The 115,343-nt window shown below is 42.6% G+C and carries 88 protein-coding genes, 1 tRNA gene and 6 pseudogenes (1 of these 95 only partly in view); 28 read left to right on the top strand and 67 right to left on the bottom strand.

The features are described 5' to 3' along the window. Positions 1–124 precede the first annotated feature (124 nt). Positions 125–421 (bottom strand): type II toxin-antitoxin system RelE/ParE family toxin, encoded by a 297-nt coding sequence (locus AC0L6H_RS21805; RefSeq protein ID WP_473391539.1) that lies wholly within the window; start codon positions 419–421, stop codon positions 125–127. Continuing rightward, positions 421–621, bottom strand: coding sequence for an addiction module protein (locus AC0L6H_RS21810; RefSeq protein WP_311360486.1), 201 nt, complete (start codon positions 619–621; stop codon positions 421–423). The genes AC0L6H_RS21805 and AC0L6H_RS21810 overlap by 1 nt, the downstream gene beginning before the upstream one ends. A 193-nt stretch (positions 622–814) precedes the next feature. On the opposite strand from AC0L6H_RS21810, the gene AC0L6H_RS21815 reads away from it, so the two are divergent. Next, positions 815–1,969, top strand: coding sequence for an IS110 family RNA-guided transposase (locus AC0L6H_RS21815; RefSeq protein WP_473391525.1), 1,155 nt, complete (start codon positions 815–817; stop codon positions 1,967–1,969). Positions 1,970–2,347: 378 nt separating this feature from the next. On the opposite strand, the gene AC0L6H_RS21820 is transcribed toward AC0L6H_RS21815, so the two are convergent. The 4 genes from AC0L6H_RS21820 to AC0L6H_RS21835 all read right to left on the bottom strand — a co-directional run bounded on the left by AC0L6H_RS21820 (position 2,348) and on the right by AC0L6H_RS21835 (position 4,917). Continuing rightward, entirely contained in the window at positions 2,348–2,689 is a 342-nt protein-coding gene (locus AC0L6H_RS21820) for a type II toxin-antitoxin system HicB family antitoxin (RefSeq protein ID WP_473391540.1), read from the bottom strand. Further along, complete coding sequence (locus AC0L6H_RS21825) at positions 2,686–2,940, bottom strand: type II toxin-antitoxin system HicA family toxin (RefSeq protein ID WP_473391542.1); 255 nt, start codon at positions 2,938–2,940, stop codon at positions 2,686–2,688. Before AC0L6H_RS21825 ends, AC0L6H_RS21820 begins: the two co-directional genes overlap by 4 nt. Positions 2,941–4,345: 1,405 nt before the next feature. Further along, positions 4,346–4,639: a HigA family addiction module antitoxin gene (locus AC0L6H_RS21830; protein WP_473391532.1), complete on the bottom strand. Its 294-nt coding sequence runs from the start codon at positions 4,637–4,639 to the stop codon at positions 4,346–4,348. Next, the gene (locus AC0L6H_RS21835) at positions 4,639–4,917 is read right to left on the bottom strand and encodes a type II toxin-antitoxin system RelE/ParE family toxin (protein ID WP_473391543.1); all 279 of its coding nucleotides are present in this window, start codon (positions 4,915–4,917) and stop codon (positions 4,639–4,641) included. The genes AC0L6H_RS21830 and AC0L6H_RS21835 overlap by 1 nt, the downstream gene beginning before the upstream one ends. A gap of 620 nt (positions 4,918–5,537) precedes the next feature. On the opposite strand from AC0L6H_RS21835, the gene ltrA (AC0L6H_RS21840) reads away from it, so the two are divergent. Further along, the gene (ltrA, locus tag AC0L6H_RS21840; RefSeq protein WP_473390060.1) at positions 5,538–6,872 is read left to right on the top strand and encodes a group II intron reverse transcriptase/maturase; all 1,335 of its coding nucleotides are present in this window, start codon (positions 5,538–5,540) and stop codon (positions 6,870–6,872) included. A 79-nt stretch (positions 6,873–6,951) separates the two neighbouring features. On the opposite strand, the gene AC0L6H_RS21845 is transcribed toward ltrA (AC0L6H_RS21840), so the two are convergent. Then, complete coding sequence (locus AC0L6H_RS21845; RefSeq protein ID WP_473391546.1) at positions 6,952–7,338, bottom strand: hypothetical protein; 387 nt, start codon at positions 7,336–7,338, stop codon at positions 6,952–6,954. Between the two features lie 152 nt (positions 7,339–7,490). On the opposite strand from AC0L6H_RS21845, the gene AC0L6H_RS21850 reads away from it, so the two are divergent. Beyond that, positions 7,491–8,645, top strand: coding sequence for an IS110 family RNA-guided transposase (locus AC0L6H_RS21850; RefSeq protein ID WP_473391525.1), 1,155 nt, complete (start codon positions 7,491–7,493; stop codon positions 8,643–8,645). A gap of 374 nt (positions 8,646–9,019) precedes the next feature. Here AC0L6H_RS21850 and AC0L6H_RS21855 read toward each other — a convergent pair whose 3' ends face one another. Then, positions 9,020–9,460 (bottom strand): hypothetical protein, encoded by a 441-nt coding sequence (locus AC0L6H_RS21855; RefSeq protein ID WP_473391548.1) that lies wholly within the window; start codon positions 9,458–9,460, stop codon positions 9,020–9,022. 132 nt (positions 9,461–9,592) lie between these two features. On the opposite strand from AC0L6H_RS21855, the gene AC0L6H_RS21860 reads away from it, so the two are divergent. Then, a complete protein-coding gene (locus AC0L6H_RS21860; protein WP_473391525.1) occupies positions 9,593–10,747 on the top strand; it encodes an IS110 family RNA-guided transposase in 1,155 nt (384 codons plus the stop codon). Between the two features lie 375 nt (positions 10,748–11,122). On the opposite strand, the gene AC0L6H_RS21865 is transcribed toward AC0L6H_RS21860, so the two are convergent. After that, positions 11,123–11,458, bottom strand: a complete 336-nt coding sequence (locus AC0L6H_RS21865; protein WP_473391550.1) for a hypothetical protein — start codon at positions 11,456–11,458, stop codon at positions 11,123–11,125. Between the two features lie 141 nt (positions 11,459–11,599). Then, positions 11,600–11,839 (bottom strand): hypothetical protein, encoded by a 240-nt coding sequence (locus tag AC0L6H_RS21870; protein WP_473391551.1) that lies wholly within the window; start codon positions 11,837–11,839, stop codon positions 11,600–11,602. 664 nt (positions 11,840–12,503) lie between these two features. On the opposite strand from AC0L6H_RS21870, the pseudogene ltrA (AC0L6H_RS21875) reads away from it, so the two are divergent. Further along, positions 12,504–13,840, top strand: a pseudogene (gene ltrA / locus AC0L6H_RS21875) (group II intron reverse transcriptase/maturase). A gap of 440 nt (positions 13,841–14,280) precedes the next feature. Here the strand turns inward: ltrA (AC0L6H_RS21875) and AC0L6H_RS21880 are convergent. Continuing rightward, positions 14,281–14,427, bottom strand: a complete 147-nt coding sequence (locus AC0L6H_RS21880; protein ID WP_473391553.1) for a hypothetical protein — start codon at positions 14,425–14,427, stop codon at positions 14,281–14,283. A gap of 418 nt (positions 14,428–14,845) precedes the next feature. Continuing rightward, a complete protein-coding gene (locus tag AC0L6H_RS21885) occupies positions 14,846–15,265 on the bottom strand; it encodes a hypothetical protein (protein WP_473391554.1) in 420 nt (139 codons plus the stop codon). 627 nt (positions 15,266–15,892) lie between these two features. Between AC0L6H_RS21885 and AC0L6H_RS21890 the strand changes: the two genes are divergently transcribed. Then, the gene (locus AC0L6H_RS21890) at positions 15,893–17,047 is read left to right on the top strand and encodes an IS110 family RNA-guided transposase (protein WP_473391525.1); all 1,155 of its coding nucleotides are present in this window, start codon (positions 15,893–15,895) and stop codon (positions 17,045–17,047) included. 393 nt (positions 17,048–17,440) lie between these two features. On the opposite strand, the gene AC0L6H_RS21895 is transcribed toward AC0L6H_RS21890, so the two are convergent. Further along, positions 17,441–17,920: a hypothetical protein gene (locus AC0L6H_RS21895; RefSeq protein WP_473391556.1), complete on the bottom strand. Its 480-nt coding sequence runs from the start codon at positions 17,918–17,920 to the stop codon at positions 17,441–17,443. 731 nt (positions 17,921–18,651) lie between these two features. Between AC0L6H_RS21895 and AC0L6H_RS21900 the strand changes: the two genes are divergently transcribed. Next, on the top strand, positions 18,652–19,611 hold the full coding sequence (locus AC0L6H_RS21900) for an integron integrase (protein ID WP_473391557.1): 960 nt from the start codon (positions 18,652–18,654) through the stop codon (positions 19,609–19,611). A gap of 78 nt (positions 19,612–19,689) precedes the next feature. On the opposite strand, the gene tuf is transcribed toward AC0L6H_RS21900, so the two are convergent. From tuf to rpsL, 4 genes are all read right to left on the bottom strand, one after another. After that, the gene (gene tuf / locus AC0L6H_RS21905) at positions 19,690–20,874 is read right to left on the bottom strand and encodes an elongation factor Tu (RefSeq protein ID WP_473391558.1); all 1,185 of its coding nucleotides are present in this window, start codon (positions 20,872–20,874) and stop codon (positions 19,690–19,692) included. A gap of 64 nt (positions 20,875–20,938) precedes the next feature. Then, entirely contained in the window at positions 20,939–23,041 is a 2,103-nt protein-coding gene (gene fusA / locus AC0L6H_RS21910; RefSeq protein ID WP_473391560.1) for an elongation factor G, read from the bottom strand. A gap of 171 nt (positions 23,042–23,212) precedes the next feature. Continuing rightward, positions 23,213–23,683 (bottom strand): 30S ribosomal protein S7, encoded by a 471-nt coding sequence (gene rpsG / locus AC0L6H_RS21915; RefSeq protein WP_473391561.1) that lies wholly within the window; start codon positions 23,681–23,683, stop codon positions 23,213–23,215. 73 nt (positions 23,684–23,756) lie between these two features. Further along, entirely contained in the window at positions 23,757–24,131 is a 375-nt protein-coding gene (gene rpsL / locus AC0L6H_RS21920) for a 30S ribosomal protein S12 (RefSeq protein WP_472617801.1), read from the bottom strand. 543 nt (positions 24,132–24,674) lie between these two features. On the opposite strand from rpsL, the gene AC0L6H_RS21925 reads away from it, so the two are divergent. Next, positions 24,675–27,395, top strand: a complete 2,721-nt coding sequence (locus tag AC0L6H_RS21925) for a beta strand repeat-containing protein (RefSeq protein ID WP_473391563.1) — start codon at positions 24,675–24,677, stop codon at positions 27,393–27,395. A 216-nt stretch (positions 27,396–27,611) separates the two neighbouring features. Here the strand turns inward: AC0L6H_RS21925 and rpoC are convergent, their stop codons facing one another. The 10 genes and pseudogenes from rpoC to AC0L6H_RS21975 form a co-directional block, all read right to left on the bottom strand. After that, positions 27,612–31,823: a DNA-directed RNA polymerase subunit beta' gene (gene rpoC / locus AC0L6H_RS21930; RefSeq protein WP_473391564.1), complete on the bottom strand. Its 4,212-nt coding sequence runs from the start codon at positions 31,821–31,823 to the stop codon at positions 27,612–27,614. A 122-nt stretch (positions 31,824–31,945) separates the two neighbouring features. Further along, positions 31,946–35,973: pseudogene (gene rpoB / locus AC0L6H_RS21935) on the bottom strand (DNA-directed RNA polymerase subunit beta). Positions 35,974–36,311: 338 nt separating this feature from the next. Further along, positions 36,312–36,683 (bottom strand): 50S ribosomal protein L7/L12, encoded by a 372-nt coding sequence (gene rplL / locus AC0L6H_RS21940; RefSeq protein ID WP_473391566.1) that lies wholly within the window; start codon positions 36,681–36,683, stop codon positions 36,312–36,314. A gap of 53 nt (positions 36,684–36,736) precedes the next feature. After that, on the bottom strand, positions 36,737–37,255 hold the full coding sequence (gene rplJ, locus AC0L6H_RS21945; RefSeq protein WP_473391567.1) for a 50S ribosomal protein L10: 519 nt from the start codon (positions 37,253–37,255) through the stop codon (positions 36,737–36,739). Between the two features lie 339 nt (positions 37,256–37,594). Continuing rightward, the gene (gene rplA, locus AC0L6H_RS21950) at positions 37,595–38,293 is read right to left on the bottom strand and encodes a 50S ribosomal protein L1 (protein ID WP_473391568.1); all 699 of its coding nucleotides are present in this window, start codon (positions 38,291–38,293) and stop codon (positions 37,595–37,597) included. A gap of 4 nt (positions 38,294–38,297) precedes the next feature. Then, positions 38,298–38,726 (bottom strand): 50S ribosomal protein L11, encoded by a 429-nt coding sequence (gene rplK, locus AC0L6H_RS21955; protein ID WP_473391570.1) that lies wholly within the window; start codon positions 38,724–38,726, stop codon positions 38,298–38,300. Between the two features lie 373 nt (positions 38,727–39,099). Next, on the bottom strand, positions 39,100–39,636 hold the full coding sequence (gene nusG, locus AC0L6H_RS21960) for a transcription termination/antitermination protein NusG (protein ID WP_473391571.1): 537 nt from the start codon (positions 39,634–39,636) through the stop codon (positions 39,100–39,102). Positions 39,637–39,639: 3 nt separating this feature from the next. Beyond that, positions 39,640–40,017: a preprotein translocase subunit SecE gene (gene secE, locus AC0L6H_RS21965; protein ID WP_473391573.1), complete on the bottom strand. Its 378-nt coding sequence runs from the start codon at positions 40,015–40,017 to the stop codon at positions 39,640–39,642. 57 nt (positions 40,018–40,074) lie between these two features. After that, a tRNA-Trp gene (locus AC0L6H_RS21970) sits at positions 40,075–40,151 on the bottom strand. A gap of 204 nt (positions 40,152–40,355) precedes the next feature. Next, positions 40,356–41,753: a sugar porter family MFS transporter gene (locus AC0L6H_RS21975; RefSeq protein WP_473391575.1), complete on the bottom strand. Its 1,398-nt coding sequence runs from the start codon at positions 41,751–41,753 to the stop codon at positions 40,356–40,358. A gap of 210 nt (positions 41,754–41,963) precedes the next feature. Here AC0L6H_RS21975 and AC0L6H_RS21980 point away from each other — a divergent pair, with 210 nt between their 5' ends. Then, the gene (locus AC0L6H_RS21980; protein ID WP_473391576.1) at positions 41,964–42,638 is read left to right on the top strand and encodes a nitroreductase family protein; all 675 of its coding nucleotides are present in this window, start codon (positions 41,964–41,966) and stop codon (positions 42,636–42,638) included. Here AC0L6H_RS21980 and AC0L6H_RS21985 read toward each other — a convergent pair. The 7 genes from AC0L6H_RS21985 to pyrC all read right to left on the bottom strand — a co-directional run bounded on the left by AC0L6H_RS21985 (position 42,633) and on the right by pyrC (position 51,229). Continuing rightward, positions 42,633–43,208 carry a pesticin C-terminus-like muramidase gene (locus AC0L6H_RS21985; RefSeq protein ID WP_473391578.1) on the bottom strand — a complete coding sequence of 192 codons (576 nt, stop codon included), beginning with the start codon at positions 43,206–43,208 and terminating at the stop codon, positions 42,633–42,635. The two genes, AC0L6H_RS21980 and AC0L6H_RS21985, sit on opposite strands and share 6 nt — an antisense overlap. Before the next feature lie 154 nt (positions 43,209–43,362). Beyond that, complete coding sequence (locus tag AC0L6H_RS21990) at positions 43,363–45,204, bottom strand: ABC transporter ATP-binding protein (protein ID WP_473391579.1); 1,842 nt, start codon at positions 45,202–45,204, stop codon at positions 43,363–43,365. 147 nt (positions 45,205–45,351) lie between these two features. Continuing rightward, positions 45,352–46,224: an energy transducer TonB gene (locus AC0L6H_RS21995; RefSeq protein WP_473391581.1), complete on the bottom strand. Its 873-nt coding sequence runs from the start codon at positions 46,222–46,224 to the stop codon at positions 45,352–45,354. A 5-nt stretch (positions 46,225–46,229) separates the two neighbouring features. Next, positions 46,230–46,643, bottom strand: a complete 414-nt coding sequence (locus tag AC0L6H_RS22000) for an MAPEG family protein (RefSeq protein WP_473391583.1) — start codon at positions 46,641–46,643, stop codon at positions 46,230–46,232. A 121-nt stretch (positions 46,644–46,764) separates the two neighbouring features. Then, a complete protein-coding gene (locus tag AC0L6H_RS22005) occupies positions 46,765–48,624 on the bottom strand; it encodes a DUF885 domain-containing protein (protein WP_473391585.1) in 1,860 nt (619 codons plus the stop codon). A gap of 99 nt (positions 48,625–48,723) precedes the next feature. Further along, positions 48,724–50,154, bottom strand: coding sequence for an ATP-dependent RNA helicase DbpA (gene dbpA, locus AC0L6H_RS22010; protein ID WP_473391586.1), 1,431 nt, complete (start codon positions 50,152–50,154; stop codon positions 48,724–48,726). 4 nt (positions 50,155–50,158) lie between these two features. Further along, positions 50,159–51,229, bottom strand: a complete 1,071-nt coding sequence (gene pyrC / locus AC0L6H_RS22015; RefSeq protein ID WP_473391588.1) for a dihydroorotase — start codon at positions 51,227–51,229, stop codon at positions 50,159–50,161. A gap of 445 nt (positions 51,230–51,674) precedes the next feature. Between pyrC and AC0L6H_RS22020 the strand changes: the two genes are divergently transcribed. Then, positions 51,675–53,378: a lysophospholipid acyltransferase family protein gene (locus AC0L6H_RS22020; RefSeq protein ID WP_473394620.1), complete on the top strand. Its 1,704-nt coding sequence runs from the start codon at positions 51,675–51,677 to the stop codon at positions 53,376–53,378. Positions 53,379–53,380: 2 nt separating this feature from the next. Here the strand turns inward: AC0L6H_RS22020 and AC0L6H_RS22025 are convergent, their stop codons facing one another. After that, positions 53,381–53,938, bottom strand: a complete 558-nt coding sequence (locus AC0L6H_RS22025; protein WP_473391589.1) for a PhnA domain-containing protein — start codon at positions 53,936–53,938, stop codon at positions 53,381–53,383. Between the two features lie 263 nt (positions 53,939–54,201). Here AC0L6H_RS22025 and AC0L6H_RS22030 point away from each other — a divergent pair, with 263 nt between their 5' ends. After that, positions 54,202–57,477: a S41 family peptidase gene (locus AC0L6H_RS22030; protein WP_473391591.1), complete on the top strand. Its 3,276-nt coding sequence runs from the start codon at positions 54,202–54,204 to the stop codon at positions 57,475–57,477. A 22-nt stretch (positions 57,478–57,499) separates the two neighbouring features. Here AC0L6H_RS22030 and AC0L6H_RS22035 read toward each other — a convergent pair whose 3' ends face one another. Continuing rightward, a complete protein-coding gene (locus AC0L6H_RS22035) occupies positions 57,500–58,003 on the bottom strand; it encodes a DinB family protein (protein ID WP_473391592.1) in 504 nt (167 codons plus the stop codon). Positions 58,004–58,322: 319 nt separating this feature from the next. Between AC0L6H_RS22035 and AC0L6H_RS22040 the strand changes: the two genes are divergently transcribed. Genes AC0L6H_RS22040 through AC0L6H_RS22060 form a run of 5 tightly spaced genes read left to right on the top strand, consistent with a single transcriptional unit; the run spans position 58,323 to position 64,638 of the window. Continuing rightward, positions 58,323–59,288 carry an aldo/keto reductase gene (locus AC0L6H_RS22040; protein WP_473391594.1) on the top strand — a complete coding sequence of 322 codons (966 nt, stop codon included), beginning with the start codon at positions 58,323–58,325 and terminating at the stop codon, positions 59,286–59,288. A gap of 53 nt (positions 59,289–59,341) precedes the next feature. Beyond that, the gene (locus AC0L6H_RS22045; RefSeq protein ID WP_473391595.1) at positions 59,342–61,468 is read left to right on the top strand and encodes an alpha-amylase family glycosyl hydrolase; all 2,127 of its coding nucleotides are present in this window, start codon (positions 59,342–59,344) and stop codon (positions 61,466–61,468) included. Between the two features lie 58 nt (positions 61,469–61,526). Further along, positions 61,527–62,684: an iron-containing alcohol dehydrogenase gene (locus AC0L6H_RS22050; RefSeq protein ID WP_473391597.1), complete on the top strand. Its 1,158-nt coding sequence runs from the start codon at positions 61,527–61,529 to the stop codon at positions 62,682–62,684. Positions 62,685–62,710: 26 nt separating this feature from the next. Continuing rightward, positions 62,711–63,154 carry an acyl-CoA thioesterase gene (locus AC0L6H_RS22055; protein WP_473391598.1) on the top strand — a complete coding sequence of 148 codons (444 nt, stop codon included), beginning with the start codon at positions 62,711–62,713 and terminating at the stop codon, positions 63,152–63,154. A 14-nt stretch (positions 63,155–63,168) separates the two neighbouring features. Then, positions 63,169–64,638, top strand: a complete 1,470-nt coding sequence (locus AC0L6H_RS22060) for a M24 family metallopeptidase (protein ID WP_473391599.1) — start codon at positions 63,169–63,171, stop codon at positions 64,636–64,638. 95 nt (positions 64,639–64,733) lie between these two features. Here AC0L6H_RS22060 and folE read toward each other — a convergent pair whose 3' ends face one another. Further along, positions 64,734–65,423, bottom strand: a complete 690-nt coding sequence (folE, locus tag AC0L6H_RS22065; RefSeq protein ID WP_473391601.1) for a GTP cyclohydrolase I FolE — start codon at positions 65,421–65,423, stop codon at positions 64,734–64,736. A 269-nt stretch (positions 65,424–65,692) separates the two neighbouring features. Here folE and folM point away from each other — a divergent pair, with 269 nt between their 5' ends. The 5 genes and pseudogenes from folM (at position 65,693) to AC0L6H_RS22090 (ending at position 71,911) form a co-directional block, all read left to right on the top strand. After that, a complete protein-coding gene (gene folM, locus AC0L6H_RS22070; protein ID WP_473391602.1) occupies positions 65,693–66,448 on the top strand; it encodes a dihydromonapterin reductase in 756 nt (251 codons plus the stop codon). Continuing rightward, the gene (locus AC0L6H_RS22075; RefSeq protein ID WP_473391604.1) at positions 66,448–68,505 is read left to right on the top strand and encodes a TonB-dependent receptor; all 2,058 of its coding nucleotides are present in this window, start codon (positions 66,448–66,450) and stop codon (positions 68,503–68,505) included. Before folM ends, AC0L6H_RS22075 begins: the two co-directional genes overlap by 1 nt. A 1-nt stretch (position 68,506) precedes the next feature. Continuing rightward, positions 68,507–69,559: an agmatine deiminase family protein gene (locus tag AC0L6H_RS22080; RefSeq protein WP_473391605.1), complete on the top strand. Its 1,053-nt coding sequence runs from the start codon at positions 68,507–68,509 to the stop codon at positions 69,557–69,559. Then, positions 69,556–70,461, top strand: coding sequence for a carbon-nitrogen hydrolase (locus AC0L6H_RS22085; protein WP_473391606.1), 906 nt, complete (start codon positions 69,556–69,558; stop codon positions 70,459–70,461). The genes AC0L6H_RS22080 and AC0L6H_RS22085 overlap by 4 nt, the downstream gene beginning before the upstream one ends. A 50-nt stretch (positions 70,462–70,511) precedes the next feature. Continuing rightward, positions 70,512–71,911 (top strand): annotated as a pseudogene (locus tag AC0L6H_RS22090) (M20/M25/M40 family metallo-hydrolase). A gap of 11 nt (positions 71,912–71,922) precedes the next feature. Here the strand turns inward: AC0L6H_RS22090 and AC0L6H_RS22095 are convergent. The 6 genes from AC0L6H_RS22095 to AC0L6H_RS22120 form a co-directional block, all read right to left on the bottom strand. Further along, positions 71,923–72,642 (bottom strand): 2OG-Fe(II) oxygenase, encoded by a 720-nt coding sequence (locus AC0L6H_RS22095; protein ID WP_473391608.1) that lies wholly within the window; start codon positions 72,640–72,642, stop codon positions 71,923–71,925. Next, a complete protein-coding gene (gene pdeM / locus AC0L6H_RS22100) occupies positions 72,639–73,367 on the bottom strand; it encodes a ligase-associated DNA damage response endonuclease PdeM (RefSeq protein WP_473391609.1) in 729 nt (242 codons plus the stop codon). Before pdeM ends, AC0L6H_RS22095 begins: the two co-directional genes overlap by 4 nt. Beyond that, the gene (locus tag AC0L6H_RS22105) at positions 73,364–75,901 is read right to left on the bottom strand and encodes a ligase-associated DNA damage response DEXH box helicase (RefSeq protein ID WP_473391611.1); all 2,538 of its coding nucleotides are present in this window, start codon (positions 75,899–75,901) and stop codon (positions 73,364–73,366) included. Before AC0L6H_RS22105 ends, pdeM begins: the two co-directional genes overlap by 4 nt. A gap of 75 nt (positions 75,902–75,976) precedes the next feature. Further along, positions 75,977–77,665 carry a glycoside hydrolase family 16 protein gene (locus AC0L6H_RS22110; protein ID WP_473391612.1) on the bottom strand — a complete coding sequence of 563 codons (1,689 nt, stop codon included), beginning with the start codon at positions 77,663–77,665 and terminating at the stop codon, positions 75,977–75,979. Between the two features lie 183 nt (positions 77,666–77,848). Next, the gene (locus tag AC0L6H_RS22115) at positions 77,849–78,961 is read right to left on the bottom strand and encodes a cystathionine gamma-lyase (RefSeq protein ID WP_473391614.1); all 1,113 of its coding nucleotides are present in this window, start codon (positions 78,959–78,961) and stop codon (positions 77,849–77,851) included. Between the two features lie 12 nt (positions 78,962–78,973). Then, positions 78,974–80,020 carry an OprO/OprP family phosphate-selective porin gene (locus AC0L6H_RS22120; protein WP_473391616.1) on the bottom strand — a complete coding sequence of 349 codons (1,047 nt, stop codon included), beginning with the start codon at positions 80,018–80,020 and terminating at the stop codon, positions 78,974–78,976. Between the two features lie 264 nt (positions 80,021–80,284). Here AC0L6H_RS22120 and AC0L6H_RS22125 point away from each other — a divergent pair, with 264 nt between their 5' ends. Together AC0L6H_RS22125 and AC0L6H_RS22130 are read left to right on the top strand one after the other, a co-directional pair. After that, on the top strand, positions 80,285–81,334 hold the full coding sequence (locus AC0L6H_RS22125) for a ligase-associated DNA damage response exonuclease (protein WP_473391618.1): 1,050 nt from the start codon (positions 80,285–80,287) through the stop codon (positions 81,332–81,334). A 6-nt stretch (positions 81,335–81,340) separates the two neighbouring features. Continuing rightward, the gene (locus AC0L6H_RS22130) at positions 81,341–83,050 is read left to right on the top strand and encodes a cisplatin damage response ATP-dependent DNA ligase (protein WP_473391619.1); all 1,710 of its coding nucleotides are present in this window, start codon (positions 81,341–81,343) and stop codon (positions 83,048–83,050) included. A gap of 37 nt (positions 83,051–83,087) precedes the next feature. Here AC0L6H_RS22130 and AC0L6H_RS22135 read toward each other — a convergent pair whose 3' ends face one another. Continuing rightward, on the bottom strand, positions 83,088–83,696 hold the full coding sequence (locus AC0L6H_RS22135; protein ID WP_473391621.1) for a glutathione S-transferase family protein: 609 nt from the start codon (positions 83,694–83,696) through the stop codon (positions 83,088–83,090). A 25-nt stretch (positions 83,697–83,721) separates the two neighbouring features. Then, the gene (ubiG, locus tag AC0L6H_RS22140) at positions 83,722–84,528 is read right to left on the bottom strand and encodes a bifunctional 2-polyprenyl-6-hydroxyphenol methylase/3-demethylubiquinol 3-O-methyltransferase UbiG (protein ID WP_473394622.1); all 807 of its coding nucleotides are present in this window, start codon (positions 84,526–84,528) and stop codon (positions 83,722–83,724) included. A 108-nt stretch (positions 84,529–84,636) separates the two neighbouring features. On the opposite strand from ubiG, the gene AC0L6H_RS22145 reads away from it, so the two are divergent. After that, positions 84,637–85,002 carry a DUF2237 family protein gene (locus AC0L6H_RS22145; RefSeq protein ID WP_473391622.1) on the top strand — a complete coding sequence of 122 codons (366 nt, stop codon included), beginning with the start codon at positions 84,637–84,639 and terminating at the stop codon, positions 85,000–85,002. On the opposite strand, the gene AC0L6H_RS22150 is transcribed toward AC0L6H_RS22145, so the two are convergent. The 16 genes and pseudogenes from AC0L6H_RS22150 to nirB form a co-directional block, all read right to left on the bottom strand. Continuing rightward, on the bottom strand, positions 85,003–85,488 hold the full coding sequence (locus AC0L6H_RS22150) for a DUF4112 domain-containing protein (RefSeq protein ID WP_473391623.1): 486 nt from the start codon (positions 85,486–85,488) through the stop codon (positions 85,003–85,005). Continuing rightward, positions 85,485–86,573 (bottom strand): ferrochelatase, encoded by a 1,089-nt coding sequence (gene hemH / locus AC0L6H_RS22155; RefSeq protein ID WP_473391625.1) that lies wholly within the window; start codon positions 86,571–86,573, stop codon positions 85,485–85,487. Before hemH ends, AC0L6H_RS22150 begins: the two co-directional genes overlap by 4 nt. A gap of 135 nt (positions 86,574–86,708) precedes the next feature. Continuing rightward, positions 86,709–88,321 (bottom strand): annotated as a pseudogene (locus AC0L6H_RS22160) (AbgT family transporter). A 187-nt stretch (positions 88,322–88,508) separates the two neighbouring features. Beyond that, positions 88,509–89,837: a nitrate- and nitrite sensing domain-containing protein gene (locus AC0L6H_RS22165; RefSeq protein ID WP_473391626.1), complete on the bottom strand. Its 1,329-nt coding sequence runs from the start codon at positions 89,835–89,837 to the stop codon at positions 88,509–88,511. A gap of 286 nt (positions 89,838–90,123) precedes the next feature. Continuing rightward, complete coding sequence (locus tag AC0L6H_RS22170; protein ID WP_473391628.1) at positions 90,124–91,335, bottom strand: alginate export family protein; 1,212 nt, start codon at positions 91,333–91,335, stop codon at positions 90,124–90,126. A 54-nt stretch (positions 91,336–91,389) separates the two neighbouring features. Next, positions 91,390–92,235 carry an ABC transporter ATP-binding protein gene (locus AC0L6H_RS22175; RefSeq protein WP_473391629.1) on the bottom strand — a complete coding sequence of 282 codons (846 nt, stop codon included), beginning with the start codon at positions 92,233–92,235 and terminating at the stop codon, positions 91,390–91,392. Positions 92,236–92,316: 81 nt separating this feature from the next. Beyond that, on the bottom strand, positions 92,317–93,309 hold the full coding sequence (locus AC0L6H_RS22180) for an ABC transporter permease (protein WP_473394623.1): 993 nt from the start codon (positions 93,307–93,309) through the stop codon (positions 92,317–92,319). A 106-nt stretch (positions 93,310–93,415) separates the two neighbouring features. Then, entirely contained in the window at positions 93,416–94,831 is a 1,416-nt protein-coding gene (locus AC0L6H_RS22185) for a CmpA/NrtA family ABC transporter substrate-binding protein (protein WP_473394625.1), read from the bottom strand. 515 nt (positions 94,832–95,346) lie between these two features. Beyond that, a complete protein-coding gene (locus tag AC0L6H_RS22190; protein WP_473391631.1) occupies positions 95,347–95,637 on the bottom strand; it encodes a GIY-YIG nuclease family protein in 291 nt (96 codons plus the stop codon). Positions 95,638–95,821: 184 nt separating this feature from the next. After that, positions 95,822–96,886, bottom strand: a complete 1,065-nt coding sequence (locus AC0L6H_RS22195; RefSeq protein ID WP_473391633.1) for a glycosyl transferase family protein — start codon at positions 96,884–96,886, stop codon at positions 95,822–95,824. Positions 96,887–96,901: 15 nt separating this feature from the next. Further along, positions 96,902–97,759, bottom strand: a complete 858-nt coding sequence (cobA, locus tag AC0L6H_RS22200; RefSeq protein WP_473391634.1) for a uroporphyrinogen-III C-methyltransferase — start codon at positions 97,757–97,759, stop codon at positions 96,902–96,904. Beyond that, positions 97,756–98,415, bottom strand: coding sequence for a (2Fe-2S)-binding protein (locus AC0L6H_RS22205; protein ID WP_473394626.1), 660 nt, complete (start codon positions 98,413–98,415; stop codon positions 97,756–97,758). The genes cobA and AC0L6H_RS22205 overlap by 4 nt, the downstream gene beginning before the upstream one ends. A gap of 36 nt (positions 98,416–98,451) precedes the next feature. Then, positions 98,452–99,087, bottom strand: a pseudogene (locus AC0L6H_RS22210) (molybdopterin oxidoreductase family protein); the annotation flags it as partial. A 15-nt stretch (positions 99,088–99,102) separates the two neighbouring features. Then, positions 99,103–100,554 (bottom strand): annotated as a pseudogene (locus AC0L6H_RS22215) (molybdopterin-dependent oxidoreductase); the annotation flags it as partial. 2 nt (positions 100,555–100,556) lie between these two features. Further along, positions 100,557–100,982, bottom strand: coding sequence for a nitrite reductase small subunit NirD (nirD, locus tag AC0L6H_RS22220; RefSeq protein WP_473391636.1), 426 nt, complete (start codon positions 100,980–100,982; stop codon positions 100,557–100,559). A gap of 9 nt (positions 100,983–100,991) precedes the next feature. Then, positions 100,992–103,580 carry a nitrite reductase large subunit NirB gene (gene nirB / locus AC0L6H_RS22225; protein WP_473391637.1) on the bottom strand — a complete coding sequence of 863 codons (2,589 nt, stop codon included), beginning with the start codon at positions 103,578–103,580 and terminating at the stop codon, positions 100,992–100,994. A gap of 488 nt (positions 103,581–104,068) precedes the next feature. On the opposite strand from nirB, the gene AC0L6H_RS22230 reads away from it, so the two are divergent. From AC0L6H_RS22230 to AC0L6H_RS22245, 4 genes are read left to right on the top strand one after another with little or no spacing between them, the layout of a single operon-like run. Continuing rightward, positions 104,069–104,602, top strand: a complete 534-nt coding sequence (locus tag AC0L6H_RS22230) for a hypothetical protein (protein ID WP_473391639.1) — start codon at positions 104,069–104,071, stop codon at positions 104,600–104,602. A 15-nt stretch (positions 104,603–104,617) separates the two neighbouring features. Beyond that, positions 104,618–106,492 carry an OmpA family protein gene (locus AC0L6H_RS22235; protein WP_473391640.1) on the top strand — a complete coding sequence of 625 codons (1,875 nt, stop codon included), beginning with the start codon at positions 104,618–104,620 and terminating at the stop codon, positions 106,490–106,492. 15 nt (positions 106,493–106,507) lie between these two features. Then, on the top strand, positions 106,508–106,999 hold the full coding sequence (locus AC0L6H_RS22240) for a Rab family GTPase (protein WP_473391642.1): 492 nt from the start codon (positions 106,508–106,510) through the stop codon (positions 106,997–106,999). Continuing rightward, complete coding sequence (locus AC0L6H_RS22245; protein WP_473391644.1) at positions 106,996–109,149, top strand: putative bifunctional diguanylate cyclase/phosphodiesterase; 2,154 nt, start codon at positions 106,996–106,998, stop codon at positions 109,147–109,149. The genes AC0L6H_RS22240 and AC0L6H_RS22245 overlap by 4 nt, the downstream gene beginning before the upstream one ends. 89 nt (positions 109,150–109,238) lie before the next feature. On the opposite strand, the gene hflC is transcribed toward AC0L6H_RS22245, so the two are convergent. From hflC to mutL, 6 genes are all read right to left on the bottom strand, one after another. After that, the gene (hflC, locus tag AC0L6H_RS22250; protein WP_473391645.1) at positions 109,239–110,120 is read right to left on the bottom strand and encodes a protease modulator HflC; all 882 of its coding nucleotides are present in this window, start codon (positions 110,118–110,120) and stop codon (positions 109,239–109,241) included. Positions 110,121–110,123: 3 nt separating this feature from the next. Next, positions 110,124–111,278, bottom strand: coding sequence for an FtsH protease activity modulator HflK (gene hflK / locus AC0L6H_RS22255; RefSeq protein WP_473391647.1), 1,155 nt, complete (start codon positions 111,276–111,278; stop codon positions 110,124–110,126). A gap of 179 nt (positions 111,279–111,457) precedes the next feature. Next, on the bottom strand, positions 111,458–112,741 hold the full coding sequence (gene hflX, locus AC0L6H_RS22260) for a ribosome rescue GTPase HflX (protein WP_473391649.1): 1,284 nt from the start codon (positions 112,739–112,741) through the stop codon (positions 111,458–111,460). A gap of 18 nt (positions 112,742–112,759) precedes the next feature. Then, complete coding sequence (hfq, locus tag AC0L6H_RS22265; RefSeq protein WP_473391651.1) at positions 112,760–113,005, bottom strand: RNA chaperone Hfq; 246 nt, start codon at positions 113,003–113,005, stop codon at positions 112,760–112,762. A 68-nt stretch (positions 113,006–113,073) separates the two neighbouring features. Then, the gene (gene miaA, locus AC0L6H_RS22270) at positions 113,074–114,009 is read right to left on the bottom strand and encodes a tRNA (adenosine(37)-N6)-dimethylallyltransferase MiaA (protein ID WP_473391652.1); all 936 of its coding nucleotides are present in this window, start codon (positions 114,007–114,009) and stop codon (positions 113,074–113,076) included. A gap of 8 nt (positions 114,010–114,017) precedes the next feature. Next, positions 114,018–115,343, bottom strand: the 3' portion of a protein-coding gene (gene mutL / locus AC0L6H_RS22275; RefSeq protein WP_473391654.1) for a DNA mismatch repair endonuclease MutL. 540 nt of this gene lie beyond the right edge of the window; only the last 1,326 of its 1,866 coding nucleotides appear in the window; the start codon falls outside the window, past its right edge — the gene reads right to left on this strand; it ends in the stop codon at positions 114,018–114,020.

Consider the following 115,343-nt stretch of genomic DNA (forward strand, 5'->3'; position numbering starts at 1 on the left):
GTAATTAAGAAGCTTTGAAAAAAAGGCGGGATCTGCTCGTTTTATTTGACATGAAGAGTCATACCAACACTTTGCATAAGCGGTTTGGCAGCGCTTTTCGTGAAAATCCGTCTTGATGTTTTTGTTATGTGCGTGCACGCCAAGTCCTCGGCTCTCTTACACAATGCAGAACAGCAAACACGACAATGATATCGTCAACTTTTTTAAAAAATACTGCATAAGGAAAACGCCGTACTAAGATGCGTCTAATAGATTTGTAAACTAAGGGATAATGCTGATAATTTGAGGAAATCTTTGCCAATGCACTTTGCACACATTCCATAAAATCAGCCCCTAAGCCAATTCTGCATTGTTCAAAATAAGAATATGCATCCTGCAAGTCCAATTCTGCCTCTGGTCGTATCCTTACGTTTTCAAACATTATTTATTTAGAATCCTCGTTTTAACTGATGCCCATGGGTTTCCAGTATTTCCATCAGATTCAAACTCTGAGACTCTTCTGCCTAACTCAGCTTTCTGATTCGCTGAAACTTCCAAAGAGTCCTCATTAGCCACAACTGAATCCCAAAGCTGCTGCGCCAAAACAACCTTTTCGTTTGTAGTAAGAGAGTCAATTTTCATTAGCTTCTCCGATTAAATACATTAACGATTCAAAGTATAAACCAATTTCCACAATGAAACACCTGTACCACTTAGCATATAGACATAATGACTCTTCATAAGGTACTGACCTCCAGATATCGTGGGTTAGTTGCGTTTAAAACGAGACCAGAGCCATAATTAATGTTCGAACCATTAAATACTGGAGGTCAGCATGACTAAAAATAGCATAGTTTTCGTTGGAATGGATACTCATAAAGAGTTTATTGAAGTCGCTTCGCTAGAAGATGGGTTTCAAGGTAAGGCGACCCAGCATGGCAGAATTGCCACCGCAAAAGCGTCGATTAAAAAGCTTATTCGACAATTTGAATCTAAGTTTCCTAATGCGACTTTGCATTTTGTTTATGAAGCAGGCCCTTGTGGGTATTGGATATACCGGCTTATTACTTCCTTAGGCCACCCATGTTACGTTGTTGCGCCATCACTCATTCCTAAAAAACCCAGTGATAAAATCAAAACAGATAAGCGTGATGCTCTCAAGCTCGCTTATGCTGTAAAGAACTGTGATGTGTCACCCATCTACGTTCCCGAGCCCGAAGATGAAGCCGTCAGAGATTTATCTCGCATCCGTGAAATTGCTATGCGGGACTTAAATGATGCCCGAAGACAATTAAAAGCGTTACTACTGCGCAATGACATTAACTACCCTGGCACCGCAAATTGGTCGGCTAAACATTTACGATGGTTGGCTGAGTTAGTGCTGCCCCATCCCGCTCAGCACATTGTGTTGCAAGAAAGTCTCAATACCATTGGTGAGCGGATTGCTCGGCTTGAACGGCTAGACAATCAACTTGCTCACCACATTCTGCAGTGGCGATACTTTCCCGTTGTGAAAGCCGTTCAAGCCATGCGCGGTGTCGCCTTGCTCGTCGCTGCTGGTATGGTGGCTGAACTAGGTGACCTCACTCGATTTGAGCATCCTAGACAACTCATGAGTTTTTTAGGCTTAGTACCTAGTGAGCATTCTAGTGGCGACAAGCGAAAACTCGGCAACATTACTAAAACTGGTAATGTTCGGGCACGACGACTATTAATCGAGGGTGCGCAAAGTTATCGTCACCCCGCAAAAGTGTCTAAAGAGCATCAACGGCGACAAGAAGGATTGCCTAAAATAGTGATTGATACCGCTTGGAAAGCACAGCTTAGGCTGTGTCAGCGCTATCAAAGATTGATGCAGAAAGGTAAACATCACAACGTCATTAAAGTGGCTATTGCTAGAGAAATGGTGGCCTATATTTGGGCGATTGCTAAGCAAATTGTGTTGCCTGCTGTTGATATTCGCAAACGATTAGCAAGAGTGCCTGCGTAGCGCACGCCGGCATCATAAAAGGTTTTGAGTTAATGTGTTGGGTCAGGCCGCGGAAGCGGTACAACCTTCGACAAGTGTTGGATTGGTATTGATGGCTACGGCTTACAATAATCCCCGAGCATAGAGAGAAGATAGGTACAACGTCGCAAACAGTAAGGTTGGATAGGCTAGGCAACTAGCAACCCACGTATACCAGCAAAGATAACCGACGAATATTACTGGCTTCATCTGATGCATTAACTCAATTTATTTTGTAATTAAGAAGCTTTGAAAAAAAAGGCGGGATCTGCTCGTTTTATTTGACATGAAGAGTCATACCAACACTTTCGATAAGCGGTAGCTGGGCGCTTTTCCCAGATATCCGTCTTCATCGATTTGTTATAGCTCGCTACCGACGTTGTTTGATAACGACTCTACAACAATTTGGTTAATACTTTTCCCGGTTGCCGAGGCCTTTATAACCAAATGTTCATGTAGAGCTGGACTTATACGAACATTGAATTTACCTGAATAATTTTTCTTAGGAGAGACGCCATCTTCCTCGCACATTTTTAGAAACACCTTCAATGAAGTTGATCCCTCTTCTTGCAAGCCTTTTATATCGGCAGCGTAAAAGTCTGCGCCTCCATTTAGGTTTATAAACTCGCCTCTAAACATTTCAATTTCTGGATCGTAGTTAATCACGGCATCATAGCCATTTATATTCATGATGTTTTTCATGGTTTCACCCCGTTTGACTCTAACCATTTTCTGACGCTAGTCACCGCACCTTTATCAGTATCAGGGCTTGGATGTGGTCGATGAAACACGCGTCTATCGCCGAAAAGCCTTACACCAACTCTTGAACCTTCAGCTTCAATTATCTCTGCTCCAAGCTCAACAAATAACTGCTCAATGTCTTTCCATTTCACATTGCCACTGACAGGGCGCGCAAAAATAAGGGCTAAGGTCTTTTGGTGTTTTCTTTTCATTTTGGAATAATAGTACTAATTAGTAGTACCGTCAACACTGGATTGACTAGAGCTATAACAACTTGCATAAGCGGTTTTGGCCGCTCTTGCCAAAATCCGTTTCATGCTTTTGTTAATTCTTGCCCGCATAATTTACTCCCTTAAATCCTTGTTGCGTAGCGTTAGCGAAGCTACCCTCAATAAAACCACCAAACGACGACGAAAAGCACTCTCATTAAGCGCGTTCCTGTGAAACTGCAGCGATTTAAATATTACCTAGCGGCTCGCACTTTTAGTTTACTCTTTTTTAAATCTACTGAGTGTTGACGAATAATGCAAATTCACAGCCTGCCGACAAACAACCTTGAAAAAACAACCTCCTTTTGTATCAAATTAAAAAGAAGTTTCGACAACTTATCTATGCTCGCGCATCTTGCAGAACGGATAAGATATTGTTGCTAATGCTTAATAAATCTTTCCCTTATCTAGAAAAAACCGGGGCAATTAACAACTTGCATAAGCGGTTTGGCAGCGCTTTTCTGACAAATCCGTCTTCATGCTTTTGTTAATTCTTGCCCGCATAATTTACTCCCTTAAATCCTTGGTGCGTAGCGTTAGCGAAGCTACCCTCAATAAAACCACCAAACGACGACGAAAAGCACTCTCATTAAGCGCGTTCCTGTGAAACTGCAGCGATTTAAATATTACCTAGCGGCTCGCACTTTTAGTTTACTCTTTTTTAAATCTACTGAGTGTTGACGAATAATGCAAATTCACAGCCTGCCGACAAACAACCTTGAAAAAACAACCTCCTTTTGTATCAAATTAAAAAGAAGTTTCGACAACTTATCTATGCTCGCGCATCTTGCAGAACGGATAAGATATTGTTGCTAATGCTTAATAAATCTTTCCCTTATCTAGAAAAAACCGGGGCAATTAACAACTTGCATAAGCGGTTTGGCAGCGCTTTTCTGACAAATCCGTCTTCATGCTTTTGTTAATTCTTGCCCGCATAATTTACTCCCTTAAATCCTTGGTGCGTAGCGTTAGCGAAGCTACCCTCAATAAAACCACCAAACGACGACGAAAAGCACTCTCATTAAGCGCGTTCCTGTGAAACTGCAGCGATTTAAATATTACCTAGCGGCTCGCACTTTTAGTTTACTCTTTTTTAAATCTACTGAGTGTTGACGAATAATGCAAATTCACAGCCTGCCGACAAACAACCTTGAAAAAACAACCTCCTTTTGTATCAAATTAAAAAGAAGTTTCGACAACTTATCTATGCTCGCGCATCTTGCAGAACGGATAAGATATTGTTGCTAATGCTTAATAAATCTTTCCCTTATCTAGAAAAAACCGGGGCAATTAACACTTGCTATAACCGGTTTGTGGCGTTTTTCCACAAATCCGGTTGATAGTTTTGTTAGGCTGCATTCAGATCTAGCCGCTGAACTGTCTCTAAATCAAGACTTTGCTTTGCTTGCCATAGCTCATAGTTGTCCTGCATACTCAACCAACTCTCGGGCGTTCTCCCCAAGGCTTTTGATAAACGCAGCGCCATCTCCGGAGTGACTGCACTTTTACCTTTCACTATTCTACTTAAGGTAGAAGCTGCAACACCTAAATGAGTCGCCAGAGTCCGGCAACTAATGCCATGGGGTTCCAAGTATATTGATTCTATAAATTCGCCAGGATGTGGCGGGTTATGCATATTCATTAGTGATAATCCTCATAATTTAGAATGTAAGCATTACCATCCTTGAACTCAAAAGTAACTCGCCAATTTCCGTTTACCGATATAGACCATATATTTGCTCGTTCACCTTTTAGCTTATGAAGTGAAAATCCTGAAATATCTATATCTCCTATTTCCTGCGCAGTATTAATTGCTGCAAGCTGCATACGAAGCTTTTTTGCATGATGTGTTTGAATGTCAGATGTTTTACCTTTTTCGTAAAACAACCTTAGTCCTTTATGCTTAAACGTTTTTATCATAGTTAAATTGTAGCGCGATGCGCAACACAAAACAAGACGTGAGGCCTAACACCCGATTAAGCGGTAAAAACCGCTCTTGTTTTTATCCGACTTCAATCTTTTGGTACGCCCAGCATGGGCGTGAACTAATGAGGTGAAAGTCCTCTGTAGGAAAGTCACCGTTTACTTAACTTGATTGTTATTAAACGCTAACTACTAGCGAATGGCAAGGGCAAAACCGCGAGGGATTGTCTGAAGGAAGCCGGACGCAAAACTGCGAGCTGATGAACAAGAACATCATATGAGGCGTAGGCTGGAGGCGAGATAGCCAAAGATATCGAAGCCATGTGATTTAACGGCCACCGTAAATGATGCAGCAGTGCAGGGAAAGTTCACGTCCTTATCTGGGGAGATCTGCTTAACAAGCGATCGGTAAATAACCAGTCAGGCTCTGGTATATAAGTGCCTAGGTTTACTAGCGTCATCGACTAGTAAAAGCGAAAAGATGAAAACCGACAGCGCTTTTAGGGGCAACCTTGAAGGTGATTAAGCAGAAGTCAGCAGACGGCATAGTAGCCAAATGCCCATCGTAATGGTTGGGACACGGTGAAGGCCGAAACACATAGAATAAAGGAGGAGCCTTGTTAAACTTGAACACACGAATGCCGAACGGTAGCGACGTGACTCAGCGTATTGATGAGCAGCCAGCCTTTGGTGTAGATTTACTTGAACGTACTCTTCAAGCAGACAATATTCTGTCTGCATGGAAACGGGTTCGAGCCAATAAGGGAGCCGCTGGCATTGATGGTATGTCCATTGATGACTTCCCGACTTGGGCAAAAGCGGGTAATTGGAAACGTATTATGACTGAGCTTCGTTCAGAACAATACCAACCTTCACCTGTTAGGCGCGTGGAAATTGATAAACCCGATGGCGGTAAACGCCAATTGGGTATTCCTACCGTCATCGACAGGGTTATCCAACAAGCAATTGCGCAAGTGCTAACGCCTATTTTCGACCCAACCTTCTCAGACAACAGTTTTGGGTTTAGGCCGGAGCGAAATGGGCAACAAGCGGTGAAACAGGCACAGGGCATTATTAAAACGGGACGCCGTTTTGCAGTTGATGTCGATCTGTCTAAGTTCTTTGACCGCGTTGATCACGATTTACTCATGACTTACCTTGGCTATAAAGTTAAGGATAAGCGATTGCTTAAATTGATTAAACGCTACTTGCGAGCTGGGGTTATCGATAACCAGTTTTATAGTGAAAGCCGAGAAGGTGTCCCTCAAGGCGGTCCTTTATCGCCGCTTTTAGCGAACATCATGCTCGACCCTTTGGACAAAGAACTTGAGAAACGAGGTCACAAGTTTGCCCGCTACGCGGATGACTTCACAATATTGGTAAGGTCACCTCGTGCGGGTGAACGCGTGCTGGGCAGCATCAGCAGATTCCTGAGTCACCACCTGAAACTGATCGTTAACTCGGTCAAAAGCCACGTCGTTAAGACCAATGAAAGCAAGTTCCTTGGATTCACATTCAAGGGAGGACACATTCATTGGCATCCCAAGACCGTGCTGAAGTTTAAGCAACAGGTCAGAAGGTTAACGAACCGCAACTGGGGCGTGTCGATGCGTTACCAACTTTATAAACTCAGCCAATATTTACGAGGCTGGATAAATTATTTTGGAATAGCGAGTGGCTATCAACGATGCGTCGATCTAGATCATTGGATCAGGCGCAGAGTAAGAATGGCCTACTGGCGACAGTGGCGAAAACCACGCACCAAAATAAGTATGCTATTGAAGTTGGGCGCAAATATAAACGCCGCAGTGGCGAGTGGCACTACCAGCAAAGGGCCATGGCGTAGCGCTAAATCTCCAGGGATCAATCAAGCATTATCGCTTGATTACTTAAAATCTGAAGGGCTTTATTCGCTGCGTGATGGTTGGATTCCACTTCATCATTCTAAGTGAAACGCCCTGTGCGGAGCCGCATGCAGGGTGTTGTGGGGGCTGGAGGTTAGAAACCTCTGGCTACCCGATTTATGTTTCATTACGGCCAATCTCGACAGCTTTGCGGGTTTGAGCCTGTATCATAATCCCAACTTTTAATTATATTAGTTTCTGGGTCTACAACGTAAATTATCTTACATTTACCAACCCATGCTGCTTCGCCCATGAAATTTGGAAGTACTTCACTGATAAACCAATGTTGAACAATATCACCATTATCGTTTTCAGAGATATGGGTAAACCCATCGCCTTGAACCAAATAATCAGCTCGAATCAAATCACCTGCGTTTCCAAATCTAGTAGGATCTAAGTAGGAGCTTTTTGTACCAACACGATTATTCAATCGCTCAGCGAATGGCTTATTTCCAACAGCACAAGCACTCATTAAAAAAGCGAAAAAAAACAACAAAACTAAAACTTTCTTCATTTAGGCCTCAATCTATAATTACGGTGCTAAAAGAAACATAGACATAATGACTCTTCATAAGGTACTGACCTCCAGATATCGTGGGTTAGTTGCGTTTAAAACGAGACCAGAGCCATAATTAATGTTCGAACCATTAAATACTGGAGGTCAGCATGACTAAAAATAGCATAGTTTTCGTTGGAATGGATACTCATAAAGAGTTTATTGAAGTCGCTTCGCTAGAAGATGGGTTTCAAGGTAAGGCGACCCAGCATGGCAGAATTGCCACCGCAAAAGCGTCGATTAAAAAGCTTATTCGACAATTTGAATCTAAGTTTCCTAATGCGACTTTGCATTTTGTTTATGAAGCAGGCCCTTGTGGGTATTGGATATACCGGCTTATTACTTCCTTAGGCCACCCATGTTACGTTGTTGCGCCATCACTCATTCCTAAAAAACCCAGTGATAAAATCAAAACAGATAAGCGTGATGCTCTCAAGCTCGCTTATGCTGTAAAGAACTGTGATGTGTCACCCATCTACGTTCCCGAGCCCGAAGATGAAGCCGTCAGAGATTTATCTCGCATCCGTGAAATTGCTATGCGGGACTTAAATGATGCCCGAAGACAATTAAAAGCGTTACTACTGCGCAATGACATTAACTACCCTGGCACCGCAAATTGGTCGGCTAAACATTTACGATGGTTGGCTGAGTTAGTGCTGCCCCATCCCGCTCAGCACATTGTGTTGCAAGAAAGTCTCAATACCATTGGTGAGCGGATTGCTCGGCTTGAACGGCTAGACAATCAACTTGCTCACCACATTCTGCAGTGGCGATACTTTCCCGTTGTGAAAGCCGTTCAAGCCATGCGCGGTGTCGCCTTGCTCGTCGCTGCTGGTATGGTGGCTGAACTAGGTGACCTCACTCGATTTGAGCATCCTAGACAACTCATGAGTTTTTTAGGCTTAGTACCTAGTGAGCATTCTAGTGGCGACAAGCGAAAACTCGGCAACATTACTAAAACTGGTAATGTTCGGGCACGACGACTATTAATCGAGGGTGCGCAAAGTTATCGTCACCCCGCAAAAGTGTCTAAAGAGCATCAACGGCGACAAGAAGGATTGCCTAAAATAGTGATTGATACCGCTTGGAAAGCACAGCTTAGGCTGTGTCAGCGCTATCAAAGATTGATGCAGAAAGGTAAACATCACAACGTCATTAAAGTGGCTATTGCTAGAGAAATGGTGGCCTATATTTGGGCGATTGCTAAGCAAATTGTGTTGCCTGCTGTTGATATTCGCAAACGATTAGCAAGAGTGCCTGCGTAGCGCACGCCGGCATCATAAAAGGTTTTGAGTTAATGTGTTGGGTCAGGCCGCGGAAGCGGTACAACCTTCGACAAGTGTTGGATTGGTATTGATGGCTACGGCTTACAATAATCCCCGAGCATAGAGAGAAGATAGGTACAACGTCGCAAACAGTAAGGTTGGATAGGCTAGGCAACTAGCAACCCACGTATACCAGCAAAGATAACCGACGAATATTACTGGCTTCATCTGATGCATTAACTCAATTTATTTTGTAATTAAGAAGCTTTGAAAAAAAGGCGGGATCTGCTCGTTTTATTTGACATGAAGAGTCATACCAACACTTACAATAAGCGGTTTTGGCCGCTCTTGCCAAAATCCGCTTGATTGTTTTGTTATATTGCAATTCCACGCAATGCCTCCACGACATCTTGCGATTTACCAAAAGTTTTATGAAACCACTTACTTTGATTGTACAAATTTTCTCCATCTTTGGAAACGATATGTACACCTTGGATGATTACAGCATGCAGTCCTGTTTTATCAATCTCTAGAGAATCTTTTGCTATCGCAGGCAACTTAGATGAAGAAAAGATAACACATGCACCAACTTCTCTGAAAATCCAGCAAGCCTTCGTTCGTTTAAAGATGACCTTTCTTGCATTTTCAATTTGAGTTTCTACTGTCACGTCATTATCAAAAGACTGGATATGAATCACGTACCTAGATAAACCTCGCCCCTTTATCAAAGTAGTGCTATCCAAGGCGTCTTCATTTTTCCGAGTTGGGTATTGATCTGGATAGAAAATTGCCTCTATCTTGCTGTTCAGGGTCACGGGACTTTCCTTGCAATATAGACATAATGACTCTTCATAAGGTACTGACCTCCAGATATCGTGGGTTAGTTGCGTTTAAAACGAGACCAGAGCCATAATTAATGTTCGAACCATTAAATACTGGAGGTCAGCATGACTAAAAATAGCATAGTTTTCGTTGGAATGGATACTCATAAAGAGTTTATTGAAGTCGCTTCGCTAGAAGATGGGTTTCAAGGTAAGGCGACCCAGCATGGCAGAATTGCCACCGCAAAAGCGTCGATTAAAAAGCTTATTCGACAATTTGAATCTAAGTTTCCTAATGCGACTTTGCATTTTGTTTATGAAGCAGGCCCTTGTGGGTATTGGATATACCGGCTTATTACTTCCTTAGGCCACCCATGTTACGTTGTTGCGCCATCACTCATTCCTAAAAAACCCAGTGATAAAATCAAAACAGATAAGCGTGATGCTCTCAAGCTCGCTTATGCTGTAAAGAACTGTGATGTGTCACCCATCTACGTTCCCGAGCCCGAAGATGAAGCCGTCAGAGATTTATCTCGCATCCGTGAAATTGCTATGCGGGACTTAAATGATGCCCGAAGACAATTAAAAGCGTTACTACTGCGCAATGACATTAACTACCCTGGCACCGCAAATTGGTCGGCTAAACATTTACGATGGTTGGCTGAGTTAGTGCTGCCCCATCCCGCTCAGCACATTGTGTTGCAAGAAAGTCTCAATACCATTGGTGAGCGGATTGCTCGGCTTGAACGGCTAGACAATCAACTTGCTCACCACATTCTGCAGTGGCGATACTTTCCCGTTGTGAAAGCCGTTCAAGCCATGCGCGGTGTCGCCTTGCTCGTCGCTGCTGGTATGGTGGCTGAACTAGGTGACCTCACTCGATTTGAGCATCCTAGACAACTCATGAGTTTTTTAGGCTTAGTACCTAGTGAGCATTCTAGTGGCGACAAGCGAAAACTCGGCAACATTACTAAAACTGGTAATGTTCGGGCACGACGACTATTAATCGAGGGTGCGCAAAGTTATCGTCACCCCGCAAAAGTGTCTAAAGAGCATCAACGGCGACAAGAAGGATTGCCTAAAATAGTGATTGATACCGCTTGGAAAGCACAGCTTAGGCTGTGTCAGCGCTATCAAAGATTGATGCAGAAAGGTAAACATCACAACGTCATTAAAGTGGCTATTGCTAGAGAAATGGTGGCCTATATTTGGGCGATTGCTAAGCAAATTGTGTTGCCTGCTGTTGATATTCGCAAACGATTAGCAAGAGTGCCTGCGTAGCGCACGCCGGCATCATAAAAGGTTTTGAGTTAATGTGTTGGGTCAGGCCGCGGAAGCGGTACAACCTTCGACAAGTGTTGGATTGGTATTGATGGCTACGGCTTACAATAATCCCCGAGCATAGAGAGAAGATAGGTACAACGTCGCAAACAGTAAGGTTGGATAGGCTAGGCAACTAGCAACCCACGTATACCAGCAAAGATAACCGACGAATATTACTGGCTTCATCTGATGCATTAACTCAATTTATTTTGTAATTAAGAAGCTTTGAAAAAAAAGGCGGGATCTGCTCGTTTTATTTGACATGAAGAGTCATACCAACACCTTACATAACCGGTTTTGGCCGCTCTTGCCAAAATCCGGTTAATGTATTTGTTATATTTCATTCTTCAAGGACATTAAAGTTTTAAATGAACCAAAGTCGTAATATTTAGTTGGCAGACTAGCGCACTTGTATCTAGCTCCAACGCGCAAATCATAGTTACTTAGTGGATCAAATATAATGTAAGACGAATAGAGCTCACTTAACTCTGAAGTGTTTGCCAATTCGCTATGTAATATAAACGTGCCATCTGCTAGCAATATTGTTTCAATAGCGATGATAGTGCATTCTTCTACTTTATATGGAACACTTACTTGAAAATTACCTTCAATATTTTCCTGCACTTTTAAACCAAACTCTTCCGAATCTTCTAATGATAGTTTTGACACAACTGAGCTCGCTAGGCAAAATACAGTGACAAAGCTTAAACTTAAAAAAAGCAATAATCGCAATTTAATCACCTTGAAATATAACACTTTTGATAAGCGGTTTGGCACCGCTTTTGTGGCAAATCCGTCTTCATCATTTTGTTATTTCTCGCTATCGATATAACCATAAAGTGGGTCAACCGTCATGAAATTAGGAAATTTAATTGGCTCTACAATCATTAGATTTTGTGAGTTAATAAATACTACATATGTCTCAGTGCTCGGGCCACTTGAATATGAATAAAGTGTAGTGCCCTCTGGTAAAAGGCCAACTTGATCTGGAGTCGCTTGCAATGTTAGTGGCTGGGTTAGCTTTACTGGACTAGATTCGAGTAGTTGCATTCGTGTCCAAAAACTCCCGAATAAAAAACACAAAGTTCCAAATACTAATATCAAAACTACTTTGAATATTTTCATAAACCTCTAGAGAAATAACAACTTGCATAAGCGGTTTTGGCCGCTCTTGCCAAAATCCGTTTCATGCTTTTGGTACGCCCAGCATGGGCGTGAACTAATGAGGTGAAAGTCCTCTGTAGGAAAGTCACCGTTTACTTAACTTGATTGTTATTAAACGCTAACTACTAGCGAATGGCAAGGGCAAAACCGCGAGGGATTGTCTGAAGGAAGCCGGACGCAAAACTGCGAGCTGATGAACAAGAACATCATATGAGGCGTAGGCTGGAGGCGAGATAGCCAAAGATATCGAAGCCATGTGATTTAACGGCCACCGTAAATGATGCAGCAGTGCAGGGAAAGTTCACGTCCTTATCTGGGGAGATCTGCTTAACAAGCGATCGGTAAATAACCAGTCAGGCTCTGGTATATAAGTGCCTAGGTTTACTAGCGTCATCGACTAGTAAAAGCGAAAAGATGAAAACCGACAGCGCTTTTAGGGGCAACCTTGAAGGTGATTAAGCAGAAGTCAGCAGACGGCATAGTAGCCAAATGCCCATCGTAATGGTTGGGACACGGTGAAGGCCGAAACACATAGAATAAAGGAGGAGCCTTGTTAAACTTGAACACACGAATGCCGAACGGTAGCGACGTGACTCAGCGTATTGATGAGCAGCCAGCCTTTGGTGTAGATTTACTTGAACGTACTCTTCAAGCAGACAATATTCTGTCTGCATGGAAACGGGTTCGAGCCAATAAGGGAGCCGCTGGCATTGATGGTATGTCCATTGATGACTTCCCGACTTGGGCAAAAGCGGGTAATTGGAAACGTATTATGACTGAGCTTCGTTCAGAACAATACCAACCTTCACCTGTTAGGCGCGTGGAAATTGATAAACCCGATGGCGGTAAACGCCAATTGGGTATTCCTACCGTCATCGACAGGGTTATCCAACAAGCAATTGCGCAAGTGCTAACGCCTATTTTCGACCCAACCTTCTCAGACAACAGTTTTGGGTTTAGGCCGGAGCGAAATGGGCAACAAGCGGTGAAACAGGCACAGGGCATTATTAAAACGGGACGCCGTTTTGCAGTTGATGTCGATCTGTCTAAGTTCTTTGACCGCGTTGATCACGATTTACTCATGACTTACCTTGGCTATAAAGTTAAGGATAAGCGATTGCTTAAATTGATTAAACGCTACTTGCGAGCTGGGGTTATCGATAACCAGTTTTATAGTGAAAGCCGAGAAGGTGTCCCTCAAGGCGGTCCTTTATCGCCGCTTTTAGCGAACATCATGCTCGACCCTTTGGACAAAGAACTTGAGAAACGAGGTCACAAGTTTGCCCGCTACGCGGATGACTTCACAATATTGGTAAGGTCACCTCGTGCGGGTGAACGCGTGCTGGGCAGCATCAGCAGATTCCTGAGTCACCACCTGAAACTGATCGTTAACTCGGTCAAAAGCCACGTCGTTAAGACCAATGAAAGCAAGTTCCTTGGATTCACATTCAAGGGAGGACACATTCATTGGCATCCCAAGACCGTGCTGAAGTTTAAGCAACAGGTCAGAAGGTTAACGAACCGCAACTGGGGCGTGTCGATGCGTTACCAACTTTATAAACTCAGCCAATATTTACGAGGCTGGATAAATTATTTTGGAATAGCGAGTGGCTATCAACGATGCGTCGATCTCAGACTCATTGGATCAGGCGCAGAGTAAGAATGGCCTACTGGCGACAGTGGCGAAAACCACGCACCAAAATAAGTATGCTATTGAAGTTGGGCGCAAATATAAACGCCGCAGTGGCGAGTGGCACTACCAGCAAAGGGCCATGGCGTAGCGCTAAATCTCCAGGGATCAATCAAGCATTATCGCTTGATTACTTAAAATCTGAAGGGCTTTATTCGCTGCGTGATGGTTGGATTCCACTTCATCATTCTAAGTGAAACGCCCTGTGCGGAGCCGCATGCAGGGTGTTGTGGGGGCTGGAGGTTAGAAACCTCTGGCTACCCGATTTAATTCTTGCCCGCATAATTTACTCCCTTAAATCCTTGTTGCGTAGCGTTAGCGAAGCTACCCTCAATAAAACCACCAAACGACGACGAAAAGCACTCTCATTAAGCGCGTTCCTGTGAAACTGCAGCGATTTAAATATTACCTAGCGGCTCGCACTTTTAGTTTACTCTTTTTTAAATCTACTGAGTGTTGACGAATAATGCAAATTCACAGCCTGCCGACAAACAACCTTGAAAAAACAACCTCCTTTTGTATCAAATTAAAAAGAAGTTTCGACAACTTATCTATGCTCGCGCATCTTGCAGAACGGATAAGATATTGTTGCTAATGCTTAATAAATCTTTCCCTTATCTAGAAAAAACCGGGGCAATTAACACTTTGCATAAGCGGTTTGGCAGCGCTCTTCTGACAAATCCGTCTTCATGCTTTTGTTAACTGCAGCCACTGAACGCAAGCAACTTGTTGCCTCGCACCAAGGTGCTAAATAGTCACAGTATTGTTGATTACTTTTATTCACTCTAAAACATCCTTGCTAAAGTTTAAACCTCGATGTTGGCATTAGTACGATTTCGGAAACAACCTAATAAAAACAACAAGCGAATTTCCGCAACCGTTGTTCACCGCAAAAATAACCTTGTCGTTTGGCAGGCTGAATATTTAAAACAACGACTATAGGCGGGCCTCTGAAAAAACCTTACCTCAAACAACATGCGATTTTGCCGCAACAATTCTCAATGCAAAAACAGCCTAGTTGGTAGGCAGGCATTGCATTTAAAACTACCAATGATTGTCGGTCTCTGAAACTACCTTGAACAGACAACCTTTATCTAAAACTCAACACCCAATCATTTAAGTTAAAGGACGGGAACAACAGTTAACACTTTTGATAAGCGGTTTTCACACGCTCTTCGTGAAAATCCGTCTTCATCATTTTGTTAACTCTTCTCAAATCTGCAATTGATTTCATTTAATGCCTCTATTGCAAGATAACCCCATGTAGCTCCCGTCCCCTTTGCGTGAGCGGTAATTTTAAACTCGTTTGTTATGTCTTCAAATTCATAGAGCTCAATGAGCTTTGTTCGATCTGGTGTCAAATCAGCCTCAAACTTAAAAAACTCTCCAGTTGAAGTTAGGAGTATGCCTTCATCAGTGCAAATTCCAGGAAAATCTTGTTCGTAGTCCAAAACTATACTAGAGCTCATATCCACTTGGTAAGACTTAAACGCATTCTCCAAAGGCGCTGGTATACCATTTTGCCTCCAGTATATAGCCTCAGAAGCAATTTTATTCTTTAAAATTTCATTCTGCTCCTGAACGTTGTGTTGCCGTTTACTCAAAAGTTTATCAATGTTCATACTACCCCGAGTTAACGCTTACAATAAGCGGTTTTGGCCGCTCTTGCCAAAATCCGCTTGATTGTTTTGTTAACTGCAACCACTGAGCGTAAGCAACTTGTTGCCTCGCGCCAAGATGCTAAATAGTCACAGTATTGTTGATTTCTTTTATTCACTCTAAAACATCCTTGCTAAGGTTTAAACCTTGATGGCGGCATTAGTACGATTTCGGTAACAACCTTGTTGAAACAACATTAGATTTTTCCGCAACCCTTGTCATCACAAAAACAACCTTGTTGTTAGGCAGGCTGAATATTGAAAAAAACAAAAATAGGCGGGCCTCTGAAACAACCCTACCTCAAACAACACGTGATTTTGCCGCAACAATTCTCAATGCAAAAACAGCCTAGTTGGTAGGTAGGCATTGCATTGAAAACTACCAATGATTGTCGGCCTCTGAAACTACCTTGAACAGACAACCTCTATCTAAAACTCAACACCCAATCATTTAAGTTAAAGGACGGGAACAACAGTTAGACATAATGACTCTTCATAAGGTACTGACCTCCAGATATCGTGGGTTAGTTGCGTTTAAAACGAGACCAGAGCCATAATTAATGTTCGAACCATTAAATACTGGAGGTCAGCATGACTAAAAATAGCATAGTTTTCGTTGGAATGGATACTCATAAAGAGTTTATTGAAGTCGCTTCGCTAGAAGATGGGTTTCAAGGTAAGGCGACCCAGCATGGCAGAATTGCCACCGCAAAAGCGTCGATTAAAAAGCTTATTCGACAATTTGAATCTAAGTTTCCTAATGCGACTTTGCATTTTGTTTATGAAGCAGGCCCTTGTGGGTATTGGATATACCGGCTTATTACTTCCTTAGGCCACCCATGTTACGTTGTTGCGCCATCACTCATTCCTAAAAAACCCAGTGATAAAATCAAAACAGATAAGCGTGATGCTCTCAAGCTCGCTTATGCTGTAAAGAACTGTGATGTGTCACCCATCTACGTTCCCGAGCCCGAAGATGAAGCCGTCAGAGATTTATCTCGCATCCGTGAAATTGCTATGCGGGACTTAAATGATGCCCGAAGACAATTAAAAGCGTTACTACTGCGCAATGACATTAACTACCCTGGCACCGCAAATTGGTCGGCTAAACATTTACGATGGTTGGCTGAGTTAGTGCTGCCCCATCCCGCTCAGCACATTGTGTTGCAAGAAAGTCTCAATACCATTGGTGAGCGGATTGCTCGGCTTGAACGGCTAGACAATCAACTTGCTCACCACATTCTGCAGTGGCGATACTTTCCCGTTGTGAAAGCCGTTCAAGCCATGCGCGGTGTCGCCTTGCTCGTCGCTGCTGGTATGGTGGCTGAACTAGGTGACCTCACTCGATTTGAGCATCCTAGACAACTCATGAGTTTTTTAGGCTTAGTACCTAGTGAGCATTCTAGTGGCGACAAGCGAAAACTCGGCAACATTACTAAAACTGGTAATGTTCGGGCACGACGACTATTAATCGAGGGTGCGCAAAGTTATCGTCACCCCGCAAAAGTGTCTAAAGAGCATCAACGGCGACAAGAAGGATTGCCTAAAATAGTGATTGATACCGCTTGGAAAGCACAGCTTAGGCTGTGTCAGCGCTATCAAAGATTGATGCAGAAAGGTAAACATCACAACGTCATTAAAGTGGCTATTGCTAGAGAAATGGTGGCCTATATTTGGGCGATTGCTAAGCAAATTGTGTTGCCTGCTGTTGATATTCGCAAACGATTAGCAAGAGTGCCTGCGTAGCGCACGCCGGCATCATAAAAGGTTTTGAGTTAATGTGTTGGGTCAGGCCGCGGAAGCGGTACAACCTTCGACAAGTGTTGGATTGGTATTGATGGCTACGGCTTACAATAATCCCCGAGCATAGAGAGAAGATAGGTACAACGTCGCAAACAGTAAGGTTGGATAGGCTAGGCAACTAGCAACCCACGTATACCAGCAAAGATAACCGACGAATATTACTGGCTTCATCTGATGCATTAACTCAATTTATTTTGTAATTAAGAAGCTTTGAAAAAAAAGGCGGGATCTGCTCGTTTTATTTGACATGAAGAGTCATACCAACACTTTGAATAAGCGGTTTGGCACCGCTTTTGTGACAAATCCGTCTTCATTCTTTTGTTATATGCCGTTTGTTTAAAAAGGCGCATGAATTCTTTTCCGAAGAAGATCTGCATCCCAAAACCGCTCATAATCACTATTAACTTTTCCGTCAAAATCACTTAAATATAAACTAGTCCAATCTATAAAATACCCTAGCGATATAGCAAATAAACGAGCGTCCAATATATTCGCTAAACTTAATGTTTTTTCGATATTTTCATAAATATCTAAATTTTTATCTGTATCCGTATCGTAGTCCATAGAAAAAACCGCACTTTCAGTATACCAGTTATATTCCCTAACCTTTTCCACTGGAATTAAATCAGCGGCGTATTTTTCAGCTAAGTTTAGTGCTTCTCGAAACTCTTTATGAGGCAATAAATGTAAATAAGAATTACAGCAATCAATAAAAAATAATTGAAGTTCAACTTTGTGTTTTTTTCGACTTTGATCGCTTAGCCCAGCTAACATTTTAGTTGCGCTTTGCGAGTTACTCCATTGTGAATTATTCATAGAGGCATATAACAACTTGCATAAGCGGTTTTGGCCGCTCTTGCCAAAATCCGTTTCATGCTTTTGTTAATTCTTGCCCGCATAATTTACTCCCTTAAATCCTTGTTGCGTAGCGTTAGCGAAGCTACCCTCAATAAAACCACCAAACGACGACGAAAAGCACTCTCATTAAGCGCGTTCCTGTGAAACTGCAGCGATTTAAATATTACCTAGCGGCTCGCACTTTTAGTTTACTCTTTTTTAAATCTACTGAGTGTTGACGAATAATGCAAATTCACAGCCTGCCGACAAACAACCTTGAAAAAACAACCTCCTTTTGTATCAAATTAAAAAGAAGTTTCGACAACTTATCTATGCTCGCGCATCTTGCAGAACGGATAAGATATTGTTGCTAATGCTTAATAAATCTTTCCCTTATCTAGAAAAAACCGGGGCAATTAACAACTCATTAGACAGAACCCACAATAAATACTAAAGGTCAGTAGATTCCATCTTGTTCAAAATATAATATGCCAGTTGTTATACAACGTTTGGAGCAATATTGTCCAGCGAATTCTGAGTGGGAGCTGCTGGGTTTATCTATACGTTTTTAATAGTAGGTTTTCCCGTTATTTTATCCATGAAAATTTTTATACTAACAATATCAGAGCATTAGCAGCTCTTAGCAAATAATTAAAGACGTCTTACCTGTTGTGTAGTTAGGTTTTGATGATTAGAAATGGAGTTCTTCTTTGTCTCGGTTTATAGATGATGTTAGGCAATTTATGCGTACAAAACGTTACAGCCTTAAAACAGAAAAGGCATACATTTATTGGGTAAAAAGTTTCATTCGTTTTCGCAAATATAAACACCCTTCAAAGATGGGTGGTAAAGACATATCTGAGTTTCTAACTCATTTAGCAAATACTGAAAAAGTCAGCGCTTCTACTCAAAATCAGGCCTTATGTGCTCTTGTTTTTTTGTATAAAAATATTTTAAATTTAGAAGTTGGAGATTTGGAATTTGGCTATAGCAAAAAACCAAAAAGTCTTCCTACGGTTATGTCAACAAATGAAGTAACTCAAGTAATTTCCCATTTGCATGGTGTCCATTTATTGATTGCGGGTATTTTGTACGGGGCAGGGTTACGGATTAGTGAAGCCTTAAAATTACGTATAAAAGACATTGATTTTGATAACAAAACTATTTTTGTGTTCAGGGGTAAAGGTCAAAAAGACAGAATATCAATTTTACCAAAGAGCTTAATTGAGCCACTTAAGAAGCAAATCGCTAAAGTAGATAAAATACATCGAAAAGATTTGGCTGAGGGTTTCGGTGATACTTCACTGCCACCTAGTTTACATAAAAAGTATGCACGTTCTTTACAAGATCTTAAATGGCAATATGTCTTTGCCTCAACGACTCGTTGTGTCCATCCCTATGATGGGTATATTTGTCGTCATCATTTGCACGCTACATCTTTTAGCAAACAACTACGTAAAGCAGTCACCGCTTCAAAAGTAAATAAAAAAATTAGTGCTCACACTTTCCGCCATTCATTTGCTACTGAAATGTTACGTGCTGGTACAGACATTAGAACCCTACAGGAGTTAATGGGGCATAGTGATATCAGAACGACCGAAATGTATACGCATGTAATCGGTGAACGTTTTGCCGATGATACCAGTCCATTTGACAAACTAAAGATTTAACACAAACAAGCAGTTGTCTGAAAAAGTAAAAAAAAGGCCGCTTATAAAGCGGCCCTTTCAGTTCTTTAGGATGTTGTATTAGTCTAAAATCTTAGCTACAACACCGGCGCCTACTGTACGGCCACCTTCACGGATTGCAAAGCGTAAGCCTTCATCCATCGCGATTGGAGCAATTAGCTCTACTACGAATTTAAGGTTGTCACCAGGCATTACCATTTCTACGCCTTCAGGTAGCTCTACAGCACCTGTTACGTCAGTTGTACGGAAGTAAAACTGTGGACGGTAACCTTTAAAGAATGGCGTATGACGTCCACCTTCGTCTTTGCTTAGTACGTATACTTCAGCTTCAAACTTAGTGTGTGGATTGATTGAACCTGGCTTAGCCAATACTTGGCCACGCTCTACGTCTTCACGCTTAGTACCGCGTAGTAAAACACCAACGTTTTCACCAGCGCGACCTTCGTCTAGAAGCTTACGGAACATTTCAACACCAGTACAAGTCGTTTTAGTGGTATCTTTAATACCAACGATTTCTACTTCTTCACCAACTTTAACAATACCTTGCTCAACACGACCAGTTACAACTGTACCACGGCCTGAAATTGAGAATACATCTTCGATTGGAAGAATGAACGGCTTGTCGATGTCACGCTCTGGCTCTGGGATATAGTTATCTAAAGCTTCGCCTAACTCAATGATTTTTGCTTCCCATACTGGGTCGCCTTCTAGTGCTTTAAGTGCTGAACCTTGAATTACTGGTAAGTCATCACCTGGGAATTCATATTCAGTAAGAAGTTCACGAACTTCCATTTCTACTAGCTCTAGTAATTCTTCGTCGTCTACCATGTCACATTTGTTCATGAATACGATCATGTAAGGAATACCAACTTGGCGACCTAACAAGATGTGCTCACGTGTTTGTGGCATAGGACCGTCAGTTGCCGCAACAACCAAGATACCACCGTCCATTTGAGCAGCACCAGTAATCATGTTTTTAACATAATCGGCGTGTCCAGGACAATCTACGTGTGCGTAGTGACGTGTAGGAGTGTCATACTCAACGTGAGATGTAGAAATAGTAATACCACGCTCACGCTCTTCTGGTGCATTATCGATTTGATCGAATGCTTGAGCTGCGCCGCCATATGTCTTCGCTAAAACTGAAGTGATTGCTGCTGTTAAAGTCGTTTTACCGTGATCGACGTGGCCGATTGTACCAACGTTGACGTGCGGTTTCGTACGTTCAAACTTTGCCTTTGCCATTGCTTTTATTTCCTAAGTTTAACGCCCGTTCCAACATTAGACCGGACCAATTCAAATATAATATTTACATGCGAACGTTTATTATAGCTTGCGCTACATTACTGGCAACTTCCGCATAGTTATAAAACTCCATTGAGTATGACGCACGGCCTTGCGTTTGTGAACGCAAAGATGTGGCATAACCAAACATTTCCGAAAGCGGTACCTTAGCGCGCACAATCTTTATGCCTGCTACACCGTCTTCCATACCTTCTACCATTCCTCGACGGCGATTGATGTCACCAACAACATCACCCATCCAGTCTTCAGGAGTGGTTACTTCAACCTTCATCATTGGTTCTAATAGCACCGGACTAGCCGCTGCTGCACCATCTTTAAACCCAATAGAAGCAGCAATTTTAAACGCCATTTCTGAAGAGTCAACATCATGATACGAACCATCAAACAAAGTGACTTTAATATCTAGCATAGGATACCCTGCTAGCACGCCATTTTGTAGCTGTTCTTCGCAGCCTTTTTCTACAGCTGGAATAAATTCTTTTGGTACTGTACCGCCCACAATGTCGTTAACAAAGGTAAAGCCAGCGCCTTCTTCTTGTGGCTCGATACGCAACCAAACATGGCCAAATTGGCCTTTGCCGCCTGATTGGCGCACAAACTTGCCTTCTGCTTCAACGCTCTTGCGAATCGTTTCTCGATAAGCAACTTGTGGCTTACCTACGTTACACATAACATTAAACTCGCGCTTCATGCGCTCAACAATAATGTCCAAGTGCAGCTCGCCCATACCAGAAATAATCGTTTGGCCCGACTCATCATCAGTATGTACTTTAAATGAAGGGTCTTCTGCAGCAAGTTTATTTAACGCTATACCCATTTTTTCTTGGTCGGCAAGCGATTTCGGTTCAACCGCAATTGAAATAACCGGATCCGGGAAGTCCATTTTTTCAAGAGTAATTATGTTCGTTGGTGAACATAATGTCTCACCAGTTGTAACGTCTTTTAATCCAATCGCCGCGGCAATATCTCCGGCATAAACCTCTTTGAGTTCGGCTCTATCGTTTGCGTGCATTTGCACCATGCGACCAATGCGTTCTTTCTTGCCTTTAATTGGGTTATACACAGCATCACCGGTTTTCATCACACCCGAATATACGCGGAAGAAAGTCAGTGTGCCAACGAAGGGGTCGGTGGCTATTTTGAATGCTAAGGCTGCAAACGGTTCGTTGTCGTCAGAGTGCCGTTCGGCTTCAGTCTCTTTACCATCGTCCAATATACCTGTAATTGCTTTAACTTCGGTTGGTGATGGTAAGAAATCGACCACAGCGTCTAATACTGCTTGCACACCTTTGTTTTTAAAAGCTGAGCCGCAGGTTGCTAACACGATTTCATTATTTAGTGTACGCGCACGTAAACCTTGTTTTATCTCAGCTTCGCTTAATTCTTCGCCGTTTAGGTATTTGTCCATTAACTCATCGTTGGCTTCAGCCGCAGCCTCTACCATTTCCATCCGAAACTGTTGCGCTTTTTCTAGATGGTCTGCAGGAATGTCTTCATAGGTGAAAGTCACGCCTTTATCAGCGTCGTTCCAGTTAATTGATTTCATTTTTATTAAATCAATTACACCTTTAAATTCTTCTTCTGCGCCAATGTTTAATTGAATAGGCACGCAAGTTGCGCCAAGACGTTTTCTAATTTGTCCTACAACGCGATCAAAGTCAGCACCCGCACGGTCCATTTTATTGACAAACACTAAGCGAGGCACTGCGTATTTATTTGCCTGACGCCAAACTGTTTCTGATTGCGGCTCTACACCAGACGAACCACAAAACACAACAACCGCGCCGTCAAGCACACGTAACGAACGTTCCACTTCAATGGTGAAGTCTACGTGCCCTGGCGTGTCGATAATATTGATGCGGTGCTGATCAAATTGCTGCTGCATGCCCGACCAAAAACAAGTGGTAGCGGCTGAGGTAATCGTAATGCCGCGCTCTTGTTCTTGCTCCATCCAATCCATTGTTGCAGCGCCGTCGTGTACTTCACCAATTTTGTGTGAAATACCGGTATAGAAAAGCACACGCTCAGTGGTGGTAGTTTTACCAGCATCTACGTGAGCGACTATGCCTATATTGCGATAGCGTTGAATGGGTGTTTGTCGAGCCATTGGGTTCTCTTAGTTTCTCTTTTTGTTAAAAAATAAAGGGGTCAGTGTCAATTAATTTTGTCGTGACAAAATTAATTGACACTGACCCCTTTATTTTCTCTCTCTTTTAAATTGCAAAACAGTCTGCCTTTAAAAAGGCAGACTGTTTTTTCTTTCTGACTTTCAGACTTACTACCAGCGGTAGTGAGCAAATGCTTTGTTAGCTTCTGCCATGCGGTGAACGTCTTCACGTTTCTTAACCGCACTACCTTTGCTGTCTTGCGCATCCATCATTTCTGCAGCTAAACGCTGAGCCATGGATTTCTCGCCACGTTTACGTGCCGCTTCAACCATCCAACGCATACCTAACGCGTTACGACGAACTGGACGAACTTCTACAGGTACTTGGTACGTAGAACCACCAACACGACGAGATTTAACCTCTACTGTGGGGCGGATGTTGTCTAGGGCGTCTTCAAACACGTCTAGGTGTGGTTTGCCGGTTTTTTCAGCAACAATTTCAAGGGCACCGTATACGATTTTTTCAGCGGTCGATTTCTTGCCGTCGAGCATTACGACATTCATGAACTTTGCAAGCAACTCTGATTTAAACTTAGGGTCTGGTAGGATTTTTCTTTGACCTACGACTCGTCTTCTTGGCATCTTAATTCTCCGTGGAATTCAGGGGTTTCCCAAAACTCTAATTTAATAGTTTGGCCTTACTAACGGAGAACCGTTAAGACTTAGGCCTTTTAGCGCCGTACTTAGAACGGGCCTGTCTACGATCGCTCACGCCAGAACAATCTAATGTTCCGCGAACTGTGTGATAACGAACACCTGGTAAATCTTTTACACGACCACCGCGGATAAGTACCACGCTATGCTCTTGTAAGTTGTGACCTTCACCACCAATGTATGAAGACACTTCAAAACCGTTTGTTAAGCGAACACGACATACTTTACGCATGGCCGAGTTTGGCTTCTTTGGAGTGGTAGTATATACACGAGTACATACACCACGGCGTTGTGGGCAAGCTTGTAAAGCAGCTACGTTAGATTTCTCTACCGGCTTTTTACGGGGCTTACGCACTAACTGGTTAACTGTTGCCATTAACTAGCTCCTGATTAATACTAAATTACCCGCCAGCATTGTTACTGTACGGGTCCTATTTACAAACACCTAAGCAATTGAATTTACGTAGGTATTTGCTGCTCGTTGGCCATAAATAATGTTTACTTAATAAATAAGTACTGAGCTAGTTCTATACCTTTCTTTTAAATACGAAATTTATAAAATAACATCGAACACTATTTTTGGGTCGCAAAATGGTATAGATCAAATCCATGCATGTCAAGTAAAATGGCGTAATGCGCGGGAATTAGTGCTAATAAATAAAACACGACTAGTCGCCCCAAAACAGGGCGTAAAATTATCCCCTCGAAATGCCGATTGCACGATAAACGGTCGAATCTGCAAATTGTTAATGTTATAATTTTGCCAGTCGATAATTTGTTTAATTGTACTGTTGTCTAGTTGTTGCATAGCTTGTATTAAAGTGGTCGTAATGACGATGTTTAATTCAAATTATTGCTTGCCCTCTTTACGGTCTAGCAGATTATTCAAATATTTAAGAAATATTCCCAAGGAGTCCAAGTGAGACCGATTTATTTATTGTTAGCTGCGCTATATTCAATTTTTTTATTTGGTTGTAGTGGCGGTGGTGGCGGTGGCGACACTACGCCCCCAGCACGAGTGCTTACTTCAATTGCAGTAACAGGTGCTGAAACTAGTTATATAGTTGGTCAACAAGATACTATAGATGTGACAGGTTCTTACGACAACGGTCAAAGCGCGGTTTTATCAGGTATCACGTGGACATCTAGCAATCCGGCAGTCGCCTCTATTAATGCAAGCGGCGTAATCAATGCCTTAAGCGCAGGTTCAACGAGTATAAGCGCAAGCGCCCAAGGTTTTACAACTCCCGCATTTAACATCGACATTATTGCGCCAAGTTTAACCAGTATCGCTATTGCAGCAAACGCCACCAGTATCCCTGTCGGTTTAGACTTACAATTATCCGCTCAAGGCACTTTTAACAACGGTAATACGTCAACTATCGATAACGTGAGCTGGAGCTCTAGCGACGATACTATCGTGACCATTACAGATGAAGGTCTTGTTAGCGCAGTGAGTGTAGGCAGCGTAACCTTAAGCGCTGAACAAAACGGCATAAGCGCCAACTTTTCATTGACTATCACAGCAGCCGAGTTACAAAGCATTAATGTTCAAGTGAGTGATGCAAGTTTAGCGCTAGGTACTACCACGCAAGCACAAGCTTTTGGTACTTTTACTGACAATTCAACAAATCCAGTAAGCGTAATATGGAGCAGTTCAAATGAACAAGTTGCAACGATTGATGCACAAGGACTCATTACAAGTGTTAGTGTAGGTCAAACAATAATTACTGGCGTTAGCGGCGGCATTTCATCAAACAGTGCAAGCGTTACCATCACCAATGCAATTGTGACAGGCTTAGATACTTCGCCAATGTTTACGAATATTCCATCAGGCTTACAAGAGCAACTTGGCGCTACCCTTTTATTTTCTGACAATAGCACTCAGGCAGCGACCGAAGCACAGTGGATGAGTAGCGATGAATCTGTTGCTACCGTTAGTTCTACCAATGGTGTTGCGACTATCACTGCTGTAGCAGAAGGTAGCAGCGAAATTAGTGCTAGCTCAAACGGATTTACATCAAGCTTTACGGTAAACACGGTAGCAGCAGTCGTAACTGACATCGAATTTAGTACCACATCGGTGACCCTACCGGAAGGTGAGTCAGAAGCATTATCGGTAATCGCGAACTTAAGTGATAATTCAACCAACAATGTTACATCATCGAGTGCATTTTCGGTCAGCGACGCACAATTAGGCTCGTTTGCTGCTCCTAATGCGACAGCGGTTACCTTCACCGCAGGTCAACAAGGCACAGGTAATATCACCGCATCTTTCAGTACATTTACAAGCGCAATTGATCTCGAGGTAACACCGGCAGTTCCTGTAGCTGTGCTATCGGCAACGCCAACCTTAGAAATTGCAGCTGGTTTATCAAGCAATGCTTCAATTACAGTAGAATATTCGGATGGTTCTGAGTTAACACCGGTATCAGGTGTAAGTTGGTCAGTAAGCGACAATAGCATTGCTACTGTAAGTGCTACTGGCACGGCAACAGCAAGCATTATGGGTGTTAGCGAAGGTAGCACGACCGTTACTGCTGCATTCGATGGTCTCTCATTCGTATTTACCGTCAACATTACAGCGGCTGAACCCTTAACAGTCACATTCAGCTTACCAACCATTTATTCAGATGATGAGAATGTTCAGCTTACCGCAACGGCGACGTTTACTGATGGTTCTGATGCCGACGTAACTGATCAAGTGGTATGGGCAAGCTCAGACGCATCGATCGCAACGGTAAGTAACGACAGCGCCAGCGTAGGCCGCCTTACTCCTATAAGTGAAGGTGAAGTATCAATTACAGCATCGTTTAGCGATAGCGCAATAAGCAATACTGAAACCACAACTATCCAGCAAGCTAGAATTTTAACGGGTTTTAGTTCGTATAAATATAACAGTGAGACATCAATTACCATTGGCGATGGCGATTATGCCCTAAGTATTGATTTTAGTGATATCGACAATCAAAGCGCAAGTTTAGATGCAGTAGCAAGCCATACTCTAGCGGCAATTAGCGACGCTTCATTAGTGCAAGAAGTTAGCGATACCAGCGCCTTGAGTTTCGGTGCTACTTCAGTCACCCTCATTGAAAACTCAGGACAGACTCTAGCCGCGGTTTCAAATGCGAATGGCATTACAGCAGTAATCAAAGTTCATGAAGTTAAGACATTTACTAATGCTAACAATAATCTTGTTATGTTCTCATGGGCGATTCGAACAGACGGCGGAAGTGACTTCTCAAACTATTCAGTAGTGAGCGACTTGAAACTATTTGAATGCAGAGAATTAACATCTAGCTGTACCGAACTAGACTTCTCCTACAATGCGAATACCGGTGCTAGTGTGACTTTTGGTGACCCTAAACCGGCAAATCATCCTATCGGCAGCTTTATCCTAATTGCTATTGGGCAAGACTATACCATCACTAATTTAAGCGCAGTAGATTCAACTAACCTAATTGTTCCTAGTTTTGAAGGTTTGGCAAATAACCAAGTAATATCAGAAGCCGATAGCGCGCCCTTCCGCTTAATGGTGCAGCCAACAAACGACGAATCGGTATTTCCAACTTATCGTTTCAATGTAGATAACAACACATCTATGTCGTTCACGCTTATGGCAAGCTTCAGAAGTAACTAAGCAAGTCTCAGCTTTTCCCAAGGTTATTTATTATAGCCTTGGGTTTGCTCTTCTAGCGGGTGCTATACCTGTTTAGATAGAAAAGGATGTATCTAGCGCTGACGACGAAAGGAGCTGAGTAATTAAGCTCACATCTAGGTTAACGCTTTCTACAAATAGCAGACATAAAAAAACGAGGCAATTGCCTCGTTTTTTATTGCCTAGTGAAAACCCAAATTACTCTGAGTCTTCACCTGCATTCAGCGCTTCTGAAAGTTGCGCTTGGGCTTCATCAGCAGATACTGATATCGCCGCAGCTTCTTCTCTCATTGCAGCTTTGCGTGCTGTACGTTTTTGATGGTAAGCAAAACCAGTACCAGCAGGTATTAGTCGACCAACAATAACGTTTTCTTTCAGGCCACGTAAGTCGTCTTCTTTTCCTTGAACCGCGGCTTCTGTAAGCACGCGAGTCGTTTCTTGGAAAGATGCCGCAGATATAAATGATTCTGTCGACAACGACGCTTTAGTAATACCCAAGAGCTGTATTTCATAAGTCGCTGGGATTTTACCCTGCTTCTCTAGCTCACGGTTAGCAATCTTAACTTGTGCTACCTCAACCTGCTCACCTTCAAGCAAGTTACTGTCACCAGCGTAAGTAATCATGCACTTGCGAAGCATTTGTCTAATGACAACTTCGATATGCTTATCGTTAATTTTTACACCTTGTAAGCGGTAAACTTCTTGTACTTCGTTAACGATATAGTTAGCGACTGCACTTACACCGCGCAAACGCAAGATATCATGTGGAGACTCAGGTCCGTCAGAAACAACTTCACCTTTCTCTACTGATTCACCTTCAAACACGTTAAGTTGACGCCATTTCTGGATCATCTCTTCGTAAGCACCGTTTGCATTTAAGCTAACGCTAAGTTTCTCTTTGCTATCGGCTTTAGGCGTAATCGTTAAGCGTTTCTTACTCTTCGTTTCGTTACCAAAACCAATAACACCCGAAATTTCAGCCAGTATTGCAGGCTCTTTCGGCTTACGTGCTTCAAACAAGTCAGCAACACGAGGTAGACCACCGGTAATATCACGCGTCTTCGAGCTTTCTTGAGGTATACGAGCAAGTACATCACCTTCTTGTGCCGTCTTACCGTCAATCGCTTCAATCGTTGTAAAGCTTGGTAAACGAATCTCTTGCAATGCACCGCCGTCACTTTCAAGAATTAGCTTAGGCTCTTTCGCATTAGCCTTAGACAAATCTTTAACAACAACACGTGCAATACCTGTGAGATCATCGGTTTGTGTTTCAGTGTTTGTATCATCAATGTCAGCAAAGGTGATCTTAGATACACGCTCTGTCACGATTGGGTGACTATGCGGGTCCCAAGCTGCCACGATGTCACCGGCAGCTATGCCTGCGCCATCATCAACCGACAATATTGCGCCGTAAGGTAATTTATAACGCTCTTTCTCGCGACCTTGATCATCAATAATAGTCAATTCACTTGAACGCGAAACAATAACAAGTTTGCTATCGGTGTTACGAACAGTTTTAGCGTTATGAAGTTTCAATGTACCGGTTGTTTTAACTTGTACGTTGTTTTCAGCTGATGCTCTAGATGCAGCACCACCGATGTGGAAAGTACGCATCGTAAGCTGTGTGCCTGGCTCACCAATTGATTGGGCAGCAATAACACCAACAGACTCACCAGAACCGACCATGTGGCCACGTGCTAGGTCACGACCGTAACAATTAGCACAAACACCGTGGTCGTTATCACAAGTGATAACAGAACGAACAATAATTTCATCAACTGAATTGGCTTCAAGCATGTCTACCAATTGTTCGTCGAGCAATACATTACGCTCAACAAGTACAACGGTCTTGGTGCCTGGTTTAATAACATCTTTAGCAACTACTCGACCAAGTACACGCTCACGCAATGGCTCAACAACATCACCACCTTCAATTAGCGGCTTCATTACAACACCTTCGAAGGTGCCGCAATCGTCGTTGGTAATAACCAAATCTTGTGCAACGTCAACCAGACGACGAGTTAAGTAACCCGAGTTAGCTGTTTTAAGTGCCGTATCGGCCAAGCCTTTACGCGCACCGTGAGTAGAAATAAAGTACTGTTGTACGTTTAGACCTTCTCGGAAGTTAGCAATAATAGGCGTCTCAATGATTGAACCATCTGGTTTAGCCATTAGACCACGCATACCTGCTAACTGACGAATCTGTGCGGGGCTACCACGAGCGCCAGAATCGGCCATCATGTACACTGAGTTGAACGACTGTTGTTGTTCTTCCTCACCGTCACGGTTTATAACCGTTTCAACTTTTAAGTTATCCATCATCGCTTTAGCGACTTTATCATTGGCCGTTGACCAAATATCGATAACTTTATTGTAACGCTCACCAGCGGTAACAAGACCACCATTGAACTGCTCTTGAATCTCAATTACTTCTGCTTCTGCAGCGGCAACAAGTTCTTTTTTGGCCTCAGGGATAACCATGTCATCGATACCAACCGACGCACCAGCAATCATTGCATAATGGAAACCGGTATACATGATTTGGTCAGCTGCGATAACCGTATCTTTAAGACCAAGCGTACGATAACAAGCGTTCAACAAGTTTGAAATTTGCTTTTTACCCATGGCTTGGTTGATGATTTCAAAAGGCAACCCTTTTGGTAACATCAAAGAGAAAATTGCGCGCCCAACCGTTGTGTCAGTTAAGGTTACTTTTTCTACTTTGCTACCATCTTCAGCAACATCATATTCGGTAATACGTACTTTTACACGAGCATGCAATTCGGCATTCTCAGTGCGGTAGGCTTTTTCTGCTTCGTTCGGGCTGGTAAATACCATGCCTTCACCTTTACCATTCACGCGGTCACGCGTTAGGTAGTACAAGCCTAATACAACGTCCTGTGAAGGTACGATGATTGGCTCACCATTAGCAGGCGATAATATGTTGTTCGTCGACATCATCAACGCGCGAGACTCAAGTTGCGCCTCTATCGTCAATGGTACGTGAACAGCCATTTGGTCACCATCGAAGTCCGCATTATAAGCCGCACATACTAATGGGTGTAATTGAATCGCTTTACCTTCAATTAGGGTCGGTTCAAATGCTTGGATACCAAGTCTGTGTAGCGTTGGAGCACGGTTAAGCAGTACTGGATGTTCGCGAATAACTTCGTCTAAAACGTCCCATACTTCCGGTGCTTCACGTTCAACTAACTTCTTAGCAGCTTTAATAGTAGTCGCTAAACCACGACCTTCTAACTTTCCGTATATAAACGGCTTGAATAACTCAAGTGCCATTTTCTTAGGTAGGCCGCACTGATGTAAACGTAGTGTAGGACCTACGGTAATAACCGAACGACCAGAATAATCAACACGTTTACCTAGTAAGTTTTGACGGAAACGACCTTGCTTACCTTTTATCATGTCAGCAAGTGATTTAAGTGGACGCTTGTTAGAACCGGTAATTGCTCTGCCGCGACGACCGTTATCAAGTAGGGCATCAACTGCTTCTTGCAACATACGCTTTTCGTTGCGTACGATAATGTCTGGCGCTGCTAAATCTAACAAACGTTTTAAACGGTTGTTACGGTTAATAACACGACGATACAAATCGTTCAAATCAGAGGTCGCAAAACGACCGCCATCTAGCGGTACTAATGGACGCAGTTCTGGAGGTAATACGGGTAATACAGTCAAAATCATCCACTCAGGCTTGTTGCCAGACTGCTGGAAAGATTCTAATAGTTTTAAACGCTTTGTAATTTTCTTACGTTTTGTCTCAGAAGTAACACTAGGTAACTCTTCGCGCATTGCAGCAACATCTGCATCAACGTCAAGGGCTTTTAGCAGTTCAAATACGGCTTCTGCACCCATTTTTGCTTCAAACTCATCGCCATGTTCTTCTAATGAATCAAGATATTCTTCTTCATTTAACAAGCTACCTTGCACAAGCTCGGTCATGCCAGGTTCAGTTACTACGTATGACTCAAAATAAAGAACGCGTTCGATATCACGTAAAGTCATATCTAGCATTAAGCCAATTCTTGACGGTAGTGATTTAAGGAACCAAATATGTGCCACTGGGCTTGCTAGCTCAATGTGGCCCATACGTTCACGACGTACTTTAGTTAAGGTAACTTCAACGCCACATTTTTCACAAATAACACCGCGGTGCTTAAGGCGCTTATACTTGCCGCATAAACACTCATAATCTTTTACCGGGCCGAAAATACGGGCGCAGAAAAGGCCGTCGCGCTCAGGTTTGAACGTACGGTAGTTAATTGTTTCAGGTTTTTTAACTTCACCAAATGACCAAGAACGAACTTGATCAGGTGATGCAAGACCGATTTTGATATTATCAAATTCTTCAGTCTTGTTTTGTTGTTTAATAAACTTTAATAAGTCTTTCACATTTCTCTCCCAACGGAGTTTGTATTACCAGCCCTGTTTCGTTTACCCGCTTTATTCACGAATCAACTAACAGGGCTAACCTGTAGATTTGCTAGGCTTTTTCAAGCACTTGTTAGCGCGGCCTACTGTTCTTCAAGTTCAATGTTGATACCCAATGAACGGATTTCTTTCAACAATACGTTGAACGACTCTGGCATGCCAGGCTCCATTCTGTGGTCGCCGTCAACAATGTTTTTATACATTTTAGTACGGCCATTCACGTCATCAGACTTAACAGTGAGCATTTCTTGTAAGGTATACGCAGCACCGTATGCTTCAAGTGCCCATACTTCCATCTCACCGAAGCGCTGACCACCAAACTGTGCTTTACCACCAAGAGGTTGCTGTGTAACAAGACTGTACGAACCAGTAGAACGAGCATGCATTTTGTCGTCTACTAAGTGGTTTAGTTTCAGCATGTACATGTAACCAACCGTGACTGGACGTTCAAATGCACGCCCTGTACGACCATCAAACAAAGTAATCTGTCCTGAACGAGGAATATCTGCAAGTTCAAGCATGTCTTTGATTTCAGTTTCGTTGGCACCATCAAACACAGGAGTCGCAACCGGCACACCTTTTCGAAGGTTTTGTGCTAAGCGTTGTACTTCGTGGTCGCTAAACTCATCAATGTTAACTTCTTGATGTGACTTACCTAAGTTGTAAATTTCTTTAAGGAAACTACGCAACTTAGCCACTTCTTGGTGTTCTTTAACCATGCGGTCAATTTTCACGCCCAAGCCGTGTGCAGCCATACCCAAGTGAGTTTCAAGGATTTGTCCAATGTTCATACGCGAAGGTACACCAAGCGGGTTAAGCACGATATCTACCGGCGTTCCGTTTGCATCATAAGGCATATCTTCTACTGGTTGAATCGCCGAGATAACACCTTTGTTACCATGACGTCCAGCCATTTTGTCACCCGGTTGAATACTACGTTTCACAGCCAAGTAAACTTTAACAATTTTCAGAACGCCAGGCGCTAAATCATCACCTTGGGTGATTTTGCGGCGCTTAGTTTCAAACTTCTTATCAAAGTCGTTTTTGATTTCTGAATATTGCTCAGCGTTTTGATCAAGTTCGTTTTGCGAATCTTCATCTTTAAGCGCGATATCAAACCATTTTTCACGTGGTAAACCGTCAAGTTTAGCTTGTTCAACACCTGACTTAAGAAGCAATGCATGTGCACGAGCAAAAATACCATCAGCTAGAATACCAAATTCATCGCCTAAGTCTTTTTTCACTTCACGCAGTTGCATGTCTTCAATTTCAAGTGCACGTTTGTCTTTCTCTACGCCATCACGGGTAAAGACTTGAACGTCAATAACCGTACCTGTTACTGAGTTAGGTACACGTAAAGAAGTATCTTTAACGTCTGACGCTTTTTCACCAAATATGGCTCTCAGAAGCTTCTCTTCTGGCGTAAGTTGAGTCTCACCCTTTGGAGTTACTTTACCGACTAATATGTCGCCGCCTTTAACTTCAGCACCAATATATACAACACCAGATTCATCAAGCTTACCAAGGGCAGATTCACCAACGTTTGGTATATCGCCACTGATTTCTTCTGGACCAAGCTTAGTATCACGAGCAATACAGCTAAGCTCTTGGATATGAATAGTCGTAAATCTATCTTCTTCTGCAACACGCTCAGAAATAAGAATTGAATCTTCGAAGTTATAACCATTCCAAGGCATAAATGCGATACGCATGTTCTGACCAAGCGCCAACTCACCTAAATCGGTAGACGGGCCATCAGCAAGTACATCACCAACTACAATGGGGTCACCCACGTTGCATGTTGGACGTTGGTTAATACAAGTGTTCTGGTTAGAACGGGTGTATTTTGTTAGGTTGTATATGTCGATACCCGCTTCGCCTGGTGTCATTTCGTCTTCGTTGACTTTAACAACAATGCGTGAGGCATCTACATAATCAATAGTTCCGCCGCGTTTCGCGACAACCGTTACACCAGAGTCAACTGCAACCGTTTTCTCCATACCGGTTCCCACTAAAGGCTTATCAGCTTTTAATGTTGGTACAGCTTGGCGTTGCATGTTTGAGCCCATTAGTGCCCGGTTAGCATCATCGTGTTCTAGGAACGGTATGATGCTGGCTGCTATCGATACTATTTGCTGTGGTGAAACGTCCATGTAAGAAATATCTTCTTTTTGGACAAGTACGTTTTCACCACGTTGACGACAAGCAATAAGGTCGTCAACAAGATTGTTTTTGTCATCAAGTGCCACGTTTGCTTGTGCAATCGCATATTGGCCTTCTTCTATTGCCGACAAATATTCTATTTCGTCAGTAACAGAGCCCTTGATAACTTTACGATAAGGCGTTTCTAAGAAACCGAAATCGTTAGTTCTGGCAAAGCTTGAAAGCGAGTTGATCAAACCAATGTTTGGACCTTCAGGCGTTTCGATAGGACATACACGACCATAGTGAGTTGGATGTACGTCACGAACTTCAAAGCCAGCACGTTCACGTGTTAAACCACCCGGGCCTAACGCAGAAATACGGCGTTTATGCGTAACTTCTGAAAGCGGGTTGTTTTGATCCATGAACTGAGATAATTGGCTTGAACCAAAGAACTCTTTAACTGCTGCTGAAATAGGCTTAGCGTTTATTAGGTCTTGCGGCATAATTGCATCAAGGTCACCTAAACTTAAGCGCTCTTTTACAGCACGCTCAACACGTACTAAACCAACACGGAATTGGTTTTCAGCCATTTCACCAACAGAACGAATACGACGGTTACCTAAGTGATCGATATCATCAACTTCGTCTTTACCGTCACGAATAGTGATAAGCTGCTGCATAACTGCAACAATATCTTCTTTCGAAAGGGTACCTGAACCCGTTGATTCTTCGCGACCTATACGACGGTTGAACTTCATACGTCCAACTGCAGATAAGTCATATCTATCTTCAGAGAAGAACAAGTTGTCGAACAAGTTTTCAGCCGCGTCTTTAGTGGGTGGTTCCCCAGGACGCATCATGCGGTATATTTCAACCAATGCTTCTAATTTGTTATTAGATGGGTCAACACTTACGGTATCAGAGATGTAAGAACCGTGGTCAAGCTCGTTGATGTAAAGTGTATTGAACACTTTAATGTCAGCAGCTTTTAACGATGTAAGTAGTTCAAGCGTTAATTCTTGGTTTGCTTCGGCAACAACTTCGCCTGTGCTCTCATCTACATAGCTCTTATCAAGTATTTTTCCTACCAAATATTCAGCAGGTACAACTAATTCTTTAATTTTTGCTTTTTCAAGTGAACGCGTGTGACGAGCCGAAATACGACGACCAGCCTCAACAATAACTTCACCCTTCTTGCCAACAATATCAAATTGGGCAGTTTCGCCGCGTAAACGATCAGGCACTACATCCATCATGTAGTTTTCGCCGTCAATGCGAACAGACACTTTATCAAAGAAACAATCGAGTATTTCTTCAGTACTCATGTCAAGTGCACGTAAAATAATGGTAGCCGGTAATTTACGACGACGATCTATACGTACAAACAAATTATCTTTGGGATCAAATTCAAAGTCTAACCAAGAACCACGGTAAGGAATAACACGTGCGTTATAAAGCACTTTTCCTGATGAGTGAGTCTTGCCTTTATCGTGATCAAAGAACACGCCAGGTGAACGATGTAGTTGAGATACGATTACACGCTCGGTACCGTTAATAACAAAAGTACCGTTGTCGGTCATCAATGGGATTTCGCCCATATAGACTTCTTGCTCTTTAATATCTTTTACAGTGCCTGGTGCTGCTTCTTTATCAAACAAGACAAGTCTTAGTTTGACGCGTAATGGCGCTGAATAGGTAACACCACGAATTTGACATTCTTTAACGTCAAAAACAGGCTCGCCTAAACGATAAGCTACATACTGTAATTCAGAATTACCTGAATAGCTTTTTATTGGAAATACCGATCTGAACGCAGACTCTAAACCATATTGGCCGTCGGGATCTTGCTCGATAAATTTCTTAAATGAATCCAGTTGTATTGAAAGAAGGTATGGAATTTCCAATACCTGCGGGCGCTTGCCAAAATCCTTACGGATACGTTTTTTTCACTATAAGAGTAAACCATGGGTTCCTCAGTCGACTGATTTTAGACCCAACCTGCTACACGACCGTCGGGTGGACGATTCTTTATGTGTAACAAACATCCAATGCCCTTTAACTGCCTGGGCGGTGACTCAAGTTTCTCAGAAATAAGACGATATAAAGTGATGTAACACTAAATAATGCCCTACAAAATCAAAAACTTGTACAACAATACCATGCAAAATATAAATCACAAATAAAGGGAGTAAATTTTGTGACTTACTTGCGCTTGATTTTTATAAATATATAGCGCAAAAAGGCTGATGATTAAAAATCATCAGCCTAGACCATTTTACCGGTCAGCAATTAGCAAAAAACTAATTACTTGATTTCAACTTCAGCGCCGGCTTCTTCAAGCGTCTTCTTAAGTTCTTCAGCTTCCGCTTTAGATACACCTTCTTTAATAGCTTTAGGTGCAGACTCTACTACGTCTTTAGCTTCTTTCAAGCCAAGACCGGTAGCGCCACGAACTGCTTTGATAACACCAACTTTAGCTGAACCGAAAGAAGTAAGAATTACGTCGAATTCTGTTTGTTCTTCTGCCGCTTCTGCTGCTACTGCTGGACCAGCTACAGCAACTGCTGCTTGTGCTGATACGCCGAATTTTTCTTCAGCTGCTTCAATCAATTCTACTAAGTCCATTACTGGCATCTCAGCGATTGCGTTTAATATATCTTCTTTTGTTAGAGCCATTTCTCTAAACTCCTGGGTATAATGTTAAAAATTCAAATTGCCAAAAAAACCAATTATTTAGTTTCTTTGATCGCCGCCAATACACGAGCAAACTTGGTAGGTATTTCGTTAACAGTTTGAACGAATTTCCCGACCGGTGCTTTGAAGGTAGCAAGTAATTGAGCTAATGCTTCGTCTCTTGTAGGTAGTGATGCTACTGCGTCCAACTTCTCTGGACCCATTAAACCATTACCAATCGTTAGTGCCGTTACATTCAACTTAGGATTTTTCTTTGCATAGTCTTTGAAAAGACGAGCCGCTGCACCAGGTGCATCGATAGAAAATCCATAAATTAATTGACCGGTTAACGCAGAGTCAATATCAGCAAACTTACTGTCGGCTAAAGCGCGTTTAGCAAGGGTGTTTCTGATAACTTTCAGATATACGCCTTGTGCACGAGCTTGAACACGAAGTTCAGTAAGATCAGCTACTTCCATACCACGGTATTCAGCGACGGCAACAGATAGAGCACGAGATGCGACATCGGATACTTCCGCTACGATCTCTTTTTTTGCTGCTAAGCCTAGTGCCACTGAGTTCACCTTTTTTTAATATCTGCTATTTGTTGTACCTTCGTACGCCATTTAGCAGGATTACAGATAGATACATTCGCATATTGCTTAATTGCGTTTGTACCGCTCTACGGTGTTCATTTCCCAGAGAGTCTGGGTTGAATTCACCATCTGCGCAGGTACGAATTAAGAAATACATTTACCTTAAAATTTAAGGTCGTAAAAGCTCTCTTACTTCTTTTACTGTACTTCGCCTGCGGTCTTGGACGGGAGCTGCAATTTGTTTGGTAAAGGTTGTACACAACACATTACCTAATTAAATCCAGCTCCAACCCACAACCTTTTACAAGAGAAAGTCGCTTAAACTTGTGTTAGCGTACTTTGGTCTACAGTTACACCTGCGCCCATCGTAGTGCTTAAGCTTACTTTTTTGATATATGTGCCTTTAGCAGAACTTGGCTTGGCTTTACGCAAAGCGTCCATTAGTGCTTCAAGGTTTTCTCTAATTGAACCTGCTTCAAACGAGATTTTTCCAATGCTCGCATGAATAATGCCGTTCTTGTCGTTACGATATCTAACCTGACCCGCTTTAGCGTTTTTAACTGCTGTTGCTACGTCTGGTGTAACGGTACCCGTTTTAGGGTTAGGCATAAGGCCACGTGGACCTAAGATTTGACCTAATTGACCAACCACACGCATTGCGTCAGGGCTAGCAACTACTACGTCAAAGTTCATTTCGCCTTTTTTCACTAGCTCAGCTAAGTCTTCCATACCAACGATGTCAGCACCGGCTTCTTTAGCAGCTTCGGCGTTTGCGCCTTGTGTGAAAACAGCAACACGAACGTCTTTACCAGTACCGTTTGGTAGCACAGTTGCGCCACGAACGTTTTGGTCAGATTTACGTGCATCAATGCCTAAGTTGACGGCAACGTCAATGCTTTCAGCAAACTTTGCAGTAGCAAATTCTTTTAATAAAGCAATCGCTTCATCAAATTCGTATTCTTTAGTACCGCTTACTTTTTCAGCAATGGCACGAGCGCGTTTTGATAATTTAGCCATCGTCTTATCCTTCTACCTTTAAGCCCATACTACGAGCAGAACCCGCGATGGTGTTAACAGCCGCATCCATATCAGCAGCAGTCAAATCTGGTTCTTTAGTTGTTGCAATTTCTTCTAACTGCGCACGCGTTACCGTTCCCACTTTTTCAGTGTTAGGACGGCCAGAACCACTCTTAATACCAGCAGCTTTCTTAAGCAAATAAGAAGCAGGTGGTGTTTTAGTTTCGAAGGTAAAAGAACGATCTTCGTATACCGTAATAACAACCGGTACCGGAGCGCCTTTTTCTAATGCTTCTGTTTTCGCGTTAAACGCTTTACAGAATTCCATGATATTCACACCATGTTGACCAAGTGCTGGACCAACTGGAGGACTTGGGTTTGCTGAACCTGCAGCAACCTGTAGCTTAATTAAGCCTGAGACTTTCTTCGCCATTGTATTTATTCTCTATTTTGTGGGTCTAACGCCTTGAAGATACAAGAGAATATCTCCGTCAAAGGCTCCCCGTCATAAAAAAGGGCGCAAATTGTATGCTTTAGCGCGCACAAATGCAACCATAGATTGCTATTATTTAAGCAATTGAGCTATTTTTGTTGTGTTTAGTGTATAAAAAGCCTAAGTACGCTAAACAGCGCGGAAGTGTACAGAGGATTGGCGCGTAAATATACTCTTATTTTGACTTTTTAATAATTGATAAAAATGCCCATCAATACCCAATACTAAAAGCAAATGCTATAGGCATAAAAAAACCTGAATCCGCTGAAGGTATCCAGGTTTTTTTGTCCGGCTAAGCTGGCTTAACGACTAATTAGCCTTTCTCAACTTGACTAAATTCTAGTTCTACCGGCGTTGAACGACCAAATATCAATACAGACACTTTCAAGCGGCTTTTCTCGTAGTCGACTTCTTCGACCATGCCGTTGAAGTCAGCAAATGGACCGTCAGTAACACGAACAGCTTCGCCTGGCTCAAACAAGGTTTTAGGTTTAGGCTTATCAACACCCTCTTCTAAACGATTAAGGATTGCGTCGGCTTCTCTTTGCGTGATTGGCATTGGACGGTCAGATGTGCCACCAATAAAGCCTAATACACGGGGAATACTTTTTACTAAATGCCATGAATCTTCATTCATTTCCATTTCAACTAACACGTAGCCTGGGAAAAACTTTCTTTCAGACTTGCGCTTTTGACCTGCGCGCATCTCAACGATTTCTTCAGTGGGCACAAGAATCTCGCCAAAATAGTCTTCCATGGCGTGCATCTTAATATATTCTTCTAAGGTCTTTTTTACGCGTCCTTCATATTGCGAAAACGCTTGTACTACATACCACTTCTTATCGGCCATAGTTTATGCTCCAATACCGGTGACTAATCCTACTACCCATACAATAATCATGTCGATGAAATACAACAATAGACCAACAACTGCAGTAGCCGCTAAAATAACCAAGGTCATACGTACAACTTCTTGACGTGTTGGCCATACTACTTTTCTGACTTCGATTCGAGCATCTTTAGCAAAGCCTAAAAAAGCCTTACCTTTGAAGGTAGACGCTGCAATGAAACCTGCAACGATGACGGTTGCAACGGCGCCAAGCGCACGATAAAGCACTGATACTTCTTCGTAAGTGGTGTACGCAAATACCAAACCAGCTAGCAAAATTGCAACTACAATCCATTTAATCAAATCCATTGGACTTGAAACGTTCTCTACCTTCTCGCTCATTAGTGTTACCTATAAAACATAACGTTAAAGTACGTTATTTTAAAAATTTTCGTCAAATGGCAGGGGTGGAGGGACTCGAACCCCCAACCATCGGTTTTGGAGACCGCTGCTCTACCAATTAGAGCTACACCCCTGTTGCTAAAATAGCTCACCATACGCTACCTTTCATGTAAGGTAGATGGTGTCTTTTTTTACACATTCAACAGTTACACTACCCTTGTGAAGTTGTCGGTCGTTCTTGGAATCGTCAGCGTCATAAGGGAGGGAGGCGTATTATACTTATGAAGCGCAAGGTTACAAGTAAAATATGCCCCAACTTTTATTTTCGCCTTTAACAATCAACCCTGCATACTTTCTAAGGTCTTGCCATTTGTTTCATGCACAAAGTAGATGACAAAAAAGACTGAGATTATGGCGCATATTGCATAAAAGCCATAAGCCCCTGCAAGGCCTATGCTGGTGAGCATAATTGGGAAGGTCATGGTGATTGCAAAGTTGCTTGTCCACTGGGCGATACCAGCAACCCCCAATCCTGAACCACGGATCTGATTTGGAAACATTTCACCCAACATTACCCACATTACCGGGCCCCATGACAAGTTAAAAAAGAAAACATAAGCATTGGCGCTAACTAAAGCCATTGTGCCTTTAGCGCCTAGATCTAAATTTCCTGTTAAAACATCGGTATCTGCACTGGCAAAAGCATAAACCATTAGCGATAGGGTCACTGCCATGCCAATTGAGCCTATTAATAAAAAAGGTTTGCGTCCAAATTTGTCGATCATCGAGATGGTAATTAAGCAGGCTAAGATACTAATGCCCGCGCCAATAATATTGGTGGTAAGCGCTTGAGCTTCCGTAAAACCTACCGCCTGCCATAAAATTGCACCATAATAAAAAATCACGTTTATCCCAACCAACTGTTGGAAGGTTGCCAAGCCAATACCCACCCAAACAATTTTGCGAACACGATTGCTTTGTTTATCTATTAAGTCGCTAAGTTTTGGTGTGCTTTGGGTTTCTAAACTCTGGCCAATGTCGGTAATTAATTCTTTACTTGCTTGTGCTCCAAATAAACGAGTGAGTACTTTGCTAGCTTCACTCTCTCGTTTGGCTAAGACCAAAAAGCGAGGACTTTCTGGAATAAGTAAAAGTAATAATAAAAATAATACTGCAGGGAAGAGCTCTATCCAAAACATCCAGCGCCATGCCTCGTATTCGAGCCAAAATTGCGTCGTTGACGAACCCGCCGCGTTTGCTAATAGGTAGTTGCTGATAAAGGCAATAAATAAACCGGTAATTATGGCAACTTGCTGAATCGTCGCTAAACGCCCGCGCATGCGAGCAGGCGCGATTTCACTAATATAAGCAGGCGTCATTACCGAAGCGGCGCCAACGGCCAGGCCACCTAAAATACGGTAAACCACAAATTCTACTGATGATTCAGCAATACCTGAACCCCAAGCGCTTATGATGAAGAGTAACGCGGTGACAAGAAGTACCTTACGGCGACCATATTTATCGGCAAGTGTGCCGGCAAAGAAGGCGCCAAACGCACAGCCCAACAGCATGCTGGCGACATTAAATCCTGTTCCTACTTGCTCTGAATTGAACGCAGATTGCAAGCCATCAATGGTGCCGTTAATTACGCCACTATCAAAACCAAATAAAAAACCACCAAGGGTCGCGACACAACTAATCAGGATGATCAGAGGAATATTTTCTTGAGACGTCATTTAACCGATTCTTATTTTTGATTACCCGAATCATAAATTATGTGAATATAATGTTGTTAATGTAAACAGTTTTCTTGATAAGCTACTTTTCCTAAGGGATCACGCAGAAATGTTCTTGTGCTACAAAAAGCTTATGTTTTAGGGGAATACAAAAATTTCAGTGGTTTTTTATAATAAAAATAATGAAAAAAAGTAAGAGAGAAATAAAATATGACTACAGAAAAAGTGCACTTATTACAAGATTTCATCCATTACAGCGATGCCGAAATGGAGCAAAAAGCGCTTGATTTCTTCGACCATATTAAACGTCGCCACAGTATTCGAAAGTTCAGCGACAAAGCGGTATCGCGCAGCATTATTGAGAATGCCATAAAATCAGCAGGACGAGCGCCAAACGGTGCTAATCATCAGCCTTGGCACTTCGTCGCTATTTCATCAGCTAGCGTTAAAAAGCAAATTAGACAACAAGCTGAACAACACGAAGAAAGGTTTTATGGTGGCAGTGCCGGCGAACAATGGTTGCAGGCATTGAAGCCACTTGGCACCAATGCACAAAAACCGTATTTAGAGACCGCACCTTGGCTAATTGCCATATTTAGCCAAAAGACAGGAGGCATAGACGAAACTGAACTAAAGCAAAATTATTATGTACATGAATCGGTAGGTATCGCCTGTGGCATACTCATTACCGCACTGCATACGGCAGGTCTGGCGACCTTAACTCACACGCCTAAGCCGATGTCATTCCTAAGCAAAATCTGCAATCGGCCTGACAATGAAAGACCCTATATGCTATTGGTAGTTGGCCATCCCGCTAGTGATGCATCCATACCTGAGCACGCAAGCAAAAAAAAGTCACTCGAACAAATCAGTACTTTCTTATAATGAGTTGACTTCAATATAGTAGGCTTCAGCATTTCGTCTATCTTGATACTCATCTCCAAAGTCTTGTAGCTCCATTAATGCTTTGTCCCATTTCTGATTGCTCACCCAAGACCAAAATGATGGACAGGTTTTGTGGAGTTGACCATATTGAAACTCTAGAGAAGCGATAACCGTTTGCCAACAACGCGGGATCTTTGAAAAAAGTATTGGGCTGCTCTGGTTAAATGTATTTACCATATCTATCAGCGCGCTACGTTTAAAACCTTGGTCGATTGCAGTCACTTCATTCAGTGATAACTTGAGTGGAAAATCAGCTAAGTAGTCAGCCGCTTCTTGCCCCACTAAGCCAAGATAAGGATAAAGTTTTCCGATGAGAGTTGCATTGAGGCCAAGCTTACGAAGATATGTGTCACTATGCTCGGCTAGGTCGAAGTTGTGCGCGATTATAACTCCGCTTTTGCTATTAGCGGGACTCGCCACTTCTCCGACTAATAAAGGTTCACCTTCGAGTTTACGGATAAATTCGAAATCTATAGAAACTAAAATTTCTGACTGTACGCTCTTAAGCATTTACTACTCCCTTGTAAAATAAAGCAAAATCCTATTGCTCGCGATCCCCGTGTCTTAATTCATAGTTTAACTAATGAAGGTGCACACATCAACAAATGTTTAATATTTAAACATGTGTTGCTTGTACATCTGTTGGTACAGCTAATATCAGTGTTTATTCAACACCAATGAAACCACCTGTTTGATGAGCCCATAACTTGGCGTAAATTCCGTTTTTTTCGAGCAATGCTGTATGACTACCCGACTCCACAATTTTTCCTTCATCAAGCACCAGCAATCTGTCCATTTGTGCAATAGTAGATAAACGATGAGCAATAGCCAGCACTGTCTTGTTTTGCATTATCTGAATGAGCCCTTCTTGTATCGCCGACTCCACTTCTGAATCAAGTGCTGATGTGGCTTCATCTAAGATTAATATTGGCGCATCTTTCAGCATCACTCTTGCAATAGCAATGCGTTGACGTTGCCCACCTGACAATTTCACGCCGCGCTCTCCCACATGTGCGTCGTAAGCTCGACGGCCTTTCGCATCGCTTAAGGATTGTATAAATTCATGTGCTTCTGCCTGCTTAGCAGCATTTACCATTTGCTCATCACTTGCATCAGGCCTTCCATACATAATATTTTCGCGCACCGACCTGTGCATAAGCGAAGTGTCTTGGGTAACCATACTAATATTTCCCCGCAACGTTTCTTGAGATACATCAGCAATATTTTGTCCATCAACAAGGATTGCGCCAGATTGAATATCGTAAAACCTGAGTAGTAAGTTAACCAATGTAGACTTACCTGCACCAGAACGCCCAACCAACCCAACTTTTTCGCCTGCAGCAATGCTGATTTCTAATTCTTTGAAAACATCAATATCGTGGTTATCTCTTCCTTTGTAAGCAAAATTCACAGACTTGAAATCAATACTCCCTCCCCTCATTTCTAGCTTACTTGCGCCAGGTTTGTCTTGAATGTCTGCAGGCACTGCTAATGTATTAATTCCATCTTGGACCGTGCCTATATTTTCAAACAAAGACGACACTTCCCACATGATCCATTGCGACATTCCGTTCAAACGAAGTGATAGACTCACCGCTATTGCGATATCGCCTGGGCTCACAGAGCCGCGCGTCCATAAATAAATAGCTAGTGCACTTATTCCAAAAACAAGGATTGAGTTAATAGCCCAAACCAAGGCTTGCAATACCGTCACCAAGCGCATTTGAGGATATACCGTTTGTAAAAAACCGTTCATGCCTTCTTTTGCGTAGTCTTCTTCGCGTTGATGATGAGAGAAGAGTTTAACCGTCATTATGTTAGTGTAACTATCTACGATTCTACCGGTCATAATAGAACGCGCATCTGCTTGCTTTTGAGAAACACGTTTAAGCTTTGGCAACATTACGCGTAAAATGAGTATATAGGCAAGTAACCAAACTAGCAGTGGCATCGCTAATCGCCAATCAGTTGAGAATACCAACACCACAACCGAAATAAAATAAACACAAATATACACCGCTAGATTGAGCACCTTAGTAACGGTTTCGCGAACCGACAAGGCGGTTTGCATCACTTTTGTCGCCACCCGCCCGGCAAACTCATCTTGATAAAAAGACAGGCTTTGTTTCAACAAATACTTATGCGCCAACCAGCGGATGCGCATGGGATAGTTACCTAATATAGCCTGATGAGTGATCATTGACTCAAGCAATACCAAACTTGGTAACGCCACTAAAACCAGCAAGCCCATCCAAATCAATCGTGTTTTTTCTTGCTCGATAAATGTGCTTGGGTCGCGCGTCGCAAACCAATCAACTAGTTGACCCATAAAGCCAAACAAACTCACTTCTAATATCGCAATAAGTGCACTTAGTATCGATACGCTCAGCAATATATGCCACATGCCTTTCGAATAATAACGACAAAACGCCAATAAGTTAGCAGGCGGTTGTTCTGGATTTTGGGCTGGAAATGGTTTCGTTAAATTTTCGAAAAATGAAAACATCAAGGTACTCGGCGGTAAGCGTTATAATGTAAAAAGAGTCGGCGATAATAGCACAACTGCAGATCCTAAAAGAGTGACAATTAGAATTAAGGACAGTTTAACTGTAACGACCTTATTACCATTGATTAATTAAGCAGCTACACTTTTTCATCTTGCCTTAAATGTAAAGACCCATGTGGTATAGATTGCCTTATCGAGGGTTTGCTTACTATTAACCCGCGAAAACTTTAGCTGTTTCGCTGCGTTTAGCGCTTGTGTGTGCCACAAAGATGCTGGCGTCGACCTCACAACTTCCAAATGACTTGTGGTTCCATTACTGTTAATAATAAAACCCACTTCTACAACACCATCTACACTCGGCTCAGCACCTACAGACTCGGATAGTGACATCGCTATATTTTCAGGTAAGGTGAATTGCGCGTTCACTTGGCGCCAATACAAATGTAAATCAGCCTGATTAATCCTTAGTAGCGTTGCTAAATTAGGTGGTGCTTCATATAAAGAATATCTCGTACATCCAGCCAAATAAGACTGCTTTTTTTCATGTCGGCGCTTAACAACAAAAATGTCACCATAATCACTTTCACTGAGCACCGTATGCTCGCAGCCCAACAAACCAAACAACACACCAGTGGTATTGCTGTGCCCTAGCACTAATTGAGAATCGGCAGCCTCAAGTAGCTTGTCCGCAAACTCGGGTAAAGCACTGGGATCATATAGGTTTATTTCAAGCCCTTTTTGTTCACTAGTAGGAGCCGCACTTTGAAGCGTGCGCTTATAGTTTGTACTGTAAATGGATGTGATGTCTTTGTTCTGCAAATGCTTGGCGAGCAACAAGGCATTTTGCTCACCCAGTGGCGTCAAGCTTACGTCCTTACCACTTGCCTCGGTTGGAGCTTGCTTTTGGAAATGCCGAACAAGATATATCTCACTTTCATCAACTTTAGGTGTCTGCTTAGTGCACGCAACAAGCAGGCATGCAGATAAAGATAAGGTAATTACGCTTTTTAAAGTATGCATAATAATTAGATGAATTTTTGCATAATTTTAAACAACCAATATGCGCTAATAATGAGCTGAATCAAAAAGAAAACAAAACGTAGCAATATTGCGCCATTGCTGGTTGATATTACATGCACGATTGATTGCCCTACACGTGCAAGCAGAATATACAATGCAAGACCATTTGTAATCACTGCCGAGCCCGAGGCCAAAGCAAGCATCATTGGCCCAACGACAAAAACCGCTGACTCATAACAATTTGCATGGGCACGTGTAATTCGCTGGCCTAAATCAGCCATGTCTTGGCCGCTAGGGTCAAACTTTAAGGAGCTTCTTTTATTCTTTTGATTTGAGTAGGATCTGTACGCGGCCAAGGCTACTAACAATAGCATGGTCCAAGTAATGTATCCGCTAATCGCTAAAATAGTGGTGTTCATAGTACTCTCTTTCTTATTATGCTGAACTAAGATCTTACTATGGCAGAAAAAATGTGAACAGACCAATTAAAAAAGGGTTCTATAAAAAGAACCCTTAATACAAGTTTATATAAACCATTCCTTAGCTTTTTTGACTTACTATCCATTTATTAATTTTATCTTCTAAAATAGACATTGGTACCGGACCATCTTTTAAAATCTCATCATGAAAGCCACGGAAGTCAAACATGTCACCAAGTTGCTCCATCGCTTGCTCCCTGAGGGCCATAATCCTGAGCTTTCCAACAAGATACGCGGTGGCCTGTCCTGGCATCGCAATATAGCGTTCAATCGCTTTGGTCGAATCATTTTTTGAATTAGGCGTATTCTCTACCAAGTATTGAATGGCTTTTTCTCGGCTCCACTTCATTTCATGAATGCCTGTATCAACAACAAGTCGACATGCTCTCCATAACTCCATAGCTAACCGGCCAAAATCGGAATATGGGTCTTCATAAAAGCCCATATCCTTGCCCAACTCTTCGGTATAGAGTCCCCAACCTTCAGTATATGCTGTAAATGATAAGTATTTTTGGAATTCAGGAATACCCTCAAGTTCCTGTGCAATAGCTCGTTGCATATGGTGACCCGGAATGCCTTCATGATAGGCCAAGGCTTCCATTTGATATGTAGGCATATCTTTCATATTAAACAAATTCGCATAATAAGTGCCAGGGCGGCTACCATCTTTTGCAGGGCTTTGATAAAAAGCTTTTCCTGCGGAACGCTCACGGAAAGCTTCTACTCGTTTTACCACCATCGGTGCTTTGGGTGTTAAACCAAAAAATTCAGGTAGTTTGGCTTCCATTGCGTCAATATACGCTTTTGCTTCGTCCATATAACGCTGGCGACCTTCATCGCTTGGCGCATAATAGAATTGCTCACTCTCACGCATAAAGACGAAGAAGTCGCTTAACTCACCTTCAAAACCAACTTTTTTCATGATAGCGCGCATTTCATCATGAATACGGGCAACGTTTTGAAGGCCAAGCTCGTGCACCTCTTGGGCGCTTAAGGAAGTTGTCGTAAACCAATTTAAGCGATTTTGATACCACTGACTCCCTGAAGGCAGACGCCAAACGCCATCCCCTTCTGGTGTTAGCGCGAGATGCTCAGTTAATTTTGCTATTAACTTTTCATAGGCCACCTGCACAGAATTCAATAAGGCTTTATTTGCACTAGCAACTAGCGCTTGTTTTTCATCATCATTAATCGCTAAGGCCTCTACTTTGGCCTTAAAATCAGCCAGAATTGTAGAGTCTTTTTGCGAATCAACAAAGGGACGACCTTTTAGCACATTAGCTGAAGCTTCTATCATTTGTTCATAAGACCATTTGGGAGGAAAAATCCCAAGCTCTTGACGAATTTCAAGTTGCTCGATGACTTGATCAAACAAAGGCGCGACATTCTCGAGGCGGCTCACATAGGCTTGTGCATCACTTACACTAGATACGCGATGAATATTGATTAAAAAGCTAGGTACACTTGTGTGCCATGCGCTAAATTGATGCATTACGTAACTATGATGAGGAAATTCATCATTCGCGAGTTTGCGCTCTAAGTCGAGCATGAATAAATCCAAACTTAAGGCTTCATCGTCACTAAGCTTAGATTTATCAAAGCCTTTTGCCTTGGCGTATGCGGCTTGTCGCAGCTCTTTAGACTCTTTCGAAAACGCTTCAGATACATTATTCCACTTGTCATAATCCCATTTTAGGCCTAAGCGACTTTGCATCATGGGAGAACGTTGCAAGCCCTGCTCAAAACTATCTTCAAAGAAGCTAGCTAGCCTTTGTGATTCGCTTTGGCTTTCGCTTTCTAGCTGTTCAACCGGCCTTTGCTCTTGATTACTGGGGCTGCAGGCCATGAGTGTAAACAGACTGCCAAAAATTGCACTAAGCATCGTTATTTTCAGCGGCGACGGCGAGTAAATAGCTTTCATAAATATCTCCTAATTATTCTTATTATTGTGTCTTTTTTGCAACAGCTTGTATCTTTGCTTTAGTCTTAGCAGATCAGTTTTTTTGCAGTTGCCAGCGCATCAACGCAGTTTGCGCGCGCGTAAACTTTTACCTTTCACACGCTTTTCTCTAAAAAACGCAAGTGCACGTTTTACGCTTCGTTGTTTAATTGCAATATAAGCTTTATCGTGGGTGATTTGCATTTTACCAATATCTTCTTTCGCTATTTCAGCCTGTTTAATTAACGCGCCTAATAAATCACCTTTACTTACTTTTTGCTTTTTACCGCCATCTACCATAATGCATTCATGCTCGGGTAGGACTATTCTGTTGGCATGAAAGCGCAAGGCTTGAATATGTTTTACAGGAATATGGCTATTGGTTTCATCAGCAATTTTAGCTAAGGCTTTTAGTTCGTGTTCAAACACAAGCGTAATAGCCGTGCCCGTTTGTTCAGCGCGACCTGTGCGGCCAACTCTATGCGTATGAGTTTCAGCTGAATCTGCGATTTGTGCGTTTATGACCAAATCTACTTGGTCTAGGTCAAGACCACGAGCAGCTACATCAGTAGCCACAAGTAGATTGCAACTTTTTATTGCGAACTGCGTCAGTACTTGTTGGCGCTGTGCTTGAGTCAAATCACCATGTATTGCTTGTACGTTAAAGCCTTTGTCATGAAGATCATCAGCGAGCTCTTGGGTTTGTTGTTTGGTTTGGCAAAACACCATGGTTGATGCGGGTTGGTGATGAGTCAGTACAGCAGAAACACCGTATACCATGCGCTCATCTTGTAGAACATAAGCAAGTTGCGTTATTTGCGTATGTTGCTGATTATCTTCAACCTCAATAATCGCAGCTTTGTACAAATACTGCTTAGTTAGTCGCTCAATTGCACCGCCAAAGGTTGCTGAAAAAAGCATCGAGTGACGCTGTTTGGGTAAGGCATCTAAAATCCAACCCATTTGGTCGCTAAAACCCATGTCGAGAATACGATCGGCTTCATCTAATACAAGGCATTTCACCTGGCTAACATCTAATTTATCTTTGCGGATGAGATCCATGACTCGCCCTGGAGTGCCAACAACAATACTGGGCGCATGCACCAATGAAGCAATTTGGGGCCCAATTGAAACACCTCCAACAAGGGTTAAAATTTTTGTATTTGCGTACTGTTTGGCTAATAACCTGAGTTGTTGGGCCACTTGCTGTGCTAATTCTCGAGTAGGACAAAGCACAAGAGAATGCACGCCCGCATGCCCTTTGGCTTGATCAGCAATGAGTTCGTTTAGCACCGTAAGGCCGAATGCAAGTGTTTTACCCGTTCCGGTCTTCGCTTTTACCGCTGCATCACTGCCACCTAGCAATTGAGGCAAACAAGCTTGTTGGGTTACGGTTAATTGAGAATAATTGAGTTCACTGAGCGCGCCCTGTAGCTCGCTAGCCAAGTTGAGCGACGAGAAATCAGTGGTAGAAGCTTGAACAGCGTTGTCATTGACAGGGCGAGTAGTCATAATCTTATGCGAGTTTCCAGGTTAATGTTTGGCCTGCGTAAAAAGGCACAATTGAGTTTTCTTGAGGGGTGTCTATGCCATTTTTTCCGCTTGGCAGTGTAACTAATTCAGGTACTTGCCAAGGCTCTTGTTTGAGCGTAATGGTAGATGAGTTACGTGGCAAACCATAAAAGTCAGGGCCATAGTGACTCGCAAACCCTTCAAGTTTATCTAGTGCGTTTAAGTCGTCAAAAACTTGTGCATACAACTCAATTGCGCTCCATGCACTGTAGCAACCCGCGCATCCGCAGGCTGATTCTTTCTTATGCTTTTCATGCGGCGCCGAATCAGTCCCTAAAAAGAACTTTGAAGAACCACTGGCAACCGTTTCTTGTAGAGCTTGCTGGTGAATATTGCGCTTTAACACCGGCAAGCAATAATTGTGCGGGCGTACACCACCTACAAGCAAATCGTTGCGATTAAGTAATAAATGTTGGGGCGTAATCGTTGCTGCAACGTTATTGCTTGATGCCTTTACAAAATCCGCAGCATCTTTGGTGGTGATATGCTCAAAAACAACTTTAAGTTCGCTAAAGTCGTTTACAATATCTTGCAAGTAAGCGTCGATAAAGGCTTTTTCGCGATCAAAAATATCAATATGCTTTTCGGTAACCTCGCCATGTATAAGCAACAACATGCCTACCTCTTGCATCTTTTTAAACACCGGATACAAGGATTTTATGCCTCTAACCGCAGCATCTGAATTTGTCGTTGCACCCGCAGGATATAACTTACAAGCTTTAATGCCAGCAGCGGCCGCTTTTTCAATTTCTGCTGGGGTCGTGTCGTTGGTTAAATATAGCGTGACCAACGCCTCAAAATCACCATCAAAAGCTTTATCTTTAGGCACTGCAGCTTGTATTCGCGCTTTATAATCAAGCGCCATTTCTACCGTCGTAACCGGCGGTACTAAATTTGGCATGGCAATGGCGCGCTTAAAACAACGAGAAGTCGCGGGAACGGTTTCACGAAGCATATCGCCGTCGCGAAAATGTAAATGCCAATCGTCTGGGGCTTGAATTGTTAATGTACGCATAAAATCGGGACCTTTCATCGGGTTTGCAATAGAGCTGGCGAAAACGCTGAGCATAATACAGTTTTTATTGCGCCAAAAAGCATGCTAATAAGTATGCCAAGCAGTGCGCTAAATTCTGAGCAAGATTATGCCCTAATTAGTCATTGATTGCACAAGCAAGATAGACACAAAGACTAAGTAATGTGCTATTTTTAAATACTTTAGTGAATAAAAGCCTTGGTTTATACTTGCGACGAAAGTTTTTGGCGCTTTGGCGTGTCATAATTAAAACCTATTGCAAATCTACCCCGAATTAAATATCAATAGGGAAGATTTTCACTTTTAACTAAACTACTTGCGACAGTCCTTGAAATATCCCTGTCACCTTATGGAGCTGTAAACCTTGGTAAGCCCTACCCCATATACCTTGAGCATTCGTAATTTTATCGCTAAGCCTTCATTATTAATGAAAGGTCTTATTTGGCTACTAGACCGACTCTTGGGCATAGCCCGCATGGACAAGCTATATCAGCAGCACAAGATGCAAGGGCTTAGCAAAGAGGACTTTGCCGATAAGCTTATCGAGATGCTCGAACTCGACATTCAAGGTATTAGTACTTTGCAACAAAAGATCCCAAAAACCGGGCCTGTGGTGATTGCCAGTAACCATCCTTTTGGTGGTATTGAAGGGGTTATATTAGCCCGGGCTATTGGCCAAGTAAGACCAGACCTACAGGTTCTTGCCAACAAAGGCTTGGGTATTTTCAGAGAACTTCGTGACTATTTCATTTTCACCAATCCTCTGTCTGAAAAAGATCCCCAAAATGGGCCTTCGCTTCGCCGCTGTATAAAGCACGTAAGTAATGACGGTGCTCTACTAATATTTCCAGCCGGGCGCGTTTCATATTATCAAGCTGATAAAAAGGCGATTAGCGAGCATAGATGGAACAAAATTGTGGGGCGTTTGGTCACTACGGAGCGATGTCAATTTGTTCCGGTGTTTGTCAATGGTACAAACAGCAAGTGGTTTTATCGCTTGGGCCGCCTATACTATCGCTTAAGAATGTTGATGCTGGCAAGAGAACTACTCAATAAAACCGGTAACACCATTCATTTAAATGCAGGAAATCCCGTTAAGGCGAATCTCATCAAAGGCACTGACTATCAACAAAAAGCGGATTTTTGTAGACTCCTTGCTTACACTCAAGACAATCGGTGGCGTTACAAATGGCCTGCTGACAAAGTCCTTAAACAAAAACCCTTACTAGCACCGGTAGAAAAGCAATTGATAAAGCAGGAAATTGAAGCCCTTCCTGCCAATCAGTTGTTAGTCGAAAGCGCTGATTATAAGGTATATTTTGGCTATCAAGCGCAGCTCCCCAATGTGGTAACTGAAATCGCAAGGCTGCGCGAACTCGTTTTTAGACAGTACAATGAAGGTAGTGGCGAGGCGATAGATACCGATGGCTTTGACGCCACATATACACATTTGTTTATTGTTGATAAGCACAACACAATAATGGGCGCTTACCGTATGGGTCGCACCGACGTGCTGATTGAACAAAGCGGGCTTGATGGCTTGTACCTTAATAGGATGTTTGATTTTGGCCCTGAGTTTGTCAATCGCAGCGGCCCAAGTTTAGAGATGGGGCGTTCATTTTTAATTCCCCAGTTTCAAGGGTCTTTTCAAGGTTTGCTTTTACTGTGGCGCGGGATTTGCGCTTTTATCAAACAGTTTCCGCAATACAGAACGCTTTATGGCACCGTCTCAATAAGTAAGCTTTACGACCCACGTAGTGTAAAGTTAATAGAAGAAATTTTGATTCAACAAGGTAACGGCATGCACGTAAAGCCGGCAACAGGATTTGGGTTTGACTTGCACCCCGAATTTGCCGCCTTTGCTAAGCATCAAAGTTTAGATACTAGTTTAGCCACCAATTTAAGTGCACTATTAGCAACAATAGAGGAAGATAGTAAAGACATTCCGGTGCTTGCAAAGCAGTACTTAAAGATGGGAGCGAAATATCATGCCTTGGGTATCGATACAAACTTCAACGACACACCAGGCTTATTGCTCAGCGTGCACATGCCAAGCGCACCCGCAAAACAATTAAAACTATATATGGGGCCTGATTTTACTGACTATGTAGACTATCAGGCCAAGCTTTAAGCTTAGTTTTTCTTGGTATAGGCTGCGATAATCACAATTCGTTGTCCGTTGACCTTACCTTCTATATGCAGAGGGTTCTCAGACAAGCCGATGTTACGCACCGGTGTACCACGTTTAGCAGTAAAATTTGCCCCTTTTACATCAAGATCTTTTATTATTGTAACGGCATCTCCAGCCTTTAATGCAACCCCATTTACATCGAGGGTCGGCTCTCGTTGCGCTAAAATGCCCGCTTCGGCCCATTGCAGAGTATCATCCTCAAGATATAGCATATCAATAGCGTCTTGCGCCCATGCTTCAGGCAAGCAATTATGCAACAAGCGATAACTCATTGCCTGAACCGCAGGCGTAGTTGACCACATGCTATTTGTTAAGCACCTAAAATGTTGCAAGTCACAATCTGTATTTGCTTCAATATTGCGAATGCAGGTCTGACAAATATAAACATGGCAGTTTGCGCTGGTGTCAGGCGATTCGGGCACGAGAAATGGGCTCAACGCTTCAGTGGATTGACAAATTTCGCAGCAATTACCACTTCTTTCAATTAATACAGACTGCATAACAAATATGACCTTTTATTGTATGGGAGGTATAAACCCACAATAATAACATGGGTTTAAAAGCAATGATAATGCGGCGAGTAAAATGATGAAAAAGCTTGGTATGAAATATAAGCATAATTTTACTCACTAAGACGGACTGGGAGAGTGGCACCTTGTTTAAATATCAATGTGAGCTTTATATAGAGTAGAAACTTGCCATTATTTTGTGCCATACTAATTTGACGATCTAAAAATAAGAGCCTGTTAAGGACAACCCCTTTATGAAAAAGCTTTCCTTCGTAATTAGCCTAGTACTGCCTTTGTTATTACCTAGTGTGTCTAGCAACGCTGCCACCAAAATGTTACAACAGCCCGATTTATCTAAAGACAATATTACCTTTGTTTATGCAGAAGATATTTGGATTACGGACCGTGATGGGAGTAATGCAAAGCGCTTAGTCGGTGATGAAGACCAACAGTCATCCCCGCACTTCTCACCCGACGGGCAACTTATCGCTTTTACTGCAAACTACGGAAACAATAGCGATGTTTATGTTGTTTCGGTAAATGGGGGTGAAGCCAAACGTCTAACCTATCACCCTGATAACGATAATGTAGAAGGCTGGTCTAACGATGGCAAACGTGTGGTATTTACGAGCATGCGCGAAGTTAATCATAACCGTGCGCCACATATGTTCGAGATTGACGTAAACGGCGGCCATCCCAATAAAATTATGGATGCCAGAGTGCTGGATCCAAGCTGGGCAAGTGATAGTAAAACCATCGCATATCGACCTTTTCGAAAAGCCCACAGAGGCGCGAGTGGTTGGCGGCAACACCGCGGTGGTTCAACGCCACCAATTTGGATTTACAACACCCAAACCCATGAGACGATTGAAGTACCTAAACCCAACAGTAGCGACTTTGCACCTATGTGGGTCGAAGACGACCTCTACTTTTTATCCGACCGAGATGGCTCAGTCGCCATTCATCGTTATGGGCCTCAAGGTGACGTAACTCCTATTTTAGATACCAAACCCTGGGATATACTTAGTGCCAATGCGCATGCTGGTGAAATCATATTTGAGGCTGGTGGTGAACTGCACATGTACGATGCCCGCACCAAACAGCGCCAAACCTTAGCAATAGAAATTCAACCCGACCTACCGCAAAAACGCGTCACATGGAAAGACGTAAGTTCAAATATAGAATTTACCACTCTTTCACCAACGGGCAAACGAGCTGCGATAGTTGCCCGTGGCGAAGTTTTTACTATTCCACTTAAAGAAGGTTCAACACGCAATATCTCAAATAGCGACGGTGTGAGAGAAATGACTGCAATTTGGTCAGCAGATGGCAGTAAAATAGCCTATCTTTCAGATTTATCAGGTGGATATCAGCTATATATTAGTGACCAATTTGGCAAGCAAACACAAAAAGCCATCGCCTTAAGCGACATAAAAACCAATTACTTTGAATTAGTGACTTTCGCCGACGATGATAGCAAAGTGGTCTATCGTGATAGTCACCTTAATCTTAAGTACGTTGATATTGCTAAAAAGCGTACTTACACTATTGGTAGCGACCCCCTTCGAAAAGGCTTTGTTGAAGGTTCACAGCAAGTTTCTATTTCGCCAGATGGTAAATGGATTGCGTACTCATTGCTAGGTCCTAGCAACAATCAAATTTTATATCTTTATAGCTTTGATACCAAAAAGGCAACCGCAATAACAGATGGAATGAGTGACGCTGGACAACCGGCTTTTTCTCCTGATGGCCAATATCTCTATTTTTCAGCCTCTACCAATCGCGGTACAACTGCCGCTGGCATAGACATGACCCAACAAGAAAGGCCTTATCGTACGGCTCTTTACGCTGCCGTATTATCCTCTGAGGGTAAATCACCGCTGCTACCTAAGTCAGATGAGGAGGCTATCACGAAAGAAGAAAAATCATCCGATGAGGATGAAAATACAGAGAAAGAAAAAACACCCACTCGTATTGACCTAAATTCAATCATGAATCGGATAGTTGCTTTACCTGTGGCCCAAAAGAATTATACCCATTTAGCGGTGGCTAGCGATGGCGCATTGTTTTATGTAGAAAACCCGCAGCCGGGTGCTGGGCTTAGCCCATCAGGCAATAACGCCGATAAGAGCGTACTAATGCGTTTTGATATGGCAGAGAAATCGGCTACACAAGTCAATTCAGATGTAGACTATTTTACGTTGAGTAAAGACGCTAAGACGATGTTATTTGCATCAAGCAGTGGCCAAATGCAGCATGCTGAGGTTGGCAAAGCTATTGAGGGTAAAGAGTTAAATACCGCTGGCCTGCAGCTAAGAATTGATCCAGCAAAAGAATGGGCCCAAATATTTGAAGATGCTTGGCGCATGCAACTTGATTATTTTTATGCCGAAAATATGCATGGTCTCGATTGGAAAGGCATTTATAAACAATACCGTCCTTTGCTAGACCATGTCGGTACAAGGGCCGATTTAAACAAACTCATCGTTGAAATGATTGCCGAGCTGCAAGTTGGTCACAACCGTGCCTACGGCGGCGATATCCCAAGTCCTAAGAATGTTGGTGTAGGCTTATTAGGCGCTGACATAAGTTATGAAAATGGTGCTTATCGTTTGGCTAAAATTTATCCCGGTGAATTGTGGAATCCCTTCCTTGATATGCCATTGGGCGTGCCGGGCGTGGATATTAAGCAAGGCGATTATATCCTGGCGGTAAATGGAAAAAGCTTTACTGAAAACGACAGTTTTTTTGCTGCTTTTGAAAATACCATTGGTAAACAAGTCAGTTTATTAGTGGCCGACAATCCCAAAGGAAAAAATGCAAAAACAGTTGTTGTTGTTCCTTCAGGCAATGAATATCGCGCGCGCTTATGGTCGTGGATAGAAGCCAATCGCAAATATGTTGATGAAAAGTCCGGTGGTAAAGTGGGCTATGTTTACGTACCTAATACCGACTCGGCAGGGTTTACTTACTTCAACAGAATGTTTTTCTCACAACTAGACAAACAGGCAATGATTATTGATGAGCGCTCAAACGGCGGCGGTCAAATAGCCAACTATATTACTGACGCTCTTTCTAGTACTTACTTAGCAGGGTTTAAAGACCGCGATGGTAAAATCTATGGTTCGCCAGTTACGCAACATGACGGGCCTAAAACCATGCTAATCGACCAAGATGCAGGTTCCGGTGGCGACTTTTTACCTTATGCTTTCAAGCTTGAAGGAATAGGCAAACTTATTGGCACTCGCACGTGGGGCGGACTCATTGGTATTGCGCATAACCCGGCATTTGTTGATGGCGGCTTTATGAGTGTTCCATTTATCCGTATTTTTGATACCAATGGCAAATGGCTCGCTGAGAATACAGGTGTTGCCCCTGACATAGAAGTCAAACTAATGCCGGCAGATGTTAATAAAGGCGTAGATGCCCAACTAGATAGAGGCATTCAACAAGTACTAGAAGAGTTGAAAAGCTTTAAACCTGAGCGATTACAAGAAGCCCCGCCGATCCCTACAGAGCTAGGCTTGTAGACAAACCCGCTTAATACTTCGTCTATGCAGTTTTATTAATGTGGGTAATAGTCGCAGGCGCATAACCAAAATAGTCAGGAACCGATTTATTGAGCATACTACAAATAATGCGGATAAGCGCGAAATGATGAATAGCATGACTGCTGGCAAACACTAATTCTCGTTCGAGTGTCGAACGGCAAGTACTCGACAAGGTACATGTAACATCTATTTCTGAGGTCACATTGAGCGTGTCGTCTAAACAACTCACTTTTATATTTTCTAGCCAATTGACTATCTCTTCAAGGGATTGAATTGCAGAATTGGGAAACTGTTCTACCTCGTTATGTCTATGGCGCACATTATAATCAACATGGCCTATTTTATGTCCATGCATAAGCGCTAAGAAATGATCAATAATATGCCGCATGTGAGAGCCGATGCTACTTGGAAAATGAGGCGGCAGTTTTTCTTGATATTCTCCAAGGCTGATACCGTCGAGCAAATCGATTGCTTGTTTTACGACGGCTGCATAACTATTTGACATGTATATCCTTTATATCATTTTACTACTAAGCTTTTACTTATTTATTGTTACCTGACACTTCATGCTAAATCGAAACTAACAATAGATTTTGTAATAAAAATCAACCAAATAAGCTAGCTAGGCACAGCAAATCCCGCAACAGAGTATAAATGTAGACCGTATATCTGACAAATTTATTTCAAAAGATGCAAAGGGAACATTTCTCAACATTTCGCATACGTATTCAATCTTATAAAACTGTTATACTTTACTAAAATTAGGCACACTCAAAGTCTTGTGTCTATATTCATTTTATCACAGAGCAAATAGTAGATTATTTATGACATTAGCAATTCATCATTATTTTCCAGAAGCAAGTCGCCTTATTCTTGGTTGTATGCACATGGGTGGCCCCTGGAACAACAATCCCGTGGCAACAAAAGATATAGAACAAGCCTTCGACTTAGTCAGCACGGCCTTAGAACTTGGCATCAACGTAATTGATTTGGCCGATATATATACCTTTGGTAAGGCAGAAAAAACGATGGGAGAGCTTTTTAAACGAGAGCGTTCCTTACGCCATCATCTAATCCTGCAATCAAAGGTTGGCATTAAGCTCACGCCAACTTTCGATCTCTGCCATTACGATTTATCAGGTGATTGGATAAGCGAGGCGGTAAATGCCAGTATCAAACGTTTACACGACAATAAGCTCGACATTCTTTTTTTACATCGCCCAGATCCATTAATGCAATTAGACGAAACCGCCAATGCGTTAAGCAAGTTACATGAACAAGGCAAATTTGATTACTTAGCTGTTTCAAACATGCATGCAGGCCAAGTAGCGTATTTGCAAAGTGCATTGCAAGTCCCCATCATTGCCAATCAGTTAGAGATGAGTCTGGCGAGTTACGATTTTGTGGAAGATGCCATTACCGTAAATATGCCAATCAACGCAAACAACGGATTTCCAAGGGGAACGCTAGAGTATTGTCAACAAGCAGGTATTCAAGTGCAAGCATGGGGTGCAATGGCACAAGGTCGATTTGCAAACACACAAACCCTTGATGACGACAACATCAATAATACCGCTGCGCTAGTGCAAAAACTAGCCAACGAATACGCGGTCGACGCAAATGCAATTGTATTAGCCTGGCTAATGCGTCACCCAGCCAATATTCAGCCCGTTGTTGGTACAAGCAACACTGCACGACTTGTTGGCGCCCAAAAAGCGATGGATATCAGTTTGTCACGCGAACACTGGTATGCCCTACTTGAGTCCATTCGCGGACAACGAATACCATAAAAAACACTAAGCCATCAACAATATCTAGGTAAGTTTCTGCAATAGGAAGAATTATGAACTATATCGGTAAAAATTCAGGCCAAGCGCCATTACACAAATACACAAATGCGCTTGCACTTACGTTAATATTGGGAATAAGCGCTTGCTCTAAAGCACCTGAACCGCAAACGCCAAGCACAGATAACAAAGACCAAAGCGCCGCTGTGGTCAAACCGCTTATCCCTGCTAAAACCGACTACCTTACCCGGAACATACAAGATGAAATTTTTTACTTTGTCATGCCCGACAGATTTCACAATGCTATTTCAGAAAATGACAACGGCGATCCTAGCCGCCCTATTTCATATGGCGGCCTTGATAAAAGCTCTAAATGGGCATTTCACGGGGGCGACATTGCCGGCCTTGAAGCCAAGCTCGATTATATAGAAGCTATGGGCGTTAGCGCGATTTGGATGACGCCTATTTTACGTAACAAAGCAGTACAAGCCGACGGTTTTGGGCATCATGGTTACTGGGTGGTTGACTTCACTGAAATTGACCCACATTTTGGCAGCAACGACGATTTAAAAAGTTTGATAGAAGCAGCACATCAGCGCGATATCAAAATATTTTTTGACATAATAACCAACCATACTGCCGACGTTATAAAATACAAAGAATGTCACGGCCCCGATGGTGAGTTTTTACAAAGCGAGCAAAAAGGATGTGAGTTTATTAGCTCACAAGACCTCACCAAAGGTAAAAAATACACGCCATTTTTACTTGATTCAGAAAAAGGAGTCAAAGTCCCTGCATGGCTAAATGACCCGAAATACTACAACAACCGCGGCGATTCATTTTGGCAAGGCGAGAGTGCGATTAAAGGCGACTTTGTTGGACTAGACGATATAGACACTAGCCAGCCTGAAGTAATTTCGGGCTTAACTGAAGTGTTCAAGGATTTGATAACGGAGTTTAGACCCGATGGCTTTCGTATCGACACGGTAAAACACGTCGACATCGAATTTTGGCAATCATTTTCGCCCGCTATTACTGAACACGCGAAGGACATTGGTCTACCAGAGTTTTTCATTTTTGGCGAAGTATTTGATGGCAATCCAGCAGGCCTAAGTAAATTTACGACCAAAGGCAAATTACCCTCGGTACTCGACTTTGGTTTTGCCTTCAATGCGCGCGATGTGCTCTTTGAGAAGAAAAATATTAGCCAGCTTTCCACGTTGTTCAACAATGACGATTATTACCGCGACGGAGATTCATCGCCAAACGACTTACTCAACTTTTTAGGTAATCACGACATGGGGCGTGTTGGCTTTTTTATAGAGCAAGCGCTACCCAATATATCTGAAGAAGAAAAACTACAGCTCAGTAAAGTGGCGCACGCCCTGATGTATTTTTCTAGAGGCGTACCTGTAGTTTATTATGGTGATGAACAAGGGTTTACCGGCGATGGTGGCGATGTTGATGCTCGGGAAAACATGGACCCATCTCAAGTGACTGTGTACAACGACAACAACTTAATTGGTACTAACAGCACTACCCGTGAAAGTAACTTTGATACTGCTCATCCTCTCTACCAGCGCATCAACGAATTAGCCCAAATTCGTCAAGCACATAAAGGCCTTCGACAAGGTGAACATATCAACCGCCTCGTTGATGAAGAAAAACGTTTATATGGCTTTAGTCGAATACTACCTGAAGAAATGATAGATCACTTAGTGGTTTTCAACTTTTCTAATGAACAACAGCAGGTAAGCATGGGCGTAGGTACATTGGAATATGAAATAATATCGGCAGACAGCAATAATAGAGCTGTTCTGAGCGGTGACCAAATGCTAATGGATTTAGCCCCACAGAGCTATATTTTACTTAAATCGACAAGTCCAATAGTAAAAAGTATGGTCCAAGACATAAGGATGCTGCCAGTCTATGAAGAAAATGAGCGTGTCTTTTTGCCATTTGAATTATCTTTTAGCAATCCTGAGCAATTTAACTTTGCTCAAATAATAGTATACCAACTAGACAAAGACGGAGAGAAAACACGGCTAGCGTTTGATACAAGCTCGCCTTACCGAGCAGTTTTATTGCCTTCACAACTACAAGGTCTGACCAAAATAGAAGTTCAAGCTGACAATTTTAAAGGCCAAATAAAAACAAAAGTGTTTGATTTACCGGCGCGCTAAATGCTAATTTTTAAATATCTTACAAGGTAATAGTAAACCGACTGAAACGGACGAACGTGTGCATAATTTTGAATTTATTACCACCAAACGCATTGTTAGTGAGCTAGGCGCGCTGAAAAAGTGCGCTGAGTATTGCAGTTCGTTACGCGTGAAGCATATTTTAATCGTGACCGACAAAGGGATAGTCGATTATGGCTTACTTGAAGAATTGCTTGTGAGTTTGCGCGCTGCAAACATCAACTTCACTATATTTGATGATGTAATCGCAGACCCTCCCCAGCATATCATCGAGGCTGCGACTGCCCTTGCTATATCAAATGCTATTGACGGTGTTATTGGTATTGGCGGAGGTAGTTCTCTTGACTGCGCCAAACTAGTATCTGTGCTTGTTAAGCAACAACAAAACATTAATGACATGTACGGCCTTGATAAGATCACAAGTGAGCGTTGCCCACTTATTTTAATACCAACCACTGCTGGCACAGGCTCAGAAGTTACACCCATTTCGATTGTAACCACCGGCGAAACCACTAAAATGGGTGTAGCATCCCAAGTATTGCTTCCTGACATCGCAATTTTAGATGCCACCTTAACCATAGGTTTACCGCCACATGTGAGCGCATCAACAGGCATTGACGCGATGGTGCATGCTATCGAGGCTTACACTAGTAAAATTAAAAAGAATCCATATTCGGATATACTTGCAACGCAAGCTCTATCTCTGCTTGCTGGCAATATTGAAGAAGCAACATTCAACGGTAAAAACTTAGTCGCACGCCAAAATATGTTGTTAGGAGCCTGTTTAGCTGGGCAGGCTTTTGCTAACGCACCGGTTGCGGCGGTGCATGCCCTTGCCTATCCCTTAGGCGGTCACTTTCATGTTTCACATGGCCTTAGTAACGCCTTGGTATTGCCTCATGTCCTTCGCTTTAATGCGCAAGAGGCCCATCAGTTATACAATGACATAGCAGTGCTCATCTTACCTGAAAACTCGCGAAGTGCCTCACCGTTAGAAAATACTGAACTGCTCGCAGAATATTTCGTAAACCTGTCAATAACGCTAGGGCTACCTAACAAATTACGCGACACCGGAGTGAGCGAAAGCAACCTGAGCATGCTCGCTGAACAAGCAATGCTACAAACGCGTTTGTTGGTGAATAATCCACGAGAAGTTACTTATCAGGATGCATTAAAAATATACCAACAAGCTTTTTAAGAGCGCATAAAAAGGATGTAAAGTTAGTGACCCATACCAAGCAATCTCTGTTTGAGCGTAGTAATTACCATTATTTTATGGATATGGATACTCGCTGGATGGACAACGATATATACGGCCACGTAAACAATGTTGTCTACTATAGTTACTTCGACACCATCGTTAACCGCTATTTGATTGAGCATGCTAAGCTCGATATTCATCAGGGTGAAAAAATTGGCTTAATGGTAAGTTCGCAGTGTAACTATCATAGCAGTGTCGCCTTTCCCGATAAATTAGTAGGCGCTTTTTCAGTAGGCAGAATTGGTAATTCCTCAGTAGAATATAAAGTCGCCATATTTAAACAAGACCAAAACGAGGCCGCAGCTACGGCGAGTATGACACATGTATTTGTTAATCGAGATACGAATAAACCATGCCCTATTGATGGGCTTTTAAAAGAAGCATTAAAGCAAGCACTTAAACCCTAGTCTTTGAGAGAACTATGAAAGCAAAAACAACACGAGCTCAATCTACTGCGTTATATAATGGTCAATCTAGCTTCTCACTTTTCAAAAAATTAAGCTATACGCTTGGTTCACTGCTCCTGCTCAATATTGGAATTGCTTACAAAGCAAACGCATTGCTTACAAACAAACACCATAACGACGACCATACCGAAGTCTCACAAGCTATCAATCCAAATTTCATTTTGCCCATGCACGAGCGTGCGCAACTTATCGACAGCATGCTCAATGACAAGCTTAACAATACCTTGCCAAGTATTATGGAACGCACGGGTATTGATATGTGGATTTTGATTTCACGGGAGTACAACGAAGACCCTGTATTAAAGACTATGTTACCGGCCACTTGGTTGTCAGCGCGCCGGCGCACCATACTGGTCATCTATAATCCTGGCGAGGGCAAAGCGATAGAACGCTATGCGGTAGCACGCTACCAAGTCGCTGATATGTTCAAAAAAGCATGGGATAAAGAAAGCCAGCCTGATCAATGGACAAGACTCGCTGAGCTCATTAAACAGAAAAACCCCAAAGCTATTGGCTTAAATAAATCAGAGCATCATGCGCTAGCTGACGGCATGACAGCGACAGAATATTTGGCATTCATCGATACCTTAGATGATGACTTAAAAAGTAAAATTGTTAGCGCAGAGCATCTCGCCCTAGGTTGGCTTGAAACCCGCTCTGCGGTGGAAATGGAAATATACCCTCAAATTGTTGCCTTTGGTCACAGTATAATTGCACAAGCGTTTAGTAATTCAGTCATTACCCCGGGGTTGACTACAACCGAAGATGTAATCTGGTGGTTACGAGATAAATCCAAAGCCTTGGGCGTAGAAAACTGGTTTCATCCTAGCGTTTCAATTCAGCGGGCCAATAGCGAAACTTTTGAGCAAGTAGCAGCCTTTAGTAAACGCGCCAGCGACAACGTTATACTGCCAGGAGATCTCATTCACGTTGATTTTGGAATTACATACTTACGCTTAAATACCGACCAACAACAACATGCATACGTGCTGAAAAAAGGCGAAACAAAAGCACCCGACTTTTTAGTCGACGCGCTCGCTAAAGGGAATCGCTTGCAAGATATATTTACCGGTATGTTTGCCGTTGGTAAAACAGGTAATCAGATACTCAAGGCAGCACGTCAACAAGCGATTAAAGAAGGCATTAAACCTTCAATTTATACTCATCCTATTGGCTATCATGGGCATGCTGCAGGCTCTACCTTAGGCATGTGGGATCAGCAAATGGGCGTACCGGTTGGGGGAGACTACCCTCTTCATGCGAATACCGCATATTCTATTGAGCTTAATGCCGCCAGTTTTATTCCGCAGTGGGGGAAAGAAATACGCATAATGCTAGAAGAAAATGCCATATTCGATGGGACTAAGGTCAGTTATATGGACGGTAGGCAAACCGAATTTCATTTGATTAGCAGTGATGAATAGGGGCTGACGACTCGCGCTAATTACAAAAAAGGGACGATGATAACACCGTCCCTTTTCACTTCTGCCTTTATAAAGGCTACCATGTAATTGGCTTACTATATTTGAAAAAACTCTCTTCTTAGGTCTCGGTCGGTATTAAAAGCGCCGCCTAACGAAGACGTTTTTGTATAAGAATTAGTGTCGCGTATACCGCGAGCCTTTACGCAATAATGCGTTGCATTGATGCTAACAGCTACATCTTTTGTACCCGTTAGCGCTTGTAAGGCAACCATAACTTGTTGCGTTAAACGTTCTTGCACTTGCGGGCGCTGCGCAAAAAAACCGACCAAACGATTAATTTTGCTCAAGCCTATTACCGTTTTGTTCGGGATATAAGATACCGTAGCAGTGCCGTCGATAGTCACAAAATGATGCTCACAAGTACTGGTTAAGCTTATGTCTGTGACTTGAACAGGCTGCTCTATTCTCATTTTATTTTGGATTTGCGTAATCTTTGGAAAATTACAATAATCCAGGCCTGAGAAAATCTCATTAACGTACATTTTAGCGATACGGTTTGGGGTATCTTGCAAACTGTCATCATTTAAATCCAAGCCTAAGGCCTGCATTATGTCTGACATGCTTTGTTTTATTTTCAAGCGCTTTTCTTCGGCACTTAAACCGTTTTCTACCATTGGTGTTTCAAGACCAGCAATCAATAGCGCTTCACGCACGAGTTCAGCTTGTGGCGAAATAGCTCTATTGTGGTTGGCTCCATGCATTACAATTTTTTCGTTTGCTAACATTGTCTATCCAATTAGTGATTTGTTTTTATATACGCAAAAGTTTTCTACTGGTTTACTAATGAAGCATAAAAGTGCAATTTAATTTTATGCTACGATCCTAGCGTGCCCATTTTACGTAAGTTTTTACATTCAATTTGTTCATAATGTATTGCTTAATGCTACTTTCACAAGTCGAGCAACAAAGATATCTTTTACACCATGGCATTATATCTTTGCACATGCAGCATTACAGCAACTCCCACATTTAATTACTAGGAAGCAACTCGATTATGATAGCGCCAATTCTTATTACCGGTGGCTCCCAGCGTTTAGGCCTTGCCATCGCCGAATACTTAAATTCAGCTGAATTTGAAGCTAAACGAAGTATTCAAGTCACTACACAACAAAATGATAAATTTATAAATCCAAAAGTTATTATAACATATCGTAATAAAAAACCATCTCTAGACACATTAATTGAAAAAGGCATCGTGGCAATTCAAGCCGATTTTTCAAGTGACGCTGGTATTGAGCACTTTATTGGTGCACTAAAAAAGCAAACCGCTATATTAGGAGGGATCATTCATAACGCATCTGATTGGGATAAAGAAACGCCCGAGGCGGATTTCGCGCATTTGTTTAGTAAAATGATGCAAGTGCATGCCAGTGCACCCTATCAAATTAATTTAGCCTGCAAAGATATGCTTATCGATGGCGCTGACATAATACATATGACCGACTATGTTCAAGACAAAGGTAGTAAAAAACACATTGCTTACGCGGCTAGTAAAGCCGCTTTGCACAACTTAACCTTATCGTTTGCCAGCTTGTTTGCACCCAAAATCAAAGTAAATTCTATCGCACCTTCTTTATTGATGTTCAACGAAAATGATTCAGCGGCCTACAGAGAAAAAGCCTTATCCAAATCACTACTCGGACATTGTCCGGGCGCACAAGAAGCGGTTAAGGCCGTTGATTTCATTTTAAGTAGCACATATATGACCGGGCAAGTAATACACCTAAATGGTGGGAGAAACCTTAAGTAATGCTAAATATTGATAAGCCTAAAGTAAGCCTTTCCCTGCGTAATTGTCTAAGCTTAGTCTTTCTAGCGCTTGCATCCACAAGCCATGCTCAAAACAATAACGCCGAGGTAGAAGTGATTAGCGTCACTGCTGCAAAAACACCACAAGCAATCAAACAAAGTCCTGATAGTATAAGTGCCATTTTGGCAAAAGAAATAGAATTGATATCAGGCCAGCATATATCTCAAGTGCTTGACGCAGCGCCGGGTACGTGGATTAGCCGCGGCAACGGACAAGAACATTTGACCGCTATTAGAAGTCCAGTACTCACTGGCGCGGGCAGTTGCGGTGCGTTTTTCATGGGGCTTGATGGCATATCAATCAGAGCACCAGGGTTTTGCAACGCAAACCAACTGTTTGATGTTAATTATGAACAAGCTGCTGGTATTGACGTATTGCGGTCACCAGCGAGCACCTTGTACGGTAGCAATGCGCTGCATGGTGTTATCAACATAATCAGTGCGGATGCATTTACAAACGACAGCTCTTCCTTAGGATTGCAAGTAGGCGCCAATGACTTTGCGCGTGTGAGCAGTAGTTATGGCAACAGCGGCAATGACAGCGCATGGCTTAGCCTTATTAACGTCACTCAAGAAAACGGCTACCAAACAATGAGCGGCTACGACCAACAAAAACTCTCTCACATATATCAAACCCAAGGGCGCAACTGGGATACAAAAACAGTCATCGATATTACCAACTTAAACCAAGAAACTGCAGGCTTTATTCAAGGCTTTGAAAGCTACAAAGATGCACAACTACGCCGCACAAACCCAAATCCCGAAGCCTATAGAGACGTAAAATCCTTACGCGCCTACACTAAATTTACCCAACAGCGGGAGCAAGGTATCCTCAGCATAACGCCTTACGCGCGGTGGAACACAATGGCTTTTTTACAACATTTTTTGCCTTGGCAAGCACTTGAAGAAAATCGTCATGCAAGTCTAGGGCTACAAACTCAGTATGACTTCAAGTGGAAAAATATAGATTGGACTAGCGGCGCTTCCTTTGACCTCACCCGAGGGAAGCTCGTTGAAAGCCAAGCAGATGACTTCTCTCCCAGCATTCCTAAAGGTATCCACTATGATTATGCAGTAAATGCCTATCAAATGAGCGCATTTACGCAAGGTACGCTAGAGCACAAAGATTGGACGCTCAGAGTGGGAGCAAGGTTTGAGAGGAACTTATATGATTATGCTAACAATGCAAATGGCCCAAGTGCCTGTGCATCAGATGTAGAATTATGTCGCTTTAGTCGACCTGACAGTCAGTCAGTGGCGTTTAATGCCCTCTCTCCGACCGCCAATCTGCGTTATCAAGCATCTGAGAATATGTCTGTTTATGTAAAGTATTCACAAGGCTTTAGAGCACCTCAGGCAACAGAGCTTTTTAGACTCCAAAACAATCAAGAGCTAAGCGACATCGACAACGAAAACATGGATGCGTTTGAAATAGGCATGCGCTTTAGCAATGCAGATACGTCTTTGCACATAGCAGCCTTTGATATGCAAAAATACGATGTCATTTTCCAAAATTCAGAGCGACAAAATGTAAGTGGAGGCAAAACGTCGCATAGAGGTATAGAGCTCGAATTGAAACAACGCCTAAGTGCAAAGTGGCAAGTAAATGGGCATGTAAGCTGGGCTGAGCATCGCTATGAAAATGACACTGACTTAGTTGCCAGGAATATATTAGGCAATGAAATCGACACTGCTCCGCGGTGGCTTTCCCAAATTAATCTTAACTATTCTCCTAGCACTGACTTAAGCGCACAATTAAGTTGGCAGTACACAGGAGACTATTTCCTTAACCCTGAAAACACAGCTACCTATGAAGGGCATCAACTGGTCGATATAAATATTCGCTATCAGCTTGCCAAACAGGTGAGTTTAGGAGTGCATGTGTTAAACTTAAGCAATGAACGTTACGCTGAGCGCGCCGACATTGCTTTTGGAAACTATCGCTATTTTGTAGGTCAACCAAGGCGTGCTTTTATTAATTTAGTATGGTCTTATTAAAATGCAAACCCATCCCTACACCCTGCTCACCGAGTGGGCAGAACAAGAAGCGGTAATATTAGCTTGGCCTCATGCCAACACTGACTGGGCTGATAATCTTGCCAATGCGCAAACAAGCTATCTTGCACTAATTAATGCGATAAACGCAGCGCATGCAGTGGTATTATTACTATGCCCTAGCACTGAAATTGATGCAGTAAAAGTCACCTTGGGAGAAAACAATCAAGTACTGATTATTCCCTGCGACTACAATGATACTTGGGTACGTGACTATGGATTCCTTACGGTTACCGACAATCAACATAACTACCCTGTCAGCTTCACTTTTAATGGCTGGGGGCAAAAGTTTGATGCAAGCCTAGACAACCAAATCAATATTGCACTTGCTGATTTATGCCAACAAACACTTATCATTAACCCAACGGTGTTAGAAGGTGGTGCGATTGAAATTGATGAGAATCAGCATTTATTAACAACCGCATCATGTTTGTACAATCCAAAGCGTAATGGACATATGAGCAGTGAAGCATACCAAACATTGTTTACTCAATATTTGGGCGCAAAGAAAGTAAGCATTTTTAATCATGGGCATTTAGAAGGTGATGATACCGACGGCCATATCGACACTTTGGCGCGTTTCACCCCTTTAATGGGGATAGTATTACAAGGCGCTGACAATCGCCCTCACGACCCACATTTTGCCGAGTTATTCAAACTTCAATATGAAGTTAGTCAAGTTCTCCCGAAACACAAAATATTTTCACTTCCACTGCCTCTTGTCGTGAACGATGAAGGTGAACGACTACCGGCTTCTTATGCCAATTATTTAATTTTGAATCGGCATATTGTGATGCCAATATATGATCAACCCGAAGATGAAGCCGCCTTAGAAATCATCCAAAAGGCATATCCTAACTATCAAATTATCGCCGTGCATTGCGTTAGTTTAGTGCAGCAAAATGGCAGTTTGCATTGCGTAACAATGCAAGTACCCACTAGCACGTTGAAACCTGAAATTATTGAAAAAGCACAAGCTGGAGTCTCAGTTTTATGAAAACAGTGAATACGCAAAAGTCCTTGAAAATAGGCTTGGTACAACAAAGCGTTGCAAGCAATGACAAAAATGAAAACTGGCAAAAATCAGCACAACGAGTACGCGAACTGGCATCACAAGGCTGCGAATGTATTTTATTACAAGAACTACATTCAACACTTTATTTTTGCCAAACAGAAGACGTCAATCAATTTGATTTAGCCGAACCAATTCCTGGTAGCGCCACGCAGTTTTTTGGTGCCTTGGCTAAAGAATGCAATATCGTGTTGGTTACCTCACTGTTTGAAAAGCGCGCGACAGGCTTGTACCACAATACTGCCGTGGTGTTTGATCGTAGCGATGAAATCGCGGGTATTTATCGCAAAATGCATATCCCTGATGATCCCGGATTTTACGAGAAGTTTTACTTCACACCAGGGGATTTAGGCTTTGAACCTATTCAAACGAGCGTTGGCAAATTAGGCGTTTTAGTCTGCTGGGACCAGTGGTACCCAGAGGCCGCAAGGCTGATGGCCATGGCCGGTGCAGAAATATTATTCTACCCAACCGCAATAGGCTGGGATCCGAATGATGATGAAGAAGAGAAACAACGCCAACAAGGCGCGTGGGAAACCATACAGCGTTCTCATGCTGTAGCCAATTCGGTACCTGTTATTGTGGCCAATCGCACCGGCTTTGAAGCCTCACCCAATGAAGCCGATGCGGGCATACAATTTTGGGGGCATAGTTTTATTGCAGGTCCACAAGGCGAAATACTTGCAATGGCCAGCGATAACAACGAAGAAACGCTAAGTGTAGAACTAGACATGCAAAAGTCTGAACATATCAAACGTATTTGGCCTTACTTTAGAGATAGACGCATCGATGCTTATCAAGATTTAAATAAGCGCTGGCGTAGTTAAGATAAACAACAATAATAATAACCACCGTAAAACGGCAATGGGAGTCAAACATGCATAGATTAAAAAACGTAACGATAAGCCTAGCACTTTTTGCTATTAGCTTGTCTTTACAAGCTCAACAAAAAGCGATTAGTGACGAGCAAAAAGAAACCGCCACACAGCTGATGCAAACAGCCCTAAAAAGCGACCTTGGTTTTAGCATAGTCGAGTCATTAACCACTGAAGTAGGGCCGAGACTAGGCGGTTCAGAAGCAGAAGCGCGGGCCCGCGAATGGGGCCTTAATTTGGGTAAAAAACTCGGCTTTGACAAAGCCAGCATTGAAGAATTTACCATGCCATTTTGGGACAGAGGGCATTTACATGTCGTGTTGAATGCGCCTTACAAACAAGAATTATATGCAACCGCGCTTGGCGGCGCAGCACCATCTAGCAAAGAAATTAAAGCGCCCGTTGTTTATTTTCGCGATATTCACGCCTTAAGCGAAGTCAAAGCAGGTCAATTAGAAGGCAAAATAGCCTTTGTTGATGGCGACCTCATGGTCAAAAGTCAAACCGGTGCAGGTTACGGTCAAGCCAATCAACGCCGCAGAGTTGGTTGGCAGCATGCACAGCGCGCTGGCGCTGAAGCCTTAATGGTGCGCTCAGTCGGTTCCAGTTCACATCGTTTTCCACATACCGGCATGATGAGCAAAAATGGCGAAGATTGGGCCTCAATTCCCGTGGTGGCTATTTCTAATCCTGATGCAGACCAATTACGCAGGTTACATTCGCTGGATAAAGAAATGAGTGTATCGCTTAGTTCAGAGTCTAAGTGGAAAGGTGACGTTAGCAGCGGCAACGTCATCCTTGATTTAATCGGCAGCGAAAAACCTGAAGAAATCGTGCTAATTGGTGGCCACCTAGATAGCTGGGATTTAGGCACAGGGGCAGTAGACGATGGCGCCGGCATTGCAATTACCACAGCCGCAGCGAGTTTAATTTCACAGTTACCAAAACGTCCGAAAAGAACCATTCGCGTGGTCATGTTTGGCGCAGAAGAAGTGGGACTTTTGGGCGCTTTCGCTTATGCAAAACAGCATGAAAAGAACTTGCATAATCATGTTGTAGCGACCGAATCTGATTTTGGTGCGCAAACGATTTGGCAGCTAGATTCTAATGTTAATGAAGAAGCTACCGTATTAATAGATGAAATTGCTAAAATTCTTTCTCCGCTTGGTATCGTGCGTGGCGGTGACAAAGTGCCTAACGGCGGCCCTGATATCATTCCAATGCAGCAAAAGGCGTTGCTACCATTAGGCTCAATCAAAACGGTAGAGACTATTTTGACTTGCACCATACGCCAGATGATACCTTAGACAAAATTAACCCCGATGAACTTGCGCAAAATATAGCGGCTTATGCAGCGGCTATTTATTTACTTGCTGATACTGAGGTTAATTTGAAAGAGTAAGGTACAAAACCTTATTCAGACCAATACCAACTTGTTAGGTTATAGCGATATCTAGGCGCATGATGCTTATTTATCGCATTAACCCAATGCTCTGAACCGCTAGAAGAAGGCTTAAATAACACGCAGCGGTTATAGCTCGGTAAGATTGAAATAGCCTCGTTGTTCTTACCCGCAAAAACCAGCTCTCCACCGGCGTCACTGGGCCAATCTTTGTTTAAATAGAGCAACATGCAAACCTCTCGCCCAGGAGACTCATCGGCATGCGGTTTAACAAAGTCATTTGCTCCCAATCGAAAGTAGTTACTGTTAATTTCGGGCTGGGCAACGTTTATATCACTTAAATGAACACTAAAGATGCGTGTTAGATAAGCCATAAAGGCTTCACTTCGGACAAAAGACAAAAACTGTGAAGCGGTGTTGTTAGGGCGTGAGCTCTTTGTTGTTCTATGCGATATACTTTTTGGTGCCCAAATGTCGCGGTGTACAAACCGCTCATCTACATCTGCGTTTTGCCACTGTTGTTCATTGGCGTAAAGCGCTTGATAAGTATGTTTTTGGCTTTGCCAATATTGTGGTGCTTTTAAATCCGTGACCAATTTGTCTATTATCTTAAGTTCGAATAAGTCATCAATCACAACTATATTAGGGCGCCTACTTTGCAAGGTCACCTTATGTTGATTGATCAGCGAATCAGCTAAATGAATTGGGTTTAGGTAACTATTCAAACTCATAACAAATAAATCTTTTGATGATAGCTTAAGTAAATTGACGACTCTTTGATATCAAAAATGCCTTCAAAGGCGCTATCTTTTATGTCGAGTCCTCCGGTGTACTTGCCAAAAGCAGGCATCAATAAAATATGGGCGGCGCAAACAAAGGTTTTTCCCGTCACTCTACGATTGGCCAATCGGTAAGTTGATTTAGGGTGGTAATGACCAACTATTTGCGCATTCACTAGCGCGCCGCCCGGCGCTGAATATTCATCAAGATCTTCAGGCTCATGCACCAACAGCACATTTTGACATTGTAAACTTAGCGCCCGCTCACCTTTTATCTCAGGCGGAATATCGGGATCATGATTGCCTAGCACCCACGTCCATTTTGGAACCGAAGTGACTAAAGCGTTGAGCTGGGTTAAATCCTCATGCTGCATTCTGCTTAGCGCATTGCCATCGTGAAAACTATCACCCAAGCACACAATATGAGCACATGTGTAGCGCTCAATAAGTGCTTGCATCCGCTTTAGCGTGTCTTTGCTGTCAAAACGCGGAAGAGGATTAGCAAACTGGCTTAAGAAACTGCCTTTTTCAAGATGCAGGTCGCTAAAAATCAGTAGGTCTTGTTGTGGCCATATAACAACACCTGCTGCATCAAATAACATTCTATGCTCGGCAAATTTCACAGGTATCACCTGATGGTTTAACAACAAGGTTTGTAGTAATTCAGCTGAAATCAAACGGGCTTGCTTCCTGATAAGTTTTTATCTTGCTGACTATCGCCTTGTAACAGTGCACGAACGTCATCGAGCATGAGCTCAGCCTCTTGGTATAAGTTTGCTTGTTCAAGCAAAGCTTGGGTTCCGGCCCCAGTCACCAGTTCGCTGCGCACATCTAGCACAATGGGGATGGCCATTGGCGAGGGTTTTTCAAGCGCTTTGAACATAAAGGAATCACAATATCTAAACAGTAAATTGGTGCTACGATCTATATCCAAAAGCTCTCTTTGGGCATTATCTCTAGTCACTTTCAATAGGATATGATCAGGGTCGTACTGGCGCAAGGTGTCGTAAATTAAATCGCTTGAAAAAGTCACCTGTCGCATCGTCTTCTTGTTACTATGATATTGTTGTTCAATCAGTCCGCTAACTACCGCGACTTGGCGGAAACTGCGTTTTAGCATACTGGCTTCAAGCATCCAATCTTCTAGCTCATCGCCTAAAATGCTTGGCGTAAACAAGTCAGGAATATGCTGTTGTTCAATTTGTAGCACTGACGAAATTGACAAACCATAGTCAGTAATTGAAAAGCTTAGCGGTTTTAATCCTCGTTTTTCCATTCTGCGTGTAATGAGCATGCCAAGGGTTTGATTGGCTTTACGCCCTTCAAAAGTATAAAACAAGGTCGTCTGCGCGCCTCTAAATGGGAACTGCTCTATCAATAATTTTTGCATACTCGGCAAGGCGCTATAGTCTTGCTGTAAGCTCAGCCATTCACGTACCAGTTTAGGCAGCGCTGTCCAGCGTTCAGGTGCGTTAATAAGTTCGCGCACCGCGTCAGCCAAATAAGTAGACAAGGGCATTTGCCCACCTTGAAAACTGGGGATTTTTGCCTCTTTTCCCTTACCTGGACGAGCCTCAACAATCATATCTTTAATCCCTTCAAACACCAGCACTTCGCCAGCAAAGAAAAAGCTATCGCCTTTGCTTAATTGCTGGGCAAAATATTCTTCCACCTCTCCAATTATTTTACCTTGGTGGGCGCGGCGCAAGCGTTTAACCCGTAACCTGCCAGCTTCAACAATCGTCCCTATGTTTTGCCTGTGGCGCATAATCACGCGTTTATTAGCCGGCGAATACAAATTATTTTCAGCCACTAACCTAAAATAGCGTTCGTAAGCTTGAAGCGCATAACCACCGTCTTGGGTAAATGAAAAAAGTTGCCTGAAAGTCTCTTTATCAATCCCCGAATAAGGGCTGGCATCTAAGACTTGCAAATAGATTTCATCAATCGTTGAGGGCTCACTGCACACACAATTCATGATGAATTGCGGGATGATGTCTAAAGCACCGGGCATTGGCTCTTCGCCATCAAGCTCCCCTTTTTTAATCGCATTAATTGCCGACAAGCACTCCAATGATTCAAAACGATTAGCAGGCACCAAATAGGCTTTAGAAGGCTCGTCAAAGCGATGATTTGAGCGACCAATTCGCTGCATCAGTCTGCTAACCCCTTTGGGCGCGCCTACTTGGATGACCAAGTCCACATCGCCCCAATCAATGCCAAGCTCAAGTGCTGAGGTGGTTACCACAGCGCGCAGTTTACCGGCTGCCATCATGCTTTCTGTTTTTTGGCGCTGCTCCTTACTTAAACTCCCATGATAGATGGCAATGGCTAAAGCTTCGGTATTTTCTTCCCACAAGCTTTGAAAAATAAGCTCTGCTTGAGCTCGTGTATTAACAAAGACTAAACTTGTTTTTGCTTTAGTAATGGCGTTTAAAATTTCTTTTTTGGCATATTTGGCCATATAGCCACCAAAGGGAATATATTGCTTATTGGTCAATATTTTTATGCGCGGCTTAACTCGTGACTTCGCGTGTATAATTTGAGTAGGCTCGCCACTTACACCTAACCACGCCGCTAAGGATTCGGGGTGAGCAACCGTTGCTGAAAGACCCACTCGAATAAACCCTGGATTAAGCCAATGCAGCCTTGCCAAGGCAAGTGACATAAAATCACCGCGTTTTGAATTCGCAAAAGAATGAGTTTCATCAACAATGACGCATTTCAAATTCCCAAAAATACTTTTGGCATCCACATAAGACAACATCAACATGAGAGATTCAGGGGTGGTTAGCAGGATATTAGGTGGCGATTGTCTCTGTTTTTGCCGCTGATAAGCACTAGTATCGCCGGTTCTAGATGCTAGCGTTATACTTAAGTTCATATCATCGATAGGCTTTTCGACATTACGATTAATATCGTAAGTTAAAGCTTTTAAGGGCGAAACATACAATGTATGCAAACCAATGCGCTTGTTTGATAGGCCTTGTTCGCGCAGTTTATGAATATCAATCAAGCAGGGTAAAAAGCCAGACAAGGTCTTGCCGGCGCCAGTAGGGGCAATCAGCAAACTGGATTGCTGATTACTAAATGCGCTCACCATCTTTTGTTGATAAGGACGGATTTTCCAATCACGCTCAGTAAACCACTGCTTGAATAAAGCAGGGATGAGACCTCGTTTTTTGGCTGGGGGAGAATCTAACAATGCCAAAGCGCCCCTTCCCTCTTTATTAATTACATATTACTAGTAATCAATACTCCTTGAATGCGAACTAGGTTTACTAATTTAGCGTTTAGTCCGCCTAGCAAAAACAACAAGGCTTAGGCCAAATAATAAAAACGCAGGCATGCTACCGCCGCTGCTCTCTGGCTCCGGTTCTACAACAGGTGTTGGCGCTGGAGCAGGTGTCGTAACAACTTCACAACCTACAGCATCTACACTTGTATTTGCGGGTGTATTGCTACATTGATCAGCACTGTCAAGTACACCATCGCCATCACTGTCGCTGTCAACAGGTTCGTTTGTTGCTGCTTTTGCAAAATAAATATTGTCTAAAAAAACCGTTCCGTTGCCTTCAACTTTTAACTGAAATACATCACTTAAATCAACGATGGGCAAAAAAGTCGTCATGGGTATCTCTACATGTTGCCAAGATTGACTTGTCACTGGAATTTCAAAAGCGACTTCCCTGGGTCCTGGGCTAATCACAAATATCTTTAAACTAGTTGAATCAAGCGACCAATAGTCTAGGTGCAAATTTTCAAATTCACTTAGGTCTTGTTTGTTGTCTTCAAAATCTGTGCCTTGATAATTCAAGCCAGCATATTTTAAAATATTGTCACCTTGTATTTGAACTTGGGTCACGCTCGTCGCCTGCCCCCAATTTGGGTTGGTGTTAACACTGGCAATACTGTCATAAAAGTCACTGTATATAGCAATTACGTCTTGGGCATCATCACTAGGCGTTGGCGCAGCGCTCTGTGGTTGACTAAAAAACTGGCAACCATTGACATCGACTTGTGCGCCTGCAGGCGTTGCTTGGCATAAATCATTGCTATTCGTTACACCATCGCCATCATCATCGGCTGCTTGTGGCGTACTTTCATTACAGCGTTGATTATTATTACTCGTACTGCTAGCGCAATGAGCAACGTAGTCTACTTCCATCGTTGCACTGTTGAGTGTTGGGTCGATAGTTCCGCCCAAGGTCCCGCCCATTGCCACATTGAGTAGCACAAACATCGGTTCTTCATATTGTGGACAATTGCTAAAATCATGCTCAATGACCATCTCATCATTGATGAAAAAGGCTAAACTATCTGCCGTCCACTCAATCGAATAAACATGAAAAGACTGTACATCAGGTGCGCCGCCAGGGTATGAATAACGCTGTTCTCTACCGCAATTACTAGTATTAAACATGTTAGTGATATAACGGCTGCCGTTATTCGAATACCATTCCCAAATATCTATTTCTTCGGCGCCGGGGTTTGGCCAATTAACCGTGTCGTTATCGCCTTTAAAGGGGTCTTCGGCGATTCTATTGCCTAGCATCCAAAATGCAGGCCACGTGCCGCCGCGTAATTCCGAAAACTTTATTCTTGCTTCAACACGCCCGAACAAGAATTCAGCCTTATCTTTGCTGTTTAAGCGTCCTGACGTCCAAGGCCGCGAGCGACCGTTCTGCCCCGGACAATTAATTTGTTGTCTACGAGCAGTTATTTTTAAGGTCCCATCTGACACTTCGTAGTTACGATTTGCGCTGCTTTCATCATCGGTATAGCATTGTATCTCGTTGTTATAGGCAGCTTGGATTTGGGGAGTCCAATTATCGTAATTGATACTGTCGCCGTCAAAGCGTTCAATCCACGTTACTTCCCAACCCGCGCGAGCCGGTATTATCGTTAAGCCCAAAACGAGGGCTAAAACACTGAGATAGCGAGCACTACAACTTGCAGCGTGAGCAATAGACATAAACAAAAATCCAATTAAAGCCACAATGACCGTGGCGGTTAAAAACTTAGCTTCTAATCGGAATACTAGTTACATATGCTTAACAATTCTATGTAACAACAGACGAAATGGACTTTAAACAAGGTGAGTCGTTATGCTGGAATATTTAGGTAAAACAATGGAGGGTACTTTAGATAGCTTGTATTAAATAGTGTCGAGCGCAGTCAACACATCATGCAAAAGATCATCTATGCGCTCACAACCTACACTAAACCTGACCACGCCACCGGCAATATCATCAGTGCCCCAACGAGCTCTGCGTTCAGCTGTACTGTGCACGCCGCCAAAACTAGTTGCATCATAAACGAGTTCACAGGCTTTTAAAAAGCTGTCTGCGGCTTGTTTAGACGCGAGCGTAAAACTAATAATAAAACCGTAGCTATGTTGCTGTTTATTGGCATGTTGATGCGAGGGGTCATCCTTTAAGCCAGGATAGCGAACAGCACTAACTTTTTCATGCTTTTGCAAGGCTTGGGCAAGAATAAGCGCATTGTCACACATGCGCTCAAGACGAACATCGAGCGTAGCTAGGCTGCGATGAACCAACCATGTTTCCATTGGCCCTGGGATATTACCTGAATATTTGCGCCACTCGCGTATTTTATTGCTAATCTCTTGGTCTTTTGATGAAACGTGACCAAACAAAACATCACTGTGCCCGTTTACTGCTTTTGTATCAGCACTCATAGAGATGTCGGCGCCAAGTGCTAAGGGCTGTTGCCCTAAAAAAGTAAGCGTGGTGTTATCAATGGCTAATAAGCCACCATGGTGATGAATTTTATTTGCTGCAACCTCAATATCAAATGTATCGAGCATAGGGTTGCTGGGAGTTTCGAGTAAGGCTAGCGCAATATTTTTAAAATCAAAGTCGTCGATTTCTTCGGTTTTGATAGTAAGCAGTTTTACACCAAACTTTACCAAATAAGTTTGCGCATAATGGCGCACAGGTGCATAACCATCACTAGGTAATAAAATAGTATCCCCAGGATTTACCAAGCTAGTTAAAATAGCGGCAGCAGCCGACATGCCCGAGGGAAACACGATAGTGTCGCCGCCTTCTAACGTTGCAAGGCCTTCCTCCAAGCTAGTCCAGGTGGGTTGACCAAATCGACCATACTGAAATACATCAGGGTTAACATCACCCGATAGGTGAAAGGTACTCGCAAATTCAGGTCCATGACGAAAAGCCTGACCATTTTTAGGAGCCGGCGCACCGGCATTAATACTCAACGACGCTAAAGATGGTTTACGAGACATAAGTGCTTCTTTTTATAAGGCTATTTGTAAACGAGCGCGAAACTCACTCCCTGTATCATCGCTTAGATTATCTTCTGCATCGGTATAAGTCACGCCTATACGGATAGTATTGTTCATATAATAATTAAGCCCAATACCGTAACTAGTTGCATCAGTCAATCCAAGTTCTTGATCTGAATAGGCACCATCGCCATCTTCATAACGTAATACTACTTCCCAAGCGCCTTTAGTTCCAGCGGGTTTTACGCGTTTAAATATACCGCCTTTGTATGGACGTGTTTCCCCCGTAATTATCCAGCCTGCCTGTACATAAATTCCTTGAGCGCTAACATTCATGTTGTTAGAAGATACATACTCACTTTGTAAATGGTAAGGTCCATTAGAATAGGCGAATTCTAATCCCGTCATATCAACATCAGCAGCCCTATTACTATAAGCTAAGCCTAAATGAAGTACTTCATCAGAAGAATGAATTGGGCTATAACTTACTCGTCCAGTAATTGCCGAACCATCGCCATTGCTATCATCTTCAAACACACCAAGAGCATAAGTCATGTCACCTTGTTGACCACTAAACAATAAGCCGTTCTGGCGTCCCGGTGCATATGCCTCGCTAATAGCACTACGTTCTAAAAAACTAATGTCTTTAGACGACTCTAACTGCTCTAGCCCAAATGGTTCATTTTGCTTGCCGACAGTTAACACAGCCTTTTTACCCCAACCATTATATTGAATATATAAATCCTCTGGGGTACCGCCATTGTTGTTACCAACATTAAACTGTATTTTATAGGACCAGTCACTGACATTTCCAGACAAGTACAAGCGCGCACGCCTTACACTAAAGTCATCTTCATCCGCCTCACCATTTAGTTCTGCATAGTTGTAGTCCCACATAAGGCGACCACCTATTTTTGCCGAAAACTCTCCATCACTTGTTTTTAGCTCAATTGGACCTTTTACGTTAATGATTAAGTCGCTGCCATCAGTGCTAAGGTCTGAGGCCATCGCTAAGCTCGGGATAAATAAGAGTGTAGACAACATAAAGGTTTTGCGCATAAATAAGAGTTCCAGACTTAGTAGGTGAGTTTTTACTTGTACCGATAACTTAATGATCAGATATCTTTTGGAATTTGTAACAAATAATTCATAAAACTGTCACATTATAGATTCTTTGCGGCTACTAAGTCGAGGATTAATACTGGCCTATTGCTTAAACGATACTTTTACTGCTTAAACGCATAGTCAATTTATTAGCGCACTACTAATCGAAAGTCGCAAAAATAGCGTATTTTATATATTAGATAATTGCATGAGTATAAAGTGCACCCAGAAAATTGGATAAGAACAGATAGCAAGGGCCTTTATTGCAAAGCATTAAACGCCTACATTGACCCGATGCAAGCGGTTGAGCACGCCATTATCACTCACGCCCATGCCGATCATGCTCGTGCAGGCCACACGCACGTTTATGCAACTGCCCAAACCCTCGATATTATGCGTATTCGTTATGGTGAAGACCATGCACAACATACCCATGCTCTGAAGTATGGGCAAACGATTACTTTGTATAAAGGCGAGCTTAGCCTGCACCCTGCGGGTCATATACTCGGCTCTGCGCAAGTTCTGATACAATACAAAGGGCAGCGTTTGGTCCACACCGGAGACTTTAAGCGTCAAGCTGACCCGACATGCGAAGCGTTTGTCCCCCTTGCTTGCGATGTTTTTGTGACCGAAGCAACCTTTGGCCTGCCTGTTTTTCAGCACCCACCGATAGAAGACGAGACGCAAAAATTATTGGCGTCACTAAATCGACTGCCTGAATCATGTCATTTAGTGGGAGTTTACGCACTAGGCAAGTGTCAGCGACTGCTTATTGCCCTGCGCACCTTAGGCTATCACCACCCTATTTATATTCACGGCGCCCTCGTTAATTTATGCGCTCTGTACCAACAATACGGTATCGATTTAGGTGAGCTTATTGAAGTGTCTAGCATAGACGACTTGTCGGTACTCAAAGGTCAGATTGTGTTAGCTCCTCCTTCTGCATTGAGTGACCGCTGGTCACGTAAACTTCCTAATCTTATGACCTCAATGGCCTCAGGGTGGATGCAAATTCGTGCGCGCAGTAAACAACGACGGGCTGAATTGCCGCTCATTATTTCAGATCACAGCGATTGGCAAGATTTACTCGACACCATAGAAGAAGTCAACCCCAAGGAAGTATGGGTAACTCATGGTCGAGAACAAGCATTGGTGCATCAAGCAAAAAAGATGGGCTATAAAGCTAAGGCCTTAAGCTTAGTTGGTTACGACGATGACGAGGAGTTTCAACTAAGTACTTCACCATTAACCACAGCACACAAAAAGTAGACTAGTATGAAAGCTTTTGCAGACTTGGTAGATAATCTTTATTACTTAAATAGCAACAATGCGAAAGCCAAGTTGTTACTTGAATACTTAAGTAACACACCGTCACCTGATCGAGGATGGGCCATTGCGGCCATTGCAGGGAGCCTGCATTTTGAATTTTTTAAACGTCGCACGGTAAAAGAGATTATTGTAGAGCGAGTTGACCCTGACTTATTTGCACTAAGCTATGACTATGTTGGTGAAATGAGTGAAACAGTTGCGCATTTGTGGTCAACCACACAAAATGCTGTTAGTCGTGATTCAAAAGACCCGAAACAGGTCCCTTTGCCCAGCCTTGATGAGATTGTGAATCAATTCTCAAGCTTGCCAAAAAAGGAAATAAAACCTTACTTGGTGAGTCTTTTGGATGTAATGACCCCAACCCAACGCTGGGCGCTATTAAAACTAGGTACACGGGGACTGAGAATTGGGGTGTCTGCTCGCTTTATGAAAAAGATTCTGGCCAGCTACGGCGCAAACTTCAATTCAAAGATAAGCGTTGAAGATATTGAGCGAGTTTGGCACGGTGTCAGTCCGCCCTATACCCATCTCCTTGCTTGGCTAGAAAACAAAGGACCAATGCCAGACATCAGCAATAGTTTAACTTTTCAGCCCGTTATGCTCGCGCATCCCATCGATGAACCCACCCTTGCAGAAATTCAACCGCAAGATTGGATTGCCGAATGGAAGTTTGATGGTATACGTGCACAACTGGTTCGAAATCACACCGGAACAGCCCTGTTTAGCCGAACGGGTGACGATATCTCAGGCAGTTTTCCTGATTTAATCAATCAGATAAACAACTCGGGGCTTGAGGGCCGGTTTGACGGCGAATTACTTGCCTTGGACCCGAGCATTAAGGTAAACGGCATCGCTAGTAAATTAAACGATGACACGCAAGATTACGCCCAAATAGCAAGCTTCAACCAATTGCAGCAGCGCTTAAACAAAAAGAAGCCAAGTAAAGCCTTAATGGAATCCATCCCGGTTGGTTTTATTATTTATGATGCCCTGCAAATTGCCAAAGAAGAATTACGTGAGCAGCCTTTATCTTATCGTAGTGAACAACTCGCACACTTTTATGCCCAGTTAACAAAGTCATTAAACAATCAGCAGCAAAGCGCCTTGTATTTGTTTCGTTCAGAGCAACTTCGCTTTGCTGGACCAGACGAACTTATTGCACTTAAGGAGCGCGCCAACAAGCTATCAAATGCTTATATTGAGGGGCTTATGATAAAGCGTAAAAATGCGACCTACGTTGCTGGACGCCCTAAAGGCCAGTGGTTCAAACTCAAGCGCGACCCCAAGTTAATCGACGCCGTGATCATGTACGCACAACGTGGTCACGGTAAACGGTCAAGCTACTATTCAGATTTCACCTTTGGTTGTTGGCAAGAAGGCACTTTACTTCCTATAGGCAAAGCCTATTCGGGTTTTACTGACGAAGAGTTAAAAAAGCTAGATACTTGGGTGAGACGAAACACCATAGGCCGCTTTGGCCCGGTCAAAGAAGTGAAAAAGGAATTAGTATTTGAATTAGCCTTTGATGCAGTGGCTCCGTCAAATAGGCATAAATCAAAGCTCGCGCTGCGTTTTCCACGGATTCATCGTATTCGCTGGGACAAACCAGCGAGCGAGGCCGACCAGCTAAGTACGCTCGTTGACATGATAAGCTAAGTGGTTGTTAGCAAACTTAGGAGAGACTCTGAAAGGCTTAGGCCTTAGCTGACGGTCGTTCATTCATTTGCTTATACCAACGCTGTAGATTGACTTGCTCGTCACTAATACGAATATCGACTACTCTTGCAAAATCGATTGAACAAAAGGCGGTAATATCGGCGATACTGTATTGAGTACCAGCCATAAACTCATTCGTAGACAAATGTTTTTCTAGAAGTTTTAGATATTTCACTGCATTAATACGACACGTTTCACCAAATTCTGGCACCGGGGTCATTCGGTCTTTAAAGTATCCTGTGGTATGTTGAAAACACATGCCAATTTGATTAAATAGGCACATCTCAATTTGTCGCTGCCACATTGCTATGGTGCCTTTTTCTAGCGGCGTAACCCCCATTAACGGATTTTCTGGTTTGAGCGTTTCGAAATATAAACATATTGCGTCGCTCTCACTAATACAAGTGCCATCATCTAATTCTAATACCGGTACTTTTCCAATAGGGTTTTTCTCACGCATTTGAGGTGACAAGTTTTCACCTTTCGCCAAATCAACCTGCACATATTCCATTTGAATGTCTTTTTCGGCTAAAAATATTCTTACTCGACGTGGTGTAGGAGCCGTTTTGGTATCGTATATTTTCATCTGCTTTCCTTTAATGTTGTTCTAGTTAGCCGCGAATGCTTCCTAATTTTTCATAAATTTGTATATAGTTGACCGCTAAACTTTTACATGTACGCCAACGTTTAGTGAACAAGCTATAGGACATACCTATTTCTGTTACTAGTTTCATGCGTCCAATACTCGCCATGCTATTTAACTCAAAAGGGGTAACAAATAAATGCCAGCTATGCGTGCCCCTTGGCAAGTAACGCATTATATATTCAGCCCCAACAATCCCCACAAAAAAGGATTTAAACGTACGGTTTAAGGTCGCCATAATCACGCAGCCACCTACTTTGCACAATTTACTACATTGGCCCACAAGTTCTTTTTGGTTAGGTACATGTTCAATCACTTCAGCATTAATTACTACGTCGAAAGGCAGCTCATTTGAGGCCAAAAAGTTTTGCGCATGTTCATGCACATAGTTGATTTCAAGTCCTGAACTCAGAGCGTGGCGTTTTGCCACGGCAATACTCATTTCGCTCACATCAATACCGGTAACATCAGCGCCCGCACGCGCAAGCGGCTCACAAACAAGTCCACCGCCACATCCCACATCCAAAATCCGTAAGCCTTTGAGGGGCTTATCATCATTCGCATTTAACTTGTAGTAATCACAAATTTGCGCAATAAAATAATCTACGCGTGCAGCATTAAATTCTAATGCCGTTTTATATTGACCATTTGGGTCCCACCAATTTTCGGCCAAGGCATCAAATTTTGCGATTTCTTCAGGGCTATAATTTCCGTTACTTGACGCATTATCTTTGTTACTATTTTTTACAGAAGTAAGCTTACTTTTATCTAACATCGTATATTCACTAATCTCTATATTATTACTCAACAAAAAAACGGCATAAATTTAGCTGCTGTACTTGCCAATTTTAAACGATTAACACAACGCCCAAAAGGAAATAACATGGCCAATCAATTTAACGTACTAGGTACAAGACTTAAGCTTTGCTGCGGTAACACAGGCTATACCCGCGAGGGCTTTTGTTACGTACCTGAATATGACCACGGCAATCACAGCGTTTGTGCCATCATGACAGACGAATTTCTTGCTTTTTCTAAAGCCCAAGGCAACGACCTAATTAGTCCCAACCCATTGTACGATTTTGCCGGCCTAAAAGCGGGTGACAAATGGTGTTTGTGCGCCATTCGTTGGTATCACTCCATATCGGCAAATGTCGCCCCACCCGTTGTGCTACAAGCTACCAACCAAAAAGCACTAGAAGTCGTTGGCTTAGATGTATTAAAAGCACACGAATATAAGCCCAAATAACTACTTTTGGCCTTCTTCCCATTGTTCGACTCGCCGTTTAGTTAACGCATCAATTTGGGCTTTATTTTCTGATACCCACCATTTTTCCATAATACGGACGTTTTTTTGGTTCGCTTTAAAAAACATATCCACGATGTCGCCTAGAATCGGCACAAAGCCTAACAAATAATCGATAAAAGCGTTGCGCACCATGGTAAATTTAAGTCCTTTGGGCATGCCCAATTTACTCCCTAAATAGACAATTCTAAATGACGCTAAAAGCATAATCGAATCACCAATCGCCGGAATTAAACCCACCAAAAAATCCAAGCCCACTCTAAAGTTTACGAAAGGAATTTTTACCGCAGTGTCTAGTAGATTTGCCAAGGCCTGTGCTTGCAGCAATTCTTTGGGAGCTTTAAAGTCTTCGTCTACCTCAAGTTCCGGTGCTTGCGATAGTTCTGGATTGTAGGTATGTACCGAACTTGATTTTTGGCCATTCGTCATTTGAGCGCTCCTAAATTTTTAGCACGGCTCTGTCTAAGTTCAAAAGTGTCGTTATCGTATTCTTTTTGCCAACCTTGCATGTTCTGCTGTAATAATTCAAACAGCATATCAAGATGAGCATCATCACTATTTAACGAAGGGATATATTCGTAACGCTCGCCACCGTTTTGTTCAAAGTATTCACGGTTCTCTTCTCCGATTTCTTCAATTGTTTCTAAGCAATCTGAAGAGAAACCTGGGCAAATAACTTGTACGGATTTAACCCCAGTCGCGGGCAAACCTTTCAGCGTTTCATCGGTATATGGCTTGAGCCATTCTTCTCTGCCAAAGCGAGATTGAAAGGTCGTCATGTATTTATCATTGCCCAAGCCTAAGTATTCAGCCACCAAACGGGTCGTTTTATGACATTGACAATGATAAGGGTCGCCGTTATCTAAATAACGTTTTGGAATGCCATGATAAGAAAATATCAACTTATCAGTGCGGCCATGCTTGTCCCAATGTGCCTTTATAGAATCACCGACACAAGCTATGTAAGCCTCGTTGTCTACGTATTGATTGATGAAGCGCAGTTCAGGTAGCCAGCGGCGCTTTAAAAAATCTTGAGCAATGGCATCAAAGGTAGACCCACTCGTAGACGCGCAATATTGTGGGTACAGAGGAAGCACAATTATCTTGCGCGCTCCAGCGTTTAACAACTTATCAATTGCACTTTCTACACTTGGTTGTCCATAGCGCATCGCATACTCCACAAGCACTTGGTCACCCCATGTGTCAGCAAAACGCGCTGCTATCCCTTTGGCTTGGTTCTTAGTATGCACAAGTAAAGGCGAGCCTTCGTCACTCCAAACTGTTGCATAAGCGGCCGCCGAACGTTTTGGGCGAATATTTAAAATGACACCGTTTAGAATACACCACCAAATCACCTTAGGTACTTCAACCACCCGTGGATCAGATAAAAACTGTTTCAGATAAGGCTTTAAAGCTTGTTTTGTAGGAGCCTGAGGTGTACCTAAATTACTGACGATAACACCAATTTTGTCCACTTGTTTGTGGGTAAAGGCAGTCTGAGACTGATATTTCATAGCTTAACTTTTTAAAAAACGAGTAATATAAATTTATGTACGCACACAATGCTGTTTTGGACTGAATCAATTATAGCAATGCTGCTTGGCAAGCAAACAGCATTGCTTAAGATATTCAAATGTCACCAAATAGCATTAGCCTACAGCGGGATAATAAGTAGGCGCACCAGGTCCTACAGGGAAACCAAACAGGAATACCCAGACATAGAATAAGATAGTCCAACCCAGCATAAATATCATAGAATACGGCAGCATAGTGGCGATTAAGGTACCTATGCCTAAGTCTTTTTTATACCTCACACCAATCGCCAAAATAAGCCCAAAATAACTCATCATTGGCGTTATCACGTTAGTCACAGAGTCGCCAATACGGTATGCCGCTTGAATAACTTCTGGGGAATAACCAATCAACATAAGCATAGGCACAAAAATAGGCGCGGTAATTGCCCACTGAGCTGAAGCACTTCCTAAAGATAAATTAACAACACCGCACATTAATATGAACAACACAAATACTTCAGGACCATCTAAACCCGTTGCTTGTAAGAAAGCCGCACCTTTAACCGCCAGAACAGTACCCAAATTAGTCCATTTGAAAAAGGCCACAAATTGAGCAGCAAAGAACACCAACACGATATATAGGCCCATAGAACTCATTGATTTTGCCATGGCATCAATGACATCGCGGTCATTTTTCATGCTCCCAGTAATTTTTCCATATACAAAACCAGGAATAGCAAAGGTAATGAAGATGTAAACAACAATCCCTTTCAAGAAAGGCGAGCCCGCTACAAGTCCTGTTTCTGGATTTCGTAACACACCGTTTTCTGGCACCACGGTTAGTGCTAAGACCCCAAGCAGTGCAAGAAAGGTAACGCCAGCCCATTTCATCCCTTTTATCTCTAACTTGGTAACTTCACCGATTTCTTGCTTGTCTAGATCAACAGTGGCTTCTTCAGGGTTATATTTACCCAGTCGCGGCTCTACGATTTTTTCAGTAACAAAAGCTCCCAAGGCTGCAATCATAAAGGTACTTACCATCATGAAGTACCAGTTTACTTCAGCACTTACCATATAGTCTGGATCAAGAATATGCGCCGCACTTTGCGTAAAGCCCGCTAAAGGGGATCTACCGTGCCGATAAAAAGGTTGGCACTATAGCCAGCGGAAACACCCGCAAAGGCAGCCGCTAAACCGGCAATGGGATGTCGCCCCAAAGAATGGAAAATCATTGCCGCGAGCGGGATCATGACCACATAACCAAGTTCTGACGCCGTATTAGATACAACGCCAGCAAATACTATCACTACGGTCACCATGCGGGGTGACGCATTCATCACCATTGAACGCATGATTGTGCTTAATAAGCCAGAATGTTCAGCTAAAGACACGCCAAGTAAAGCAACAAGGACCGTCCCCAACGGGGCGAATCCGGTAAAATTAGTTACCAGTCCTGTCACTATCTGGCGCAAACCATCGGCGTTTAATAGCGATATAACTTCAATTATGCCGTCGGCCTCGCGGCCCTTTGAACCAACAGGTCGAGGGTCCATAACGCTGACGTCAAAATAGCCTAAAATTCCGCTGAGGATGACGATAAATATCGCCAAGGAAGCAAATAAGGTTATAGGATGTGGTAGTAGATTTCCCAGCCATTCGACAGTGGCTAAAAAACGTGAGAACCAACCAGTTGGATTGTTGTTTACATCTGCGCTTGCCGCGCTTTTATTAGAATTATTATTCGACAAAACTGCCTCTTCAATTTAGGTTTATCTACTTTTGGCTTGTCTTCAAAACAAAAACTACCCTTTAAAGGATAGTTTTTGCGAGGGTAGACCAAATGCTTTACGAGATTGAGACTCGCGCAAAGCCGGTAGCATAATGCATATGTGTTACTTAATTGTTAAATAATAGCAAAAAACCAATTTTGTTTCATTAAGTCATTTTTATCGATGTGTTAGCTTTTCCCTTAGTCGCCCCAATAATATTTTTTGCAACCTCGGCAAGTCCAACACCTTGGCGCATAGACGCTTGCTGCAATTTTTGATGTGCCTCGGTTTCACTGAGCTTCAATTGCTCTATCAATAGTAATTTTGCTCTACTCACTAGTTTATGTTCAAAAAGACTGTTTTTTGCGGCGCAAAGTTCACCCGACATCTCGTCAATCCGCTGCGCTTGTTTTCGTAAAAGGTCGTAAATAGAGCGATGTAGATGTGTGTTGTCGTCAATATTTTTCACTTGAGCTTGATTAATACCCACGTCATTGTCGTCAATACCAAGTAAGCCAGGCATATCTGACCGAAACATGGTAATCAATGATGACGATGCCGGTTCAGTGTTAGCGTATCCAGCAACTTCATTCTGATGTTTTTTGAGTTCATCGCTACTTTCTTGAACGCGCCGTTTAGCATCCCGAAGCAACTGCTCTGAAAGTGAATGTTCAATAAGGTACATTTGATCTATTCGCTGAGTCGTTAATTCATACCAGACCTCACTAATTTCAGGCGAAATTGCCTCACCATCACGCAATTGTGAAATCAGTTGCCTAAACTTTGCAATTTCAGAACTTACTTTATGATGCGTTAATGTCGTCCAAGCATCACGGTGTGCCTGATTACTATACTCTAAAAACACCTCGATACTTTGCATTTGAGATTGTTGCAACTGTTCTAAACGAGCACATATTTGCGTAGTGAAATGTGAGTCTGCAAAACCAATTGCCCCCCACGCACGCTCTTGTCCTGAGTGCTCTTTAGCCTGAATGAAGTTAAAAAGTGCGACGAGTTGCTTGGTGAGTTGTGCATCATTTGAAATATCTGCAGCTTCAAAGACAATACTCATGAGCGCACCAATTAGTCGACAGTATGCCTGTGTTGACTCAAGTGGTTTGACTTTATGACGCTCAATACTTCGGCGCATATTTGGCAAGTTATCAATGCCTTGAAGACAAAGCGTTATGCTAAAAAGTAAGCGATGATTGTCGGTATTTTGCTTATTTTCTAGATAGTGTTTGTTGAGGATTTCCATTAAGTTTTGCTGCGCAAGCTCGCTCGCCTTTATTTGCAAGTTTCGTCTTTGCGAATAATGTGCACCAAGGGTGGCAAGGTAGATGTTGCTTACACCACGTTCTTTTTGCAGTTCATGAATAAGCTTGCAAATAACGGTTACCAAAAAACAGTTATCAGACAGTTGTCTTAAGGTTTTTTGCTCAGCGAGTTTTGCTGCGTAAAGAAACCGTTTAGTGTTGCTGCTATTCGCATGCATTTGGCTTCTCCAAATTTTCAGGTCTTACGTTAGGCTACTAATCAACAATAAAGCAAAGCTCATTCCACAATCTTACATTCACTTTTTTAGTTTTAGCCGCCTTAAAATTTCCTCGCAATAAAAAAGGTAAGATATTGAATAACTTACCTTTAAATAAAATTCTCCGTCAATAAGAAAAGGACACCGGCGCTGGCATACCAATACCAATAGCCTAAGAAACCAGTGTTATATTTTCCCTAATGCACCATAACGGGTGTTTTGCACTAATAATGCGCATAATAAGCCCTTAGAATTTAGTATTCACCCAAAGCCAAATCTTATCCGTGTCGGGGCGATTGCTTTCACCTGTGTATTTAGCAAATTTAACACCCAGCGCATAATTTTTATTTAGCACGGTAGTGTACTGAGCGTTTATCTCATGACCCAAATCATCCACTGTGGCGCTTGCCTCATCAGCTGAATAGTCGTGATATTTAAACAACCAGTTTCCGCCTAGCCCCTTAGTACCAAGGCCCAAATTTATATCAACTAAACCTTGCTGAGGGGTCGCTAAAAACATATCTGCCCAACCATTAAATTTATGCAATGTAGCCAGTGGCGTCGAGAAACCATAATCCCCATTGTCAGAACCTAATACTTCGTATGCTAAACTTAGGGTAAGGCCTTTAATTGCAGTAGCTACGTTTGCAGCAAAATAGTCAGCATCATATTCGCTTGTAACTGCTTTAGACGTTTGCGTTGCATACTCAAAGTGATATGACAAAGTGAGGTCTTTAACATCGCTTTTGCCATCAAAACTAAAGCCATAGGTATCTAAACCATTTGTTATTCCATTATCTGCTTCTAACAAATAGGCATAGGCAACAACTTTACCTAAACTCGCTTTATAGGATGCATTGAAAAAGTGGTCTTTTGCGTCTGTGTCAGCGGCCTCTGCAAAAATGCGATTTCGCTGGGTCACATAGGCGTATGAGGCGCTAAACTTATCATTTGGATGATACATAAAATTAGCTGCATCAAAGCTTTGACGGTCTTGTCGCCAGCCAACGTGGCCAACAAATCGGTGCCCATCTAAGGTAATCACTTGGCGTCCTAGTTTAACGCTAAACTTATCACTCTTATACTGAATAAAGCCTTGGTCCAACTCCGTTGTTTCAGGGTCAGCTATTACAGAATAAACGCCAGGCTTATAACCGGCAGGATCTACAGAATAATCCCCTTGACCAAGTAAGATGCGGCTATCTTCCATTTCTACATTGAAAGACCATCCATTTATACTTCCAGATGTATAGCCAAGGCGCGTTCTTAAGGTAAATGCGCTTGCATCTTCTCTGGCATTTGATTGAGAAACGTCTTCAAAACGTAAATTAAAATCTCCATAGACTTTACCTCCGCTAATCGCTTCGTGCAGTGTTTGGGCGCTTGCCGGTGTTGCCATGGCCGAAGTGAGTACACTAGCACCCGCCGTAGCAAGCAAAATGTGTCTTTTTTGTAACATGTGTTTTCCTTAAAAATAAAATGAAATTAGGCTAGATTCTTATATTTTTGCAAGCTAGGCAGCATTCGGTTTTGCTTGTGCTTGCGTTTTCCTTTGCGCTTTTGAGACAGGCTCTATTTTTCGTTGCTTTTCGTATAAGAAACGCAGTACTTCGTGGCGATATTTGTTGTACAGACTGTTGTCTGCAAGGGCGATTCTGTCTCTAGGACGCTCAAGTTCAATACTTAGGACTTCACCTATCGTGGCCTTTGGACCATTGGTCATCATCACAATACGGTCCGATAACAAAACAGCTTCATCAACGTCATGGGTGATCATGATGACGGTGTTGCCAAGTTGCGCGTGTATATCCATAACCGAGTCTTGCAAGCGGGCTCTGGTTAATGCATCAAGCGCACCAAAGGGTTCGTCCATCAAAAGCACCTTAGGTTGCATCGAAAGTGCTCGTGCGATACCCACTCTTTGCTTCATACCGCCTGAAATTTCTGACGGTAGTTTATGTGCTGCGTGGGTCATTTGGACCAAATCGAGATTATGCTTGACCCACTCTTTAATTTCGTGTTTGTTGCGCCCATTGCGGGTTTGCTTAACTGCCAGTTCAACATTTTTATAAACCGACAACCAAGGTAGCAGTGAGTGATTTTGAAATACGACTGCGCGCTCTGGTCCCGGTTCGTTGACCTCAGTGGCGTCCAAAATAACGCCGCCTTGAGTCGCTTTATATAGGCCCGCAACTATGTTTAGAACGGTTGACTTACCACAACCTGAATGGCCAATCAAAGAGACAAACTCGCCTTTCTCTATTTTCAGGTTCACATTCTCAAGGGCAACAAAAGGTCCCTTTGGGGTTGGAAACTCCATACCAACTTGGGTGAGCTCTAGGTGTTTTGCGTTTGTCATATTACTTGCCTCAATGATACTGTTTCAGTCTTAATGTTTTAGGTTTTGCTAGTTTGTTGGCTTACGCTGGTGAACGATTGCCTAGCGTAAAGTTGCACTTTTATCCCAACTCACACTTTTTTGAAGGAGCAGCATTAGCCTATCTAAGATAAAACCAATTATGCCAATGGTCAGAACAGCGACCATAATGCGCGCTAGCGATTCAGAGCTTCCATTTTGGAACTCATCCCATACAAACTTTCCTAAACCTGGGTTTTGTGCCAACATTTCTGCGGCGATTAGTACCATCCACCCTATTCCCAAACTCAATCTAAGTCCGGTAAAAATCATAGGAATTGAAGAGGGTAAAACAATTTTTGTGATGTGCTTTATAGGGTTTAATCTCAGCACTTTGCTCACATTAATTAAATCAACGTCAATATTTGACACGCCCACGGAGGTATTTACGAGTGTTGGCCAGATGCAGCAAAGAGAAACCGTTACCGCCGAGGTAATAAACGATTTTGAGAACATGGGATCGTCGCTAATGTAAACTGCGCTTACGACCATGGTTACCAAAGGTAGCCATGCCAAAGGAGAAATTGGTTTGAATAGTTGTATTAAAGGGTTTATCGCGGCATACGTCCCTCGACTCAAACCACAAACAATCCCAACAGGCACAGCAATAAGCGACGCCACACCAAAACCAAACATGACCGTGAACAAGCTCGTCCAAATTTGATCAAAGAAAGATGGAGCGCCAGTGTAGGGCCGTATCTTCCCTTCGTACGTAGGATCGCTTTCTTGCCTTTTCGCTATGCGCGTTTCTTGTCGCTCGTAAAATGCTTCGGCTTTGTCTTGTTTTTCAATATGTTCATTAACTAATACTTGCGCCTGTTCCCATACTTGAGTTGGCCCAGGAAACTCACCAAGTGAGGTGTCAATAGTCTTCGCTGCGCTGGCCCAAATACCGATGAAAAATAAAATCCCTATACAAGGCAGTAGCAAGGTATTCAAACCAGATGTCACTTGCTCCCACACCTTGGATGATGAAATTTGGTTAAAGCTAGTTGGTGTAATGACTTTAGATAGCATCATCAAACTCCTTAAACTAAAATGTGTTGTCGATAAAAAAGGGCGAGACGACTCAGCCTTTTCGTTTTTGCACAAGGCCTAAGCAGCCTTGTACCCAAGCTTGATGCTATTGTCCTGTAACTTGAGCGACTTCTTTGTTGCCGCCTTGTAGACCAATTTTGAATTTCGCTAAATATTCATTTGGTTTACTGCCATCGTAGGCAACACCATCAATAAACTCATCGTGCTTGGGTTTAAATCCGGTTTCGCTAACAAAATTTGGAAAATCAGAGGCTTTCGCTTTGCCTTCAGCAATGAGTAATGAAGCTGCTTTTGCATATACATCGGGCTTATAAACACGCTTAGCCGTTTCGATATACCACTGGTCAGATTTTTCTTCTGATATTTGGCCCCATCTGCGCATTTGGGTTAAGTACCAAATAGCGTCGCTATAGTAGGGGTAGGTCGCGTTGTGCCTAAAAAACACATTGAAGTCAGGTATCGCTCTTTTATCGCCTTTTTCAAACTCAAAGGTGCCGGTCATACTATTGGCAATAACTTCTTCGTCGGCCCCAACATAGTTAGGCATAGAAAGTATTTTTACTGCCGCTGCGCGATTAGCGTTGTCATTTTCGTCTAACCACATCGCCGCTCTTAGCATGGCCTTGACCACTAAAATATGTGTGTTTGGATTTTCTTGCGCCCATTCGTTGCTCACGCCATAGACTTTTTCTGGATTGTTTTTCCAAATTTGATAATCGGTGATGACAGGGACACCAATACCCTTAAAAACAGCTTGTTGATTCCAAGGTTCGCCAACACAGTAACCATGGATGGTACCCGCTTCCATGGTAGCTGGCATTTGTGGCGGAGGAGTCACAGAAAGAAGTGCTTGGGCATTAATTTGACCGCTGTTGTCCCCTTTCTCAGGCGCGTAATAACCTGGGTGAATGCCGCCTGCAGCAAGCCAGTAGCGTAGTTCATAGTTGTGTGTAGAGACCGGGAATACCATGCCCATCTTAAACGCTTTGCCTTCGCTTGCGAGTTTATCAACAACGGGCTTTAACGAATCTGCTTTTATAGGGTGGACCGGCAAATTGTTTTCGTGTGGAATATTGGCTTTCATCATTTTCCAAACGTCATTTGATACCGTAATACCATTACCGTTAAGGTCCATACTAAATGCCGTCACAATATGCGCTTTTGTGCCATAGCCTATTGTTGCCCCAAGCGGCTGTCCTGCGAGCATATGCGCACCGTCTAGTTCTTTATCGATAACGCGGTCAAGTAGCACTTTCCAATTCGCTTGCGCTTCTAAAGTGACATACAACCCCTCGTCTTCGAAATAGCCTTTTTCATAAGCAATCGCCAGTGGTGCCATATCAGTAAGTTTGATAAAACCTATTTTCAACTCTTCTTTTTCGGGGTATATCTCTTCACCAAGTGCTACCTGAGCATTCAAAGAAAGACAAATCACACCTAAGGCAGCGGCGCGGCGGCTAAGTAGAGTGGCATTAGTCGCAATATGGTGAGTTACACTCATTGCCTTGTTGCATATTACCGTTACATGTTTGATGCTCATTTTGCTTCCTTCTATGCTAAATTTTGCGCAAAAAAAAGCCTGCAACGATATCGAAATTAATCGATATTCATTGCAGGCATCTTTGCCATAGTGCCCCTTCGAGAAGTGAACACCAGCTAGTTAATAATATTTTGTCGCTTATAGTTATTACTTAATACCAACAACACACAAGGTATTGCTAAGCAGTTAAGATTGTTTTGACACTTCTAGCTAAGCATCTTTAGTGCCAACTATTTTATCTATCGATTTCAACAACTTAACAATCCATTAACACCTGTGGCTAGTGCTTTTTTGATTCAATTTCGTGCACTGCGCACAAGCATAGTGCTATCACGATTAATTTAAGTTCACTTTTTCTTTGTGCTGCTCTCAACCATCTAACATGCGAAAAAACTAATTATTGGCATACAACAAAGAAACGTCATTCCCAACTTGATTGGGAACCTCGTAACCACAACTACGGTGTGCTCTATTACCTAGCGAAGCAATGAAGGGTAAAGATCAACCCAGCACGGATTAAATTTATTTATCAGTTGGTTTTTCCAATCTCTGTTCCACTTTTTCAAACGTTTTTCGCGTAGTATTGCGTTGTGCATATCATTAAATTGTTCAAAATAGATAAGTTTGTGTAGGTTGTAATTCGCACTAAACCCTTCAATTAGCTTATTTTTATGCTGATAAATACGTTGAACAATGTTGCTAGTGACACCGATGTACAATGTGGTATTTCGATCGTTGGTGATTATGTAAACGGATGGTTGTTTCATGATTGAATTCCTTTTCGATTAGAAATTAACAATAGACTAATGTTTTCATTCTGAAAAGTACTGGTTTTAAGTTTTCTAAATGCTTTGCGAGGTTCCCAATCAAGTTGGGAATGACGTTTCTTCGTAGTGATATTTTAGGGCAGGTTTATGCTGTGAGTGGTGCATTCTTCTCGTATAAAAGGTTTCAGTTCAACTCGTTTGAGACTGGGTATTGAGCATCTTGCACATTTTTTAGCAAAAGCACTGACTTATCGCGCTGCTGCCATAATTGTTTCGCTAGTATGCTGGCTTCATGCTGAGGGAGTGATTTAGTCATCATCAAAATAGGCGTTAAGGTGCTTATTATTGTATTCACACCGTATAGGTCGCAATTGTCATCGCTACTTTGCCAACATTTGAGTAGAAGCGAAGTGTCTAGTGACTTTGGTTTAATTTGCCAACTTTGCTTTTCAGCAATTTCTTCTTGGCTAATCGCCTTGGCCTTATTGTGCTGATAAAAGTGTACTTCGCTGGTCTTTGAAGGGTTCACTTCTGGTTCGCCGCCCTCTCCTCTAAAGCATAAAACGTTTGCATCTCCCAAACGCGCCGCTATCTCGATGTGCTTTACATCAACGCCTTGGTGGTGCACACCTTGCACACAGTAAGTCGCCGACATTGGGTTAAGCAAGCGTGCTAATGTATTAGCACACGAGCGAAGCCCAAAAAGTGCTCGTAATTGGATAATGTTATGTAAGGGGGCATGGAAATCTTGCAAGTCCATATATGAGGCGCCCTGCGTACTGATTTTACTTAGGGCAAGCTCGGGCGTTTTAGCATGTAACCCATCTAATAAACCAAGCTGTTGAAGTGCGTCTTTCACATACAATCTATTTGAATCAGGTTCGCTAGTGCCATGTATAAAAAGCCGATAATCATTTTGTTGTAAAATGCCAAGCGCAAGTATAAACCAAGGCAATTGCCTTCTTTTTCCTGCATAACAGCCAATGTCTATATCAACGCTGGGGCGCGGGCCTACATTGTTTTTTGCAAAGCTAAACGAGCTACGACACGCCCGAACAAAACCGCTAAGTTCGTCAGTACTTTCTTCTCTTACGCGCAATAGCATTAAAAATGCGCCTTTTTGTTCAGGCAACACTTCATCGTTCAACAACATTTGCATGGCGCTAAATGCTTCTTCTTCTGTCAAATAGCGTCCGGCACGTTTACCTGCCCCAATCGCTTTAATGAAATGGCTAAACTCTCTGCTCATAAATTTTCTACTGCATTAAACAGCGACATGCTGGCGCTGAAATCGAGGAGGAGCTGCATGCGTATCCTGCGCTTTTGATGACGTAAATTGTGCCCATGAACTAACACCCTGTTGATGATTAACCACCTCACCACAAACAATAATAGCAGGCCCTTTTAACTTAGCATTTTCTACTGCTTTGGCAATATCTTTTAATGAGGCTTTGACAACTTGTTGCTCGCGAGTACAGGCCTTATCAAGTAAGGCAATTGGATAATCAGCACTTAAGCCATTTTCCATTAAACGCTGGGCAATCAAGCCTATTTTTTTCAAGCCCATATAAAAGACCAAGGTTTGCTCAGGAGCCGCGTTAGCCAAATTCACCCAATTAGGTTCTTGTTCTGGGCTTTTAAAACTTGCCGTAGTAAAAATCACTGATTGTGCACATTCGCGATGCGTAAGCGGGATCCCCGAATAAGCTGATGCACCCGAGGCAGTGGTAATTCCAGGGACAATAACAAAATCAATTTGCTGCTTAGTTAGCATGTCTGTCTCTTCAGCCGTGCGTGCAAAGATGGCTGGATCGCCGCCTTTCAAGCGCACTACACTTTTTCCTTGCTTGGCATGAAATACGATGCGCTTACAAATATCGTCTTGGTGCATACTATGTTGCATGCTGCGCTTTCCTACATATTCGGTTGTGGTTGATGTAGGAATAAGTTGCAATACCGATTCATCAACTAAATTATCGTATAAAACCACATCTGCCGTTTGCAAGGCTTTATATGCTTTAATCGTCAGTAATTCTGCATCTCCAGGCCCTGCGCCGACAATCCAAACAAATCCATTGGTAGAATAGGTATTCTTAATTTGTAGGTTGATTAAGTTAGTCATAGATTACTCGCTTCAAGGTTGGTAATAGGAATGTGGAGGCTTTGTTCTTTGCTTTTTGTGCTTGCTTGTTGTTTTTTGCTTTCTGCAATATTGCTTAGTGCAGTCACAGTTGTCGATTCAATCAATGCACTTATCTCACTTTTGCATGACCCACAATTGGTACCGCACTTTAAATGAGAACCCAAACTATCTACTGTGTTAAGCCCGCTCTCAATGGCTTGGGTAATAGGAAGCTCTCGTATCTGATGGCAACTACAAACAAGCTTGCCTTGTAAAAACGCAAGCGGTGGGCTGAAACGCAAGACTTCAGAGACTTGGGCAGAGATTTCTGGTTTTTTGATTTCAAATAGGCTATCAATCCAAGCACTCGCAACATCGCTTTTTTTATCGCTAAGATACACAATGCTTTTCAACTGCTCTGAGACATAAGCAACGCAAGTTTGTTTTGACGCGTCAGCCTGATGATACTCATAGTAAGCTGCGTCAGTGCAAAGGTGTAATTTACACGTGTTTAGCCAATCCGCTTTAGGAGATGCAATAGCAACACTGTAGATATAGCAGTTTGTTTGCTTTGTACATGTCCAATAGTCGCTTATGTTTTCAAGTGTTTCTTTACTGAGCTTGTCAGTGCTGGCGATAACACCATAACGATGCATGGCAAGCTTCGTGATGTTCACGGCAGCATGTTTTAATTCAGGCTGTCCCGAAATTGGGTCATTGGCACTGCTAAACAGCCATGCAACGCTGCTGTTTGAAGCCCACTGTTTAGTCCAATGAATAGGTGCAAATAGACTTCCTCTGCGCAGCTTTTCATCAAACTGAATGGGTAAAATAACCTCCCCATTTGGATTGCTACTTGAGCTTAACCGCACTAGTTCGCCCTCTTTTAGTAGCAATGTATTTGCATCTGCAGGATGGATAAACAATATTGCTTCTGGTGAGTGTTGATGTAAGCGGGCAGCATTGCCAGTGCGCGTCATAGTGTGCCACTGGTCACGCAGGCGCCCAGTGTTAAATACAAAAGGAAACTGCTCGTTGGTGAGTTGCGCTGGGGCTCGCGGTATAATCGCAATAAACTGTGCACGTTGATTGGGGGTATAAAAATGCCCATCTGTAAATAAACGTTTTTGCCCGTTTAAGTCGCCGCTTAAACCTTGAGTTAAAGGCCATTGCACAGGCTTAAGATGCTGATATTCATGTTCGCTTAAATGACATAAGGCGGATAAGTCAAAGGCACGTTCACCATTATTTTTAAACGCGCTTAAGCGTGCATGTTCTTGAAATATTTGACTCGGTGAGCTAAACGAAAACGCGTCGCCATGCCCCATTTTTGTTGCCACGTCGCAAATGATCTGCCAGTCATGCTTTGCTTCACCTTTTGCAGGAACAATTGCGCGTTGACGAGAAATGCAACGTTCAGAGTTAGTCACTGTGCCATCTTTTTCTGACCATGGTGTTGCCGGCAAAGCAGCATGAGCAAATTGCAAGGTATCATTGCTTTGAACAACATCAGATACCACCACAGTCGGGCATTGTTTAAGGGCAGCCTCTACTTTGCTTCTATTTGGCATACTTGCCACTGGGTTAGTCCCCATAATCCACAAGAACTTTATCTTGCCTTGTTCAAGGGCATCAAATAAATCCACTGCTTTTAAACCAGGTTTGGTTGCTAGGTTTTTGCTTTGCCAAAATTGACTAACAAGCTCAAGATGCTTTGGTTCTTCAAAAGACATATGTGCTGCCAGCATATTCGCTAGCCCGCCAACTTCGCGCCCGCCCATTGCATTTGGTTGACCGGTTATTGAAAACGGACCACTTCCTTCTTTGCCTATTTGACCGCTGGCTAGATGGCAATTAATAATAGCATTGGCTTTGTCAACGCCCGAACTCGACTGATTAATGCCCATTGAATAAAAACTAAGGGCTGAATTTGCTTTACTAAACATCTCGTAAAAGGCAATTACATCTTCAAGCGCTAATTCACACCGCTTAGAAACTACCAAGGGGCTAAACTCTTCGGCAGCCAAAAACGCTGCGTCGTATCCATCGGTGTTTGCTTTTACATAGTCAGCATTTACCGAATTTTCGCCAATATATTTAAGTAGGCCATTAAATAAAATGGCGTCGGTACCCGGCTTTAGGGCCAAAGAAAGATCTACCAAGCTCGATGTAGCTGTTTTACGTGGGTCTACTTGAACAACTTGTAAGTTTGGGTTGGCTAATTTTGCGCGCTCCATGCGCTGAAATAGTACAGGATGCGTCCAAGCTGCATTTGATCCAATTAAGACCAAAAGATCGGTTTTATCAATATCGTCATAGCAGCAAGGTACTAAGTCTTCACCAAAAGCGCGCTTGTAAGCCGAAACTGCAGACGACATACATAAGCGCGAATTTGTGTCTATATTTCCTGAGCCAATAAAACCTTTCATCAATTTATTGGCTACATAGTAGTCTTCAGTTAACAATTGGCCTGATACATAAAACGCCACTGAATCTTTGCCGTGCTCTTTTATTGCATCGCTTAGTTTATTGGCAACCCAAGTACTCGCTTCATCCCAGTTGCTATCTTTACCTTTTATAACTGGACTCAGCAGACGTCCTTCGCTCTGTGTCGTTTCAAGCAGGCTTTGCCCTTTGATGCACAGCCGCCCGTAGTTAGCCGGATGTTGCCGAGTCCCCTGCAAGTCTTGCAATTGATAATCAGCATTAATTTTTTCTACACTAATATCAATACCACAACCCACACCGCAGTATGGACACGTTGTTTCTTTGAGCTTTTTAGTGCAGGAGCGCATACTTATATCGCCCCTAAAGGTGACGCTACTTTTATTTGCAAGATGTTATCTTGAAACCGACTTTCATATGTTTTTAATACAACGTCAGCTTGTTCAAAACAAATACCGCTCAGTAATGAATAGTGCTGTTTGTATAGGGGGCTAGCAACCATGGGCTCACTATCAATTGAACCTACTAGGCCTCTGTACATAACATTAGCCTTGCCAATGGGATCCCAATTACTGCATACATATACACTTTCCGTAACAGGAAGGTAAAACAAAGCGAGTTGCTCTTGGCTTTTAAGACTAGCATCACTTTTTTGCATGTTCTTTATCGGCGGTAAGATGGCGCAAATACCCGAATTTGGGATAAGGTCAGCTCGTTCACAGATATTAATCCAAGTCGCCTGTGTGTCGTTAATTTCATTTTCTAGTGCTTGCAACATTGTCTTTCCTTAAGCCAGTTCAATGATATCGATATTGCGCGTCGTCGCGCCCTCAACGGCGTTCTTCTCAGCCTCAGTAGCTGGGCGAATCTGTCCACGTTCTTGCACAAACTGAATATTTGCATCGCTAGCGTCACTATTCACAAATTGTCTGAAGCGTTTACGAGAGGACTCATCTTGCAATGTGGTTTTCCATTCACATTGGTAAGTATTGACCACCTGTTGCATCTGCTTTTCTAGAGCGTCGTTAAGTCCTAATGCATCATCAATGACTACCGATTGCAAATAGGCTAGGCCGCCTTCCATGTTGTCCATCCATGTGGATGTGCGCTGCAAACGGTCCGCGGTTTTAACGTAAAAAGATAATATTCTATCGATATATTTTACTAACATTTCAGTACTAAGGTCGGTCGCAAACAAGTCACCATGGCGTGGTTTCATGCCACCATTACCACACACAAATAAATTCCATCCGTTTTCTGTTGCTATAACGCCAATATCTTTACTTTGCGCCTCGGCGCACTCACGAGTACAACCTGAAACCGCAAATTTTATTTTGTGTGGACCACGAAGACCCTTATATCTATTTTCAAGATCAATCGCCAAGGCCACTGAGTCTTGAACGCCATAACGACACCAAGTACTGCCAACACATGATTTGACTGTTCTAAGCGCTTTCGCGTAAGCGTGGCCTGTCTCAAAGCCGCCATCGATTAAGGCTTGCCAGATATCGGGAAGTTGCTCTACTCTTGCCCCAAATAAATCGATGCGTTGGCCTCCGGTTATCTTGGTATATAAAGAATAGGTCTTCGCCACTTGTCCAAGTAAAATGAGTTTATCAGGCGTTATCTCTCCCCCTGCAACTCTTGGAACAACAGAGTAAGTACCGTCTTTTTGCATATTACCAAGGTAGGTATCATTAGTGTCTTGTAGGGCGACATGCTGCTGTTTAAGGATAAATTCATTGTGTACTGAGGCGAGTATTGATCCTACTGCGGGCTTACAAATATCACATCCTAAGCCACTGCCATGCTCGCTAATTAAGGTATCAAAGTCTGTAATACCTGTGACTTCCACTATATTGAAAAGCTCTTGCCTTGAGTATGCAAAGTGCTCGCATATATCTTTTTTCACTTCAACGCCGCGTTTTTCAAGTTCACTGTCAACGACGTTTTTAAGTAAAGCGGCACAACCACCACAGCCACTGCTTGCATTGGTACAAGATTTCACATCCGCGACAGAGCACTGCCCGGCATCAATGGCATTAACAACATCCCCTTTAGACACGTTGTAGCATGAACATACCATGGCTGATAATGGTAAGGCATCGGCCCCTAAACTAGGTGCGCTGTCGGCCGTTGCTGGAAGGATTAAGCTTTCTGGGAATTCTGGGAGAGCTATTTTATTGAGGGCATACTGCAACAAGGTATCATATTGCGAGGTATCACCAATAAGGACTGCTCCTAGTAGCGTCTCGCCTTTAGCGTCAACGACTATTTTTTTGTATACGCCATCAGGCTGATTTTCATAAGTATAACTTTGTGCGCTTGGCGTACGGCCATGAGCGTCACCAATTGAGCCAACTTCTACACCCATCAATTTGAGTTTTGTACTCATGTCAGCGCCAGTAAAAGGCATGTCTTCGCTGTTTGGATTAGCAACAATGTGAGTAGCAGTGGTTCTTGCCATTGCATAACCAGGTGCGACTAAACCAAATATTTTTTGCTCCCATAACGCACATTCACCAATCGCATAAATATCGGCTTCAGAAGTTTGGCAATAATTATCAACAACAATTCCGCCTCGTTCGCCAACGGCAATATCAAAGTTTCGAGCCAATTGGTCACTAGGACGAATACCTGCGGAGAAAAGAATTAAATCGGTTTCTAGTTCAGTACCATCAGCAAAACACATTTTATATCGGCATTGATCTCCAGCTTCGATTGATTGGGTTGCCTTTTGAGTATGAACCTCTACGCCTAAGTCCATAATTTTTTGTTTTAGTAAGCGCCCGCCTCCTTCATCTACTTGCACCGCCATTAATTGCGGCGCAAATTCTACAACATGGGTAGTAAGGCCGGCTTCTTTTAAGGCATTTGCAGCTTCAAGGCCAAGTAGACCACCACCAACAACCACACCAACACGGCTACAAAGCGACGACGCTTTTATCGCGTGTAAGTCATCAATGGTGCGATAAACTAAACAATGTTCTTGGTCGTTTCCAGGAATAGGCGGGACAAAGGGGTAAGAACCTGTAGCAAGAATCAACTTATTGTATTCAAAAACACGGCCATCACTGGTCGTTACCGTTTTATTTAGTTTATCAATATTTTCAACCCACGCATTTAACGCAAAGCTAATGCCTTGGGCGTCGTAATTCTCTTGCGTGGTGAGGGCTAAATCGTCGGCACTTTTGCCTGTGAAAAATTCTGATAAATGCACGCGGTCATAGGCCAGTCTGGACTCTCCCGATAATACGGTAATGCTTATTTCACTGTCGAGTCCTCGCAAATGCTCAACAAAGTGATGACTCACCATGCCATTACCTATCACAAGTACATCGGCCTTGCTGTGTTTTAATCTATCAGTATCGTTCATGTCTATTACCTTTTTTACGCATAAAAAAACCCACACTGACCAGAGTCATGTGCGGGCGTCTTTGCCATTTCGTTGTTTTCACGCAACAAAAATATGAATTTGTAATTGCTTACTTTATGACGACTAGCGTGCAAAATGTAGTCGGCAACCAAGTGGCTTAGTATTTTATATACAAGATAAATGCCAATAATATTTAGCTCGTAAATTCAATAACTTAGAAAAATAGCGATTAATAGAAATAAAAAAAGTCGGGGTAAACTGCACTATAATAGAGCGCTATGCATAAAGATAATGCAACAAGCACTAGGGAAGTCCCACGCTAATAATAGTTTAAGCAATGAGTCATAAATTAAACAAAAAAGCTATCTAATCTCAGAATTCAGAGTAATAATGTGACTACTTACTTAAAAATTTATTGCGCGGTGTCTATTTCACATCCTTACTTGATTATGTAAAGATGGAGAAATACATTTTCAGGGAGATAAACTGTGTCGCAGAAAAATACAAGTAGTACTAAAGAAAATCCATCAACTGGACCGTTAGATGAGTTAGAACAACTGCGCAGTATTGTGTTTGGCTACGCAAAGGCTGAACTAGAAAACAAAATAAAAGAGATAGAGCACTCGCTTAGTTTACAAATAGTAGAACTAAGCAAAAGTACGGCAAGCCAGTTTGCAATGCTTAATGCAAGTATTGAGAAACAACATACTGCTCTGCTTACTAAGATAGAAAGTGTAGATGAACATAGCGAAACAAATAAAACGGCGATTGAACAAAACAATATCGCCTTGGCAAGCCAACTGGAAATGGCAGAAAACGCAAGCAAGGATGACTCTGATATTCTGCATAAGCGCATTGATAGCGAGATAAGTAAACTCGAAACGGCACTAAGTCATTCAATGAAAGACCTGCTTGACCAATTTGAACAAGTTACCAAGGAGCTTAGTTCTTCTAAAACTGACCGCAAAACCCTTGCCCAACTACTTGCCAATATGGCGAGCAATCTTGACGCTGATAGCTAGCGCGCCCTCAACAACATGGAAAACGAAGAATTCGAGGAAGCACCACCAAGGAAGGCCAATACTTTGGAGGATAAAAAACGACAAGCGCAACGAGACCTTGAATCATTACGTTCGATTATTAATTCAGACGCACTGGCAAAGCAAGAGAAAAAGCATAAAGAACACGCTCAAAAGTATGTCAGTGATGTTATAAGCGAAGCGCTCGAGGAAAGACAACAAAAAGACAATAGTGTTGTAAGGATCTTGGGCCCCTTAGTAGAACAATCGATAGAAAGTTCTGTAAGTCAGCAGCGCCAAAAGTTTGTTGATTATTTATATCCCCTTGTTGGCGACCTGGTAAGAAAATTTTCTACTGTTTTTTTGCGTGATTTTATCGAGAAAACCAACGAATTAATTGAAAAAAGCTTGTCCTTTAAGAGTCTTACTTGGCGCTACAAAGCTAAGCGAGCGGGCCTTACTTATTCTCGTTACGTAGCGTCACAAGTTTATGCTTATCAAGTACAACAAGTACTGCTTATACACAAGAGCACGGGAATACTCCTTAACTCCTCAAGCCTTAATCCTGAAGATGACGAAAATTCGGATCTTATTTCAGCGATGCTAAGTGCGATATCAGATTTTGTAAATGACTCATTTTCACAACACAAACAATTACGTGCCGGTCAGAGTACAAAAGATAGCAACAACAATAACGAAATTTATTCTTTGGATGAAATTAAAGTCGATGAGTTTACACTCTACATTAAACAGGGTCCTCAAGCCCTCATCGTAGGGGCCGTATTAGGCAACATTTCACCTGTAGCAAAAGACAAATTGCAGCGCACCTTAGAAGAGATTCATTCGCGCTATATGCATGCCCTACAAACATTTGAGGGTGATACAAGCGTGTTTGAATCAACCTCAACGGCCCTAGATGCTTGTTTAATATCTGAGGAAAAAGCAAATCATGTTGGAAACAAAAAATCTAAAAAGCCATGGCTCGCCACATTACTGTTCTTAGGAGTAATTGTCGCCATAGCCTACTACGGCATTATTTCTTGGCAAACCAATGCGTTGTTAAAAAGCGTCCAAGCTTTACCCCAGGACCAAGGCATTGTTATTAACCGCAGTGATATAGTCGGCGTAAAAGATGTTCAAATCATGGTTTTACGAGACCCTAATGCAATAAGTGTCGATGAGTGGCTACTTCCAGCTAAGCTAGACTCGCGTGAAAATTGGTTATCTATAAACGAAGTTCCTTTTATGTCTCTTTCGCAAACGGTAGTCAAACGCCGGGTGCAGGCCTTAATAGACAAGTTCGCACTCGCTAACACTGGGCCTTCAACTAAAATTACATATGCACAAAATAGCAACCTTATTAGCGGACAACTGACATCCGCACAACTACGCTTTTTGAGAACAAAACTCACAGAAGTCGACGGCATTGAACTACTTAGCCCAACAATAAACATCATTGAACAAGAGAGCGAGAGTGTAGCACTTTCTGAGCGCTTTATTAGCCAACGAGCGCTCGAATTATTAATTGCTGATATAAACCAGCAACAAATAGAATTCTCTAGTGGTAGCGCCGCAATAAGTGATGCTGAGTTAATGCACCTTATGGTGGTAGTCAAGAAGTATGAAGAATTAAAGACTTTCGCCCAAGACTTAGAACTTGTTCCTAGTTTGCTGATATTAGGTGCAAGTGACAATGTCGGAAGTAAAAAAGTAAATCAAGTCTTGAGTCTGCAGAGAGCCGAGAGTACCGCAAAAGCACTCGCTTCCTTAGGTTTAAAGCACAATGAAATTATGACATCAGGGATTGGTATTATTGAAGATGCTCCCCCAAATACCAATATTCGAAAAGCTATTATTTATGTAATACTGGCCAATAAACAACCACCAAAATAGTTAGGTAATAACTACATGTTGCAGAAAAAGATTTGCGTTTTAGGTGCCACAGGCGTTGGTAAAACAAGCTTGATAAAACAATTTGTTGAGGGCATTTTTTCTGATAAATATCACACTTCGATTGGGGTTAAAATCGATAAGAAAATAGTTCTCACCGAGCCCCCTACCCAACTTATGATTTGGGATTTAGAGGGAATGGATAAGTATTGTGAATTTAATCCACGCTACCTTCGAGGAGCATCAGGCATGATTATCGTTGCGGACCAAACCAGATTTACCTCATTGGCTGAATCCATTGAAATATTTAAACTTGCTAGGTGTGTTAGCGAAATACCGGCAATATTGGCAGTAAATAAGACGGATTTACCAGCATCAATGAACTGGAGTAATTCTATCCTTGCGAATCATGCCAGCGAGTTTGACGATATACATTACACCAGTGCTAAAACAGGTGAATCAGTAGAGGCTTTATTCTTAGCCTTAGGCAAAATGGTAAATTACTCATGAAGTTATCAGTATTAAGTTCATTAGGTATTGTAGATTGCGCGATTTTAAAACGAATTGATACAAGACACTTTACCCTAGAAGATTATGCAGGTGTGTGGTTTTTAACCTTATTCCCTGACAGTAAAGTAAAGGAAACTATTGAGCTAGATAACTCGATTATCTTTTTAGACGATTTCTTAATAGACGCAGAGTCCTTTTGGCAAACTCAACAAAACGGAACAATAATAAGTGGAATTTGGACTGAAGAGCTAGAGGGACATTGCCTATTTTTAGAGGCTTTTGCAAGCAACGTCGGAGAAGAACAATTTCTGATAATAAAGAACGCAGAGCAAACTTATTACGAGCGAAAAAATACCTTACAAATAGCCAGAGAACTTTCTTTGTCGAATAACCAAGTGGTCGAAAGACATGACTATTTAAGCCAACGATTACGCGCGATTTTACAAGATGGGACAGACAGCGATCAACGTTTGCCATTACACGAAGCTATTCGCTATGCTGGCATCGGTATTATTATAATCAACGACAGTGAGAAGGTTGTAGAAAGCAACCCTGCTGCTTTCGATATATTTGACCATATAGCTAAAACCAACCAAGAACAGTTACTAAACACTATCGAACAGTTAATTTCGCGACAATACCCCGAGAAAAAACTATTTAGCGGCACCAAAGCCTGGCAAGGTGAACTTTTTTGGCACATGCCGCCTTTGACCACTAAATGGTTAAATATTCATATTAATCCGGTTGTTTCATCAATGGGGACCGTTAATCATTGGATTATTAGTATTAGCGATCAGACCAGAATTAAACATCTTCTGCAAACCAATGAAGAGCTCGCATTACATGACCCTTTGACCGGGCTACCTAATCGTCAATACTTTTGGCAGCAACTTCAAAGCTGTATAGGACAAGATGATCCATTCTATTTAATAAGCATCGATGTGGTAAATTTTAAATATGCTAATGAGCTCTATGGCTATTTAGAAGGCGACGAACTGCTAAAACAAATAGCAAAGAGGCTTGCTCACGAGTTAGCAGATGAAGATTTTATCACCCGAATAGGCGCTGATGAATTTATGATCATTCGAAAATCAAATGGTGCTACCTTGAGTTTAGAGCAAAGAACATTTGAAACTGACACCAACCAATTTGTATCTGAATTGATTTCAACGGGTGCACAAACTTACTTCACAAGTGATGGACGTCCTTGTGACTTACCTATAAAAATAGGGCTGACTCAATATCCGCAAGACGCGACTAGAGCAGAGAATTTATTGAACAATGCTGACTTAGCATTGAGCTACGCTAAAACAACCGCAAATATCGCCGTCCAAGTTTATAATCAACAACTCAATGATGTATCAGCAAGGCGGCTCATGCTCGAAGAAGCATTAAAAAATGCAATTACTAATCAAGAGTTCGCGCTTTATCTGCAACCTATTTACAACGTACACACCAATCAAATAGTAAAAGCAGAAGCCCTAATAAGATGGCAAATGGGCCCCGAACAAATAATGCCTAGCGAGTTTATTCCGATTGCCGAATCTTCAGACATAATTAACGCTATAGGACGCTGGGTTTTTAGTCAAACCTGTGAAATCGTATCTTTTTTACAAGATAAAAACATTCACTTGCCTATTTGTATGAACTTTTCACCAAAACAAATTAACGATCTAAATTTGATAAGTTTCATTCGTAACAACATAGAACAACATAGAATCGATACCCGTTTACTCGAGTTAGAATTTACCGAGGGTGTATTGGTTAAAAATTATAAAAAGGTGAAGGCATTTTTACATGAAATTAAGCAACAAGGGATTTCAATATCGGTAGATGACTTTGGAACCGGCTACAGCTCTTTAGCTTACTTAAAGCACTTACCTATTGACGCTATAAAAATTGATAGGTCCTTTATGCAAGATGTGGAACATAACGAAGACGACAATGCCATTGTAAGTGCCATTATCGCACTAGCTAAAAAACTAAAACTAGGAATCATCGCTGAAGGGATAGAAAATACTGCACAAAAAGATTTTCTTATTGCTAACGAGTGTTCAATAGCACAAGGTTTTTTGTACGATCGTCCAATGCCTGTTGACGATTTTATAAAGTTAGTACTCGAGAAGGCAAAATTGGCGGGTGAGTCCTAACACCTGCCAACAAAAAAATCCCAGTACAAATTGTGTTGTGCACTGGGATTTGATTTATCTTGTTAGCTCAAAGGAAGCTTAACACTGAGCTATTGTTTACCTGAACTATTATTTAAGTATCTAAAGAAGTCACTATCAGGCTCAATTACAAGTACATCTTGCTTGCTATCAAAGCTACTACGGTAGGCATCCATACTACGTAAGAAAGCATAAAACTCAGGATTCTTATTGTAGGTTTGCGCATAAATGTTGGCAGCTTGTGCATCTCCTTCACCGCGAAGTTGACGTGCATTACGCTGCGCATCGGCCAGCATAACTTCTACACGTGCATCAATATTGGCTTTAATGATTTCACCTTGCTCTTTACCTTCAGAACGATATTCTCTGGCAGCTGCGGCACGCTCAGCACGCATACGATTAAATATCGAATTACTGATTTCTTCAGGTAAGTTAATTTTCTTTACCCTAACATCAATAATTTTGATACCTAACTGATTTGAGGTTTCAGCAGCTTGCGCCATTGCCGAGTCCATCAATTCGCTGCGTTCCCCTGACACGATTTGCTGAATAGTACGCGTACCAAATTCAGCGCGCAGACCGTTATTTACACGTTGCTTCAAAAGAGATTCTGCTTGTACCTTGTTGCCACCTGTTGACAAGAAGTAAGTCGCAAAATCTTCTATTTTCCATTTCACATAAGAATCAACAATTAAGTCTTCTTTATCGACTGTAACAAAGCGGTCAGCACGTTCATCTAGTGTGAGTATGCGGGCTTCTAGCACTTGCACTCGATCAAATATAGGAATCTTAAAATGTAGCCCAGGTTCGCGTACAGCGGTTTTTCCGTCAGCGTCTTGTTGCACCTTACCAAAGGTGATCACAATAGCGCGCGTACCTTCTTTCACTACAAATATTGAACTGAGCCCTAAGAGGCAAAGCAATACGACGACGATTATAGAAATATTTTTCATCACTTAGTTCCTCCCTTGGCGGCCACTACTGCGGCTGTTAATGATGGTTTCCGGAAGTTGATTTTGCGCATCTTCACCTTGATTACGCAAGTCTTCCAATGTGCTCATAGTACCTGTAGTACGAGCGCTACCTTGTCTTTCCATTATTTTATCCAAAGGTAAATACATCATGTTGCCACTGCCTTCGGTATCGATCATTACTTTCGTTACGTTGGAGTAGACACTCTCTAATGTTTCAAGATAAATACGTTGACGCGTTACCACTGGGGCTGCTTCGTATTGTGGTAATAACTCTTCAAAGCGCGCTACTTCACCTTGCGCTTCTAATATTGAACGCTCTTTGTAGGCTTGTGCTTCTTCGTTAAGACGGTTTACCGAGGCACGTGCGCGAGGTTCAATTTCACGAGCGTATGCTTCTGCTTCACGAATAAAGCGTTCTTCATCTTCTTGCGCCGCAATAGCGTCATCAAATGCTGCACGCACTTCAGTAGGAGGACGTGCATTGGTAAAGTTGACCTCTACAATCGATACCCCCATGTTATATGGTGTGATAATGCCTTCAAGTTCTTCAAGCACGCGCTGACGAGCCGCTTCTTTACCGTCGGTGAGCACATCATCCATGCGCGAATGACCAACAACATAACGAATCGCACTGTCAAAAGCCTGTGATAAACTCACTTGTGGATTTTGCACTGCAAACAGCCATTGCTGCGGATTCACTACCCGATACTGCACTTCCATTTCAACGGTCACAACGTTTTCGTCTTCTGTCAACATCGAGCCAGAAGAGCCAAGTGCGCGGATTTCTTGAATGTTAATAGGAGTGACTTCTTCAATGAAGCGCAGACGCCATTGTAAACCAGGGTCGGCGAGTTTATGGAACTCACCAAAACGCAATACCACACCGCGCTCTGCTTCTTTTACTGTATAAATGCCGCTAAGTGCATAAATGATCAAAGCGATAACCACAATCAGACCAACGCTTTTGCCACCAAGGTTTGGACCAGACGAGTTGCCACCGTCCCCACCATTGCCGCCTTTACCAAACTTACCGAATAAATTTTTCAGTACATCGTCGATATCTGGTGGACCTTGTTCTTTGCCACCGCGATTTTTCCAAGGGTCGTTTTTATTACCACCCGGCTCATTCCAAGCCATACATTCACTCCGAAGTTAAAATATTTACAAGACTTATACGCTATGTATACACGAATAGATTTGTAAAAAGTAAATTAAATAGTTACAAAATATTCTGAGTATTTCGATTAAAATTTGTTGTGTCTATCTTTCTAATGGGCCGTAGTTTAGCATTTAGCTAGCAACATGGTAATTGCTTATTACATTACATATTGGCTTAATCTATGTTCTACTTTTTTATCGAGTCTATGCCAATCTGTCGCAAGCATGCTGATGTCTACAATCCAGTCTCCTTCCTGCGAGTAGCTTTGCTCATTAATACAATTAAGCTCATAAAGCATCCCACGTATTTTACCATCACTAGCAGGAATGGCTAATTTATGGTGCACCATTTCTTTGCGTAGACATTCAGTGAGGGCAATTTTTAATAAATCAATCCCCTTACCTTGTTGTGCCGATACCCAAACACGAATAGGACGACCTTCGTCATCACGGTCTATTTTAGGAACTACGCCTTCCAAACGGTCTATTTTGTTGCAAATAATAAGTTGTGGTACTTCATCTGCATCAATTTCGCTTAGCACATCGTTAACTTGATCCATGTTTTCTAGGTATTGCTCATCGGCGTAATCTACAACATGAATCAACAAGGTCGCTTCTTGGGTTTCTTGTAAAGTAGCTTTAAAGGCAGCTACAAGGTCGTGCGGTAAATGCCGAATAAAACCAACGGTATCAGCAAGAATTGCCTGACCTACTTCTTGTAACTCTATTTTACGAAGCGTTGGATCAAGGGTAGCAAAGAGCTGGTCTGCTGCATACACTCCTGCATCTGTGATGGTGTTAAATAACGTTGATTTACCTGCGTTGGTGTAACCTACCAATGACAGTGTAGGAATTTCGGCTCGTTTACGTGAACGCCTGCCTTGTTCGCGCTGTTTTTGCACTTTTTCTAAACGCCGCTGAATGGCTTTTAAACGGCCTCGCAGCAAACGTCTATCGGTTTCAAGCTGGGTTTCACCAGGTCCACGAAGGCCTATGCCGCCTTTCTCTCTATCTAAGTGTGTCCATCCGCGAACTAAGCGCGTAGACAAATGTTTGAGCTGCGCCAGTTCTACCTGCAGTTTCCCTTCATGGGTGCGAGCGCGCTGGGCAAAAATATCCAATATAAGACCGGTACGATCAATCACTCTGCACATACAGAGTTTTTCAAGGTTACGTTCTTGAGAGGGGGATAAAATATGATTAAAAATAACTACATCGGCACCAAGGGCTGCTACCGTGTCGGCTATTTCTTGTGCTTTTCCGCTGCCTACAAAAAATTTAGCATGAGGAGCACTACGAGATGCCGTAACAATGCCGACGTTATTCACGCCAGCAGATGATACTAGCATCTGTAGTTCGTCTATATCTTCTTTGTTTTGCTCGTCTGAAAAGTCAACATGAACTAATACGGCCTGTTCACCGGCTTCGTAACGATCAAACAATAATTACTCCAATACTTGTTATTCAGGCGCGCCGTCTTCGGGATGATTAGTAGGCATGCTGATTGCGCGTGAAGGCACAACAGTTGAAATCGCATGCTTGTAAACCATTTGACTCACCGTGTTTTTCAATAAAACCACGAATTGGTCAAAAGACTCGACTTGCCCTTGTAGTTTAATACCATTTACTAGGTAAATTGCTACGGGAATCCGCTCTTTTCTGAGTGCGTTTAAAAATGGGTCTTGTAGTGACTGACCTTTCGCCATTAGTCATCCTTATTTTTTTATTATCTGATGGTTCAACATGACTGCATTTAAGTGTACATAAATGTTACTTAGGTTGCACTCACTTTTTGTACAAGTCTTTGAAGATTATTAGAATCTCCCGTTTGCAGCGGCGTAAGCTCTTGCCACGAACGTAACCAAGTAAGTTGCCTTTTGGCTAACTGTCGTGTGGCAATAATGCCTCGTTCACGCATTTCGCTTGCATTGTATTCACCACGTAAGAATTGCCAAACCTGCCTATAACCAACGCTGCGCATAGAGGGCATATCAGGGTGAAGTGTATAGCTTGCCAACAGGTTTTCGACCTCATTTACAAAACCATTAGCTAACATTTGGTCAAAACGCAGCTCTATTTGCTTATGCAGTATACTTCGCTGCGCTGGCATAATGCTAAATTGAGCAAATCGGAAAGGGAGTTTTTGTTTTTCTTTACTTTGCCAATAGCTTAATGACTTGCCAGAGACTAAATAGACTTCGAGTGCGCGAGTAAGGCGCTGGCCGTCACTTTCATTGATTCGTGAAGCGCTTTTTTCGTCGACTTTTTTAAGCTCAGCATGTACCGTTTTTAAATCCATTTGTGAAATCTTTTCTCGTAGGGCGCGATCTGCTGCAGGTAGTTGATTTAAGCCGTTTATCAAAGCATTAAAATACATCATCGTTCCACCCGCCAAAATGGGTTGTTTGCCCCGAGCAATAATGTCCTTTATCACTTTCTCAACATCAGAAATAAAATCAGCAACACTATACGCAAGTTCGGGGCTGATAATATCAATTAAATGATGTTTAATGCCTTCTTGCTCTTCAAGACTTGGCTTGGCAGTGCCTATATCCATATCGGTATACACTAAGGCTGAATCAACACTAACGACTTCTCCATTTAAGGCTTTTGCTGCCTCAATAGCCAAAGAGGTTTTACCTGAGGCAGTTGGCCCCATAATGCAGGGGATTATAGGGCTAGAGGTATCTACTGTGCTCGCTTGGCGCATGTATTAACTCAACTCGGCGGTTGGTTTTGAGTACGACTAAGCCACTGTAACAAGTCGACAGATTCAGCCTCACGAGCAAACAAGCGCGCCATCGCGTTTTGTGCTAACTCCTTCATCCAGCCATCAAGTATGTTAGGGCTAAGTTCAATGGTATTTAACCACGCTTTTGAAATCGCACTCGCTAAGGCCATGATACTCGGCATTTGTTTGCATAATTCATGCAAAGGCAATTGACCAAAAATACTCGCCCAAGGTAAATGCCTTAGTTCAGAAGGAACTTGTTTCAAAATGAGTTTTTGATGACTTGCCGCTATGACAAAAAACTGATCAGCGAAGCGCTCAAGTTGTTTTGTATTAATGTTGTTTTCGTTTGCGGTGGATATAGGCATCAATAGCGGTTGCGGCAAGGTCGTTTTTTCAAGCCGGGCGGCAATGACTTGTGTCAACAGTTTTTCGATAGCTAGCACTTGCAGTGTCGAGCCATTTGCAATGACGATGAAAGGGTCTACATATAAGTAGCTGTTGCAAGCAAAGGAGCTGACATTTTGTGTTTGCGGCCCAACATTAGTGCTTTGCTCAACGGCTTGCGACGAATCGCCATTATTTGCCTGCATACTCGCATAAAAATCGTGATTGGCCTTTATCTCGCCTCGTGTTGGTGCCTCACTGCGATAAGCACTTCTGCCTCCTGCACCAATAGATTGCCTAACATTCCCTCTCAGGTCGGCACGAACATCTCCTTCAGCGTCGCTTGCTCTATCAACAGCGCTTGTCGCTAAATTGGCGTCTACCAATGGTTGAATATAATTGTGACCGTGGGAGTGCAAATCATCTGCGACAAAACCGCTTGTGTTTGAGCTAATCGCGTCGTTTACCGCCTTGTATACAACATCGTGCACTTGCCTTGCTTGATGGAAACGCACTTCATGTTTCGCCGGATGCACATTTACGTCGATTTGTTCAGGAGCAACTTGTAAATATAAAACGAAGCTTGCAAAGGTGTTGGGCGGCAAGGTTTCTTCATAAACTTGACGAAGCGCATGGGCCAGCAACTTATCTTTCATCATGCGGCCATTAACAAAGGTATATTGCATATCACGAGTCGCCACGCCATAACCTAATTGACTGCACCAGCCACTAACACTTATTCCTTCAAAGGCATAGTCTACTGGCGTGGCGTTTTGTAGCATGTTTTTTCCGCATACCTGCTCAATACGTTTTGAGATATCTTGTACACGAGTATATCGGCAGTGTACTTTTTGATTGTGGCTAAGCACAAACTGCACATCTGGGCGCGCCAGTGCGATGCGCTTGACGATGTTCTCTATGTGTTG

Source organism: Glaciecola sp. G7-5 (assembly GCF_055808975.1).

Bases quoted from the DNA above. Each gene is read 5' to 3' on its own strand.
- AC0L6H_RS21805 (WP_473391539.1), bottom strand. From the start codon at position 421: ATGTTTGAAAACGTAAGGATACGACCAGAGGCAGAATTGGACTTGCAG.
- AC0L6H_RS21810 (WP_311360486.1), bottom strand. From the start codon at position 621: ATGAAAATTGACTCTCTTACTACAAACGAAAAGGTTGTTTTGGCGCAG.
- AC0L6H_RS21815 (WP_473391525.1), top strand. From the start codon at position 815: ATGACTAAAAATAGCATAGTTTTCGTTGGAATGGATACTCATAAAGAG.
- AC0L6H_RS21820 (WP_473391540.1), bottom strand. From the start codon at position 2,689: ATGAAAAACATCATGAATATAAATGGCTATGATGCCGTGATTAACTAC.
- AC0L6H_RS21825 (WP_473391542.1), bottom strand. From the start codon at position 2,940: ATGAAAAGAAAACACCAAAAGACCTTAGCCCTTATTTTTGCGCGCCCT.
- AC0L6H_RS21830 (WP_473391532.1), bottom strand. From the start codon at position 4,639: ATGAATATGCATAACCCGCCACATCCTGGCGAATTTATAGAATCAATA.
- AC0L6H_RS21835 (WP_473391543.1), bottom strand. From the start codon at position 4,917: ATGATAAAAACGTTTAAGCATAAAGGACTAAGGTTGTTTTACGAAAAA.
- AC0L6H_RS21845 (WP_473391546.1), bottom strand. From the start codon at position 7,338: ATGAAGAAAGTTTTAGTTTTGTTGTTTTTTTTCGCTTTTTTAATGAGT.
- AC0L6H_RS21850 (WP_473391525.1), top strand. From the start codon at position 7,491: ATGACTAAAAATAGCATAGTTTTCGTTGGAATGGATACTCATAAAGAG.
- AC0L6H_RS21860 (WP_473391525.1), top strand. From the start codon at position 9,593: ATGACTAAAAATAGCATAGTTTTCGTTGGAATGGATACTCATAAAGAG.
- AC0L6H_RS21870 (WP_473391551.1), bottom strand. From the start codon at position 11,839: ATGCAACTACTCGAATCTAGTCCAGTAAAGCTAACCCAGCCACTAACA.
- AC0L6H_RS21885 (WP_473391554.1), bottom strand. From the start codon at position 15,265: ATGAACATTGATAAACTTTTGAGTAAACGGCAACACAACGTTCAGGAG.
- AC0L6H_RS21890 (WP_473391525.1), top strand. From the start codon at position 15,893: ATGACTAAAAATAGCATAGTTTTCGTTGGAATGGATACTCATAAAGAG.
- AC0L6H_RS21895 (WP_473391556.1), bottom strand. From the start codon at position 17,920: ATGAATAATTCACAATGGAGTAACTCGCAAAGCGCAACTAAAATGTTA.
- tuf (WP_473391558.1), bottom strand. From the start codon at position 20,874: ATGGCAAAGGCAAAGTTTGAACGTACGAAACCGCACGTCAACGTTGGT.
- fusA (WP_473391560.1), bottom strand. From the start codon at position 23,041: ATGGCTCGACAAACACCCATTCAACGCTATCGCAATATAGGCATAGTC.
- rpsG (WP_473391561.1), bottom strand. From the start codon at position 23,683: ATGCCAAGAAGACGAGTCGTAGGTCAAAGAAAAATCCTACCAGACCCT.
- rpsL (WP_472617801.1), bottom strand. From the start codon at position 24,131: ATGGCAACAGTTAACCAGTTAGTGCGTAAGCCCCGTAAAAAGCCGGTA.
- rplL (WP_473391566.1), bottom strand. From the start codon at position 36,683: ATGGCTCTAACAAAAGAAGATATATTAAACGCAATCGCTGAGATGCCA.
- rplA (WP_473391568.1), bottom strand. From the start codon at position 38,293: ATGGCTAAATTATCAAAACGCGCTCGTGCCATTGCTGAAAAAGTAAGC.
- rplK (WP_473391570.1), bottom strand. From the start codon at position 38,726: ATGGCGAAGAAAGTCTCAGGCTTAATTAAGCTACAGGTTGCTGCAGGT.
- nusG (WP_473391571.1), bottom strand. From the start codon at position 39,636: ATGGCCGATAAGAAGTGGTATGTAGTACAAGCGTTTTCGCAATATGAA.
- secE (WP_473391573.1), bottom strand. From the start codon at position 40,017: ATGAGCGAGAAGGTAGAGAACGTTTCAAGTCCAATGGATTTGATTAAA.
- AC0L6H_RS21975 (WP_473391575.1), bottom strand. From the start codon at position 41,753: ATGACGTCTCAAGAAAATATTCCTCTGATCATCCTGATTAGTTGTGTC.
- AC0L6H_RS21980 (WP_473391576.1), top strand. From the start codon at position 41,964: ATGACTACAGAAAAAGTGCACTTATTACAAGATTTCATCCATTACAGC.
- AC0L6H_RS21985 (WP_473391578.1), bottom strand. From the start codon at position 43,208: ATGCTTAAGAGCGTACAGTCAGAAATTTTAGTTTCTATAGATTTCGAA.
- AC0L6H_RS21990 (WP_473391579.1), bottom strand. From the start codon at position 45,204: ATGTTTTCATTTTTCGAAAATTTAACGAAACCATTTCCAGCCCAAAAT.
- AC0L6H_RS21995 (WP_473391581.1), bottom strand. From the start codon at position 46,224: ATGCATACTTTAAAAAGCGTAATTACCTTATCTTTATCTGCATGCCTG.
- AC0L6H_RS22000 (WP_473391583.1), bottom strand. From the start codon at position 46,643: ATGAACACCACTATTTTAGCGATTAGCGGATACATTACTTGGACCATG.
- AC0L6H_RS22005 (WP_473391585.1), bottom strand. From the start codon at position 48,624: ATGAAAGCTATTTACTCGCCGTCGCCGCTGAAAATAACGATGCTTAGT.
- dbpA (WP_473391586.1), bottom strand. From the start codon at position 50,154: ATGACTACTCGCCCTGTCAATGACAACGCTGTTCAAGCTTCTACCACT.
- pyrC (WP_473391588.1), bottom strand. From the start codon at position 51,229: ATGCGTACATTAACAATTCAAGCCCCAGACGATTGGCATTTACATTTT.
- AC0L6H_RS22020 (WP_473394620.1), top strand. From the start codon at position 51,675: ATGAAAGGTCTTATTTGGCTACTAGACCGACTCTTGGGCATAGCCCGC.
- AC0L6H_RS22025 (WP_473391589.1), bottom strand. From the start codon at position 53,938: ATGCAGTCTGTATTAATTGAAAGAAGTGGTAATTGCTGCGAAATTTGT.
- AC0L6H_RS22030 (WP_473391591.1), top strand. From the start codon at position 54,202: ATGAAAAAGCTTTCCTTCGTAATTAGCCTAGTACTGCCTTTGTTATTA.
- AC0L6H_RS22035 (WP_473391592.1), bottom strand. From the start codon at position 58,003: ATGTCAAATAGTTATGCAGCCGTCGTAAAACAAGCAATCGATTTGCTC.
- AC0L6H_RS22040 (WP_473391594.1), top strand. From the start codon at position 58,323: ATGACATTAGCAATTCATCATTATTTTCCAGAAGCAAGTCGCCTTATT.
- AC0L6H_RS22045 (WP_473391595.1), top strand. From the start codon at position 59,342: ATGAACTATATCGGTAAAAATTCAGGCCAAGCGCCATTACACAAATAC.
- AC0L6H_RS22060 (WP_473391599.1), top strand. From the start codon at position 63,169: ATGAAAGCAAAAACAACACGAGCTCAATCTACTGCGTTATATAATGGT.
- folE (WP_473391601.1), bottom strand. From the start codon at position 65,423: ATGTTAGCAAACGAAAAAATTGTAATGCATGGAGCCAACCACAATAGA.
- folM (WP_473391602.1), top strand. From the start codon at position 65,693: ATGATAGCGCCAATTCTTATTACCGGTGGCTCCCAGCGTTTAGGCCTT.
- AC0L6H_RS22075 (WP_473391604.1), top strand. From the start codon at position 66,448: ATGCTAAATATTGATAAGCCTAAAGTAAGCCTTTCCCTGCGTAATTGT.
- AC0L6H_RS22080 (WP_473391605.1), top strand. From the start codon at position 68,507: ATGCAAACCCATCCCTACACCCTGCTCACCGAGTGGGCAGAACAAGAA.
- AC0L6H_RS22085 (WP_473391606.1), top strand. From the start codon at position 69,556: ATGAAAACAGTGAATACGCAAAAGTCCTTGAAAATAGGCTTGGTACAA.
- AC0L6H_RS22095 (WP_473391608.1), bottom strand. From the start codon at position 72,642: ATGAGTTTGAATAGTTACCTAAACCCAATTCATTTAGCTGATTCGCTG.
- AC0L6H_RS22110 (WP_473391612.1), bottom strand. From the start codon at position 77,665: ATGTCTATTGCTCACGCTGCAAGTTGTAGTGCTCGCTATCTCAGTGTT.
- AC0L6H_RS22115 (WP_473391614.1), bottom strand. From the start codon at position 78,961: ATGTCTCGTAAACCATCTTTAGCGTCGTTGAGTATTAATGCCGGTGCG.
- AC0L6H_RS22120 (WP_473391616.1), bottom strand. From the start codon at position 80,020: ATGCGCAAAACCTTTATGTTGTCTACACTCTTATTTATCCCGAGCTTA.
- AC0L6H_RS22130 (WP_473391619.1), top strand. From the start codon at position 81,341: ATGAAAGCTTTTGCAGACTTGGTAGATAATCTTTATTACTTAAATAGC.
- AC0L6H_RS22135 (WP_473391621.1), bottom strand. From the start codon at position 83,696: ATGAAAATATACGATACCAAAACGGCTCCTACACCACGTCGAGTAAGA.
- ubiG (WP_473394622.1), bottom strand. From the start codon at position 84,528: ATGTTAGATAAAAGTAAGCTTACTTCTGTAAAAAATAGTAACAAAGAT.
- AC0L6H_RS22145 (WP_473391622.1), top strand. From the start codon at position 84,637: ATGGCCAATCAATTTAACGTACTAGGTACAAGACTTAAGCTTTGCTGC.
- AC0L6H_RS22150 (WP_473391623.1), bottom strand. From the start codon at position 85,488: ATGACGAATGGCCAAAAATCAAGTTCGGTACATACCTACAATCCAGAA.
- hemH (WP_473391625.1), bottom strand. From the start codon at position 86,573: ATGAAATATCAGTCTCAGACTGCCTTTACCCACAAACAAGTGGACAAA.
- AC0L6H_RS22165 (WP_473391626.1), bottom strand. From the start codon at position 89,837: ATGCATGCGAATAGCAGCAACACTAAACGGTTTCTTTACGCAGCAAAA.
- AC0L6H_RS22170 (WP_473391628.1), bottom strand. From the start codon at position 91,335: ATGTTACAAAAAAGACACATTTTGCTTGCTACGGCGGGTGCTAGTGTA.
- AC0L6H_RS22175 (WP_473391629.1), bottom strand. From the start codon at position 92,235: ATGACAAACGCAAAACACCTAGAGCTCACCCAAGTTGGTATGGAGTTT.
- AC0L6H_RS22180 (WP_473394623.1), bottom strand. From the start codon at position 93,309: ATGCTATCTAAAGTCATTACACCAACTAGCTTTAACCAAATTTCATCA.
- AC0L6H_RS22185 (WP_473394625.1), bottom strand. From the start codon at position 94,831: ATGAGTGTAACTCACCATATTGCGACTAATGCCACTCTACTTAGCCGC.
- AC0L6H_RS22190 (WP_473391631.1), bottom strand. From the start codon at position 95,637: ATGAAACAACCATCCGTTTACATAATCACCAACGATCGAAATACCACA.
- AC0L6H_RS22195 (WP_473391633.1), bottom strand. From the start codon at position 96,886: ATGAGCAGAGAGTTTAGCCATTTCATTAAAGCGATTGGGGCAGGTAAA.
- cobA (WP_473391634.1), bottom strand. From the start codon at position 97,759: ATGACTAACTTAATCAACCTACAAATTAAGAATACCTATTCTACCAAT.
- AC0L6H_RS22205 (WP_473394626.1), bottom strand. From the start codon at position 98,415: ATGCATCGTTATGGTGTTATCGCCAGCACTGACAAGCTCAGTAAAGAA.
- nirD (WP_473391636.1), bottom strand. From the start codon at position 100,982: ATGTTGCAAGCACTAGAAAATGAAATTAACGACACACAGGCGACTTGG.
- nirB (WP_473391637.1), bottom strand. From the start codon at position 103,580: ATGAACGATACTGATAGATTAAAACACAGCAAGGCCGATGTACTTGTG.
- AC0L6H_RS22235 (WP_473391640.1), top strand. From the start codon at position 104,618: ATGGAAAACGAAGAATTCGAGGAAGCACCACCAAGGAAGGCCAATACT.
- AC0L6H_RS22240 (WP_473391642.1), top strand. From the start codon at position 106,508: ATGTTGCAGAAAAAGATTTGCGTTTTAGGTGCCACAGGCGTTGGTAAA.
- AC0L6H_RS22245 (WP_473391644.1), top strand. From the start codon at position 106,996: ATGAAGTTATCAGTATTAAGTTCATTAGGTATTGTAGATTGCGCGATT.
- hflC (WP_473391645.1), bottom strand. From the start codon at position 110,120: ATGAAAAATATTTCTATAATCGTCGTCGTATTGCTTTGCCTCTTAGGG.
- hflK (WP_473391647.1), bottom strand. From the start codon at position 111,278: ATGGCTTGGAATGAGCCGGGTGGTAATAAAAACGACCCTTGGAAAAAT.
- hfq (WP_473391651.1), bottom strand. From the start codon at position 113,005: ATGGCGAAAGGTCAGTCACTACAAGACCCATTTTTAAACGCACTCAGA.
- miaA (WP_473391652.1), bottom strand. From the start codon at position 114,009: ATGCGCCAAGCGAGCACAGTAGATACCTCTAGCCCTATAATCCCCTGC.